Here is a 113,038-nt window from a genome sequence, read left to right as displayed (position 1 = left end):
CGCCGAGGATCCCGAGCATGTCGTGCTGCGGCAGAACCGCGGGATGCGCCGGGCCACCAAGGTCGACACGGTCGGCGCGGGCTTCGCCGGGGTGTGCGACGGTTCGCTGAGCGCGGGGCGGATCCTGGACGCGATCGCGCAACTGGTCGGCGAGGACCCGGTGTCGCTGCGGGACCGGACGCCCGCGCAGATCCGGCTGCTGGTGGAGCAGGGGTTCCTTGATCCCGCGTGACCGGTGAGGTGAACGCGCTCCGGTGAGGCGGGTGTGCCCGATCTGGCGGGATTGATCCTGAAAAGGTCTCCTGTCAGTGGCACGTGCGAAGCTACCTTCGAGAGACAGAGTGCACGCGCCCTCGGGGGAGGCGCGCTGTCTCGGGTCTCGGGGGGAGGCGCCATGGCGGGGGATACGCCGGACCAGGGCGAGCACAGGGTCATCAACGGCCGCTACCGGCTGCTGCGCACACTCGGCGCGGGCGGCATGGGCCGTGTCTGGCTCGCGTACGACGAGGAGTTGGCCTGCGAGGTCGCGATGAAGGAGATCGCGCTCGCGGATGTGCCGATGGACGCGACCGAGCCCGCGCAGCGCGTCGCGCGGGCCCGCAGCGAGGCCCGGTACGCGGCGCGGCTGCGCGGCCATCCGCATGTGGCGACCGTGCACGACGTGGTGGTCCACGAGGGGCTGCCGTGGATCGTCATGGAGTACGTGCCGGACGCGGTCGACCTCCAGGCGGTCGTACGGCGTTCGGGGCCCCTGCCGCCCGCGCAGGCGGCCCGGATCGGGCTCGCCGTGCTCGACGCGCTGACCGCCGGACACCGCATCGGCATCCTCCACCGGGATGTGAAACCGGCCAACATCCTGCTGGCGTCGGACGCTTCGGGCGACCCGTACGCACGCGTGCTCCTCACGGACTACGGCATCGCGCTGCGACCGGAGTCCCGCGAACCCCGGCTCACCGCCACCGCGGGCATCCTCGGCACACCGGGCTATCTCGCCCCGGAACGCGCGCGGGGTGAGCCGCCGACTCCCTCCGCGGACCTGTTCTCGCTGGGCGCGACCCTGTACTCCGCCGTGGAGGGCCGCGGCCCCTTCGACCGGCACGGCGAGTACGCCACGCTGACGGCGCTGCTGGGGGAGGAGCCGACCCCACCGGTGCGGGCCGGTGAACTGACGCCGGTGCTCCAGGGGTTGCTGGTGAAGGACCCGGTGCGCAGGTCCTCGCCGGAGACGGTGGCGCGGGGGCTGGAGCGGGTGGTGCGGGGCGCCTCGCCCGCGTGGCCGACGGCGCCGGGCGCGGGCGCCGCGGGCGCCGGGTCGACGCCGGGTGTGGCGGCCGCGGGGTCGGATGCGACGCCGGGCGGCGGTACGGCGGGGGCCGGTGCGGTCCCGGGCGGCTTCGGGCCGCCGCCCGCGGGGTTCGGGGCGGCGACACCCCGGACACCGGGTGCGCCACCGACGCCGAGCACTCCGCAGACACCGCCCACTCCGGGCGGGGTACCCCAGGGGGTGGGCGGCGCGGCGGGGGCGATGACTCCGGGAGCCGGGGGATTCGGCCCCGGCGCTCCGGCCACGCCTGCCGGGGCGCCCCCTTCGCCGTACGCCCCGTGGCGGCAGGTCTCCGTATCGCAGCAGTCGCCCGCGGCCGGCAATCCCTACGCGCCGTCCCCCTCCGCGGGCGGTGGCGGCCCTGCGCCCCACGGCCCGTACACCGGCGGTACCTACGGCGCCGGCTGGGGCGCGGGCGGGCCGGGTGCCCCTGGCGGCGGGCCACCGCCCCCGACGGGGCCTTCCAAGAAGCGGCTCGCGGTCGTCGCGCTCGTCGTGGCCGCCGTGCTGGTCGTCGCCGGTGGCACCTGGCTGGCCGTCTCGCTGACCGGCGACGACGGTGGAGACGACACCGCCACCCAGAAGAAGCCGCCTACCTCCAGCGTGCCCAAGTCCTCGGCCCCGCCCACCGGACCGGTGCTGCCCTACGGCGATGTCGTCGGGCTCACCGAGCCGCTGGAGACCGGCGACTGCGTGCAGGCGGTCTGGTCGGGGGCGCCGTTCACATCGGTGCCGAACCTCGGCAAGGTCAGCTGCACCGAGGACTGGCCCGACGGACAGGTCGTGGCGGTCGACACGGCCACCGACGCCGCCGACGCGGCCGCGGAGGGGGCCGAGCGCTGTGCGAACCAGACACGCGCGGTCGTCGACGCCCTGCCGGACGCGGCCGGCTACGCCGTCGTACCGACGAAGGAGGGCTTCACCGCGGCCAACAGCGGTACGGCATGTCTCGTACTGGGCCGCCATGCCGCGATAGGCGGTGAGGTGGGCCGCTTCCGCGACGAGGGCTCCGATCTGTGGGTCGGTCAGATGAGCGTCGGCGACTGCTGGGTCTACGAGGAAGAGGAGGACGGCTACAACGCGCCCCTCACCGACTGCGGCAGACCCCACACCGACCAGGTGATCGGGACGATCCAGGTGCCCGGGACGCTGAGCTACGACAAAGGCGTCGACAACGCGACCAAGCTCTGCGGCAACGCATTCGAGTCGATCTGGGCGCCGGGACCGGAACGGACCGTCTTCGGCTGGGTGGCCGACGAGGAGGACTGGCGGCTCGGCTTCCGGAAGGCCGTCTGCACGGTCGGGCGGGCCGACAACGGCAGGACGACCGGAAAGATACCCGCGCCCGGATCCGTCTGAGCCCGGCTCCCTGAAGAGCCGCCCGGCACCGTCCACGTGTCGCTCCGGCGTTCACCTCGGGTTCGCCCGGCCGACGCCCGCGCGTGTCAACCTCCCCAGGCTGGACACGCGCGGACGGTGCACAAGGGGGGCAGAGGGCGCATGGAGAGGGGACCGGCGATCTTCGCGGGGGCGGTGTTCGCCCTGTTCGGAGGCGGACTGCTGACATGGACGGCCACCCGGGTGCGGCAGCGCGAGCCCGTCGCGCTCGGTGTGAGCCCGGTCGCATCGGCGACCGTCGCGGGCCTCGCCGCGGTGGTGGCGCTGGTTGTCGGTGTGTGGTGCCTGACCCGCGCCTGAGGACCAGGGAAAGCCGAGGTTGCGGTAATCGGGAGGTCCCCCTCCGGTACGCCTCGAAATGACCGGTGGGTACTCCGGGCGGCAGGAATGGCGGTAGTCGGGTTACCGTTCGAGTGGCCGTTGCGGGCTTTTCCCGTTTGACACGGGGGCGGGATGTACCGTCACACTCCGCAGCGTCACCATGACCCGACCCCGGGGTGAAGACGCCTGGGGAGGCCCCAGCGTCGATCCGGAGAGAAGAGCGAAGTTGTCCCCGACCAGCGAGACCGCAAAGGGCGGCCGCCGACTCGTCATCGTCGAGTCGCCTGCCAAGGCGAAGACGATCAAGGGCTATCTCGGCCCTGGTTACGTCGTCGAGGCGAGCGTCGGGCACATCCGCGACCTCCCCAACGGCGCCGCCGAGGTGCCGGAGAAGTACACCGGCGAGGTGCGCCGGCTCGGCGTGGACGTCGAGCACGACTTCGCGCCGATCTATGTCGTCAACGCCGACAAGCGGGCCCAGGTCAAGAAGCTCAAGGACCTGCTGAAGGACTCCGACGAGCTCTTCCTCGCCACCGATGAGGACCGCGAGGGCGAGGCCATCGCGTGGCACCTCCAGGAAGTGCTCAAGCCCAAGGTCCCGGTCAAGCGGATGGTCTTCCACGAGATCACCAAGGCCGCGATCCAGGCCGCCGTCGCCAACCCGCGCGAGCTGAACCAGAAGCTGGTCGACGCCCAGGAGACCCGCCGCATCCTCGACCGCCTCTACGGCTACGAGGTCTCGCCGGTCCTGTGGAAGAAGGTCATGCCGCGGCTGTCGGCGGGCCGCGTCCAGTCCGTCGCCACCCGCCTCGTCGTCGAGCGGGAGCGCGAGCGCATCGCGTTCCGCTCCGCCGAGTACTGGGACCTGACCGGCACCTTCGGGACCGGCCGCGCGGGCGACGCCAGCGACCCGTCGACCCTCGTCGCCCGCCTCCAGAGCGTGGACGGCAAGCGGGTCGCGCAGGGCCGTGACTTCGACTCCCTGGGCCAGATCAAGGGCGCCAACACCCTCCACCTCGACGAGGCCAACGCCCGCGCGCTGGCCGCCGCGCTGGAGCAGACGCAGTTCGCCGTCCGGTCCGTCGAGTCCAAGCCCTACCGCCGCTCGCCCTACGCCCCGTTCCGTACGACGACGCTCCAGCAGGAGGCGTCGCGCAAGCTCGGCTTCGGTGCGAAGGCGACCATGCAGGTCGCCCAGAAGCTGTACGAGAACGGCTTCATCACCTATATGCGTACCGACTCCACGACGCTCAGCGACACCGCTGTCGCCGCGGCCCGCGCACAGGTCACGCAGCTGTACGGCGCCGACTACCTGCCGTCGGCCCCGCGGACGTACGCCGGGAAGGTCAAGAACGCGCAGGAGGCGCACGAGGCGATCCGTCCCTCGGGCGATCGTTTCCGCACGCCCGCCGAGACCGGGCTGACCGGTGACCAGTTCAAGCTCTACGAGCTGATCTGGAAGCGGACCGTCGCCTCCCAGATGAAGGACGCGACCGGCAACTCCGTCACGGTCAAGATCGGTGGCACCGCCGCCGACGGCCGGGACGTCGAGTTCAGCGCCTCCGGCAAGACGATCACCTTCCACGGCTTCCTCAAGGCCTACGTCGAGGGCGCCGACGACCCGAACGCCGAGCTGGACGACCGCGAGCGCCGGCTGCCCCAGGTCAGCGAGGGCGACCGGCTGACCGCCGAGGAGATCACGGTCGACGGGCACGCCACCAAGCCCCCGGCCCGCTACACCGAGGCGTCCCTGGTCAAGGAGCTCGAAGAGCGCGAGATCGGTCGTCCGTCGACGTACGCGTCGATCATCGGCACCATCCTCGACCGCGGCTACGTCTTCAAGAAGGGCACGGCCCTCGTGCCGTCCTTCCTGTCCTTCGCCGTGGTCAACCTCCTGGAGAAGCACTTCGGGCGGCTCGTCGACTACGACTTCACCGCCAGGATGGAGGACGACCTCGACCGCATCGCGCGCGGTGAGGCGAAGTCCGTGCCGTGGCTGAAGCGGTTCTACTTCGGCGAGGGCACCCCGGTCGCCGGCGGCGCGGCCGAGGCCGGCAACGGCGACGGGGACCACCTGGGCGGCCTCAAGGAGCTGGTGACCGACCTGGGCGCGATCGACGCGCGCGAGGTGTCCTCGTTCCCGGTCGGCAACGACATCGTGCTGCGGGTGGGCCGCTACGGCCCGTACGTCGAGCGCGGGGAGAAGGACGCCGAGGGCCACCAGCGCGCGGACGTCCCCGAGGACCTCGCCCCGGACGAGCTCTCCGTCGAGCTCGCCGAGGAGCTGCTCGCCAAGCCGAGCGGCGACTTCGAGCTCGGCGCCGACCCGGCGACGGGCCACCAGATCATCGCCCGGGACGGCCGTTACGGCCCGTACGTCACCGAGGTGCTCCCCGAGGGCACCCCGAAGACCGGCAAGAACGCCGTGAAGCCGCGGACGGCCTCGCTGTTCAAGTCGATGTCCCTGGACACGGTGACGCTCGCGGACGCCCTCAAGCTGATGTCGCTGCCGCGTGTGGTGGGCAAGGACGCCGAAGGCGTGGAGATCACCGCGCAGAACGGGCGCTACGGGCCGTACCTGAAGAAGGGCACGGACTCGCGCTCGCTGCAGACCGAGGACCAGCTCTTCACGATCACGCTCGAAGAGGCGCTGGAGATCTACTCCCAGCCCAAGCAGCGCGGCCGGGCCGCCGCCAAGCCGCCGCTGAAGGAGCTGGGCACCGACCCGGTCAGCGAGAAGCCGGTCGTGGTCAAGGACGGTCGCTTCGGGCCGTACGTGACCGACGGGGAGACCAACGCGACCCTGCGCTCCGGCGACAGCGTCGAGACCATCACCCCCGAGCGCGGCTACGAACTCCTCGCCGAGAAGCGGGCCAAGGCGCCCGTGAAGAAGACGGCGAAGAAGGCGCCCGCCAAGAAGGCCGCCGCGAAGAAGGCCCCGGCCAAGAAGGCGGCCGCCAAGAAGACCGTGGCGAAGAAGACGACGACGGCCGCGAAGAAGACGACCACCACCGCGAAGAAGACGGCGGCCGCCAAGGCGGCGTCGGAGGACTGACGGCGCTCTCGAGGCGGTGAGCGAAGGGGCGGCGCGACGCGAGTCGTGCCGCTGACCTTCACCAGTGGTTCGCAAAACGAACGCCCCGGCATCGGTTTGGTGTCGGGGCGTGCGCACGTTCGGACGGGCGCGGCGGGGTGTCGGTGCCGCCCGATAGGCTGAAAGCATGACGCGAGCCGAGCAGCCAACGGCCCACCACCCGGCCCCAGACGACGCCCTTGCCGCGGACTCCCGCGAGCGCGCCGTGCGCGCCCTGCTGCGGCGACCCCAGCTCAGGAGGCTGTGGAGCGCGCAGCTCGTGGGGAGTGTCGGCGACACCCTCGCCCTGTTGGTGCTGGTCGTCCTGGCCCTCCAGGCGGCGATCGCCGAGGGCTCCTTCGGCGGCGGCTACCGGGGCGTGGCGTTCGCAGTGGCGACCGTCTTCGGGGTGCGCGTTCTGGCCACGCTGCTCTTCGGGGCGGTCCTTCTCGGCCCGCTGACCTCGCTCACCTCCCAGGAGGGCCCGCTCGACCGCCGCTGGACCATGGTCGGCGCGGACGCCGTGCGGGCGCTCGCGCTGATCGTCGCCCCCCTGTGGATCGACTGGACGCCGGACAACGCCCTGGCCGTCCTGTTGGTGACCGCCTTCGTGACCGGCGTCGCCGAGCGCTTCTGGACGGTGTGCCGGGAGAGCGCGGCGCCCGCCCTGCTGCCGGCCCCGCCGCCGGAGGGCGCGACCGTACGGCCACTGCCGGACCACCTGGACGCGCTGCGCCGCCTGTCGCTGCGCACGGGCTTCGTGGCGATCCCGCTGGCCGCCGCCGCGCTCGTCACCGCCGCACTCCTCAACAACCTGCTGGGCACCGGCATCGACTGGTTCGACCAGCACCAGGCGGCCCTCGCCTCGTATGTCGCGGCCGGCCTGTTCGCCGCGTCCCTGTCGGTGCTGACCTTCCTGGAGCTGCCCGACACGCGGACGCCACGCGCGCGTTCCCCGCTGGAGGGCATGCGCCGCCCCAAGACCGGCACCGGCGTCGACAAGGGCCGCACCGGCGCGCTCCCGCTGCTGGTGCTCGCCTCCGCCGCCGTCGCGGGCGCGATCTCCGCGTCCGTCGCCGTGACCGTGCTGCACGCCAAGGACCTGGGCGGCGGGCCGGTGACGTACGGCCTGCTGGTCCTGGCCCTGACCGGCGGGGTCGTCGTCGGCATCCGTACGGCGCCCAAGGTGCTCGTCTCGCTCTCGCGGCGCAGGCTGCTCGCGCTGGCGATCGCCTTCACCGGCGTCGCGCTGCTGGCCGCGGGTCTCGTCCCGGACGTGACGACGGTGCTGCTGATCGTCGCGCTGGCCGGCGTCGGCGCGGGCGTCGCCGCCAACACCGGGCACACCCTGCTCGACCAGGAGGCCGAGGACTACCGCCGCGGCCGCACAACCGAGCACCTGCACGCGGTCGTACGGGTCTTCGTGGCGCTCGGCGCGGTCGTCGCGCCGCTGGTGGCCGCGCTCATCGGGCCGCACCGGCTGGAGAACGGCAAGTTCGTGTTCGCGCACGGCGGTGCCGCGTTCACGCTGATGCTGGTCGGCGCGCTGCTGCTGCCGGTGGCCGCGCTGGTGCTGGCCAAGGTCGACGACCGCTCCGGGGTGCCGCTGCGGCACGACCTGCGGGACGCGCTGCTCGGCGGCGACGACCCGGTGACGTCGCCCGCGTCGAACGGTTTCTTCATCGCCCTGGAGGGCGGCGACGGCGCCGGGAAGTCCACCCAGGCCGAGGCGCTCGCCGAGTGGATAAGGGCCAAGGGCCACGAGGTCGTGGTGACGCGCGAGCCGGGGGCGACGCCCGTCGGCAAGCGGCTGCGCTCCATCCTCCTGGACGTCTCCAGCACCGGACTCTCGCACCGCGCGGAGGCGCTGCTGTACGCGGCGGACCGCGCGGAGCACGTGGACACCGTCGTGCGGCCGGCGCTGGAGCGGGGCGCGATCGTGATCTCCGACCGCTACATCGACTCCTCCGTTGCGTACCAGGGCGCGGGCCGTGACCTGTCCCCGACCGAGATCGCCCGCATCAACCGCTGGGCGACCAACGGCCTGGTGCCGCATCTGACGGTTCTGCTGGACGTCTCCCCGGAGATCGCCCGGGAGCGGTTCACCGAGGCGCCGGACCGGCTGGAGTCGGAGCCGGCGGAGTTCCACGCGCGCGTGCGCTCCGGGTTCCTCACCCTGGCCGCCGCCGACCCCGGGCGCTACCTGGTCGTGGACGCGGGCCAGGAGCCCGAGGCCGTCACCACCGTCGTACGCCACCGCCTCGACCAGCTGCTGCCGTTGTCCGAGCAGGAGATCCGGGAGCAGGAGGAGGCCCGCCGCAGGGCCGAGGAGGAAGCGCGCCGCAAGGCCGAGGAAGAGGCCGCGCGCAAGGCCGAGGAGGAGCGCCTGGAGCGTGAGCGCCAGGAGCAGCTGGCCCGGCTGCGCGCCGAGGAGGAGGAGCGCAAGCGCCGCGAGCTGGAGGAGGCGCAGCGCCGCGAGGCCGAACGGCAGGCGGAGGAGGCCCGGCTGCGGGCCGAGGAAGCGCGCAGGCGTGCCGAGGAGGAGCGGGCGCGGCTGCTCGCCGAGGAGAAGGCGCGGGCCGAGGAGGAAGCGCGCCGCAGGGTCGACGAGGAACGGCGCCGCAGGCAGGCCGAGGAGGAGGCCCGGCTGCAGGCCGAGGCCGAGGCGCGGCGCCTGGAGAAGCAGCGCAAGGCCGAGGAGGCACTGCTGCGGGCCGAGGAGGCGCGCCGGCTCGCCGAGCAGGCCGCGGCGGCCGCGGCGGCGGGACCGAAGAAGCCGCCGGTACCGCCGACGGTCGTTCCTCCGGAGGCGCCGACCAGGCCCACGCCGGTGGTGACGCCGACGAACGCGTCGGGTGGTCCGGCGGAGGAGACGGCCGTGCTGCGACCGGTGCGGGACGCCGACGCGGGGCCTGGAGAGGGTGCCGACGCGGGGCCCGCCAAGGGCGCTTCCGACAGCGAGGTGACCGCGGAGCTGCCGATGCCGCCCGCGGGTGCGGCGGACGAGACGGCGGTGCTGCCGCCGGTGGGGGCCGCCGACGAGACGGCTGTGCTGCCGCCGGTGGTGCCGGGTGCGGCCGACGAGACCGCGGTGCTGCCGCCGGTGCCGGGAGAGACCGCCTCGGACCGGGTGCCGCCGGGGTTCTTCCGGGAGGAGCAGGCGGGCCCGGACGGGACCGAGGGCCGTACGCGGGAGATGCCCCAGGTCGACGAGTCGGGGAAGCCTCGCAAGCGGGCCCGGTCGGACTGGGCCGAGGAGACTCCGCTGGACGACCTGCCGTCCCTGGCGGACGAGCTGCTCGGGCCGCGTGACGGTGGGGAGTTCGGCGAGGGGCGGGGACGCGGGGGGCGGGGACGCCGGGGGTGATGCCGGGTGCGGCGGGTCCGCGGGGCCGCGGGGCGGCTGGTCCGCTGGTCCGAGGGGTGCCGCTGAGCGCGGTGCCGGGTCGGCGATCCGGGGGGCGCGGCTGAGCGCGGTGGCGGGCGATGTGGCTGACCGCTGACCGCTGACCGCTGGCGGCTGACCGGGCCCGGCGGTCGGTGGGGTCGTTGTCAGTGCCGACCCGCACAATGGACCCCGCACCCCCCACCCGGCGGGGCCCGCACGCCAACCGGGCTCCGTAAGCACCCCACCGTGACGAAAGGGCGGCACCACCCATGACCGTCTGGGACGACCTCGTCGGCCAGGAGAAGGTGAGCGAGCAGCTGGCCGCCGCCGCTCGGGACGCCGACGCGCTCGTCACCGCCGTCGCCACCGCCGTCCCGCCGCCCGAGGCGTCGAAGATGACGCACGCCTGGCTGTTCACCGGCCCGCCCGGTGCCGGACGGACCCAGGCGGCCCGCGCCTTCGCCGCCGCGTTGCAGTGCGTGAGCCCCGACCGGGCGCTCGGCGGGATCCCCGGGTGCGGGTTCTGCGACGGCTGCCACACGGCGCTGATCGGCACCCACGCCGACGTCACCACCGTCGCCGCCGTCGGCACCCAGATCCTCGCCGACGACATGCGGGACACCGTCCGCAAGTCGTTCACCTCACCGGCGACCGGCCGCTGGCAGGTGATCCTCGTGGAGGACGCCGAGCGGCTGAACGAGAAGTCGGCCAACGCGGTGCTGAAGGCCGTCGAGGAGCCGGCGCCCCGTACCGTCTGGCTCCTGTGCGCCCCCTCCGTCGAGGACGTCCTGCCGACCATCCGCTCCCGCTGCCGGCACCTGAACCTGCGGACCCCCTCCGTCGACGCGGTCGCCGACCTTCTCGTACGCCGGGAAGGCATCGAGCCCGCCGTGGCCGCGGCCGTCGCCAGGGCCACGCAAGGGCACGTCGACCGGGCCCGGCGCCTGGCCACCGACCCCGCCGCACGCGAGCGCAGGGCCGCCGTCCTCAAGCTGCCGCTGCGGGTCGAGGACGTCGGCGGTTGCCTCAGGGCCGCCCAGGAACTCGTCGACGCGGCCGCCGAGGACGCCAAGCTGCTCGCCGAGGAGAGGGACGGCAAGGAGACCGACGAGCTGAAGACGGCCATGGGCGCCTCCCAGGGCGGACGGATGCCGCGCGGCACTGCGGGCGTGATGAAGGACCTGGAGGACAAGCAGAAGCGGCGGCGCACGCGTACCCAGCGCGACAGCCTCGACGTCGCCCTGACCGACCTCACCGGCTTCTACCGCGACGTCCTCGCCCTCCAGCTCGGCTCCCGGGTGGCGATCGCCAACGCGGACGCCGAGGACGCTCTGCAGCGTCTCGCCCGCGGCAGCTCTCCCGAGGCCACGCTCCGCCGGATCGAGGCGATCGCCGCGTGCCGTGACGCCCTGGACCGCAATGTGGCGCCGCTGCTCGCGGTGGAGGCGATGACGCTGGCGCTGAGAGGGGGTTGAGACAGCGGCGGGGACCCGACGGCGTGGTCTCGCCCCCCTTTCCTGAGTGATCGCGCCCCCGCCTTCCCGAGCTGATCAAGCGCCCTCCTGATCTGATCAACACCAGGTTGACCGGGGTCCCTCGTACGAGCCGCCCTGTGCACAGATGGCAACCGTGCGGCTGCACAGAGTTACGCTCGGTTGATGTACCTCAGGCGCAGCCCTCGCCCGGCCCACCCGATCGCCCCGCCCCGTCACCGGCGTTCACGTACCGGCGGTGCCCTTCTCGCCGTCGCCGCGCTGGTGGTGTCCGCCTGCTCGGCCGGGAGCGGTCCCGCGGGTACGACCGCGGAGGCGGCGGTGCTGCCCGCGCTGCCGCAGTCCACGCCGGCCGCCCTCTCGCCGTACTACGGGCAGAAGCTGAACTGGCGCAGCTGCGGGGTGCCCGGATTCGAGTGCGCCACGATGAAGGCGCCGCTCGACTACGACAAGCCGGACGCCGGTGACGTACGCCTCGCCGTCAGCCGCAAGAAGGCGACCGGCTCCGGCAAGGCGCTCGGCTCACTGCTGGTCAACCCGGGCGGGCCGGGCGGTTCGGCGGTCGGCTACCTCCAGGCGTACGCCGGGATCGGCTACCCGGCCAAGATCCGCGCCCGGTACGACATGGTCGCCGTCGACCCCCGCGGCGTCGCCCGCAGCGAGCCCGTGAAGTGCCTGAACGGGCGGGACATGGACGCGTACACGCAGACCGACACGACGCCGGACGACGCGGCGGAGAGCGAGCGGCTCGTCGGCGCGTACCGGAAGTTCGCGGAGGGCTGCGGCGCCCGATCGGCCGCTCTGCTGCGCCACGTCTCGACCGTCGAGGCGGCGCGTGACATGGATATCCTGCGGGCGGCGCTGGGCGACGAGAGGCTGAACTACGTCGGGGCGTCGTACGGCACCTTCCTCGGTGCGACGTACGCCGGTCTCTTCCCGGACCGGGTGGGCCGACTGGTCCTGGACGGTGCGATGGACCCCTCGCTGCCCGCCCGCCGGCTGAACCTCGACCAGACGGCGGGGTTCGAGACGGCGTTCCGGTCGTTCGCGCGGGACTGTGTGCAGCAGCCGGACTGTCCGCTGGGTAAGAAGGCCGACGACGTGGGCGGGAACCTCAAGGCGTTCTTCGAAAAACTCGACGCCCGGCCGATCCCCACGGGCGACGCGGACGGCCGCAGGCTCGGCGAGTCCCTCGCCACCACCGGGGTGATCGCGGCGATGTACGACGAGGGGGCCTGGGCGCAACTGCGCGAGGCGCTGACCTCGGCGATGCAGGAGAACGACGGCGCTGGGCTGCTGGCCCTCTCCGACAGCTACTACGAGCGGGACGCCGAGGCCCGCTACTCCAACCTGATGTTCGCCAACGCGGCCGTGAACTGCCTCGACCTCCCCGCCGCCTTCTCCTCCCCGGACGAGGTGCGCGAGGCGCTGCCCGAGTTCGAGAAGGCGTCCCCCGTCTTCGGTGCGGGCCTCGCCTGGGCCTCCCTGAACTGCGCGTACTGGCCGGTGCGGCCGACGGGTGAGCCGCACCGCATCACCGCCGAGGGCGCCGCCCCGATCGTCGTCGTCGGCACCACCCGGGACCCGGCCACCCCGTACCGCTGGGCCCGCGCCCTCGCCGCCCAGCTCTCCTCGTCCCGCCTCCTGACCTACGAGGGCGACGGCCACACCGCGTACGGCCGCGGCAGCGCCTGCATCGACGCCGCGATCAACGCGTACCTCCTTCGGGGGACCGCACCTGCGGAGGGGAAGCGCTGCGGGTGACGCGGGTGGGGGTGGTCGCGGGCGGGGGCGGTCGAGGGCGGGGGTGATCGTGGGCGGGGGCGGTTCACGGGCGGGGGCGGTTCGGAAGCCTCGCTGCCCGGCCCCGAAGCCTCTCCCTCCGGGCGCCCGAAGCCGCTTCTCCCGGCCTCGGGCGGCTGCCTCCGGGGCGGCTTCTGGTGCCTGCGGGGTGCCTCCGGGCTGCCTCCGGGGCTGGTGCGGAGCACCTCCGGAAACTGTGTAGACTTACCGACGTTGCTGATCGCACCATAGTGCGGACAGCGCGCCGCCTTAGCTCAGATGGCCAGAGCAACGCACTCGTAATGCGTAGGTCTCGGGTTCGAATCCCGAAGGCGGCTCTGCCGAAGCCTCAGGACTCACTCGCCGTGACCTGGGGCTTTTGCTTTTCTCGGCCCCGGCGTCGGCCGACACAGCCTCCTCCGTGCCTCCTCCGTTCGTGCCACCCGATCCGCCGGCACCCCGCCTCACCTGTGTCCACCGCAGCGTGGCTGGCGCCTTCCCGGATCTGCCCGGCAACCGCTACGCGGAGATCGCCCCGCGGGTGCGCGAGGTCTGCGAGCGGTACGACATCCCGTACGTCACCGACCCGCTGTGGCGGCAGTACGGCTCCTGCTCCACCTGGGGACGCATCCTGCGCTTCGCCGTACCGACCCTCCGCTGAACCGCCCGGACGGAACTCGGGGGCGCGGGGGACCGAATCGGCGCTTCAGCCCCTGGCCGCCGGGTGGCGCCCACGCGACGCGGGCACCACCCGGGGCGTCCGGTGGTCACCGCCTGAAGGCGTCCTTCGCCTTCTCGCCGGACTGCTTCAGGTTGCCGACGACCCGGTCGGTCCTGCCTTCGCGCTGCAAGCGTCTGTTTCGGGTGGCCCGGCCGATGTGCTCGGTGGCCCGGCCCTTGAATTCCTGCGCCTTGTGCTTGATCGTTCGTCCGACGCTCATGGCCGGCCTCCTGCTTGTCGGGTGAGTGGGGTGCCGCATGTGATCGCCGCACGGCCGATGGTCCTGCGGGCAGGGTCGAACCCGAAGACCACCAGGATCAGCAGAAGGAGAAGAAGAAGCCAAAGGGTCATCGCGGGGCCTCCGGATCGCGGAGATGCGCTTGGTTCCGCGGGGTCCGGGCGAAGCGGGAAGGGGCAATGCCGCGCGTCCGGATTGTCCGGAGTGGCATGGTCCTACACCGTACTGCCAGTCAACGCCCGGCATCCTCCCTTGTCAACGCGGTCCCGACCGGCACCGAGGCCCGCTGGGCACGGGCAGGTTCCGGCACTCATGCGCGAGGCCGCCCTCGGAGGAGCCCCGGACCCGGCGAACCACCCTGACGTGGGCCTCTGTCCGCAACCCCCGGGGAGGACTACGCTGTCCGTACAGGCCCCAGCCCCCGGCAGCGTTGCTTTGCTCCGCTCCGGGAGGCCCGCGGTGTTCGTCCTGCTTCTCATCCTGGTCGTGGTCCTGTTCGGCCTCGGCTTCATGAACCCCATCTGGTGGGTGGCCGCAGCCGTGTTGGTCTTCGGCACGGCCCGGCACGCCCGCGAGGGTGGCGGAGGCCGGAGCCGTAGCGGGGGTTCGGCTCCCGGGGGCTACCGGGACTACGAGGACTACCGGGAGTACCGGGACCACCGGGATCGTCAGGACCGCTGGGAGCGCCGCTACAGCCGCCAGAACCGGGCGCGCTGGGGGCGCGAGGCCCGCCGGGACCACGAACACCGCGGGTGACCGATGAAGGTGGCGACAGGTGCCGACAGGTGCCGACATCCAGAGACACGTGGCCGCGGTCGTCTCTCCATCTTCCGCCGCGTAAAGCCGCCGCGGTGCACGCCGCAGCGTCCGCTCACCACCGGCGGCTGAGCCGTCCGGAAGGGGAAGCTCATGATTCACACAGCCGACGTCCGGGAATGGCGCAACCGCGATGTCGTCGACAACGAGTCGCGCAAGATCGGCGTCCTGGAGGCGGTCTATGTGGACACCACCACGGACGAACCGGCCATGGCCACGGTACGCACGGGACTGCCCACCCGGCACCGCCTGGTCTTCGTCCCCATCGAGGGTGCGATCGCCGGGCCGGACTATCTCAAGGTCGCCTTTGTCCGAGCGTTGGTGAGGCAGGCCCCTTCGATCGGCACCGACAGCGTGCTGCCGGCCGAGCAGGAGGAAGCGATCTTCCAGCACTACGGTCTGACCTACCAGCCCGGTGCGGCCGGAGAACGGCAACTGGCGCGCCGTTGAGCCGGCTTCTGGCCGTCGCCGAAACCCCTGCCTGACCGGCCCGAGGCGGTGCGGTTTCTCCACTGGACGCCTTTCCCCCGGGCTGTGGGATACGCAGGGAGTGGGTGTCGCTCATGGAGTGGCTGAGAAGACTGCCGGTGATCGGAAGGCTGCTGCGTACGCACGCCGGGCGGGCGTTCATGCGGCTGGACGGGGTCCACTGGGCCCGGCTCGCCGCGGCCATCACCTTCACCAGCTTCGTCGCGCTCTTTCCACTCATCACCGTGGGCGTGGCGATCAGCGCCAAGCTGCTGAGCGACGACCAACTCGGGAACCTCAAGGACGAGATCGCCGACCAGGCGCCCGGCCTCTCCGACCTGCTGGACCTGGACAGTCTCGTCGCGCATGCCGGGTCCGTCGGACTGATCGCGGGCGCCCTGCTGCTCGTGATCGGCGTCAACTGGGTCAGCGCCCTGCGCGGGTCTCTGCGCGCCGTGTGGGAGAAGGAGCAGGACCCGGGCAATCCGTTCCTGCTCAAGCTCAAGGACTCCATGGTGCTGGTCGGCCTCGGCGCGGTCGGGCTGGTCGCGATCGGCAGTTCGGTGTTCGCCAACATCGCCGTCGGCTGGGCCGCCGACAAGGCCGGCATTGAAGGCGGGGTGGGACGGGCCCTGCTGTTCCTCGTCGGCCTGGCCATCGCCCTGGTCGTCGACTTCCTCCTGCTGGTCTACCTGCTCACCCGGCTGCCGCAGGTGCATCCCGGTCGGCGCGCGGTCGTGGTCGCCGCGCTGATCGGTGCGGTGGGCTTCGAACTGCTCAAGTGGTTGCTCACCGGCTATCTGCAGGGCGTCGCGGGGAAGAGCATGTACGGCGCCTTCGCCGTGCCGGTCGCCGTCGTGCTGTGGATCAATCTCATGGCCAGGCTGCTGCTGTACTGCACCGCCTGGACAGCGACGCAGACGGGTACGGAGGCGTGGTCGGGCGAGACCGCCGAGGATGACGGCCCGGAGCGCGAGATCGGCCCCGCGACCGCCGCCGCACCACAGCGGGCGCCGGTCGACAGCGACGCACCAGCGGCACCGCACCTCCAGAAGCACGGCCCCTGATCCGAGCGCGGTTCCTCGTGCGGAGGCGGCAGTCGGCGCCGGGGTGGTCAGGCCACCAGTCCGGGGAGGGGTTCGCGTCGTCGATGAGATGCGGCCACCTCGGACCGGCGCCCCTACGGGGCCGTCCCTGCCTGGGCCGGACCGTCCCTGTCCATCGCCCGAGAGGACCGGCGGAAACGGGACACGTCGGTGCGGTCGGTTCGGTCGGTGCGGAATGGCGGGCTGCTCACGGCCGGGACTTCCGGTGCGGAGGAGGTGGCAGGTGCCCGAGCGGGCAGGCCGAGGAGCAGGGCTCCCGAGCCGGTGAGGTCGAGTATCAAGCCCAGGGTCGGTGGCGGGTGGTGCAGTCGCAAGGCCCCGCCGGCCACGGCGGCCCGCTGTGACGCGTCCAGGAAGGCGTTCAGGCCGCTGCAGTCGCAGAAGGTGACGGGGGTGAGGTCGACGTCGATGGTGCGGATACCGTCGCCCAGGCACCGCGCCAGTGCTGTGCGCACCAGCGGCACCGATTCCAGATCGATCTCACCGGCCAGGGTGATGAGGGCCCGGTGCCTTCGGTCATGGCGGTGGACGGTGAGCTGTGGGAGGGGCATGACGCCTCGGTTCGGGAGACCGTCCGGCAGCGCACGCGGTGACGCGGGGATTCCCGGACCCCGTCACGCGCTCCCGGCAGGGACGTACGTGCGGTGGAGGCGGAACGACGGCCGGTCCGGGGCCTGCGCGACAGGACCGAGGACCCACACAGTTCCCTCCAGGGCTGTGCCGGGTGACGGACCAAGGCCCGTTTCCTCACAGCCATGTGTGTCGAGCGACGACAAGCCGCCGGGATCTGGGGCGTCCGTACAGCAGCATAGTCCTCGACCCGGTCGGACGGGCGGCCGGACGTCGGCCATTCCCCGTACCCGGGCGCTGCTTGCGTCGACCTCGACGCCTTCGGGCGGACGGCGTGCCGGACCCCGGTGACCTTCCCTGTCCCGTCGCCTGGTGGGAGCCGCCCGCGGAGGGCTGACGGTGCCGGCAGGCGAACCGGTGCCGGCAGGCGAACCGGTGTCGGCGCCGGGGCGTACGTGAGAAGTCCTCACAGTGAACGGCTAGCATCGCGGCGGTACTTCGCGATCCGGGATGAGGTGAGGGCATGGGGGAGGCGCCGCGCGTCGCCGTCGCCGTGGTGACCATGGGGAACCGGCCGGAGGAGGTCGACGCCCTGCTGGAGTCCGTGGCCAAACAGGACCTGCCGCCCACCCGGATCGTGATCGTCGGCAACGGCTGCCGGCTCCCGGAGTTCGCCCAGCGGCTGTCGCTGCCGGGCGAGGTCACGGTCGTGGAGCTGGAGGAGAACCTCGGCTGCCCCGGCGGACGCAACGTCGGGATCGCGCGGCTGCGGGAGTTCGGCGACGTCGACGTCGTCGTCGAGCTGGACGACGACGGGCTGCTGGTCGACGCCGATGTACTGCGCCGCGTACAGGAGTTGTTCGCGGCCGACGAGCGGCTCGGCATCGTCGGGTTCCGGATCGCCGACGAGCACGGGGAGACCCAGCGGCGGCACGTGCCCCGCGTCGGCGCCTCCGATCCGCTGCGCGGCGGGTACGTCACCGGCTTCCTCGGCGGCGGGCACGGCTTCCGCATGACGATGCTCGACGAGATCGGGGACTGGCCGGCCCGGTTCTTCTTCGCGCACGAGGAGACGGACCTGGCCTGGCGGGCCGCCGACGCGGGCTGGAAGATCCTCTACGCGCCGGAACTGCTGCTCCAGCACCCGAAGACCTCACCCGCCCGGCACGCCGTCTACTTCCGCGTCAACGCCCGCAACCGCGTCTGGCTGGCCCGGCGCCGACTGCCGCTCCCGCTCGTCCCGGTCCACCTCGGCGTCTGGGTGCTGCTCACGCTCGTACGGAACCGTTCGATGCCGGGGCTGCGCGCCTGGTTCGGCGGGTTCGCGGAAGGGGTGCGGGAGTCGGCGGGCGAGCGACGGCCCATGCGCTGGCGAACGGTGTGGCGGCTCACCCGGCTGGGACGACCCCCGGTCATCTGATCAGCCTGCTCTTGTGAAGACGCCGGTCGTCTGCCAGGCCGGTCTTGTGAAGACGCCGGTCGTCTGCCCAGCCCGGTCTTGTGAAGACGCCGGTCGTCTGCCAGGCCGGTCTTGTGAAGACGCCGGTCGTCTGCCCGGGCCGGTCTTGTGAAGACGCCGGTCGTCTGCCAGGCCGGTCTTGTGGAGACGCCGGTCGTCTGCCCGGGCCGGTCTTGTGAAGACGCCGGTCATCTGCCAGGCCGGTCTTGTGGAGACGTCAGTTGTCTGCCCAGGCCGGTCTCGTGAGCACGCCGGTCGTCTGGCCAGGGAAGCAGGACGAGAGTCCCGGTCGTTCACCTCCGCCGACCGGGACTCTCTCGCGTCCCCGGATCCGGCCGCGGCGGCAACACTCCCCCGAGTATCGCGTCGTACGCGCGCACCGACGGGCCAGATCCGATGGACTGATCACATCAGGTGTCACCAACAGATCGCTAACATGGGGAACATGTGGCCACCGGTCATGCCGGCGTCCTCACCGGCATCGTCACCCGACTGGCGTGAAAGCGCCGGTCGGGGGCATCGGACGGCCGCTGCGACAGCGGGTTCCGGCCGGATCGCCGGTCGGCGCAGACGGCGGGAAACCACCGGGCGCGGAGCGGGATCCAGCCAGAGGCGGCGGGCTTCGGTCCGCCGGAAGGGGTGGGCCTCGGCCCGCCGGAGGCGACGGTGTGCGACTGCGCCTCCGGGTTCGGCGCGTGGGAAGGCAGTGGTTCGGCGTGGAGCGGTACGAGCTGCGGTTCGGACTGCTGGGGCCGCCCGTCCTCTACGACGCCGGCACGCCCCAGGTGGTGGGCAGCCCCAAGGCGCGCACCCTGCTGGCGGCACTGCTGCTGGAGTCCGGCCGTACCGTCTCGGTCGAGTCGCTCAAGGACGCGCTGTGGGGCGGGGAGCCGCCCGCCTCCGCGCAGGCCTCGCTGCACAACCACGTCACCCGGCTGCGGCGGCTCCTCGACGACCCCGAGCGGCTGCGGGCCGTACCGCCCGGTTATGTGCTGCGTGTCGAGCGGGGTGAGCTGGACGTCCATGTCTTCGACGCCCATGTCGCCGAGGCGCGCGCCGCGCACGCGGCCGGGGACTGGGCCGGGACGGTGCGCGCGTGCGACGACGCCCTCGCGCTGTGGCGCGGCTCGCCGCTGAGCGGACTGCCCGCCGAACTCGGTGGATACGCCTTCGCGCAACGGCTGCGGGAGGCGCGGCTGCTGCTTCTGGAACTTCACTACGACGCCGAGCTCGCCGTCGGCGACCGGCTCGACGGTCTCGTCCCGGAGCTGACGTCCCTGACCGCCGAGCATCCGCTGCGCGAGGCCTTCCACCGCCAGCTGATGCTCGCCCTGCACCGCACGGGACGCCAGGCGGAGGCGCTGGCCGTCCACCGCGATCTGCGCACCCGGCTCGTCGAGGAACTCGGGGTGGAGCCGGGGGCCGGGGTGCGGGAGGCCCACGTCGAGGTCCTGCGGGAAGCCGCGGGGGCACCCACCGGACCCGCCGGGGCACCCACCGGACCCACGGGGACGCACACCGGGACGGCAGGTGCACCCACCGCACCCGCAGGTGCACCCACCGGTCCCGCAGTCGCCATGGACACGGCCGCCGGAAACCAGACCGCGCCCGCCGGTGACCTCACGGATGCGCCTGTCGGGACCGAGGCCGAGGCCGAGCCCGCGCACGCCGCCGACCCCGAAGGCGCCGCCACCGAGACCCGAGCCGAACCCACCCCCCTGCCCCGACCCGCGCAACTCCCGCCGCCCCCGCCCCACTTCACCGGCCGCGCGACCGTCCTCGACGACGTACGCCGGACCCTGACGGGCGACACGCCCGCCGTCGCCGTCATCAGCGGCATGGCCGGGGTCGGCAAGAGCGCCCTCGCCCTCCATGTGGCCCATGGGCTGCGGGACCGCTTCCCCGACGGCCAGTTGTACGTCAACCTGCACGGCGCCACCCCGGGCATGACCCCCCTCACCCCGTCCCAGGCGCTCGCCGCGCTCCTGCGCGACCTGGGCGCCGACCCGCGGTCCATCCCCGAACACCCGGACGCGGCGACGGCGTTGCTGCGCTCACTGCTCGCGCCGACGCGCACTCTGATGGTGCTGGACGACGCCGGTACCGCCGCGCAGGTACGGCCGCTGCTGCCGGCCGGGACCGGCTGCGCGGTGATCGTCACCAGCCGCTCCCCGCTGACCACCCTCGACGGGGCCCGCCGTTTCGCGCTCGCCCCGCTCTCGGCGGAGGACAGCGCGGCGCTGCTGCGGGCGGTGTCCGGTCGCGAGGCCGGAGAGGCGGCGGACGCGAACCGGATCGACGCCACCCACCCGCTGGTCGAACTCACCGGCCGTCTGCCGCTCGCCCTGCGTATCGTCGCCGCTCGTCTGGCCGCGCGCCGGGCCCTCACCCCCGATGTGCTGGCCGACCAACTGGCCGCCACGGAGGGCAGGTTGCGGCATCTGGAGTACGACGACCTGTCCGTGCGCCGCTCCCTGGCCGTCGCCCATGACGCGCTCGCCGCCTCCGGCCGCCGCACCGACCGCGACGCCGCCCTCGCGCTGCGCCGGCTGGGTGCCCTCGACCTGCCCACCTACGGTGCCCCCCTCATCGCCCGGCTCCTGGGCGCCGAGACGAGCCGTGCCGAGGCCGCGCTCGACCGCCTCGTCGACGTGGCGCTCCTGGACGAGACGGCGTACGGCCGCTACACCCCGCACGACCTGGTGCGCGACTTCGCCCGCGAACTGGTCACACCGGCCGGGGCGCCCGACATCGCCCGCACCGCCGTGCGCTGGTACGCCGGTGTCGCCGAACGCGCCCTCACCGCGATCGTGGAGCCCGGTCTCGACCAGGACGAGCGCCGCCGCCCGACCGCCGCGCAGCCGCCCGAGCACGCGGCGCACGTGCTGTCCGTACCGGCCTTCGCCTCCGCCGAGGAGGCCTTCGCCTGGGGGACCTCGGAGCTGGAGAACGTCATCGCCCTGGTCGAGCGGTACGCGGACGCCCCCGACGACCGTACGGCCGCCCATGTCTCCACCCTGCTGCGGCTGTTCTTCCCCTACCTCCAACGCGGCGGCCGGGTCTCCGAGATGGAGGTGCTCGGGCGGGCCGCGCTCCGGCTGGCACGACGGTTCGAGGACGAGGCCGCCGAGGCGTACGCCCTGCTCGACCTCGCCGGCCTGCACTTCCTCATAGGCCGCCCCGGTGAGGCCCTCGACCTCATCGACGACTCCCTGGTGCTCTGGCGGCGACTCGGCATGGTCTCCCGGGTCCGGCGCGCCCTCGGCAACCGGGGTCTGCTGCTGGAGAGCCTCGGCCGGTACGAGGAGTCCGCACAGGCGCTGCGGCAGTGCCTGGAGCTGTCGCGGCAACTGGACGACCCCTGGGGCGAGGCCGTCACCTACGGCCACCTGGGCAATCTGTACGAGCACACCGACCCGCGGGCCGCCATCGAACAGCACCGGCGCTCGCTCGCCATCGGCGTCGAGATCGGCAACGTCATCGTGCAGCACTCCGCGCACTGCAACATCGGCTACGCCCATCTCACCCTCGGTGAACCGGAGGCCGCCCTGCCGCACTTCGAGGAGAGCCGGCGCATCCTCGGCGGCCACGGTGACTGGCACGGCGAGTCGCAGTACCGGCTCGGGCTGGTGCGGGCGCTGCGGCTGCTCGGGCGCACGGAACGGGCCGAGAGCGAGTGCACCGAGCTGCTGAGCCGCGCGGACGCCCGCGCCGACGGCTACACGGGGGGCCTCGCCCGTCACCAGTACGGACTGCTGCTCCAGCAGTTGGGGCGGACCGAGGAGGCCCACGTCCAGTGGCGATCCGCCCTGGCGGCGCTGCACGACACGGACCGCAAGGAGATCGTGGCCGAACTGCGGACCCTGCTCGACGACTGAGCATCCCGGTCGCGGCCGCCGAGCACCTCTACGGCACCGGCCGAGCGACCCGGCCCGTCCCGCCCCCGGTCACTTGGCGTCCGCATAGCACTCCACCACCGACGACGTGAACGGGAACCGCACCCGTGTCTCCCCGAACGTCAGCCGCCCGGCCAGCTGTGCCGCCTCCCGGATCGCCGTGACGACCCGTTCCGCCTCCTCCTCGGGGCAGTGCACGATCACCTCGTCGTGCTGGAAGAAGACCAGTTCGGCGGCCATGTCCGCACAGCTCTGGCGCAGCGCGGCGAGCAGCAGCAGGGTCCAGTCGGCGGCGCTGCCCTGGACGACGAAGTTGCGGGCGAAGCGGCCCCGGGCGCGGGCGTCGCGGGAGGCGTAGCCCGGTACCCAGCCGTCGTCGGCGGGTGTTCCGGGCGTGTCCTCCTGCGGGATGCCGGCCTCCTCGGCGTCGCCCGCGCCCACCGCCGGCGGGCAGGTCCGCCCGAGCCAGGTCCGTACGAGCCGCCCCTCCTCGCCCGCGCGGGCGGCCTCGTCGACGTACGCCACCGCCTTGGGGAAGCGGCGTCTGAGCGCGGCGAGGTTCTTGAGGCCGTCCCCGGAGGTCTGGCCGTACACGGCGCCGAGGACGGCGAGTTTGGCCTGGTCGCGGTCGCCGGAGAAGGCGCGGTCGGAGACGGACTGGTACAGGTCGCTCTCCCGGCCGGCCACCTCCATCAGACCGGGGTCGCGGGAGATCGCGGCGAGCACGCGCGGCTCCATCTGGTCGGCGTCGGCGACCACGAGCCGCCAGCCGGGGTCCGCGACGACGGCCCGCCGGATCACCTTCGGGATCTGCAACGCGCCCCCGCCGTTGGTGACCCAGCGTCCGGTGACCGTCCCGTGGCACAGGAACTCCGGCCGGAACCGGCCCTCTCGCACCCAGTCCTGGAGCCAGGACCAGCCGTGGGCGACCCAGATCCGGTACAGCTTCTTGTACTCGATCAGGGGCTGCACGGCCGGGTGGTCCACGTTCTGGAGTTCCCAGCGGCGGGTCGAGCCGACCTTGACGCCGGCCTGCGCGAACGCCTTGACGACATCGGCGGGCAGGTCGGGCCGGACCCGGCGTCCGAACGCGGCGGACACCTCGTCGGCGAGTTCGGCGAGGCGGCGGGGCTCACCGCCGCCGGCGTAGCGCTCGCCGAGCATGTCGTGCAGCACCTGGCGGTGGACGTCGGCGCTCCACGGCAGTCCCGCGCGGTTCATCTCGGCGGCCACCAGCATCCCGGCCGACTCGGCGGTGATCAGCAGCCGCATCCGGTCCGGGTGCGCGGTGGCGTCCTGGCGGCGCTGCTGGTCGGCGTAGACCTCCAGGAGGTCGGTCAGCGGCAGCCGGACGGCCTGCGGCTCGAAGAGGGAGGACTGCGAGCCCGGTCGGGCCGAGCGCTGGGGCGGATCCGGTGGTACGGGGCCGCCGCGCAGCCGGGCCAGGGCGGCGGCGGCCGACCGTGGCTCGCCGTACCGCCCCGCGTGGCCGAGCAGCAGGGTCTCGGCGTCCTCGATGTCGTAGCACCGCTCCACTCGCACCCCCGCGGCCAGCAGGCGCGGATAGACCTCGGCCGTGGACCGCCATACCCATCGCGTCACCTCCGGCCGCTCCCGCACGGCCGCCGCGAGGTCCCTCTCCCGCCGCACCGGTCCCGCGGGCAGCCCGTCCGGGCCGAGGGCGGCGATCTCCACGCCACCGTCCTCGGCCGGAGCGAGAGCCCAGCGGTCGGTCATGTCGCGAGTGTCGCAGGAGGGTCTGACAACGCCCCCGACGCGGCGCCGCGGGGGCCGGTGGGACCCTCCGCCCGCCTACTGCTCGTGGAGGTCCCGCAAGGCCTCGGTGATGTTCGCCTCCGTCGCGTCCTTGGTGATCCCGAGGTCCGACAGCACGCCCGTGCCGTGCTCGAACTCCAGGAGGGCCAGCAGGATGTGCTCGGTGCCGACGTAGTTGTGGCCGAGGCGGAGGGCCTCGCGGAAGGTGAGTTCGAGGATCTTCTTGGCGTCGGAGCCGTAGGGCACGAGCTCGGGGGCCTCCTCGACGGCCGGCGGCAGCGTGGCGGTGGCCGCCTGGCGTACGGCGTCCAGGAGTACGCCCTGTGCGGTGATCGCCTGGGCGGCCAGGCCCTGCGGTTCGGCGAGCAGGCCGAGGAGGAGGTGCTCGGGGCGGCCCTCGGCGTTGCGGGCGGCGACGGCCTCGTTGTGCGCGGCCATCACCGTGTTGCGGGCCCGCGGAGTGAAGCGGCTGAAGTCCTGGGCGGCCCCGGGGTCGGCGCCCTCCTTGGGCACGAACCGCTTCTGCGCGGCCTGCCGGGTGACGCCCATGCTCTTGCCGATGTCGGTCCAGGAGGCCCCCGAGCGCCGGGCCTGGTCCACGAAGTGGCCGATCAGGTGGTCGGCCACGTCACCGAGGTGGTCGGCGGCGATCACGGCGTCCTGGAGCTGGTCGAGCGGCTCGTGGTGGACCTTCTTGATGGCCGCGATGAGGTCGTCGAGACGTACGGATGACGTGATGTTGGGGTTCGTCGACATGTGTCAACCTTAGGTTGACAGTGGCGTGGTGTCAACCGATGGTTGACAGTGAGTGCGGTCCACGCGCGCGTGCTCACCCCGCCCCTGCTTCCGCCCCTACTTCGGCGAGGAGGCCACCAGCCGCACCGCCAGCCCCGTGAACACCGTCCCGCTGAAGACGTTCAGTCCGCGCGCCACCCGCCGGCTGCGGCGCAGCAGGGCGGACAGCTTCCCGGAGAGCAGCCCGATCGAGCCGTCCACCAGGAACCCCATGACCGTGATCGACAGCCCGAGGACCAGGAACTGCTCCCAGACGTGACCCCTGTCCGGCGCCACGAACTGCGGCAGGAAGGCCACGTTGAAGAGGATCACCTTGGGGTTGAGGAGGTTGGTGACGGCGCCCTGCCAGAACGCCCGCCGCATGCCCGGGCCGGCCGCCGTCCCCTCGCCCATCGGCGAGCGGTCCCGGAACGCCTTCACCGCGAGGTAGAGCAGATAGGCCGCCCCCGCCCAGCGCAGCACGTGGTAGAGCGTCGGCAGGGCCAGGAACAGCGCCGACAGGCCGAGCGCCGCGGCGGCCGTGTGCACGAACATCGCGCAGGCCACCCCGAACGCCGCCATCACGCCGGCCGTGGGTCCGCCCCGGCCGCCCATCGCCACGATGAACATCATGTCGGGGCCGGGAGTCACACAGAGCGCGAAAGCGGCCACGAGGAAGGCCGCGTAGAGAGACATGTCCACCATGCGGCCATGCTCGAACGGACCCGGGGGAGCGGCGAGGGATTTTCGGGGAGTGAGACGATCGCCCCGTGACCAGCAGCAGTACCCCCAGCACCGTCGACCGCGCCTTCGAGGCCGCCCTCTACGCGGACTCCGACGCCGCCCTCGACACGGCGGCCTCCCTGCTCGCCGCCGACCGGACGGCGGACGCAGAACTGGACCGGCGGGGCCGGGAGTTCGTCGCGCAGGCCTGGCGCCGCGGCTGGCAGCCCGCCGACGTCGTACGGATCGTGCGGCGGGAACTGGACGACGTACACCTGCGCCTGGCCGAGGCGCTGATCCGCGCGCAGGCGGCCGACGACCGCGCGCGTGGTCCCCGTTGGCGGGCGCAGCTGGCGGAGCTGACCGCCGAGCCTGTGCGGGCGGACCGTTTCTCCCGGGCCGCCGCGGTCCTGGAGCTGTACCGCCTGCTGCTCCGCCTCCCCGCGCTGGAGCCGCTGGACGAGCCGGCCGGCCGGAAGGCGGCCCCTGAGTCGCGCATGCTCACCCGTATCCGCGCGCTGCTCGCCAAGGCGGAGGCGACCGGATACCCCCAGGAGGCGGAGGCGCTCAGCGCCAAGGCGCAGGAGCTGATGGCCCGGCACAGCGTCGACGAGGCGCTGCTGGACGCGCAGGCGCCCACCCACGACACGCCCGGAGCCTGCCGGATCGGCGTCGAGCCGCCGTACGAGCAGGCCAAGGCGGTGCTGCTGGACGCGGTGGCGACCGCGAACCACTGCCGGGCGGTGTGGAACGAGCCGTTCGCCTTCTCCACGGTCGTCGGCTTCGAGGCGGACCTGGAGGTCGTGGAGCTGCTCTACACCTCGCTCCTCGTCCAGGCCACGACCGCGATGACCAAGGCGGAGGCGGCGCAGCGGGCCGGCGGCCGCAAGCGGACCAAGACCTTCCGGCAGTCCTTCCTCGCCGCCTACGCCCACCGCGTCGGCACCCGGCTGCGCGCCGCCGCCGAGACCCAGGTCGGCGCCGACCTGCTCCCGGTCCTCGCCACCCGCGAGGTCGCGGTCACCGACCGCCTCGACCGCATGTTCCTGCGGACCACCACGACCCGTCTGCGCGGCGTCAGCGACGAGGCGGGCTGGGTCGAGGGCGCCGAGGCGGCGGACCGTGCCCAGGTGAAGTCACGCAGGCCACTGGACTAGGGGCGGCCGGGTCGCCCGCGCGTCGCCGGATCCCCGCAGGCCGTCCGTCGGTCGCCGTCCGTCGGTCGCTGTCAGCCGTCGGCGCCGTCCGTCGTCGTCGCCGTCAGTCGCCGGTCCGCTGGAAGCCGGTCACCGAGGCGTCCGGGGTCCGCCCGTCGCCCTTCAGCGCCACCTCGCCGTAGGACCACGTGAAGTCGTACGTCTTGCTCGACCCGGGCAGCGAGAACTTCGCGGTGTCCACGGCGAGGCTCTTGGCGCCGCCGTCCTCGCCGCGGAGGTAGGTGAGCGTGAAGGACGTCTCGGCGCCCTTGGCGAGGGTCATCTTCTCCGAGAGGGCCGCCGAGTCGGCGAGCACGGTGGCGGAGGTGCCGCCCGCGTGGAGATCGACGCCCGGCAGACCGTCCAGCGTGCATGTCGTGCCGCTCTTGTTGGTGAGGGTGACCGGCACGTTGCCGGAGTCCCCGGCGGCCGGGGCGGGGTTGGCGGGTCCGACCCGCACCCCCATCTCGCCGATCGCGCAGGCGGAGCCGGCGTTCTTGCCGCCGGAGCCGGAGCCGGAGCCGGTACCGCCGCCGGTACCGCCGCCGTCTCCGCCGTCCGAGCAGGCGGTCAGCAGGAGGGCGGCAGCGAGGGCGCCGGCGGCGAGGGGGAGTGCGCGCATGTGGTGTCCTTGAGTGCTCGGGGTGCTGCGTGAACGCGTGCATGGATCATCACGCATGAGGTCCGACCGCGGTCGCCCGCCCCACCCCGCCCGCCGCGTGCCGGGCGCCCGTCGAGGCCTACGACCCCAGGCTCGCCGTCGGCAGGCCCGAGGGCAACTTGCCGCCCTCCGCCTTGGTGTACGCCTCCGCGCCGAGACCGCCCTCCCACGTCACCTCGAGGCGGGTCTTGCTGACGGAGTCGACCATGCCGGTGCGGCGTTCCTTGCTGCCGTCCGTGCACGTGAGGTGGATCATCCGCATGCCGTCCTCCTCACCGGCGGTCCCGCTGCACACGGTGCCGCCGGTCGCGAAGAGGCCCGCCTCGGTGCCGTTGACCATCAGCACCACGGCCTTGCCCTCGGCGGTGGCCAGCCAGCTGCCCGCGAGCTCGGCGGAGGCGGCGGACCCGGAGGCGGACCCCGAGCCACCGGTCCCGCCGCCCGTGTCCGCGGTCGCCGTCGACGAGGCGCCGCCGCTGGGCGACGCGGAGTCCTCGGAGTCGCCGCCCCCGCCGCACGCGGTCAGCGTGAGCGCGCCCGCCAGGGACACGGCCGCCGCCGCGAGCCGCATCCGCCGGCGTGACGTGGTGCGCGAGAAGATCGCCGAAGTCACTGGGGGCTCCCTAGCTGTAGCGGTCGACGCAACGACCGCAGCAAGCTACCAGGACGACTTGCGGACCCCCGGCAGGTATCCGGCGTGCGCCTGCTCGCGCAGGCCGATCCGGGACAGGCCGAAGGCGCGGAAGTAGCCGCGCGGCCGCCCGTCCACCTGGTCCCGGTTGCGCAGGCGCGTGGCGCTCGCGTCCCGCGGCTGCCGGCTCAGCTCCCGCTGGGCGGCGGCCCGTTCGGCGTCGGTGGACGACGGCCGCCGGATGATCTCCTTCAGCTCGGCGCGCCGCTCGGCGTGCCGGGCGACGACCTCCTGCCGCTTGTCGTTCTTCGCGATCTTGCTCTTCTTCGCCATACCGGTTCCTCCTCCGTTCCCTCGGGCCCGTCAGACCCGCACCCCGCGCGCCCGGATGCGGGCGACGGCGGCCTCGATGCCGATCGTGTCGACGGTCTTGATCCCCTTCGTGCTCAGCCGCAGCCGGACGTAGCGGCCCTCGCTGGGCAGCCAGTACCGCTTGGACTGGATGTTGGGGTCGAAGCGGCGCGAGGTGCGCCGGTGGGAGTGCGAGATGCGGTTGCCGAAGCCGGGCCGGGCGCCGGTCAGCATGCAGTGGGCGGACACGGGTGATGCACCTCTCTCGAAGCAGTTGTGTAAATGGAATTCATTTTCAGTAAGGTACCAGCATGGCACGCAACGAACTCCGCCCGGTCATCAAGCTGCGGTCCACCGCCGGGACCGGCTTCACCTATGTGACCCGCAAGAACCGCCGCAACGACCCGGACCGTATGACCCTGCGCAAGTACGACCCGGTCGCCGGCCGCCACGTCGACTTCCGAGAGGAGCGCTGACCGCCATGCGCAAGGCGATCCACCCCGCCTACGGCCCCGTGGTCTTCCGCGACCGTGCCGCGAACTACGCCTTCCTCACCCGCTCGACCATGACGAGCGAGAAGACGATCGAGTGGGAGGACGGCAACACCTACCCGGTCGTCGACGTGGAGATCTCCGACGTCAGCCACCCCTTCTACACCGGCACGGCCCGTGTCCTGGACACCGCGGGACGCGTGGAGCGCTTCGAGCGCCGGTACGGAAAGAAGGGCTGATGTCGGGGCCGATGCTCTCCGTCGTGATCGTCGGCGGGCTGCACGCCGACGCCCGCAAGGCGACCGTCGCACAGCTGCTCGCCGAGGTGCCCGCCAGTGTCGCCCTCCACCACGACCTGGCGACGGCCGCGGCGGGCACGGTCGTACGGACCGTGCGGGACGCCTCCGGCCTGCTCTCCGCGGGGGAGGCGCCCCTGGTCAACGACTGCGCGTGCTGTGCGCTGCGCGAGGACCTGGTGCCGGAGCTGCTCCGGCTGGCCGGCGACGGGCACACCCGGCTCGCGGTCGTCGAGCTGTGGGACTCGGTCGAGCCCAAGGCGATGGCCGAGGTCGTCACGGCCGGCGGGCTCACCGTCACCGGCGTGATCACCGCCGTCGACCCGGTGCTGGTCCTGCCCTGTCTCGGCAACGGCGACGACCTCGCCGAGCGCGGCCTCGCCGCGGCCGCCACCGACCAGCGCACGGTCGCCGACACCTTCGCCCGCCAGCTGGAGTACGCCCCGGTCCTCGCCGTCGTCGACTCGGAGGCGGCCGACGACGAGGACCGCGAGCTGCTCGCCCAGCTCCACCCGACGGCCCGGCGGGTCCCGGTCGGCCACGGGGACCCGGCGGACGGACCGGTCGACGCGCGGCCGGCCGCACCGGCGTCCGCGCGGTCGCCGTTGGCCGCGGCCGCCCTCGCCGGGTTCGACGTGGAGGCCGCGGCCGCCGCCCAGCACCCCGCCTGTGCCCTGCTGCCCACCGAGGCGGACGCCCACGGCGTCTCCACGCTGGTCTGGCACCGGTGCCGCCCCTTCCACCCGGAGCGGCTGTACGAGGCGCTGGAGGACATCACCTGCGCCGCCGCCCGCAGCCGGGGCAGGTTCTGGCTGGCCGACCGGCCGGACGTGCTGCTGCACTGGGACGCCGCCGGCGGCGCGCTGTGCGTGGAGAGCGCGGGCCCCTGGCTCGCCTCCCTGCCGGACGCGGCCTGGGAGATGGTCCCGCCGGTGCGCCGCGCCGCCGCCGCGATGGACTGGCACCCCGAGCACGGCGACTGCTGCCAGCACCTGGTGTTCACCTCGCCCGCCCTCGACCGCGACGGCCTCGAACGGCTCCTGGAGTCCTGCCTGTTGACGGACGCCGAGTACGCCGCGGGCCGCGACGCGTGGAAGCAGTTGCCGCCCGCCTTCGACACCCTCCTGGAGGTCTGACCCCGATGCCCCGCAAGCCCGAACGCAAGCCCGCGAAGAACCGGCCCAACCCGCTGGACCAGGCCAAGATCACCTACATCGACTACAAGGACACCGAGCTGCTGCGGAGGTTCATCTCCGACCGCGGCAAGATCCGCAGCCGCCGGGTCACCCGGGTCACCGCCCAGCAGCAGCGGCAGCTGGCCCGCGCGATCAAGAACGCCCGGGAGATGGCGCTGCTGCCGTACAGCAGCCGCTGAATCCCCCTCCTTCAGGCCCCGGCGCGCACCCCCGCGCGCCGGGGCCGAGCTTTGCCTCCGCACAATGGGGTACGGGGAACACAACCGGCGTCATACGCGTCTGTTCCTTTACGCGAGGGAGTCCGGCCCGGATGCCAGAGCGCCGGGGAACGGATCCGACGCCCCGTACGTCACATCTGTAACCACAGGGGCACCGCGCGTGCACGTGCATCTGCTCATGCATCTGCACGTGAACAGAGCTATGATCCGGACCAGTTGACCATTGCATCAATGGCCCCCAAGGCCACCGCAGCACCGGGGAGCGACCTGTGGACCACGACGTGTACAACGGCATCGACGTGTACAACGGGATGGCGGCCGCGGACCTGGACGGGGTGGCCTGGCAGAAGAGCCGGCACAGCAACTCCCAGGGATCCTGCGTGGAGTTCGCGCGGCTGCCCGACGGGGGCGTGGCGATGCGCAACTCCCGCTTCCCGGACGGCCCGGCGCTCGTCTACACGCGCGCCGAGATCGAGGCGATGCTCCTCGGTGTCAAGGACGGCGAGTTCGACCACCTGGTCGTCGGCTGACGTCCGGGATCCCCTCCGAAGGCGCCGGACTCGAGACGTTCGTCCTCTCCCGCCCGATGACGCGCGTAGAACCGGGGCGCCGAAAAACGCCCCGGTGTCTCACTCGCCGGACGGCAGGCGGAACAGTGCCCAGACGACCTTGCCGTTGAGCGTGCCCGCGAGCGGGTGCCAGCCCCAGCCGTCGGCGAAGGAGTCGACGAGGAACAGGCCTCGCCCGGACTCCGCCGAGCAGTCGTCCGAGTCGCGCGCGACGGGACTGTCGTGGCTGGGATCGCGCACCGCGCACACCAGCCGCTCGGTCCAGCGCATCAGATGCAGCCGCACCGGCGGGATCTGGTCGGGGGCGTGTCCGTTGCCCATCGACAGACCGTGCCGCAGCGCGTTGGTGACCAGTTCGGAGACCACCAGGCAGACGTCGTCGAAACGGTCGCCGATGGTCCACTGGTCGAGCGTTCTGCGGGTGAACTGCCGTGCCTCGCGCACCGCTTCGTAGCGGGCGGGCAGAGCGCAGGAGGCGGCGTTGGACACGGCCGCGGGATCCAGCGGCGGAAGGCCCTGCCGTAACGGCTCGAGCATGGTCGATCCATTCGTCCCCATGCGAGGCACTCCCGGAGGTTCGCGGTCGTTGCGATGCAGCGGTTGCGCGGGACCATGGTTTCGGATGAGGAGTGCAGATGCAAGGTGCAGATGCACGTGCACGTGACCGAATTGGACGTTCCCGTACCGCTTGTTGGGCATTTTTTCCGCCAACTTCCTTACCTCTCTTGCCTTCTCCTCTCCTTGTGATGTGTGGAATCTTTGGCTTCTTTCCATCTCTGTAATCGGGCGAGTACAGCTCGAAGTGTTTTAGTGGCAGACTTCGGCTCCTGAAGACGGCTGGGGAGGCTGGCGAACGTGAGCGCGGGAGAGCCCGGATCGGTGGTGCGGCGCATGCTGCTCGGCTCGCAACTCAGGCGACTGCGTGAAGCGCGCGGAATCACCCGCGAGGCCGCGGGCTACTCGATCCGCGCCTCGGAGTCGAAGATCAGCCGGATGGAGTTGGGCCGGGTGAGCTTCAAGACCAGAGACGTCGAGGACCTCCTGACGCTGTACGGCATCACGGACGAGCAGGAGCGCGCCTCGCTGCTCGCCCTCGCCCGCGAGGCCAACGTCGCGGGCTGGTGGCACAGTTACTCCGACGTCCTGCCGAGCTGGTTCCCGACCTACGTCGGCCTGGAGGGCGCGGCCACCCTGATCCGGGTGTACGAGGTGCAGTTCGTGCACGGCCTGCTCCAGACCGAGGCGTACGCCCGCGCGGTCGTCCGGCGCGGCATGAAGGGCGCCAGCGAGGCCGACGTCGAGAAGCGGGTCGCGCTGCGGCTCGAACGGCAGAGGTACCTCGCCGACGACAACGGTCCCGAGTTCCACATCGTCCTCGACGAGGCCGCGCTGCGCCGGCCCTACGGGGACCGCGAGGTGATGCGCGGCCAGTTCCAGCACCTGATCGAGGTCTCCGAGCGCCCCAACGTACGGCTTCAGGTCATGCCGTTCGGCTTCGGCGGGCACTCCGGCGAGTCCGGCGCCTTCACCATCCTGAGCTTCCCGGAGTCCGACCTCTCGGACGTGGTCTACCTGGAGCAGCTCACCAGCGCGCTGTATCTGGACAAGCAGGAGGACGTCGCCCAGTACGAGAAGGCGCTCAAGGAGCTCCAGCAGGACAGCCCGGGGCCGAGTGAGAGCCGGGACCTGCTGAGGGGCCTGCTCCAGCTCTCCTGAGGCCTCGCGACGTCTCCCAGGGTTTTCCCCAGAACCTTGCTCTGCGTCCCCAACTCGCCAGTGGCACAAGTACGATGACGCGTGATCAGACCGTGGCGTTGATCGTGCGTCTGCTAGCGATTTGGGGATCACATGTCGTCGTACTTCACTGACCTGGCCCAGCAGTACATCGACGGTGAGTGGCGCCCGGGTACCGGTTCCTGGGACATCATCGACTTCAACCCGTACGACGGGGAGAAGCTGGCGTCGATCACCATAGCCACGGTCGACGAGGTGGACGAGGCGTACCGGGCGGCCGCGCGGGCGCAGAAGGAGTGGGCCGAGACCAACCCCTACGCCCGCCGCGCGGTGTTCGAGAAGGCCCTGCGCCTGATCGACGAGCGCCAGCAGGAGATCACCGAGGTGATCATCGCCGAGCTCGGCGGCACCCTGGTCAAGGCCGGTTTCGAACTCCACCTCGCCAAGGAGTTCCTGCGCGAGGCGATCCACCTCGCGCTGCGCCCCGAGGGCCGCATCATCCCCTCGCCGGTCGACGGCAAGGAGAACCGCGTCTACCGGGTGCCGGTGGGCGTGGTGGGCGTCATCAGCCCCTTCAACTTCCCCTTCCTGCTGTCGATCAAGTCGGTGGCCCCGGCGCTGGCGCTCGGCAACGGCGTCGTGCTGAAGCCGCACCAGAACACCCCGATCACCGGCGGCACGCTGGTCGCGAAGCTCTTCGAGGACGCGGGCCTGCCCAAGGGCCTCCTCAACGTCGTCGTCACCGACATCGCGGAGATCGGTGACGCCTTCATCGAGCACCCGATCCCGAAGGTCATCTCCTTCACCGGCTCCGACAAGGTCGGCCGCCACGTCGCCACGGTCACCGCCTCGCACTTCAAGCGCTCCGTCCTCGAACTCGGCGGCAACAGCGCGATCGTGGTCCTCGACGACGCCGACATCGACTACGCCGTCGACGCCGCGGTCTTCAGCCGTTACGTCCACCAGGGCCAGGTCTGCATGGCCGCCAACCGGATCGTCGTGGACCGTTCGATCGCGGACGAGTTCACGGAGAAGTTCGTGGCCAAGGTGAGGTCCCTGAAGGTGGGCGACCCCAGCGACCCGCAGACGGTCATCGGCCCGGTCATCAACTCCTCGCAGGCGGACGCCCTTTCGGCGGTCGTCGAGCAGGCGGTCGCCGAGGGCGCCACGGCCCTGGTGCGCGGCGAGGCGAACGAGAACCTCGTCTCGCCCTCCGTGCTCACGGACCTCCCGGCCGACTCCGCCCTTCTGCGCCAGGAGGTCTTCGGCCCGGTCGCCTTCCTGATCCCGGTCGACGGCGAGGAGGAGGCGGTCCGCATCGTCAACGACACCCCGTACGGCCTCAGCGGTGCCGTCCACACCGCGAACATCGAGCGCGGCGTCAACTTCGCCAAGCGCATCGACACCGGCATGTTCCACGTCAACGACGGCACCGTCCACGACGAGCCGATCGTCCCCTTCGGCGGCGAGAAGAGCTCCGGCGTCGGCCGCCTCAACGGCGACACCATGCTGGACTCCTTCACCACCCTGAAGTGGATCTCGGTGCAGCACGGCCGCAGCGGCTTCCCGTTCTGACCCGCCCGCCCACGAGGCCGGCGCCCGCCCCCCAGGGGGCCGCGGCGCCGGCCTCGCCGCTTTTCCGCGAGCCTTCGAGTGCTCGGTCCGTTGAGGACAGGAGCTGACCGCAAGCCCCTCTACCTTCGTAGATGTCAGGCAAAGCCAGCTGATTCCGACGAAAGGCGGCCGGTCATGGTCACTCACGTGCGAGCCGAGGCACACGGCGACGAGCGCGGCGCACTGCTCTCCTTCCTGGAGGAGCAGCGCGGCGGCATCCGGCGGTCCCTGCTGGGGCTGACCGACGAACAGGCCGCCACCAAGCCCAGCGCGAGCGAGCTGTCCCTGTCGGGCCTGCTCAAGCATGTCGCCGAGACCGAGCAGGGCTGGATCGCACGGGCCAGGGGCGAGGCCCCCGCGGTGAAGCGCGACGAGTCGAACTGGCACGAGTGCTTCACGCTGGTCGACGGCGAGACCGTGGCGCAGCAGCTCGCGTACTGGGAGGAGGTCGCCGCCGAGACGGAGGCGTTCATCCGCGCGGTGCCCAGCCTCGACGACACCTTCCCGCTGCCGAACGACCCCTGGTTCCCGCCGGACGAGCAGGTCTCGATGCGCTGGCTGGTCCTCCACCTGATCCGCGAGACGGCCCGGCACTCCGGCCACGCCGACATCGTCCGCGAGTCCCTGGACGGGGCGACCGCCTTCGCGCTGGTCGCGAAAGAGCAGGGCAGCGACTGGGGGTGAGGCCGCGCGGCCTACCCTGGACGGCATGTCAGCGATCCGTCTCCTCGTGCTGGGCGCGGTGCGCCAGCACGGGCGGGCCCACGGCTACCAGGTGCGCAACGACCTGGAGTACTGGGGCGCGCACGAGTGGTCCAACGCCAAGCCCGGTTCGATCTACCACGCCCTGAAACAGATGGCGAAGCAAGGGCTGCTGCTCGCGCACGAGATCGCGCCGTCCACCGCGGGCGGGCCGCCGCGCACGGAGTACGAGATCACCGAGGCCGGCACCGAGGAGTTCCTGCGGCTGCTGCGCGAGGCGCTGACCTCGTACGACCAGAAGACGGACATGAAGTCCGCGGCCATCGGCTTCATCGTCGACCTGCCGCGGGCCGAGGCGGTCGCCCTGCTCAAGGAGCGGATCCGGCGGATTAAGGAGTGGCGCTCGGCGGTCCTGGAGCACTACATCCCCGAGCAGGGCCCGGAGCAGCTCGGCCACATCGGCGAGATCATGAACCTCTGGGTCCACACGGCCGACGCGGAGGCCGAGTGGACCGAGGGGACGATCGCCCGGATCGAGGGCGGCGCCTACACCTTCGCGGGCGAGGGCGAGCCGTTCGTCGGCGTCCTCGCCGACGACCAGGAGAACCCGTACGCGACGGGGGAGCGGCATCCGGAGGACGCCCGCTGAGCGGGGACGCCGGTCACCGATAACAGCACTATTCAAGTTTGACTAATCGAGGGCCCGGGTATTAACCTCCAGGCTGGTAGTCAAGTTTGACTAGTGAAGGAGGGCCAGTGGCCGACGCGGCGATCATCGTCGAAGGGGCACGCAAGAGGTATGGCGGTACGGCCGGGAAGAACGCCCTGGACGGTCTCGACCTCCTGGTGGGGCGCGGGACGGTGCACGCGGTCCTGGGGCCCAACGGCGCGGGCAAGACGACCCTGGTCCGCATCCTGGCCACCCTGCTGCGGCCGGACGCGGGCCGCATCGAGGTGGCGGGATGCGACGTCGTACGGCAGGCCCGCGAGGTGCGCTTCCGTATCGGCCTGCTGGGCCAGCACGCGGCACTCGACGAGGAACTCGGCGGCCGGCAGAACCTGGAGATGTTCGGCCGGCTCCACCACCTGGGCGCGCGCCGGGCACGTGCGCGTGCCGACGAACTCCTCGCGCGCTTCGAGCTCACGGACACCGGCCGCAAGCCGGTCCGCTCCTACAGCGGAGGCATGCGCCGCCGTCTGGACCTCGCGGCCTCCCTGATCACCGAGCCGCAGGTGCTCTTCCTGGACGAACCGACCACGGGACTCGACCCGCGCGGCCGCGCCGAGGTGTGGTCCGCGGTCCGCTCCCTCGTCGGCGGCGGTACGACGGTGCTGCTCACCACGCAGTACCTGGAGGAGGCCGACCAGCTCGCCGACCGCATCTCGATCGTCGACGGCGGCCGGGTGATCGCCGACGGCACGGCGGACGAGCTGAAGGCCCTGACGGGCGGCGACCGCATCGATGTCGTCCTGCGGGACGCGGGCCAACTGGGCGCGGCGGTCGCCCTGTTGCCGCTCGGTGGGGCGGGCGTCTCGGTCGACACCGACCGCCGGCTGCTCAGCGCGCCGGTCACCGACCGGATGGCGGCGCTCTCCGGGGTCGTACGAGCGCTGGAGGGGGCCGGTATCGAGGCGGAGGACGTGGCGCTGCGCCGGCCGACGCTGGACGAGGTGTTCCTGCACCTCACGGACGGGGCCACGGGCGGGCACCGCGACCTGAGGGAGGCCGTGTGAGTACGTACGCGCTGACCGATTCCTGGACCATGACCCGGCGCGAACTCGCCCACTGGGCGCGGCAGCCGGTGCGGATCGTGGTCGGTCTGGTCTTCCCCGTGATGTTGCTGCTGATGTTCGCCTATCTGGTTGGTGGCGGCCGGGGCGTGCGCGGTGACTACGTCGACTACCTCGTCCCCGGCATGCTCGCGCTCACCATGGCCTTCGGCCTGGAGGGCACGATGGTCGCCGTCACCCAGGACCTCGACAAGGGCGTGATCGACCGGTTCCGCTCGATGCCGATGGCCAACGGGGCGGTGCTGGTGGGGCGTTCGGTGGCCGACATGTTCCAGTCGGCGCTGGGCCTCGCGGTGATGATCGGCGCGGCCTCGGCGCTCGGCTGGCGTGCGCACGACGGGGTGGCTGGCTTCCTCGGCGCCGTCGGTCTGCTCCTGCTGTTCCGCTTCGCCATGCTCTGGATCGGCATCCATCTGGCGATGGTCGCCGGGAGGACCGAGATGGTGCAGGCCGTGCAGATCCTGGTCTGGCCGGTGGGCTTCCTCTCCAACGCCTTCGCGACGCCGGACTCCATGCCGGGCTGGCTGGGCGCGGTCGTGGAGTGGAACCCGATGTCCCAGACGGCCACGGCCGTACGGGACCTGTTCGGGAGCCCCGGCGGTGAACCCGGGCATGTGTGGGCCGCGGTGGCGTGGCCGGTGGCGTTGGTGGCGGTCTTCTTCCCGCTGGCCGTGCGGAGGTTCGGGGCGTTGAACAAGTAGGGGGGCGGGGCCGGGGGCTCGCGGCCGCCGAGGGTTCACGGTGCTCGCTCAGTGATGGAAGCCCGTCGCCGCCCCCTTGTCCCGCGTCAGCGGATGCGGCTGGCGGCGCAGTTCCGGCAGGAGACGGCGCAGGTCCTCCACGAACAGCTCGGCGAGGTCGGCCGTGAAGCCGTTGCGGCACACCACCCGCAGCACGGACAGGTCCTCGCGGTTCGGCGGGAAGGTGTAGGCCGGCACCAGCCAGCCGCTCTCCCGCAGTCGCCGGGACACGTCGAAGACGTCGTACGCCGTGACGTCCTGACCGGTCGTGAAGGCGAAGACCGGCAGCTGGTCGCCGCGGGTCAGCAGCCGGAAGTCGCCGAGCGCCTCCACCTGTCCGGCGAGCCGCGTGGCCACGTCCCGGGTGGACTGCTGCACCGCCCGGTAACCCTCCCGGCCCAGCCGCAGGAAGGTGTAGTACTGCGCGACGACCTGGGCCCCGGGCCGGGAGAAGTTGAGGGCGAAGGTGGGCATGTCGCCGCCGAGGTAGTTCACCCGGAAGACGAGTTCCTCGGGCAGCGCCTCCTTGTCGCGCCACAGGGCCCAGCCGACGCCCGGGTAGACGAGCCCGTACTTGTGCCCGGAGGTGTTGATGGAGGCGACCCTCGGCAGCCTGAAGTCCCAGGACACGTCCTCGTCGAGGAAGGGGGCGACCATGCCGCCGGACGCGCCGTCGACATGCACGGGGATGTCGAGGCCGGTGCGCTCGTGGAGTTCGTCGAGGGCGGCGCAGAGGTCGCCGATGGGCTCGTAGGAGCCGTCGAAGGTGGAGCCGAGGATGCCGACGACGCCGATGGTGTTCTCGTCGCACAGCGCGGCGGCGGCCTGCGGGTCGAGATGGAAGCGGTCGCCCTCCATCGGGACCAGCCGGGGTTCCACCTCCCAGAAGGTGCAGAACTTGTCCCAGCAGACCTGGACGTTGACGCCCATCACGAGGTTCGGCCGGGCCCCGGGTTTCGGGTCCCGCTTGCTCCACCGCCGTTTGAGGGCCATCCCGGCGAGCATGCAGGCCTCACTCGATCCGGTCGTCGAACAGCCCACGGCGGCCGACGGGTCGGGCGCGTGCCACAGGTCGGCGAGGATCGCCACACAGCGCCGCTCCAACTCGGCGGTGCGCGGGTACTCGTCCTTGTCGATCATGTTCTTGTCCCGGCACTCGCCCATCAGGACCCCGGCCTGCGGCTCCATCCAGGTGGTGACGAAGGTGGCGAGGTTGAGCCGGGAGTTGCCGTCCAGCATCAGTTCGTCGTGGACGACCTGGTAGGCCGTGGAAGGCGGCAGGGGCCCGTCCGGCAGCCGGTGCTTGGGCGGGGCCTCGGTCATGCCGGCGACCGGGTCGGCCTCCCCGTAGAAGGGATTGACGGACAGCGGACGTTCGTCGGGCCTCTCGGGGCCTTGGTGGAGCGGCATCGATCGACTCCTTGGGGGTGGGATTCAGCGGACCGGGGTGCCGTGGGGAGAGGCTGGGGCGGTGGGCGCCTGCTGTGCGGTGTCCTGGGCCACGGGGTCACGATAAGCGGACAAAACGGGCGGGACATCCGGAGGGGCGGCCACCCCCTGGCCCCGGGGGCGGAAACCGGCTTGCACCTCACGTGGCGTGAGGGAGCAGCGTGGAGGACGTACCGAGAAGGGAGCGGACGAAGTGAGCTATACCGTGGGACAGGTCGCCGGTTTCGCCGGAGTGACGGTGCGCACGCTGCACCACTACGACGACATCGGACTGCTCGTACCCGGCGAGCGCAGCCACGCGGGCCACCGGCGTTACAGCGACGCCGACCTCGACCGGCTGCAGCAGATCCTGTTCTACCGCGAGCTCGGCTTCCCGCTCGAGGAGGTCGCCGCCCTGCTCGACGACCCGGAGACGGACCCGCGCGCGCACCTGCGCCGCCAGCACGAGTTGCTGACCGCCCGGATCGAGAAGCTGCGGAAGATGGCGGCGGCCGTGGAGCAGGCCATGGAGGCACGGAAGATGGGCATCAACCTCACCCCCGAGGAACGGTTCGAGGTCTTCGGTGACAAGGACCCCGAGCAGTACGCCGAGGAGGCGGAGCAGCGCTGGGGCGGCACGGAGGCGTACGCCGAGTCACAGCGCCGCGCGGCGCGCTACACCAAGGACGACTGGAAACGCATGCAGGCCGAGGTGGCCGCCTGGAGCGAGCGCTACGGCGCGCTGATGGAGGCCGGCGAACCGCCGACCTCCGAGGTGGCCATGGACATGGCCGAGGAGCACCGGCAGCACATCTGCGGCTGGTTCTACGAGTGCCCGTACGACATGCACCGGGGCCTCGGTGAGATGTACGTGTCCGACGAGCGCTTCAAGGCGTTCTACGACTCCATGCGCCCTGGTCTGGCCGAGCACCTGCGGGCCGCGATCGACGCGAACGCGGCCCGGCACACCTCCTGAGATCCCGGCCCGGGAGCAGCCCCGGGGGAGGGCCTACTCCCGGGCCAGGATCACGGCCGTCCCGTAGGCGCACACCTCCGTGCCGACGTCCGCCGCCTCGGTCACGTCGAAGCGGAACATCAGCACCGCGTTGGCTCCCCGCGCGCGTGCCTGCTCCACGAGCCGCTCCATGGCCTGGTTGCGGGTCTCGACGAGCGTCTTGGTGAGCCCCTTGAGCTCACCCCCGATCATCGACTTCAGCCCCGCGCCGATCTGGCTCCCCAGATGCCGGGAGCGGACCGTCAGCCCGAACACCTCGCCCAGCACCTCCTGGACCCGATGCCCGGGTACGTCGTTGGTGGTCACGACCAGCACGTCCGGCCGGGGGCCCTGCCCGCCGCCGTAGTCTTCGATGCCCATACCCACAGCTTTGCCCCGGCGAGGGCAGAGTGCATCCTGGGAAACCGCATGGAACCTGGGCCCTGACGGCTGCGTTGATACGTTGGGGCAGCCAGTCCCAGCCCGTCCCCCACACCAGGAGCCACAGACCCGTGACCACGCTCGCGCTCGCCCCCGAGTGGCTCAGCCCGAACTATCTGATCGAGACGTTCAGCCTGCCCGGCATCCTGCTGATCGTCTTCGCGGAATCGGGTCTGTTCGCGTTCCTGCCCGGCGACTCCCTGCTGTTCACGGCGGGTCTCTTCGTGGCCCAGGGCGAGTTCATCAGCCAGCCCCTGTGGCTGGTCTGCTTCCTGATCGTGCTGGCGGCCGTCCTCGGTGACCAGGTCGGCTACATGATCGGCAAGTTCCTCGGCCCCAAGCTCTTCAACCGGCCCAACTCCAAGCTCTTCAAGCAGGAGAACCTGGACAAGGCCCACGAGTTCATGGAGAAGTTCGGCCCCAAGGCGGTCGTCCTGGCCCGCTTCGTGCCGATCGTGCGCACCTTCGCCCCCATCGTGGCGGGCGCCGGCCGTATGAAGTACCGCACGTTCCTCACGTACAACATCATCGGTGGCGTCGCCTGGGGCACCGGCGTCACCCTCGCGGGGTACTGGCTCGGTCAGATCGACGTCATCCACCAGAACGTCGAGGCGATCCTCGTCCTCATCGTCCTCGTCTCGGTCGTCCCGATCATCATCGAGTACCTCCGCGAGCGCTCCAAGAAGAAGAAGGCGCAAGCCGAGAGCCCGGCCGCCCCCCAGGCCTACCAGCCCCCGCCCATGGACGACGCGACGACCCAGCTCCGCCGCATCCCCGCGGACGACCAGCCGCCGTACCAGCAGCAGTACGGCCACCAGAACAACCAGGGCCAGGGGCAGGGTCACGGCCAGGGCCAGAGCCAGGGTCAGGGCCAGGGGCACGGCGAGGACCAGCAGCAGTACGGCTACGACCAGTACTACGCCCCGCAGCCCCAGCAGCAACAGCCGTACGCCCAGCAGCAGTACCCGCAGGGCTACGCCGAGCAGTACCCCCAGGGCTACGGCCGGCAGAACCAGCAGTACCCGCCCGACCAGGGCTACTGACACCCGCTCAGCCGGCGGGCGCCCGGTGTCCTCAGAAGCCCCGCGTCCGCTTCGCCGCCCGGCGCCCCGCGGCGGAGCCGCCCGGGATCCTCAGGAACAACCGGGAGATCTCCGACCCCAGGTTCACCCCGATCGCGATGGCCATGGCCAGGGAAGCCGCCGTGGCCAACGAGACCAGCCCCTTGTCCACGTCGTTCTGCGCGATGGACAGCAGCCCGAAGTACGTGGCCGAACCCGGGAGCAGGGGCCCGATCGCGGCGGTCGTGTACGGCAGCGCGGAGGCGAACCGGTACCGGGACAGCAGCTGCCCGAACAGCCCCACCAGCCCGGCCGCCACCGCGGTGGAGGCGACCGGTGAGATGTCGCCGACGTAGTACATCGCGCCGTACACCGACCATGCGACGCCGCCGTTCAGGGTGACCGCCAGCACCGTCGACCGCTCCTGCTGCAACAGCACCGCGAAGGTCAGCGACAGCAGCATCGACGCGCCGATCTGCCACAGCGGCCGCTCCTCGATGGTCAGCACGACGTCGGGGTTCAGCTCGGCGCCGAGGCTCACGCCGAAGTACAGGACGATCAGCACGCCCGTGACGATGCCGACGAAGAAGTACATGACCTCCAGCAGCCGTGCCGAGGCGGTGATGTAGAAGCCCGTCAGGCCGTCCTGCACACCCGCCACCAGCGCCCGTCCGGGCAGCAGCGCGAACAGCCCGCCGGTGATGACCGCCGACGCCTTCACATCGACCCCGGCCACCGTCAGCGCGACGCCTATCGCGGCCGGCGGCATCGCGGCGACCGTGAACTGGTAGAACTCCGGCAGCCCGCGTCCCGCGCACAGCCAGGCCAGCCGGTCGCCGAGCATCGCGCCCAGCGCGGCCGCGACGAACACGATCAGATCACCGCCGACCAGCACCGAGGCCGCACCGGCGAGCAGCCCGCTCGCCCCGGTCAGCACCCAGCCGGGATACGGATGCCGGTTGCGGCGGATCTCCGCGAGCCGCCGGTAGGCCTCCTCCAGCGAGATCGCCGTCTCCGGGTCGCTGAGGTCGTCCACCAGCTGGAACACGGCCGCGAGCCGCGTGTAGTCGGTGCCGCGCCGCCGTACCGTGCGGGAGGCCGTCACCGGGTCGTCCACCAGCGACGGCTGGTAGGAGATCGACAGCAGCGTGAAGGTGACGTTCGGCTCGCAGCGGTCCAGGCCGTAGGAGCGGCACACGGCGAACATCGCCGCCTCCACGTCCTCGGCGCCCTCACCGCCCGCGAGCAGCAGCTCGCCGATACGCAGCGTCATGTCGAGCACGCGCGGGACGGCGGGCCCCTCACCCTCCGCCTTGTGCAGCGGTTCCGGCGCGGGCCGCTCGGTCACCGACATCCGCAGCATCGTCCGCATCCGGTCCTGCCAGGGCACATCCTTGGTCAGGCTGACCACGGGTATGCCGGTCGCCGGAGTGAACGCGGGCGCCTGCTTGGCGCTGTAGGTGCGCGGCGGACTGAACGCCGACCCCTCGGAATCCACCGAGGCCGCCTGCGGGACGTCCAACCCGTCCGGGACGGCGAACTCGCTGGTCGTCTCCGGTTCCGCGACCGCTCTGGGCACGGCGAGCCCTTGAGGGATCGCGAACTCGGACGTGATCTCGGGGTCGTAGACACTCCTCGCCTCGTCCGATTGCGGTTTGCGGTCCTCCGCTTCCGTCACGCACAGCTCCCGTTGACGCACCTCCGGTTCGCACCAGTATGCGCACAGACGCACCACGGGCCGCACGCGTGTGCGTGCGGCCCGTGGTGCCTCAGCAGTCGGCAGCTACCTCAGTGGCCGCCGGACTCCTTGAAGCGCTTGTAGGAACGCTCGATCTCGATCTCGGCGTCCACGCGCCCGACCCAGTTCGCGCCCTCTACGGACTTGCCGGGCTCCAGGTCCTTGTAGACCTCGAAGAAGTGCTGGATCTCCAGGCGGTCGAACTCCGAGACGTGGTGGATGTCACGCAGGTGCTCCACCCGCGGGTCCGTCGCCGGGACGCACAGCAGCTTGTCGTCGCCGCCCGCCTCGTCCGTCATCCGGAACATGCCGATCGCGCGGCACTTGATGAGACAGCCCGGGAACGTCGGCTCGTCAAGAATGACCAGCGCGTCCAGCGGGTCGCCGTCCTCGCCGAGGGTGTTCTCGACGAAGCCGTAGTCGGTCGGGTAGGCGGTCGAGGTGAAGAGTCGACGGTCCAGGCGGATCCGACCGGTCTCGTGGTCCACCTCGTACTTGTTCCGCGAACCCTTCGGGATCTCGATCGTGACGTCGAACTCCACCGGTGGCTCCTCCATGATCAGCACATAGTTCTGGTGGTTAAGTGTCCCTCACGCCGGTGTGTGATCGCGAAAGGGGCTGGTGGTCGTGCCTGAACTGAGGCCTTGGCGGGCCGCGAGACCGCATGTGGCGCGGTTCGCGAACGCCGTACGCCCCCGTCTCGCACGGGTCGCGACGGCCGCGAAGCCACGGGTCGGGCAACTCGGCCGAGCCATGTCAGCGCAGGTCACGAGGCCGAGGACCTGGCAGTACACGGCCGGAGCCGCCACTGCCGGACTGGCACTGACCGCCGTCGCGGTGACCGTCGCCGGGCCCTGGGACTCCTCGGGTCAGCGTACGGCCGAGCGGGACCGGGCCGCCGCCCTCGGACTCACGGGTGGCGCAGATCACGGTCGCGGTTCCGGGACGGCACAGGCGGGACCCGAGCCCGCGCCGAGCGCCGCCTCCGTCCTCGCCGGCCTCGGCGGGGCCGGCAACACCGTGAAGTCGGCACCGAACGGACCGGCCTTCGCCGACGTCCTCGGCCCGCTCCTGAAGGACGCCGCGCTCGGCGGCAACCGCTCGGGCGCGGTCGTCGACGTCGCCACCGGCAAGAGCCTCTACGGCTCCCACGCCGACCGCGCCCTCACGCCCGCCTCGACGACGAAGATCGCCACCGCGGTCGCCGCCCTGCACGCGATGGGCGCCGACCACCGCCTCACCACCCGCACGGCCCTGGAACCCGGCACCAAGGAGCTCGTCCTGGTCGGCGGCGGCGACCCCACCCTCACCGCCCGCGAGGACGCCGACGGCCTGGCGAGCCTGCGCGACCTCGCCGCCCGGACCGCCACCGCCCTGAAGAAGGACGGCGTACGGCAGGTCACGCTCTCGTACGACACGACCCTGTACGCCGGCTCCGCGCTGCACCCGATCGGCAAGGACGCCAACCTCGCCCCGGTCAGCGCCCTCATGGCCGACGAGGGCCGCAACGACGACTCCACCAGCGGCACCGCGGTCCGCGTGGACGACCCGGCCCTGGACGCGACCCGCAAGTTCGCCGGCTTCCTCAAGGACAAGGGCGTCCGGACCACCTCTCCCGGCCCGTCCAAGGCGACCGACCGGGCCGAGACGCTGGCCGAGGTCTCCTCGCCGCCCCTGTCCGCCCTGGTCGAGCGCATGCTGACCAACAGCGACAACGACCTCGCGGAGGCCCTGGCCCGCCAGACGGCCGTCGCGACGAAGGTGCGCGCCGACTTCGCGGGCGGCGGCCAGGCGATCCGCGCGCAGCTGAAGAAGCTCCGACTCCCGGTCACCGGCGTCTCCTTCAAGGACGGCAGCGGCCTGAACCGCGAGGACCGGCTGACCGCGGACCTCCTGACGGCCCTGCTGGTGAAGGCCGGTGACCCGGCCCACCCCGAACTCCGTCCCGTCCTCACCGGCCTGCCCGTCGCGGGCTTCACCGGCACCCTGGCCACCCGCTACGCCGACGGCGCGGCCGGCGTCGTACGGGCGAAGACGGGCACGCTGACCGGCGTGAACGCCCTGGCGGGCACGGTCGTGGACCAGGAGGGCCGGCTGCTGGCGTTCGCGTTCCTGGCGTCGGACACCACGAGCAAGGACGCGGCCCAGTCGGCGCTGGACCGCACGGCCACCGCTCTGGCGGCATGCGGCTGCGGTTGACCGGCGGGGCGGGTGGCCGGGGCGTCGACCCCGCCGTGGCGCCGCCGCGAGCGCAGGGGGCCCGGGGAACCCCACGGTCGACGGCAGTGGCAACCGACCGCCGCGGCCTGCCCCAAGCGGGGACGCTCACGTACGGTTGACGCATGACGAGCATCGGTGGTGCCGAGATGGTCGACTGGAATCTCGCGGTGGCGACCGCGACCCGGCTCGTGCGGCCGGGCCCGGAGGTGAGCCGCGACGAGGCCCGGGCTGTCGTCGCCGAGCTGCGCCGGCACGCCAAGGCCTCGGAGGAACACGTCCGCGGATTCACCCGAATGGGTACCGAGGAGACCCACGACACCCCGCTCCTCGTCGTGGACCGCGCGGGCTGGATCAAGGCGAACGTCGCCGGCTTCCGGGAACTCCTGAAGCCGCTGCTCGAGAAGATGCAGGAACGGCGCGGCGGCTCGCCGGGCGGCGCGGTCCTCGGCGCCGTCGGCGGCAAGGTGACCGGCGTCGAACTCGGCATGCTGCTGTCCTTCCTGTCCTCCCGCGTCCTCGGCCAGTACGAGACCTTCGCCCCGGCCTCCCGGGAGTTCCCCGCCGGCGCCAACGGCGGCGGCCGACTGCTGCTGGTCGCGCCGAACATCGTGCACGTGGAGCGCGAACTCGACGTCCAGCCCCACGACTTCCGCCTGTGGGTGACCCTGCACGAGGAGACGCACCGCACGCAGTTCACCGCGGTGCCCTGGCTGCGCGACCACCTCGAGGGCGAGATCCAGTCGTTCCTGGGGGAGACCGAGGTCGACCCCATGACCGTCCTGGAACGTGTCCGGGAGGCGGCCCAGTCCCTCGCCGGCGGGCGTCCCGAGGGCGAGGAGGACGACGGCGGCCGCTCGTTCGTGGAGATCGTGCAGACGCCCGCCCAGCGGGAGATCCTCGGCCGGCTCACCGCCGTGATGTCCCTCCTGGAGGGCCACGCCGACTTCGTGATGGACGGAGTGGGCCCGGAGGTCGTGCCGACCGTCCAGGAGATCCGCGAGAAGTTCCAGCAGCGCCGCGCCAAGGGCGCCTCCCGGCTCGACATGGCCCTGCGCAAGCTGCTGGGCCTGGACGCCAAGCTCCGGCAGTACCGCGACGGCGAACGCTTCGTGCGGGCCGTCGTCAACGAGGTCGGCATGGACGGCTTCAACCGCGTGTGGACCTCCCCCAACACCCTCCCGACCAAGTCGGAGATCGCCAAACCGGCGGACTGGATCACACGCGTGCACCGCAAGGCGGAGTAGTGACTCCGGGGGCCGGGGCGTGAACCCCGCGGAAAGGTCGTGAAGGAAATCCGGTCGACGGCAGGCGAACGCCCCTTCAATCACCCGTCCGAGGGACCGTGAGTCGTGGGTAGGCGTGCAATGCTCGGGGAACGGCCCGGTTCTGTCACCATCTACACACTCTGAGTGACCGAACCTCGGGCTCACCCCCGAAAACTTCATGAAGGGAACCGGACATGGGTCCCCATCCTGCGGTCGCGGCGATACGCCTGGCGGTCCGCCGCGTCCTCCACGACATCCTCAACGACCACAGCCGTACCCCCGGCGACACCCCGCACGAGCGCCCGCCGTCCCCGCTCGTGCTCGTGGCGTGCTCCGGCGGCGCCGACTCCATGGCACTCGCCTCCGCCCTCGCCTTCGAGGCCCCCAAACTCGGCATCCGCGCCGGCGGCGTCACCGTCGACCACGGCCTGCAGCCCGGCTCCGACCTGCGCGCCGACGAAGTCGCCCTGCGGCTGCGCGAACTGGGCCTCGACCCCGTCGAGTCCGTCGCCGTCAGCGTCGGTCGCGAGGGCGGGCCCGAAGCCGCCGCCCGCGACGCCCGCTACGCCGCCCTGGACGCCGCCGCCGTCCGCCACGGCGCCGCCGCCGTCCTCCTCGGCCACACCCGCGACGACCAGGCCGAAACCGTCCTGCTCGGCCTCGCCCGCGGCTCCGGCATCCGCTCCCTGTCCGGAATGGCCGCGGTCTCGGGGGCCGACGGCCGTTACCGACGCCCCTTCCTCCAGCTCGACCGGCAGACCGCCCGCAAGGCCTGCATGGTCCAGTCGCTCCCGGTCTGGGACGACCCGCACAACGCCGACCCGGCGTACACGCGCTCCCGGCTGCGCCACGAAGGCCTGCCCGCCCTGGAGAAGGCCCTCGGCAAGGGCGTCGTCGAGGCGCTCGCCCGTACGGCCCAGCTCTCCCGCGACGACGCCGACGCCCTCGACGCCTGGGCCGGGCAGGCCGAGGCCGCCGTACGGGACGCCACCGGCCTGCTGGAGTGCGCCAAGCTCTACGCCCTGCCGCCCGCCGTACGCCGCCGTGTCCTGCGCCGCGCCGCCATCGAGGCAGGCGCCCCCGCGGGTTCGCTCTTCGCCCGGCACATCGAGGAGATCGACCGGCTGATCACCGGCTGGCGCGGCCAGGGGGCCATCAATCTCCCCGGCAAGGTCGTCGCCCAGCGTCAGGGTGGCAGACTGGTGATTCGGCAAGGCTGAATCCTTACGCCCCTCTCGGGGCGGAACGCCTCCTCACGGGGGCGGACAGCCGGTGGGACGACCGAAAGTGATGCGGGTGGACGCGAAAGACATGGGTGCCGACCTCAAAGAGGTACTCATCACCAAGGAAGAGATCGACGCGAAGCTCGTGGAGCTCGCCGCGAAGATCGACGCGGAGTACGCGGGCAAGGACCTGCTCATCGTCGGCGTCCTCAAGGGCGCGGTGATGGTCATGGCCGACCTCGCGCGGGCGCTGTCCACCCCCGTCACCATGGACTGGATGGCCGTGTCGTCGTACGGCGCGGGCACCCAGTCCTCGGGCGTCGTCCGGATCCTCAAGGATCTCGACACCGACATCAAGGGCAAGCACGTCCTGATCGTCGAGGACATCATCGACTCCGGGCTGACCCTGTCGTGGCTGCTGTCGAACCTCGGCTCGCGGGAGCCGGAGACCCTCAAGGTGTGCACCCTGCTGCGCAAGCCGGACGCCGCCAAGGTCGCCATCGACGTCGAGTGGGTCGGCTTCGACATCCCCAACGAGTTCGTCGTGGGCTACGGCCTCGACTTCGCCGAGAAGTACCGCAACCTTCCGTTCGTCGGTACGCTCGCGCCCCACGTCTACGGCGGCTGACCCGAAGGGCCCAGCCTCCTCAGAAGATCGGGAACCCCGGCGGGCCCCGCGCCGTTGGAGCATGCAGACGGGTTCGTCAGCTCTCCCGTGCGGCTTCGGGCGACAAAGCTGGGGTACCGTCAGAAGAACTGTCTTATCAAACTCACTATGGCAGGAGGGACGGGGCGAATTCGCTCCGTGTGGATGGACGTGAAGCGATACTTCCGTGGGCCGGTCATGTGGATCGTGCTGGCCGTCCTTGCCGTGGTCGTGTTGATGCAGGTTGTCGGCTCGTCCGGCGGCTACAAGACGGTGGACACCGGCCAGGTCGTCCAGGCGATCAATGAGAACAAGGTCGAACAGGCCAAGCTGACCACCGGCGACGAGCAGACCATCAAGGTCCAGCTCAAGGACGGCGAAAAGGTCGAGGGCAGCTCCAAGATCCAGGCGAGCTACATCGGCGACCAGGGCGTCGACATCGCCAACACCCTGCAGGGCAAGTACCAGCAGAAGCAGATCCCCGACGGGTACACCGTCTCGCCGACGAAGCAGAACGCCTTCGTCGGGATCCTGCTCTCCCTGCTCCCCTTCGTCCTCATCGTGGTCGTGTTCCTGTTCCTGATGAACCAGATGCAGGGCGGCGGCTCCCGAGTCATGAACTTCGGGAAGTCCAAGGCCAAGCTCATCACCAAGGACACCCCCAAGACGACGTTCGCCGACGTCGCGGGGTCCGACGAGGCCGTCGAGGAGCTCCACGAGATCAAGGAGTTCCTTCAGGAGCCGGCCAAGTTCCAGGCCGTCGGCGCCAAGATTCCCAAGGGCGTACTGCTGTACGGCCCGCCCGGTACCGGCAAGACCCTGCTCGCGCGTGCCGTCGCGGGCGAGGCCGGGGTGCCGTTCTACTCGATCTCCGGTTCCGACTTCGTCGAGATGTTCGTCGGTGTCGGTGCCTCCCGAGTCCGTGACCTGTTCGAGCAGGCCAAGGCGAACGCCCCGGCGATCGTCTTCGTCGACGAGATCGACGCGGTCGGCCGCCATCGCGGCGCCGGCCTCGGCGGTGGTCACGACGAGCGCGAGCAGACCCTGAACCAGCTGCTCGTCGAGATGGACGGCTTCGACGTGAAGGGCGGCGTCATCCTGATCGCCGCCACGAACCGGCCCGACATCCTCGACCCGGCACTGCTGCGTCCCGGCCGCTTCGACCGCCAGATCGCGGTCGACCGCCCGGACATGCAGGGCCGTCTGGAGATCCTCAAGGTTCACCAGAAGGGCAAGCCGGTCGCGCCGGACGTCGACCTCTCGGCGGTCGCCCGCCGGACGCCGGGCTTCACCGGTGCGGACCTGAGCAACGTCCTCAACGAGGCAGCGCTGCTCACGGCCCGTTCGAACAAGAAGCTCATCGACAACCACATGCTCGACGAGGCCATCGACCGTGTCGTGGCGGGCCCGCAGAAGCGGACCCGGATCATGTCGGACAAGGAGAAGAAGATCACCGCGTACCACGAGGGCGGACACGCCCTGGTCGCGGCGGCTTCCCCCAACTCCGACCCCGTCCACAAGATCACCATCCTGTCCCGCGGCCGTGCCCTGGGCTACACGATGGTGCTCCCGGACGAGGACAAGTACTCGACCACGCGCAACGAGATGCTCGACCAGCTCGCCTACATGCTGGGCGGCCGGGCGGCCGAGGAACTGGTCTTCCACGACCCGACCACGGGCGCCGCGAACGACATCGAGAAGGCCACGGCGACGGCCCGCGCGATGGTCACGCAGTACGGCATGACCGAGCGACTCGGCGCCATCAAGTTCGGTGGCGACAACACCGAGCCGTTCCTCGGACGTGAGATGGCTCACCAGCGCGACTACTCGGAAGAGGTCGCCGCGCTGGTGGACGAGGAAGTCAAGAAGCTCATCGAGAACGCGCACAACGAGGCCTGGGAGATCCTGGTCGAGAACCGCGACGTCCTCGACAACCTCGTCCTGCAGCTGCTGGAGAAGGAGACGCTGGGCAAGGAGGAGATCGCCGAGATCTTCGCCACCATCGTCAGGCGCCCCCCGCGTCCGGCCTGGACCGGCTCCTCCCGCCGTACGCCGTCCACCCGTCCGCCGGTGCTCTCCCCCAAGGAACTCGCACTGACGAACGGCGCCAACGGCGCGACGCCGGCGATCACGACGGCGAAGTCCACGGTGACGGATACGGCCCCCGTGGCCGAGCCCGCCCCCGAGGACCGTCCGGAGAGCTGACACTCCGACCCCGGTGACCTCACCGGCCCGGAATGGATGCCGCGCCCCCCAGGATCTAGCCTGGGGGGCGCGGTGCTTTTCGGCCGTATCGGCAGGTACACCCAGGAACGAGGCAGAGATGACCGACCCCGTGACGCTGGCCGGCGAGGGCTCGATCGGAGAGTTCGACGAGAAACGCGCCGAGAACGCCGTGCGTGAGCTGCTGATAGCCGTGGGGGAGGACCCTGACCGGGAGGGGCTGCGGGAGACGCCGGCGCGGGTGGCCCGGGCCTACCGGGAGCTCCTGGCGGGGCTGCGGCAGGAGCCCGAGGACGTCCTGACGACGACGTTCGACCTGGGTCACGACGAGATGGTCCTGGTGAAGGACATCGAGATCGTCAGCCTGTGCGAGCACCATCTTCTGCCGTTCCACGGTGTCGCTCACGTCGGGTACATCCCGGCGGAGACCGGCAAGATCACCGGCCTGTCGAAGCTGGCGCGCCTGGTGGAGGTGTTCGCTCGGCGGCCGCAGGTGCAGGAACGACTCACCACACAGATCGCCGACTCGCTCATGCGGATCCTCGAGGCGCGTGGCGCGATCGTCGTGATCGAGGCCGAGCACATGTGCATGTCGGTGCGCGGTATTCGGAAGCCCGGCGCCAAGACGACCACGTCGGCGGTGCGAGGGCAGCTTCGGGACGCCACGACGCGAGCCGAGGCGATGAGCCTGATACTGGCGCGCTGACCTGAGGGTCAGGGGGCCCTGGTGGGCCTCACGCCGCCGACGCCGCCCCCGTGTTCCGGTCGTCGTCCTCCGGGAGCTTGCAGACGCGCTCCAGGAAGAGGGCGGCCGCTATCACGGCGAGGCCCGCCAGCACGGAAAACCCGGCGTAGATGGCCTGGTCGCGGCGGGCGGGGATGTCGAGGGACTCCAGCAGGAAGACGCCCGTGCCGCCGTACATGCCGGCGACAAGGGCGGCGACCAGGGCGCTGGCCTGGCCGAAGACGACCGCGCGAGCCGCCATCAGGGGGTCGACGCCCTTGGCCTCCGGGCGCCGTTCCCGCTGGGCCTTGAGGCGGGAGCGGATCGAGAGCGCCGTGGCGGCCAGGACCACCGCGATCAGCGCGAGGACGATCGGGGCGGCCAGGGGGACGCTGGGCAGGGTCCCGATCGAGTTCCACAGGCGGGCGCCCGCCCAGGACAGGACTCCGGCGACGACGAATACGCCGGCCAGCAGCCTGATGCGCAGCTCTCTCACGGTGTCCCTTCAGCTCCCCCGGATGCCCGCGGACAGTGGTCGTCCTGACGGCTGTCCCGACGCTTGCCTCGACGGCCGGCTTGACGATTGATGACGGTTGTCTTGACCTTAACGACTATTCGGGCAGCCGGAGTTCCAGGTCCGCGCGGGGTTCCACACCGTTTCGGGTGACGTCGGCCAGCAGGCCGGACACCGGGCCCACGCCGGGGAGCTGCGCCTGCGGCTCCACGTCGTGCCACGGCGCCAGGACGAAGGCGCGTTCGTGGGCGCGCGGGTGGGGGAGGGTGAGCGTCGGGTCGTCGGAGACGACGTCGGCGTAGGCCACGATGTCGACGTCGAGCGTGCGCGGGCCCCAGCGCTCGTCCCGGACCCGGTGGAAGGCCTCCTCGACCGCGTGCGCCCGCTCCAGGAGCGAGGACGGCGGAAGGGTGGTCTTCACCAGGACGACCGCGTTGAAGTACGAGGGCTGACTGCCGGGCTCGACGCCCCACGGCGCCGTCTCGTACACGGGGGAGACGGCCTTCACCCGTACGCCCGGGGTGTCCTCCAGGGCGTCGATGGCGCCCTGGAGGGTCTCCAGGCGGTTGCCCAGGTTGGAGCCGAGGGAGATCACGGCGCGTTGCGGGTTGTGGAGGGTGGTGTCGGCGGCGTCGACCTGCTGTACGACGGAGGCCGGCACCGGCTGGACGGTCGGGTCGCTGTGGCCCTTGGTGAACGAGGCGGTCATGCTCGGCTCCGGGTGATGGTGATCGTCACGTCGTCGAAGGGGACCGTGATCGGTGCGTCCGGCTTGTGGACGCAGACCTCGACCTCCTGGACTCCCTCGTGCTTCAGACAGACCTGGGCGATGCGCTCGGCGAGCGTTTCGATGAGGTTGACGGCCTCGCCCTCGACGACGGCCACGACCTCCTCCGCCACGATCCCGTAGTGCGCGGTCTTCGACAGGTCGTCGTCGGCGGCGGCCGGCCGGGTGTCCAGTCCCAGGACGAGGTCCACGATGAAGGTCTGGCCCTCCTCGCGTTCCTTGGGGAACACACCGTGGTGCCCGCGGGCCTTCAGGCCGCGCAGCGCGACACGATCCACGCGAATCACTCCTGCAATCGTCGGTAATGGCCGGTTCGTACCGGGTGCGGGCGGCACACCGGCCTCGAACGAATCTACCTGCGGGCACCGACAGGGCCGGGCCACGGGGCCGCGGCCCGGGCCGGGGCCAGGAGGTTTCATCGTGTGTTTCCCCTGGGGAAGCCGGTGGCTCACGGTTGGTGGACGGGTTGGTAGCCGCAGTTGGTAGCCGCCCCTACCCCGGGCTCCGTGATTCCAACCACTCCTTGGTTCGTGTGGGCGTTGCGGTGGGGCGCTGGTGGGAGGTCCTTCCGGGCGGCCGGGCGTGGGGCGTCCCTGGGTGCCCTGTGGTGCGCCTACCCGCTCAGGAGGGGGTGTCGTCCGGTGCGTCCTCGTCGTTTTCGGCCAGGACGGGGGAGGCGTGGTGGGACCAGAGCTTCCAGCCGGACGGGGTGCGGCGGAACACGTTGCTGGCGACGACCAACTGTCCGACGAGCGGGCCGAGCTCCTCGCCGCCCTCGGGGGCGGGGCCGCCGCTGAGGATGTTCTCGGTGCAGGTCACGAGCGCGGTGTCGCCGGTGACGGAGACGTGCACGTCGGTGAGGAAGAACTGGATGTAGTCGGTGTTCGCCATGATCAGCGCGTACGACCTCAGGACCTCGCCGCGTCCGGTCAGTATCGGCCAGCCGGGGTGCACGCAGGAGACCACGCCGGCGTCCGCGGGGTCGTGGTACTCCTCGTCGACGCCCAGGTCGGCCGGGGTGAGCCAGAGCGAGGAGAGCTCCTCGAAGTCGCCGCGCTCCATCGCCTCGTAGTAGGTGGTGTTGGCGGCTTCCACCTGCTCGACATCGGTATGGGGGGCGCTCACCGGGGGCCTTCGGGGGAGTCGGGGGCGGAGGTAGGGGCGGGGGCGGGCGTCAGCGGGGAGGCCTGCGCCCCGTGGGACGAGGCGCGCGCCCCCTCCACGGCGCGTGCGACCCGTACCGCGTCCGCCGTCGCGCGCACCTCGTGCACGCGTACCGCCCACGCGCCGGCCTGGGCCGCGAGGGCGGAGACGGCGGCCGTCGCGGCGTCGCGCTCGCGCGCGGGGGGCGGGGCGCCTTCGGGGCCGGCGAGGACGCGGCCGAGGAAGCGTTTGCGGGAGGCGGCGACGAGGAGGGGGTGGCCGAGGGCGAGCAGGCGGTCGAGGTGGGCGAGGAGCAGCAGGTCGTGCTCGGCGTCCTTGGAGAAGCCGAGGCCCGGGTCGACGACCACGCGGTCGGGGGCGATCCCGCCGGCGAGGACGGCCTCCACGCGCGCGTGCAGTTCGTCGACGACCTCCGCGACGACATCGGCGTAGACGCCCTTGACGTTGCCGCCCTCCAGGAAGCCGCGCCAGTGCATGACGACGAAGGGGGCACCGGAGTCGGCGACGACCGGGATCATCGCGGGATCGGCGAGGCCGCCGCTGACGTCGTTGACGAGGGCGGCGCCGGAGGCGAGGGCCTGCTCGGCGACCGAGGCGCGCATGGTGTCGACGGAGATGGCGACGCCCTCGGAGGCGAGGCCCCGGACGACGGGGATGACGCGCCTGAGCTCCTCGGCCTCGTCGACGCGGCTGGCGCCGGGGCGGGTGGACTCGCCGCCCACGTCGACCAGGTCGGCGCCCTCCTCGACCAGGGCGAGGCCGTGCTTGACGGCGGCCGTCGTGTCGAACCATCGGCCGCCGTCGGAGAAGGAGTCGGGGGTGACGTTGACGACTCCCATGACCGCGCAGCGGTCCCATTCGGGAAGGCCGGCGACGCGCCCGCGTCCGCTCTGCTTGCTCATACGTTCAGCCTAGGCCCAGAAAGGGGCGCCACGGCCGTCAGCCCGGAGTGCGGGGCCCGAGCGGAAACCCCTCGGGCTGGAGGAGGGGGCGGGGCCTCCGCTCGGGCCGGTCTCATGGCGCGCCGGCCGATCCGCGGCCGGGGTCGTGCGGTGTCATGCCGCGCGGACGTCTCTTTCGCCGACGACGTGGGCACACGCGCGTGCGCTGGTCCGGCGACGGCGCAGGAAGCGGGGCAGGGGGAGGGCGAGGTTGACGAAGCCCTCGGCCTGCATGGCGGCGAACCCGATGCGGGGCAGGTCGCCGGAGGCCCGGTAGACGACGAAGCGGGGCTCCCAGCGGGGCTGGAACTTGGCGTTGAACTTGTACAGGGACTCGATCTGGAACCAGCGGGAGAGGAAGACCAGCAGCCCGCGCCAGGCGCGCAGGACCGGGCCGGCGCCGATCTTCTCGCCGCGCGCGAGGGCGGCGCGGAACATGGCGAAGTTCAGCGACACGCGCGTGATGTCGAACTTCGGAGCCGCCTGGAGGGCCGCCACGATGAGCAGCTCGTTCATGCCGGGGTCGGCGGAGCGGTCGCGGCGCATCAGGTCGAGGGAGACGCCGTCGGTGCCCCAGGGCACGAAGTGCAGGATCGCCTTCAGGTCGCCGTACTCACCCGGCTCGGCGTCGGCCTTGTGGGCGGTGGCGATCAGGCAGTCGCCGTCGGTGGGGTCGCCGATGCGGCCCAGGGCCATGGAGAAGCCGCGCTCGGTGTCGGTGCCGCGCCAGTCGTCGGCGGCGCGGCGGATGCGCTCCAGCTCGGCGTCGCCGAGGTCACGGACGCGTCGTACGCGGGTCTCGTAACCGGCGCGCTCGATGCGCTTGACCATCTGGCGCACGTTGCGCATCGCGCGCCCGGCGAGGGAGAAATCCGCGACGTCCACCACCGCCTCGTCGCCCAGTTCGAGGGCGTCCAGGCCGGTCTCGCGGGTCCAGACCTCGCCGCCGGTCTCCGAGCAGCCCATGACGGCGGGGGTCCAGGAGTGGGCCTTGGCCTCGTCCATGAACCGCTCGATGGCGCCCGGCCAGGCCTCGACGTCGCCGATGGGGTCGCCGCTGGCCAGCATCACGCCGGAGACGACGCGGTAGGTCACCGCGGCCTTCCCGCTGGGCGAGAAGACGACCGCCTTGTCGCGGCGCAGCGCGAAGTGACCGAGGGAGTCGCGGCTTCCGTGCTTGTCCAGCAGGGCCCTCAGGCGGGCCTCGTCGTCCTCGGTGAGGCGCGCGGCGGGATGTTCGGGGCGGAAGGCCAGGTAGATCGTGGTGATGGCCGTGAGCAGGCCCAGGGCGCCGAGGGAGAAGGCGACCGTCCAGGAGGTGTTGCCCTGGTAGTCGACGGGGCCCTCGAAGCCGAACAGGCCGTACAGGACGTGGGTGATGCGGTCGGCCAGGCTCGGGTCGCCGACCAGTGTGCTCGGGTGGGCGCTGACGATGATCAGGCCGAGGAAGAGCGAACCGGCGCCCATGAGGACGAAGTTGGCGAGCGCGCGCCACCGGCTGCGCGGGTCCGGCAGGGCCGCGAACTGGTCGCGGTGGATCAGCAGCGGCGCGAGCAGGGCGAGCGAGATGAGCACGCCGACCGGGGAGTGGCGGTAGGTCAGCTGCGCCGCGGCGCCGACCGGCAGCAGGACCACGGCGGCCCGCCAGGCCCGCCGCTTGTGGCGCCGCAGGCCGTGGGCGAGCAGGAGCAGCAGGATGCCCGCGCTCATCGAGAGCGCCGCGGCGAACGGGCCGAGCGCACCGGGCAGCACCTCGGCCAGGGTGTGCATCCGGCTGTGCCGGAAGCGCGGGAAGACGCCCGCGGCGATGTCCAGCAGGCCCACGACCGCGCAGGCTCTGGCGACCAGGACGGGGACGGCCTCGGGCCGCGGGCCACGCAGCGTGTGTCGTGCCCACCGCGGTCGGTTCGGAACCCCGACCGACATTTCGTCATCTGTCCTGACAGACATCGCATCCCATTGTTCCGCGAGAGACCTTGGATCCGGGCCCGCATCGGGCATCCGGCGACATTGCGCCCTCTAGGACGGTGTCTCCGGGGGAGAGGTTCACTCACTTCCCCAAAGCCGGTTCAAAGGCCGGGAAAAGGGCCGGACAAGCCCTCGCGAAGATCCGAGGGAGATGTCCCGGCACGGGCAGAAAGCGCAGGCGGGAAACCAACCATGGGTCTCACGAGCAACAACGTCCTGGTGCTGGCGGTCGGCTCGGCGGTGCTGCTGTTCGTCGGCACGGTCTGGCTGTGGCCACGGCTGTCACGGCGCGGCTGGCGTGCCGTCGGCGGGCGCGTCGGCCTGCTCCTGGCCACCCAGCTGGCGCTCTTCGCGGCGGTCGGGCTCGCCGCCAACCAGGCCTTCGGGTTCTACGCCAGCTGGGCCGACCTGTTCGGGCAGGAGGATGAGCAGGGGGTGGTCGTCGACCACACGGCGAACGGCGGCTCGGGCGGCCCGCTCCAGGTGACGGACATCCAGAAGGTCAGGGAGGCCGGGAGCGCGCGGCCGGAGAACGGCGGCCAGATCCAGAAGGTGGCCATAGTCGGCCGTACGACGCACCTCGCCACGTCCGCCTTCGTCTACCTGCCGCCGGAGTACTTCCAGCCGCAGTACCGCGCGCGGACCTTTCCCGCGGCCGTCGTCCTCACCGGATATCCGGGCACCGCCCAGTCGCTGGTCGACAAACTCCACTACCCGAGCACGGCGCTGGGCCTCGCCAAGGAGGGCCGAATGCAGCCGATGATCCTGGTGATGCTGCGCCCCACCGTGGCACCGCCGCGGGACACGGAGTGCGTCGACATTCCGAACGGACCCCAGGCGGAGTCGTTCTTCGCCAAGGACCTGCCCGACGCCGTTCTCGCCCACTACCGGGTGGGAAAGAAGCCGGGCAGCTGGGGAATCATCGGTGACTCCACGGGCGGCTACTGCGCGCTGAAGCTCGCCATGCACCACCCCGGCGTGTACGCCGCGGGCGCGGGTCTCTCGCCGTACTACAACGCGCCGTTGGACCCCACCACCGGCGATCTCTTCCACGGTGACAAGGAACTGCGCCACCGCGCGAACCTGTTCTGGTTTCTCAAGCACCGGCCCGCGCCCGACACTTCACTGCTCGTCAGCAGCAGCAGGATCGGCGAGTCGAACTACCAGGACACGCTGCGGTTCATCGACCGGGTGAAGGCGACGCACCTGACCCGTATCTCGTCGATCATCCTCGAAAGCGGCGGGCACAACTTCAACACCTGGCGGCGTGAGATTCCGGCGACGCTTCAGTGGATGAGCGGGCGGTTGAGCGACCGTTGAGATCGTCGAGAGGGCTGAGAGAGGGCCGAGAGGGCTGAGAAGGTTGAGAGGGTCAAGATCGTCGAGAAGGCACGCGACGGGAAATGATCTTGTGAGACGCGGTCCTCTTCTCGAATCGGGTGGCGGGTCTGATTCCTGATGTCGTGTGAAGGCTGCGGGATGGCTGTGTTTTTACGGGCCGGGGCACCATGATTCGCTTACGCGCGGTAAGTTTCTGGCCATGCCACGTGGACGTCATCGCCATTCCCCGCCCTTGCACAGGCTGCTTCCCCCGTCGGCGATCGCAGGCGTCTCCGTCGTCTGCGCCTTCGGCCCCTGGGTGTTCTCGCAGCCGGCCGTGTTGCGTGTCGTCGCCGCGGTGGCCGCGGCGACGGCGGTCGTCGGTGCGGCCGTCATGCGCCGCTGGGACACCCTGGCGGGCAAGCAGGTCGCCGACCTCATACGCGCGCGTGCGAGCGACGAGTGGCGGTTCGAGGAGCGGGTCGCCGAACTGGAGTCCGACATCGAGGAGTCCCGCGAGCTGCGCGCCAAGCTGGAGCAGCGGCTGCGGGCCAAGCGCACCGAACTGGCGGGCCTGCGCAACGAGCACGCCGCCCTGCTGCGCCGGTACGCCACCGCGGAGACGGAGCGGGCGAGCGCGCTGGAGGGCCGCCGACTGCTTGAGATAGGGGCCACGGCACCGGCGCGCGCGTTGCCGCCTGTGCCGGTCGCCGTCGCGCGGGGGGCCGGGGCTGTGGCTGCCCCGGTCGAGGGCGACGTCGATGCCGACGCGGCGCGGGAGGCGGAGGCCGCCGAGACGGTCGAGATGGTTGAGACTGCGGGAACCGGTGAGGCCGGTGGGACCGGCGAGGCCCGTGACTCGGGTGCCTCCGGCGACTCCGGCGACTCAGGCGACGACGAGTCGGAGGCTCCCGCGATCTTCTCGCCCGAGGGTTCGAAGCTGTTCCTGCGGGCGAAGGTGGCGCTGTCGCGGTTCGCTGACGGGGAAGGCGCTGCGGCACAGAAGGGCGCCGGCGAGGCTTCGGCCGGGGACGGCTCGGGCCAGGACGACGCGCCTGAGGGTGCCGTCGAGGACGGCTCGGTGCGGGACGGCGTGGCCAAGGACAGTTCGTCCCACGACGGTTCGGCCAAGGGTGGCTCCCCCAAGGGCGACGGCACCCCGGACGGCGACGGCGGCCCCAAGGGCGACGGTCCCGCGAAGGACGTTCCGGCGCAGGCCGGTCCCCTCGCCGCCGAGGTGGGCGCATCCCGGGCCTCCCGCGACTCCGGTGACTCCCGGGTGGAGGCCGCGCAGGAGGACGAGGCGCAGGGGAAGCCCGCGGCGGTCGACGGGCATGAGCGCGCGGCCGCCGTCACCCCGCAGACCAAGCCGGGCCCGTCGGAGGCCGCGCCGCCCTCCGGGCACTTCGTCGCGCCGACCGCGGTGGCCGTCGCGCCGACCGCGCCCGCACGGCGCGCCGCAGGCGAGGGCGGCTTCGACTTCTTCGGCACGCAGAAGGCGTCCGCCGCGCTGGAGTCCGTGCAGAACGAGGACCTCGCCGACGTGGTCGGCCAGGAGGCGCTCGCTCTCCACAAGGCCGAGTCCGAGGCACAGTTCAGGCTGGCCGGCGAGGAGTCCCGGGGCATCGGCCAGGTCATCGACCTGACGGCGCACGACGAGACCGAGCAGATCGACGTACAGGGGCTGCGGAGCGCGGTGTCCTGAACGAGGCGTGGCCGAGAACCGCGCGGTGCCCTGAGGGGGCCGCGCGGTTCGCGTTTGTCGGCCCCTCAGGCCATCCACCTGTCCGACCGGGTGCCCCCCGGCAAGCCACTCACCGGTCCGATCAGCCCAGCCCCCTCAGGCCGACCGCCGGTCCGACCGGGCGCTCCCCTCAGGCCATCCACCGGTCCGGCCGGGCGTCACGGCGGCCCGTTCGGGATCTTTCCGCCTGTGCGCGCAGCAGTTCCGCGGCCTCCTCGGCGTCCCGGAGGCGAGCCGTGACGGTCTTGTTGGCACCCGTGTCCACGTGGACGTCGGCGAGCCGCCAGAGGCGCTTCCAGGGTCCTTGCGAGAGCCGCACGCTCTGGACCTTGGCGTGCGGGACCAGGGCGAGGCTGCGGCGCAGCAGGCCCACCCGCGCCGCGAACACGGCGTCGGTGACGGCGAGTCCGTGGCCCCGCCACCACAACGGCACGCAGCGCCCGGCGCGCCGCGGGGGCCGGGACAGCGCGGACAGGGGCGGCACGGTCACGCCGGGCAGCACGCGCGCGACGATCGCCTCGGCGACCGCGCGGGCGGCGACCGGCACCAGCACGGAGTTGGACGACCCGGCCACGTCCAGCTCGACCCGCACCCAGCCGCGCCGCCGCCACAGCAACGGCTCCACGATCCGCACGGTCTGCACCCGCCCCGGCGGCACCGTCTCGTGGGTGCGGTCCAGGAGCCCGTGGTCGATCCGCAGCCCGTCGGGCGACTCGCCCACGGTCCAGTCGTACTCGCCGACGAACCGCCCCACGCTGCTCGCGCCCGCCGCGCCGAGCAGCGGGACGCCGGTCGCGAGGACCGTCCACAGGCTGTGGGTGGCGAACCACAGCAGGGACGGTACGACGAGGGCGGCCGCCAGCGTGCCCCAGGTGGCACCGGTCAGGACGAGGGCGATGGCGAGATCGCGAGGGGGCGTGCGCAGCAGCTCGCGCGCCGGCGCCTCGCCGACTTCGTGTGCCGTCTCGGGTGCGAACCCGGCGGCGCGCGCGAGGAGTTCCGCGCGGAGCGCACGCGCCTCACGCTCCCCCAGGAAGGCCAGTTCGTCCTTCTTGTCCGCGCCTATGACGTCGAGCTTCAGCTTCGCGACACCCGCCACGCGCGCGAGGAGCGGCTGCGTGACGTCGATCGCCTGGATGCGTTCCAGCCGGATGTGCGCGGCGCGCCGGAACACCAGGCCGGTACGGATGCGCAGTTCGGACTCGGTCACCGCGAAGTGGGTGGACCACCAGGTGAGGAAGCCGTAGAGGGCGGCGGCCGGGACGAGCACGGCGAGGCCGATCAGGAGCGTCGTGGGCGTCAGCCGCGTCAGCTGCCGTTGCGTCTGGTCGGGGTCGTGCACCGCCCATCCGATGAGCACGGCGACCGGCGCCCACGCCCGCCGGAGCGGCGTCACGGGATGCAGCCGCCGCTCGGTCACCGGCAGCTTCCGCGTGACGTCGTCGTCGACTCCCGGCGCCGTCACAGGCCCGCCGATCGTGCCTCGCCGAGCTCGGTGAGCCGGTCGCGCAGGCGTTCCGCCTCGGCCGGCTCCAGTCCCGGGATGGTGGCGTCGGTCGCCGCGGCGGCGGTGTGCAACTGCACGCTGGCCAGCCCGAAGTGCCGCTCGACGGGCCCCGAGGTGACCTCGACCAGCTGCATCCGCCCGTACGGCACGACCGTCTCCTCGCGCCACAGCACGCCCCGGCTGATCAGCAGGTCGTCGGCGCGCTCGGCGTACCGCCAGGAGGCCCAGTTGCGGCCCAGCATCACCCAGCCCCACGCCATGAGGGCGAGCGGCAGCAGCGCGAGCGCGGCCCACGCGGGGCCGGCGAACAGGTTCAGCAGCGCACCCGCCGCGATGCTCAGCAACCCCAGCCACACCACCAGCAGCAGTCGTCGCATCCGCAGCAGTCCCGGCGGCAGGCCGATCCACACCGGCTCGCCGTCGGCCACCTCCGCGCCCGGCCCGTTCCCCGTCTCCATGGGGCCAGCGTACGTAGGGGAGACTGTGTCCATGACTCCTACGACGGAGACCACGGTCGGTATCGGCGGCGCCGCGGAGAGCACCGACATGGTGCTCAACATCGGGCCCCAGCACCCGTCCACGCACGGTGTGCTGCGCCTCAGGCTCGTCCTGGACGGCGAGCGGATCCAGCACGCGGAGCCGGTGATCGGCTATATGCACCGGGGCGCGGAGAAGCTCTTCGAGGCGCGTGACTACCGCCAGATCATCATGCTCGCCAACCGCCACGACTGGCTGTCGGCCTTCTCCAACGAGCTGGGCGTGGTCCTCGCCGTGGAGCGCATGCTCGGCATGGAGGTCCCCCCGCGCGCGGTGTGGACGCGCACCCTGCTCGCGGAGCTCAACCGGGTGCTCAACCACCTGATGTTCCTGGGCTCGTACCCCCTGGAGCTCGGTGGCATCACGCCGGTCTTCTACGCGTTCCGGGAGCGCGAGGTGCTCCAGAACGTCATGGAGGAGGTCTCCGGCGGCCGTATGCACTACATGTTCAACCGCGTGGGCGGCCTCAAGGAGGACCTGCCGGCCGGCTGGGCGACACGCGCGCGTGCCGCCGTCGCCGCCGTGCGCTCGCGGATGGACGTGTACGACGACCTGGTGCTCGGCAACGAGATCTTCCGGGGGCGCACCCGGGGCGTGGGCGCCCTCGCGCCGGAGACCGTGCACGCGTACGGCGTGAGCGGGCCGATCGCGCGCGCCTCCGGCGTCGACTTCGACCTGCGCCGTGACGAGCCCTATCTCGCCTACGAGGAGCTGAAGGGCACCCTGAAGGTCGTCACCCGCCAGGAGGGTGACTGCCTCGCCCGCTTCGAGGTCCTCCTGGAGCAGACCCACAACGCCCTCGACCTCGCCGACGCCTGCCTCGACCGGCTCGCCGAGCTGCCGCCCGGCCCGATCAACCAGCGGCTCCCCAAGGTCCTGAAGGCGCCCGAGGGGCACACGTACGCGTGGACCGAGAACCCGCTGGGCATCAACGGCTACTACCTCGTCAGCAAGGGCGAGAAGACCCCGTACCGCCTCAAGCTCCGCTCGGCCTCGTACAACAACATCCAGGCGCTCGTGGAGCTGCTCCCGGGCACGCTGGTGGCGGACATGGTGGCGATCCTGGGGTCACTGTTCTTCGTGGTCGGGGACATCGACAAGTAGGTCCCCGAGGGGTGTTCCCGGTGTGTCCGGGATGCCGACCGGCTGGAGCAGCCAGCCGAAGTCTCCGAGGCCGCCGGGTGCGGTGAGTTCGGCGGCCTCGCCGGCGCTCGCGAGGGCGCGTAGGTAGGCCGCCGGGTCGGTGGAGGCCAGCGTGAGCGGGGGGCGTGCGCCCGTGAGGCCGAGGGCGTGCAGGGCGGCGCGCTGTGTCAGGACGCGCCCCTCGCGCAGGGCGCGCGCGGGCTTGGGGTGGGTGCGTTCGGCGCCTGCTCGCGGGGCGTGTGCATGGAAGGCGTGCGCGGCGCACGCGTCCAACGCGACATGCGCCGTGATGTCGCACGAGCCGTCCGGGACGGGCGCCGTCTCGCGCCCCGCGCGAAAACCGGTGAGTGTCCCGAACAGGGGGCGCGTGTCCACGGTGTGCGCGTAGTCGACCGCCACCGCGAGCCCCCGCCCGACCGCCCCGACCGCGTCGGCCCACGCCTCGTCCCGGGGCAGCCCCACCTCCGCCCGCAGCCCCTCCTCGGCCGCCGGCGGCCACCAGCGGGCGAGCCACTCCGCCTCGGCGCCGGAGAACGGCTCCCCGAGCCGCTCGGTACCGTTCCGCCGTACGAGAACTCTGCGGGCCACCCCCGCGGAGTCCACCTCGGCGACCTCGACGGGCACGTTGTCCAGCCACTCGTTGGCGAAGAGCAGGCCGGTGATCCCGCGCGGGGGCTTCGACAGCCACTCGATCCGGTGGTCGAGCGCGGGCGGCCGCTCGGCGAGGTCGACGGCGTACGCGCGCGTGCGGGCGGCCAGGTCGGCGGGGAGGGCGGCGAGCACGCCGGTCGCCAGTTCGCCTCGCCCCGCGGCCATGTCGACGAAGTCGAGCGTCGCGGGCCGGCCGAGGGCCTCGTCGACCCGGCCGAGCAGCCGGGCGACGGCCTCGGCGAACAACGGCGACGCGTGCACCGACGTACGGAAGTGCCCGGCCGGGCCCTCGGGCCTGCGGTAGAAGCCGTCAGGGCCGTAGAGAGCGGCCTCCGCGGCCGCCCGCCAGCCCCGCCACTCGCCCGCTGTCTCGTCCGTCACGGCGCCAGACTAGGCGCACAGAGGAACGGGGCCTCCACCTTGGGGAGTACACGGGTCGCGCATGGATCGGTCCTCCGGTTGACCCATACACGCTTCACGCTTCCCTACGCTGGGTTACGTGCAACGCCTCTATGACTTCCTCCGCAGGCACCCGACATGGGTCGACGGCTTCTGGGCCGTGTTCCTGTTCGGGCTCTCGGTGGTTTTCGTCGGGTCCGCCCCGGGCGACGCCCCAGGAACCAGCTCCGAGACGCTCATCGTCCCGGTCGCGCTCCTGCTGTGCCTGGTGGTGGCGTTGCGACGGCGTATGCCGGAGAAGATGCTGCTGCTGGGTGTCGCCCTCGGTGTCGGGCAACTGGTGCTCGACGTGGCCACGCTGCCCGCCGACTTCGCGCTGCTGGTGATCACCTACACCGTGGCGGCGACCGGCGCCCGCTGGGCGTCGAGACTGGCGCTGATCATCGGCCTCGGCGCGGCGCCACTGGCACAGCTGCGCTGGCCGGAGGAGGAGGCGGGCGTCGTCGGCACGGTGGCGCTCATGATCTTCATGACCGTGCCGTTCATCCTGGCCTGGGTGCTCGGCGACTCGATGCGCACCCGCCGCGCCTACTTCGCGCAACTGGAGGAGCGCGCGAGCCGGCTCGAGAAGGAGCGCGAGGCGCAGGCGAAGGTCGCGGTGGCCGCCGAGCGCGCCCGCATCGCGCGTGAGCTCCACGACGTCGTCGCGCACAATGTCTCGGTGATGGTGGTGCAGGCCGACGGCGCCGCCTACGTCCTCGACGCCGCGCCCGACCAGGCGAAGAAGGCCCTGGAGACGATCTCCTCCACCGGCCGCCAGGCCCTCGCCGAGATGCGCCGCCTGCTGGGCGTGCTGCGCACCGGCGAGCACCAGGAGGTCGGCGAGTACGTCCCGCAGCCCGACGTCGACCAGATCGACGACCTCGTCGAGCAGTGCCGTACCTCCGGTCTGCCCGTCGACTTCAAGGTGGAGGGCACGCCACGCCCGCTGCCCAGCGGCGTCGAGCTCACGGCGTACCGCATCGTGCAGGAGGCCCTCACCAACACCCGCAAGCACGGCGGGCCGAACGCGGGCGCCAGCGTGCGCCTGGTGTACTTCGACGACGGCCTCGGCCTGCTCGTCGAGGACGACGGCAAGGGCGCCCCGCACGAGCTGTACGAGGAGGGCGGCACCGACGGACAGGGCCACGGCCTGATCGGCATGCGCGAGCGGGTCGGTATGGTCGGCGGCACTCTGGACGCGGGCCCCCGTCCCGGCGGAGGGTTCCGTATCAGTGCGCTGCTCCCGCTCAAACCAGCGCATTGACGCCGACGCACGCCCCCTGTTGACACCTGTCACACCCCCGGGTCGGCATCTGTCGGGCGACCAGAAGCAGTCAGACGTAAGCAACAGAGACAGAGCCGGAAGAAACGGAAGAGGCCACTCGATGACGATCCGCGTGATGCTCGTCGACGACCAGGTGCTGCTGCGCACCGGGTTCCGGATGGTGCTCGCCGCCCAGCCGGACATGGAGGTCGTCGCCGAGGCGGGTGACGGCGTCGAGGCCCTCCAGGTGCTGCGGGCTACCGCCGTCGACGTGGTGCTGATGGACGTGCGCATGCCGAAGCTGGACGGCGTGGAGACCACCCGCCGCATCTGCCAGGAGGACGACCCGCCGAAGGTGCTGATCCTGACCACCTTCGACCTGGACGAGTACGCCTTCTCCGGGCTCAAGGCGGGCGCCTCCGGATTCATGCTCAAGGACGTGCCGCCCGGCGAGCTGCTGACCGCCATCCGCTCGGTGCACAGCGGCGACGCGGTGGTGGCCCCCTCGACCACACGTCGCCTCCTGGACCGGTTCGCGCCCATGCTGCCGAGCGTGGGCAAGGAGCCCCGGCACAAGGAGGTGGAGCGGCTCACCGACCGCGAGCGCGAGGTCATGATGCTGGTCGCCCAGGGCCTGTCCAACGGCGAGATCGCCGCCCGGCTGGTGCTGTCCGAGGCGACCGTGAAGACCCACGTGGGCCGCATCCTGACCAAGCTCGGGCTCCGCGACCGGGTGCAGGTGGTGGTGCTGGCGTACGAGACGGGGCTGGTGCGGGCCGGCGGGCTCGGCTGAGGCCCGGGGAAGTCTCACCGGCGTGAGCCGCGAACGGGACCCTTCCGTGAGCGGCGCCCACTAGGGTCTGCGCATGCTTCTCTGGATCAACGGCCCCTTCGGGGGTGGCAAGACGCAGACGGCGTACGAGATCCAGCGGCGTCTGCCCGGCAGCGTCGTCTGCGACCCCGAGCACGCCGGATTCGGCCTGCGCCGCATGCTGCCGCCCGAACTGCGCGGCGACTTCCAGGACTTGACGTCCTGGCGGCAGGGCGTCGTCGAGGTGCTCGACCTCGCCCTGACCAGGCGCGACGGCGTGGTCGTCGTCCCCATGACGGTCACCGACTCCGGCTATTTCGCCGAGACCGTCGGCCGCCTGCGCGAACTCGGCCACGACGTACGGCACTTCACCCTCCTCGCCGAGCGGGAGACCGTCGTCGGACGGCTGCGGGAGCGCGGCTTCGGCCACCTCCTGTCGTACGTCGGCGGGAAGAACGCCGGCCTGGGCCGCGAGACCTGGGCGCTGCGGCAGCTCGACCACTGTCTGGAGCGGCTGTGCGAGCCCGAGTTCGCCGAGCATCTGTGGACGGACCACTCGACCGTGCCGAGGACGGCCGACCGCATCGCCGCCCTGGCCGGCCTGAGGCTCAGGCCGAACCGGGAGGGCCCGCTGCGGACACGGCTGCGGCAGGTGGGCGTCGGGGTGCGGCACATCCGGTTCGACTGAGCCGGGCGCTCAGCGCAGGATGCCCTCCAGGAAGTCGCTGCCCAGCCGGGCCACGACCGCGATGTCCAGCTGGTGCTGGACGTACCGGCCGCGCCGCCGCGTGCTGACCAGGCCCGCCTTCTTCAGCACACCCAGGTGCCGGGATATCTCGGGGGCCGTCATGCCGTGCGCCTGCGCCAGCTCGCTCGTGGTCCAGGCGCTGCGGGCCAGGTGGCGGCAGATCCGCATCCGTACCGGATGGGACAGGGCGGTCATCCGCAGGGCGAGCTGCTCGACGGTCGGCGGGGCCGCGAGCTCGGGGGAGCCGACCGGGTAGTGGACCACCGGCTGCCAGCCGGGCCGGTACAGCACGGCCAGATGCGGTCGGCCGAGGCTGGTCGGTACGAGGAGGAGGGTGCCGTCACCCGTGGTCGTACGGCCCACGCTCAGCTTGTCGACCGTGATCCGGGTGCCCGTCCCGTCGAGCGTGACCGCCGGGGACACCGCGGCCAGCATCTCGCCCAGGCCCTTGCGGCGCAGGAGGTCGGTCTTGTGCCGGGCGTCCGCCGCGAGCTGGTGGCGCAGCCGGGACCAGGCCTCCGCGAAGAACGCCTCGTCGCAGTCCTGGAGGAACTGGCGCAGCCACGCCCGGATCTTGGGCGGGTCGGTCAGCAGCAGCTCGGTGAACCGCACCTGGCGCGGCCCGCGCGCGGCGGCCAGCTCCAGGGCGCGCCGTCCCTGCGCGTCGTCGACGAGCCAGCCCGCCCCGACGTCGTAGCAGGTCGCACAGCTGAACTCCAGGGCGGCGTTGACGAACTGCTCGTCCGTCAGCTTGTCCAGCAGGTCCAGTTCCTCGGCGAGCGTGGCCCCCGGCAGGGTGGTGCCACCCGGGATGCCCGCGTACGGCAGGAAGAGGTCCGCGAACGTCGTCGTCCACAGGAAGTCCGCGTCGCACATCCGGTCGGCCAGATGCGGGTCGAGGCCGGCCGTCACGCCCGTCACCCAGCCCTGGAGCCCGGGATGGTGCGCCGGCTCGGCCAGCGCGTGCAGCGCCATGCCGAGCTCGGCCAGGGGGGACGGCACGACGGCGACCCTCTCCGGCCGCAGCCCCGCGATGTCGATGCGCACGCTCATGACCTCATGGTGCACCCCGCCACTGACAAGGCCGCCCTCGATTGACGGCGGCCGTCAATCGACGCGACCGGTCCCGCCGAACCCCGCCGAGGCCCACCACACCCGGCCCAGGCCCTGGCCCTACCCCAGCCGGCCGGCGAAGTCCGCCACCGCCGCCTTCACGTCGTCGGCCGTCCACTCCAGCCCCGCCGAGCCGACGGTGACCTCGAGGACGCCCAGGCCGGGCCCGCCGCGGTCCCAGTAACCGGCGAACAGGTACGTCCCCGTCTCCTCCGCCTGCCGCACCGCGGCCTCCGTCAGCACCTCGGGGTCGTACGGCAGCCAGACCTGGAACTGGTGGGTGTGCGGCTCCTCCGGGTGCACGCGCGCCCACGCCACCCCGGCGTCGGCGAACCCCTCCCGCAGCGCGGCCGCGACCACGCGCGCGTGGCGGACGTACTGCGGCAGCCGGGGCAGTTCGCGCTCCAGGCCGACGAGCGCCGACAGGGCCGTGGGGAACTGCTGGAAGGCCGTCCCGCCGTACCGGTGGCGCCAGGTCCTAGCCTCGTCCACCAGCGCCCTCGGACCGGCGAGCGCCGCGCCGGCGAAACCGTCGAGGGACTTGTAGAACGAGACGTACACGCTGTCCGCGAGGTCCGCGATCTCGTCCAGGGGGCGGTCGAAGTGGACGGTGGTCTCCCACAGGCGGGCGCCGTCGAAGTGCACCACCGCGTCCCGCTCGCGCGCCGCCTGGACGGTCTCGGTGAGCTCCTCCCAGGTCGGCAGGACGAATCCGGCGTCCCTGAGGGGCAGTTCCAGCATCAGCGTGCCGTAGGGCTCCTCGAAGTCCCGCACCTCCTCGGCGGTCGGCAACCGGGGCTCGCCGGTCAGGCGTACCGGGCGCAACCCGCTCACCTGGGTAAAGGCCTGCCGTTCATGGACCTCGGGGTGGGCCAGGGCGTGCAGGGCGACCGTCGGGTTGCCGGTACGGGCCGCCCAGCAGCGCAGGGCGACCTGCTGGGCCATCGTGCCGGTGGGGAAGAACGCGGCGGCCTCCTTGCCCAACAGGCTCGCGACGCGCTCCTCCAGGGCCGTGACGACCCCGTTCCCGTAGATGTCCGCGGCCTCGTCCACGTCGTACACCTCGGGCGCCGCCTCGACCAGCGCGGCGAGCCGCTCCCGGATGCTCCCGGCGAGCCCGCCGCGCCACAGGACGCGCCGCGCACCGCGCGCGGCGTTCCGTCGCCGCTCCCGCAGACGCTCCTCGGCCGACCGCTCCTGAACCGACTTTTCCCCAGCCGACTCTTTCCCAGCCGACTTTTCCCCAGCCGACGGTTCCTCCGCCGACTGCCCCTCCACCTGCTCCGCCGCATCGCTCATGCCCTGGATCATCCCGTGCGCCCCGGCCACGGGCACCCGGATTTAGCTCCCGCGCGGCTCGCGGCGGACCCACAGCCTGTGGACAACCGAACACCCCTCGAACCAATCGCGTTAACATGACGAGAAATCGTCCGGTACCCGGAGCGGACTGGAACGGGAAGGCCGCCGTCGAGTGAGTACAAGCCAACTGCCAGACCCCAAGGACCGCCCCGCGCGGCTCACCGTCGGCGTCGTCGGCGCCGGGCGGGTGGGCCCCGCGCTGGCCGCTTCCCTCCAGCTCGCCGGGCACCGCCCGGTAGCCGTGTCCGGGGTCTCCGAGGCCTCCCGCAGGCGGGCCGCGCTGATGCTCCCGGACGTGCCGCTCGTGCCGCCCGCCGAGGTTCTCCAGCGCGCCGACCTGGTGCTGCTGACCGTCCCGGACGACACCCTGCCCGGCCTCGTGGAGGGCCTCGCCGAGACGGGGGCGGTACGGCCGGGGCAGCTGCTGGCGCACACCTCCGGGCGGTACGGCGCTAAGGTCCTCGACCCGGCCCTGCGCGCGGGCGCGCTGCCGCTGGCCCTGCATCCCGCGATGACCTTCACCGGCACCCAGGTGGACGTCCAGCGGCTCGCCGGCTGTTCCTTCGGCGTCACCGCGCCCGCGGAGCTGCGGCTGGCCGCCGAGGCCCTCGTCATCGAGATGGGCGGCGAGCCCGAGTGGATCGCCGAGGAGCGCCGCCCGCTCTACCACGCGGCGCTCGCGCTCGGCGCGAACCACCTGGTCACCCTGGTCAACCAGGCCATGGACCTGCTGCGCGCGGCAGGCGTCGAGGCCCCCGACCGGATGCTCGGCCCGCTGCTCGGCGCCGCCCTCGACAACGCCCTGCGCTCCGGGGACGCGGCCCTGACCGGCCCCGTCGCGCGCGGGGACGCGGGCACCGTCGCCGCGCACGTATCCGAGTTGCGCAAGCACGCCCCGCAGACCGTCGCCGGGTACCTGGCGATGGCGCGCGCGACCGCCGACCGGGCGCTCGCCCACGGGCTGCTCAAGCCCGAACTCGCCGAGGACCTCCTCGGGGTGCTCGCGGGCGGCACCGACGCCCACGGGACCGATGCCGACGGCACCGACGGCACCAAGGGAGACGCCGGATGACCACCACCCTGCTGCGCACCGCCGACGAGCTCCACGCGCGCGTGCGCCACGGCCGCCGTGCCGTCGTGATGACCATGGGCGCCCTGCACGAGGGCCACGCCACCCTGATCCGCACCGCGCGGGAGATCGCCGGCCCCGAGGGGGAGGTCGTCGTCACCGTCTTCGTCAACCCCCTCCAGTTCGGCGAGGGCGAGGACCTCGACCGCTACCCGCGCACCCTCGACGCAGACATCAAGATCGCCGAACTGGCGGGCGCCGACGCCGTGTTCGCACCGTCCGTCGACGAGGTCTACCCCGGCGGCGAACCCCAGGTCCGCATCAGCGCCGGCCCGATGGGGGAGCGCCTGGAGGGCTCCTCGCGCCCCGGGCACTTCGACGGCATGCTCACCGTCGTCGCCAAGCTGCTGCACCTCACCAGCCCCGACATCGCCCTGTACGGCCAGAAGGACGCCCAGCAGCTGGCCCTCATCCGGCGCATGGTGCGGGACCTGAACTTCCGGGTCGAGATCGTCGGCGTGCCGACCGTCCGCGAGGACGACGGCCTGGCCCTGTCCAGCCGCAACCGGTACCTGTCGCCCAAGGAGCGGCGCACGGCACTCGCCCTGTCCCAGGCGCTGTTCGCGGGCCGCGACCGGCACGCGGCGCAGGAGGCGCTGCGGGCGCGGGCGCGCGAGGTGCCCGCCACGCACGCGCGTGCCGAGGCGCTCAGCGCCCTGGGGGAGTCCCGCGCGGCCGCCGACGCCCACGCCGTCGCCAAGGCACGCCCGGGCGCCCCCTCGGCCGTCCGGGCCGCCGCCCGCCTGGTCCTCGACGACGCCGCCCGCCTCGACCCGCCGATCGCCCTGGACTATCTCGCGCTCGTCGACCCGTCCGACTTCTCGGAGATCGACGACGACTTCACCGGCGAGGCCGTCCTCGCCGTCGCCGCCCGGGTCGGGACGACCAGGCTGATCGACAACCTCCCCCTGACCTTCGGAGCCGCCTCGTGACCAGCACAGGCATACGACTGCACGCACCCGCGCCCGGGTGGTCCATCGACGCGGACGTCGTGGTCGTCGGCTCCGGCGTCGCCGGTCTCACCGCGGCCCTGCGCTGCGAGGCCGAGGGACTGCGGACCGTCGTCGTCACCAAGGCCCGCCTCGACGACGGCTCCACCCGCTGGGCGCAGGGCGGCATCGCCGCGGCCCTCGGCGAGGGCGACACCCCCGAACAGCACCTGAACGACACCCTGGTCGCGGGCGTGGGCCTGTGCGACGAGGAGGCCGTGCGGATCCTCGTCACCGAGGGACCCGACGCCGTACGCCGCCTGATCGCGACCGGCGCCCACTTCGACGAGTCCGAGGCGGGCGACCTGCAACTCACCCGCGAGGGCGGCCACCACCGGCGCCGCATCGCCCACGCGGGCGGTGACGCGACCGGCGCGGAGATCTCCCGGGCACTCGTCGAGGCCGTACGCGCGCGGGGACTGCGCACGATCGAGAACGCGCTCGTGCTCGACCTGCTCACCGACGCCGACGGCCGGACGGCGGGCGTCACCCTGCACGTCATGGGCGAGGGCCAGCACGACGGCGTGGGCGCCGTGCACGCCCCCGCGGTGGTCCTCGCGACCGGCGGCATGGGCCAGGTCTTCTCCGCGACCACCAACCCGTCCGTGTCGACCGGCGACGGCGTGGCGCTCGCCCTGCGCGCCGGGGCCGAGGTCAGCGACCTGGAGTTCGTCCAGTTCCACCCGACCGTGCTGTTCCTCGGACCGGACGCCGAGGGCCAGCAGCCCCTGGTCTCCGAGGCGGTCCGCGGCGAGGGCGCCCACCTCGTCGACGGCGACGGCGTGCGCTTCATGGTCGGGCAGCACGAACTGGCCGAGCTCGCGCCCCGGGACATCGTCGCCAAGGGCATCACGCGCCGCATGCAGGAGCAGGACGCCGAGCACATGTTCCTCGACGCCCGGCACTTCGGCGCCGAGATGTGGGAGCACCGCTTCCCGACGATCCTCGCCGCCTGCCGCGCCCACGGCATCGACCCGGTCACCGAGCCCATCCCGATCGCCCCGGCCGCCCACTACGCCTCCGGCGGCGTGCGCACCGACCCCCAGGGCCGTACGACCGTCCCCGGCCTGTACGCGTGCGGCGAGGTCGCCTGCACCGGCGTGCACGGCGCGAACCGGCTCGCCTCCAACTCCCTCCTGGAGGGACTGGTCTACGCCGAGCGCATCGTGGCCGACATCGCGGCGGTCCAGAAGGCGAACGGCCTCACCGCGCGCGTGCCCGCACCCGTCGCGCACCCCGAGCGGCCCGCGCACCCCCTGCTCGCCCCCGAGGCCCGGTTCGCGATCCAGCGGATCATGACCGAGGGCGCGGGCGTCCTGCGCTCGGCCGAGTCCCTGGCCAAGGCCGCCGACCAGCTCCAGCGGCTGCACAGCGACGCGCGCGACGCCCTCGACGAGAACGGCAAGACGGCCGAGCCCGGCGTCGACACCTGGGAGGCCACCAACCTGATGTGCGTGGCCCGCGTCCTGGTCGCCGCCGCCCGGCAGCGCGAGGAGACGCGTGGCTGCCACTGGCGCGAGGACCGGCCCGAGCGTGACGACACGACCTGGCGCCGCCACATCGTCGTACGGCTGAATCCGGACCGGACACTCGCCGTACACACCACCGATACCGCAGACTTCCCCCCGACCCGGCAGCACCCTCAGGAGCAGTGACAGACGTGAGCACCCCCGACCTTCCCCTTGCCGAGACCGGTGGCTGCGGCGACGGCTGTGCCTGTGGCACCGCCACCGAAGGCCTCGACGAGGAGTACCTGGAGTGCGGGCTCGACCCCGCGCTCGCCCAGCTCCTGGCCGACGCCGGGCTCGACCCCGTGGAGGTCGAGGACATCGCCAACGTGGCCATCCAGGAGGACCTCGACCACGGCGTGGACGTGACGACGGTCGCGACCATCTCCGAGGACGCCGTCGCCACCGCCGACTTCGTCGCGCGCGAGGCGGGCGTCGTGGCCGGCCTCAGGGTCGCCGAGGCGGTCGTCTCGGTGGTGTGCGAGGACGAGTTCGAGGTCGAGCGGCACGTCGAGGACGGCGACCGGGTGGAGGCCGGACAGAAGCTCCTGTCGGTCACCACCCGGACCCGCGACCTGCTCACCGCCGAGCGCAGCGCGCTCAACCTGCTGTGCCGGCTGTCCGGCATCGCCACCGCCACGCGCGCGTGGGCGGACGCCCTGGAGGGCACCAAGGCACGCGTGCGTGACACGCGGAAGACCACGCCCGGCCTGCGGTCGCTGGAGAAGTTCGCGGTGCGCTGCGGCGGCGGCGTCAACCACCGCATGTCGCTCTCGGACGCGGCGCTGGTGAAGGACAACCACGTGGTCGCCGCCGGTGGCGTCGCCCAGGCCTTCGAGGCCGTACGGGAGGCCTTCCCGGACGTGCCGATCGAGGTCGAGGTCGACACCCTGCACCAGCTGCGCGAGGTCGTGGACGCGGGCGCCGACCTGATCCTGCTGGACAACTTCACGCCCGGCGAGTGCGAGGAGGCGGTCGCGCTCGTGCGGGGGCGCGCCGCGCTGGAGGCCTCGGGCCGGCTGACGCTGGACAACGCGCGCGTGTACGCCGACACCGGCGTCGACTACCTCGCGGTCGGGGCGCTCACCCACTCCTCGCCGATCCTGGACATCGGCCTCGACCTGCGTGCGGCGGAGTAGTCGCGATGCTCCTCACCATCGACGTGGGCAACACGCACACCGTCCTCGGCCTGTTCGACGGCGAGGAGATCGTCGAGCACTGGCGCATCTCCACGGACGCCCGCCGCACGGCCGACGAGCTGGCGGTCCTCCTCCAGGGCCTCATGGGCATGCACCCGCTGCTCGGTGACGAGCTGGGCGACGGCATCGACGGCATCGCGATCTGCGCGACGGTCCCCTCGGTGCTGCACGAACTGCGCGAGGTGACGCGGCGGTACTACGGCGACGTGCCCGCGGTGCTGGTGGAGCCGGGTGTGAAGACGGGGGTGCCGATCCTGACCGACAACCCCAAGGAGGTCGGCGCGGACCGCATCATCAACGCGGTCGCGGCGGTCGAGCTGTACGGCGGCCCGGCGATCGTCGTCGACTTCGGCACGGCGACGACCTTCGACGCGGTGTCCGCGCGCGGGGAGTACGTCGGCGGGGTGATCGCGCCGGGCATCGAGATCTCCGTGGAGGCTCTCGGGGTGCGTGGCGCGCAGCTGCGCAAGATCGAGGTGGCCCGGCCGCGGAGCGTGATCGGCAAGAACACGGTCGAGGCGATGCAGTCGGGCATCATCTACGGCTTCGCCGGCCAGGTCGACGGGGTCGTCAACCGGATGGCCCGGGAGCTCGCGGAGGACCCGGACGACGTGACGGTCATCGCCACGGGCGGGCTGGCGCCGATGGTGCTGGGCGAGTCCTCGGTGATCGACGAGCACGAGCCGTGGCTGACGCTGGTGGGTCTGCGCCTGGTCTACGAGCGGAACGTGTCGCGGATGTGAGGTCCGGTACGGCGCGGCACGCGGTGCGGCGGAAGGCGCGCCTCCGCCCGGGTGGCGCCGCCCGCGCCACACCCGTCCGCTATGACGGATTTGTCTGATTAGCGCGTACTGTCGCCGCATGCCCACGCCATACGGATCCCGCGGCGGCATGGCGTTCGGTGTGGAGGAGCTGCGTGTGCTCCGCCGCGCTCTCGCTCTTGCCCTTCACCCCCGAACCGCCTCGGCCGAGGATGTACAGGACTGTCTACGCCTAGCCGACTCCCTCGACGAGGCGATGCGCGAGGGCGTCCGGCTGCGTGCCTTCCTGGTGGCCGACCTCGCCCGGTACCGCGCCGCCCTGCCCGGCACCGCAGCCGGTTACCTCACCCTCCTGGAGGAGGCGCTGAGGGCCGGATACCGGCCCGAGGCCGACGACCTCGCCGGTCTGAGGGCGCTGCGCGGCAACCCCGTCGCGGCCACCCTGCTGGACCGCTGCCTCACCCTCGCCGAGCAGGACGTACGGGCCCGGCTGGCCCGCGGGACGGCCCGGAGGTCCACCCCGGCCGTCCCGGCGTCCCGTGCCCGCCTCCTGGCCCTTCCCGGGGGCCTTTCCGAGAGCGCCCCGGGAGCCGCCGGGGAACCCGCCGCGGAGGACGCCGAGGAAAAGCCCCGAACCCCGGCGAAGAAGCCCGCGGAGAAACCGGCCGCCCCCCAGCCGGCCCCCGAGTCCCCGCGGCCCGCGCGCCCCATCCCGACCCCCGGCGAGGTCTTCCCCCGCCGCAAACCGACCCCGCCGCCCCCGAACCCACCGCAACAACTCGCCGCGGGCTGACCAACCCCGCCTGGCGCCCCAGCAGGGCAGCCACCCCGTCGTCCCGGCCGGGCGCCACCCCCGCCCCGGCCGGGCGCCACCCCGCCCCCGGCCGGACCGCACGCCCGACCCCCGTCCGCCCACAAGCCCCGCCCCCGTCCCCGCCCGCGTCCACCCCGTGGCTACCCTTGTCGCATGGACTACGTCTCCGCGCTCGTGCCCCCGGTCGTCATGGCCGTGTTCTTCATCGGCGTGATCAGGGTGATCGTGAAGACCCAGGGCGGGGCCAACAAGGCCAAGGAGGACGCCGTCGTCGACGCGGCCCTCGCGCGCGCGGAGAGCGCCAAGCAGGCCTCCGCGCACGGCGACGCCTGATCCTGGCCTCGGGGCCTGGCCGGCCCGCCCACCCTTGGCGTACGACTCCTTGCTTTCCGAGTCGTACGCCCTTTTTGTTCTTGTTTGCGGGTCAAGCGCACGTCCGGCACGCGAATGCCGTGTTCTCCCACTATTGTGCTGAGCTGTGCCTCGCCCATTGGGAGAACTCGAAGACGCGGTCATGACGCGGGTGTGGAAGTGGAACCGCCCGGTGACCGTTCGAGAAGTCCTGGAAGACCTTCAGCAGGAACGGTCCATCGCCTACACCACGGTGATGACCGTTTTGGACAATCTCCATCAGAAGGGCTGGGTGCGGCGCGAGGCCGAAGGGCGGGCCTATCGATATGAGGCCGTCTCCAACCGTGCCGCCTACGCCGCGGCCCTGATGAACGACGCCTGGTCGCAGAGCGACAACCCCGCCGCCGCCCTCGTCGCGTTCTTCGGCATGATGAGCGAGGAACAGCGCCACGCGCTGCGGGACGCCATGCGCGTCGTCCAAGGACCGGAAACCGCCGAAGCCGCCCGGGATACCGCTCGTGAAACCGGCGAGAACCCCGGCTCGGCCGCGGAGGGCGACGGGCGATAGCGTCCGTACATGTCAGCAGAGAGCTCGCCCGCTCAGCGTCCCGAAGTCAGCGCAAAAGCCATCACGGTCCGACGGGCCCGCACCAGCGATGTCCCGGCCGTGCGCAGTCTCCTCGACGAGTACGTCCGCGCCCGCATCCTGCTCGACAAAGCCACCGTGACGCTTTACGAGGACATCCAGGAGTTCTGGGTCGCCGAACGCGACGACAACGGCGAGGTGGTCGGCTGCGGCGCACTCCACGTGATGTGGGAAGACCTCGCCGAAGTGCGCACTCTCGCCGTGAAGCAGGGACTGAAGGGCGCCGGCGTCGGTCATCAAGTGCTGGAGAAGTTGCTGCACACGGCCCGTTGGCTCGGTGTTCGCAGGGTTTTCTGCCTGACCTTCGAAGTGGACTTCTTCGGCAAGCACGGCTTCGTCGAGATCGGTGAGACTCCGGTTGACACCGATGTCTACGCGGAGCTGCTGCGTTCCTATGACGAGGGTGTCGCTGAGTTCCTCGGTCTCGAACGAGTGAAACCGAACACCTTGGGCAACAGCCGGATGCTTCTGCATCTGTGATCGTCACGCCTTATTCCAGGGGGCGACCCTTGCCCAGGTTCCCTATGTCCGAAACGCGCATGTTTCCGGACCGGAGTGGACCGGTCTGTCTCTCCCAGGGGTTTGTGTTTTCCCAGCAAAAGCGGTTTGCTTTCCGACGTAAGGCAGTACTGCATATAACAGGGGGCGGCGAAACGGCGGACGCCGCAGACCCCAGTCCCTCAAGTTATCGATGAAAGGAAATCCGGTGGCACAGAAGGTTCAGGTCCTTCTTGTCGACGACCTCGACGGTGGCGAGGCGGACGAGACCGTGACGTTCGCGTTGGACGGCAAGACCTACGAGATCGATCTCACGACCGCCAATGCGGACAAGCTCCGCGACCTTCTCGATCCTTACGTGAAGGGGGGCCGTCGCACCGGAGGCCGCGCTGCGGGCGGTCGCGGAAAGACGCGCGCCGCTGCCGGCGGCAGCCAGGACACCGCGCAGATCCGCGCGTGGGCGAAGGAGAACGGTTACGAGGTCAACGACCGCGGCCGCGTTCCCGCGTCCATTCGCGAGGCCTACGAGAAGGCCAACGGCTGAGCCCCGCTCCTAGGGACAGGCAGGCGGCTGAGCGCACGCACGCAGCCGCAGGCGGTGGCACCACACCGCCACCGTGTCCAGCAGCCTTACGAGATCGGGGGCGTCCCCACCGCCCCCCAAGGCCGACAGCGTCGGCAGCGAGGCCTCGGCCTCACGCCCCGGCACGGGGGGCCGCAGCCATACGGCGGCCCCCCGGAGCGCAGGCAGTGGTCGCGGTCCGCTAGGACCCGGCTCGGCGAAACGTCCCGCGCCGGTCGCATCGGGCAGGAGAGCAGGGCGTACGACGTCGGTGGGCGCCCCCGGGCCGGGGGGCGGCGGCGCGTCCATGAGCCCGCCCTCGCCGATCGCGGTCAGATCGAGTGCCAGCGCGCCCCACTCCAGCCAGTCCAGCACCCCGGGCACCTCTTCCGCGCTGCCCGCGGCCAGCAGCAGCCGCATCCGGTCGCCCTGCACGGCCACCGGGGAGCCCGGCGCCAGATGCCGCAGCCCGGCCCGGCCCGCCCCGAGCGGCACGTCCAGGACGTCGAAGGCCGGCCCCACGCGCAGTCGTGGCGGAGATTCCGGTGTGCCGGGCACGGTCGGCCACCCCAGTTCGTTCTCGTACCACCGGCGGACCTGATCGCTCGTTCCGAGCGGCCGGCGGGGGGAGGGGACCGTGGTGACCGGAGGGACTGTGCCAACCATGCCAAGTGCAACCGCCGGAAGAGCGCCGGAGTTACGCTGGGTGCCTCTGCTGTGGCGCAGGGTGTCGAAACAGGGGGCGTCCGGGGGTGCGGGGAGGCGCAAGGTTGTTCGCCCGTAGCGGAGGGAACCGGTGCGCGCGGCATGGACTGTCGGTGCCGGCGGGTAAGACATCCCTAGTGGGAGGGGGCGACACGCAGGACAGGACGTCTCACGTTCGCCATCGGCGTACTGGCGAGTGGGGTATCTGTCTGGCCTGCGGGAACATCGTCTCGCACCATCGGGTTGGAGCAGATGTCGGCGTTCGGGGTCAGGAGGCCATCGACGGTGTCGGCAGTTGGAATGAGCGGTCCCCGCTTGCGGGACTAAGCTGCGGAAGGACAGGGAGGGGAAGTTCCCCCCACTGCCTGACCGCTCTGAGGAGCGATTAACGATGTTCGAGAGGTTCACCGACCGCGCGCGGCGGGTTGTCGTCCTGGCTCAGGAAGAAGCCCGGATGCTCAACCACAACTACATCGGCACCGAGCACATCCTCCTGGGCCTGATCCACGAGGGTGAGGGTGTCGCCGCCAAGGCCCTTGAGAGCCTCGGGATTTCGCTCGAGGCGGTCCGCCAGCAGGTGGAGGAGATCATCGGCCAGGGCCAGCAGGCCCCGTCCGGGCACATCCCCTTCACCCCCCGTGCCAAGAAGGTCCTGGAGCTGTCGCTCCGCGAGGCCCTTCAGCTGGGCCACAACTACATCGGCACGGAGCACATCCTGCTCGGCCTGATCCGTGAGGGCGAGGGCGTCGCCGCCCAGGTCCTCGTCAAGCTGGGCGCAGATCTCAACCGGGTGCGGCAGCAGGTCATCCAGCTGCTCTCCGGTTACCAGGGCAAGGAGACCGCCACCGCCGGCGGGCCTGCCGAGGGCACCCCCTCGACGTCCCTGGTCCTCGACCAGTTCGGCCGGAACCTCACCCAGGCCGCTCGTGAGTCCAAGCTCGACCCGGTCATCGGGCGCGAGAAGGAGATCGAGCGGGTCATGCAGGTGCTGTCCCGCCGTACCAAGAACAACCCGGTCCTGATCGGTGAGCCCGGCGTCGGCAAGACCGCCGTCGTCGAGGGCCTCGCCCAGGCCATCGTCAAGGGCGAGGTGCCCGAGACCCTCAAGGACAAGCACCTCTACACCCTCGACCTGGGTGCGCTGGTCGCCGGTTCCCGCTACCGCGGTGACTTCGAGGAGCGCCTGAAGAAGGTGCTCAAGGAGATCCGCACCCGCGGCGACATCATCCTGTTCATCGACGAGCTCCACACGCTGGTCGGTGCGGGTGCCGCCGAGGGCGCCATCGACGCGGCCTCCATCCTGAAGCCGATGCTGGCCCGCGGTGAGCTCCAGACCATCGGTGCCACCACGCTGGACGAGTACCGCAAGCACCTGGAGAAGGACGCCGCCCTCGAGCGCCGCTTCCAGCCCATCCAGGTCGCCGAGCCGTCCCTGCCGCACACGATCGAGATCCTCAAGGGTCTGCGTGACCGGTACGAGGCCCACCACCGCGTCTCCATCACGGACGAGGCGCTGGTCCAGGCCGCGACCCTGGCCGACCGGTACATCTCGGACCGCTTCCTGCCCGACAAGGCGATCGACCTGATCGACGAGGCGGGCTCCCGGATGCGCATCCGCCGGATGACCGCTCCGCCGGACCTCCGCGAGTTCGACGAGAAGATCGCCGACGTCCGCCGGGACAAGGAGTCCGCGATCGACTCGCAGGACTTCGAGAAGGCCGCGTCCCTGCGCGACAAGGAGAAGCAGCTCCTCGCCGCGAAGGCCAAGCGCGAGAAGGAGTGGAAGGCCGGCGACATGGACGTCGTCGCCGAGGTCGACGGCGAGCTGATCGCCGAGGTCCTCGCGACCGCCACCGGCATCCCGGTCTTCAAGCTGACCGAGGAGGAGTCCTCGCGCCTGCTGCGCATGGAGGACGAGCTCCACAAGCGGGTCATCGGCCAGGTCGACGCCGTCAAGGCGCTGTCGAAGGCGATCCGTCGTACGCGCGCGGGTCTGAAGGACCCGAAGCGTCCCGGTGGTTCGTTCATCTTCGCCGGCCCGTCCGGTGTCGGTAAGACGGAGCTGTCGAAGGCTCTGGCGGAGTTCCTCTTCGGTGACGAGGACGCGCTGATCTCCCTCGACATGTCGGAGTTCAGCGAGAAGCACACGGTCTCGCGGCTCTTCGGTTCGCCCCCCGGCTACGTGGGCTACGAAGAGGGCGGCCAGCTGACGGAGAAGGTGCGGCGCAAGCCGTTCTCGGTGGTCCTCTTCGACGAGGTCGAGAAGGCCCACCCGGACATCTTCAACTCGCTGCTGCAGATCCTGGAGGACGGTCGTCTGACCGACTCCCAGGGCCGGGTCGTGGACTTCAAGAACACGGTCATCATCATGACGACCAACCTCGGCACCCGGGACATCTCCAAGGGCTTCAACCTGGGCTTCGCGGCCTCGGGTGACAAGAAGACCAACTACGAGCGCATGAAGAACAAGGTCTCGGACGAGCTCAAGCAGCACTTCCGCCCCGAGTTCCTCAACCGCGTCGACGACGTGGTCGTCTTCCCGCAGCTGACCCAGGACGACATCCTCGCGATCGTCGACCTGATGATCGGCAAGGTCGACGAGCGCCTCAAGGACCGGGACATGGGCCTCGAGCTCTCCCAGTCCGCCAAGGAGCTGCTCTCCAAGAAGGGTTACGACCCCGTCCTGGGCGCGCGGCCGCTGCGTCGCACGATCCAGCGCGAGATCGAGGACACCCTCTCGGAGAAGATCCTCTTCGGCGAGCTGCGCCCCGGTCACATCGTCGTCGTGGACACGGAGGGCGAGGGCGAGACCCAGACCTTCACCTTCCGCGGCGAGGAGAAGTCGGCGCTGCCGGACGTTCCGCCGATCGAGCAGGCGGCCGGTGGAGCCGGTCCGAATCTGAGCAAGGAAGCGTAGCCCTCAGGGGAGCGCGTGAAGAAGGGGCCGCCCCGGAACTTCGGTTCCGGGGCGGCCCCTTCTCGGTTTTCGGGGCACGTCGATTCTCAGGAGAGCTGGCCGTCGTAGTCCGGCAGTTTGTACGTCTTCTCGGCGTGGCCGCCCGACAGGTCGGTGGGGCTGTTGCCGATGTTCGCGATGATCGTGTAGCCCTTGTTCTCGATATCGACGCGCTTGGCCGTCTTGTAGGCGGCGACGTCCTTGAAGAGGTCGACGAAGCTGCGGACGTAGAGGCCGGAGACGTCGTAGCCGACGTGCTCGAGGTTGTGGTCGGTGAACGAGTAGATGATGCCCGGGCGGGCCGTGACGAAGAACAGGGCGACGCCGTGGTCCTGGGCGTACTCGGCCACGTCCAGGACGGGCTCGTTGGCCGGCTGGGGGTAGCTGAAGCCGAAGTCGGTCTCCAGGCTGGTGTTGTCGATGTCGAGGACGATGGCCTGCTTCTCGCCGGGCTTCGCCGCGGCGATCCGCTGCTTCAGGTACGGCAGCGCCTGGTTCATGACCGCCTGGCAGTCCCGCTGCCAGGTGGTGTAGTCGACGTCTTCGGTGGTCGCGGCCTCGGCCGGGGCGGCGAGGGACACGAGGGCCGCCGTGGAGACGGCGGTGACGGCCATGCGGCGCACCAAGGGGCGTCGGTTCGTCATCGGTGGAGGGTCCTCTCACGTCGTTAACGCTGCCGTTGTCGGGTGCATGCTCGTCGGCGTGGGTGGCGCGAGGGGAACCGTAGGGTTACCGAGGGGTAAGTGCCAAGAGGTGTGCGTCACATGAACGGGAAATCGATGACGCGGGGAGCCCGGTGGCCGGTGACATGACGCACAGGCGATTTGTCCGTTACTAGGCGGAATAGTGGAAAGCGTGAGGCACGGAAAAGGGGCTTTTATTCCGGAATGCCGTGGGCGTTAGGCCGTTCTGGATGGATTCGTCCCAGATGAGACCTCTGTCAAGAACCGGGAAGTTTTGGGATGGAGTACTAGCTTCCGTCGTAGATCGGCGGTTTGAGGCTTGTGGGCGTTCGGGGTTACCAAGGGATGCCCCATCCGGCAGCCGTCCGTGCGCCGGGTGGTTTTCATGTCCCCGTCCCCATGAGGTTTCGATGTCCCCGCGCTTCTCTGTCCGTTCTTCCCGTACGTCCCTGCTCCGCACCCGGGTGGCCGTGGTGGCCGCCGGCCTGGGGGCCTCGGCCGTGCTGGGGACCGGAGTCGCGGCCGCCGCCGGCACGAGCGGCGCCGCCTCCTGGGTCGACCCGGTGAAGAAGTACAAGCTCAGCGCGAGCTACGCGCAGGCCGGCGGCATGTGGCAGTCCACCCACAGCGGCCAGGACTTCGCCGTCTCCAGTGGCACCAAGGTCTTCGCCGCGCACGGCGGCACGGTCGTCAAGGCCGGCGGCAACGGCGCCGGCGACGGTCCTGCGTACGGCAACGCCATCGTCATCAAGCACGGCGGCAAGACCTACTCGCAGTACGCCCACCTCTCGCGCATCGAGGTGAAGGTCGGCCAGGTCGTCAAGACCGGTCAGCGCATCGCCCTGTCCGGCAACACCGGCAACTCCAGCGGTCCGCACCTGCACTTCGAGGTCCGTACGACCGCGAACTACGGGTCGGCCATCGACCCGGTCGCCTTCCTCCGCTCGAAGGGCGTGACCGTCTAGGACACGCCGTCCGCTCCGCGGTGGGCCTGGGTCACCAGGTCCAGCGCCACGTCCAGGGCCGCCCTGCGCTTGTCCTCGTAGCTGCCGGGGAGGTCCTGGAGGAGGAACATCCCGACGTGCAGGGTGAAGATCGCGCTGGTGTAGCGGACCTGGTCGACCAGTCGGGCCGCCGGGTCGATCATGATGTCGCGCAGGCCCTGCATGCGCTCCTTGAAGGTCTCGCCGACGCGCAGTTCCCGTACGGTCGCCTGGTTCTCCTGCATGAAGCGGAACAGGGGGGAGGCGTCGGCGAGGACGTCGCCGTAACGCCGGATGATCTCCTGCTTCGTCTCCAGGGTGTGCGGCTGCTCCCGGCCCCACTCGATCAGGTCGAGGATCGGCTGGGTCAGATCGTCGAAGATGCTGACCAGGATCTCTTCCTTGGTCTTGAAGTGGTAGTAGAGCGCCGCCTTCGTGACGTCCAGGGCCTCGGCGATCTCGCGCAGGGAGGTCTTCTCGTAGCCCTGCTCGGCGAAGAGGTCGAGGGCCACGTCCTGGATGCGCTGGCGGGTGTCCCCGCGGCGCCGCTGCTTGGTGCCGTCCATGGTGCCGCCCATTCTCCGTGAAGCCCTTGGCTTTGAGCAAAACTTACTTGACGACCGGCTAGTTGCGGGTCTACCTTCCCAGTGTAGTCAGCTTGCCGGGCGGCAAGTAAGTAGCTGGGGGAGTGGGAGTCATGGCGGACACACACACGGCGGCCGCACCGGAGGCGGCAGAGAAACCCAGGAGCGTGCGGGTCGTTCTGCTCGCTCTGATGATCACGATGATGCTGGCGATGCTCGACAACATGATCATCGGCACCGCGATGCCGACGATCGTCGGCGAACTCGGCGGCCTCGAGCACCTGGCCTGGGTCGTGACGGCGTACACGCTGGCGACCGCGGCCTCCACCCCGCTGTGGGGCAAGCTCGGCGACATGTACGGGCGCAAGGGCGTCTTCATGTCGTCGATCGTGCTCTTCCTGGTCGGCTCCGCGCTCAGCGGCATGGCCCAGGACATGGGGCAGCTCATCGGGTTCCGGGCCGTCCAGGGTCTCGGCGCCGGTGGTCTGATGGTCGGGGTCATGGCGATCATCGGTGACCTCATCCCGCCGCGCGAGCGCGGCAAGTACCAGGGCATGATGGCCGGCGTCATGGCGCTGGCGATGATCGGCGGACCGCTGGTCGGCGGCACCATCACCGACCACTGGGGCTGGCGCTGGGCCTTCTACATCAACCTGCCGCTCGGTGTCGTCGCGCTCGCCGCGATCAGCGCCGTGCTGCACCTGCCGAAGAAGCGGGCCAAGGCGCGCATCGACTACCTCGGCGCCGCACTGCTGACCGTCGGCATCACCGCGATCGTCCTGGTCACCACGTGGGGCGGCACCGAGTACGCCTGGACCTCCGCGCGGATCATGGAGCTCATCGGCATCGGCGTGGCCGCGCTGATCGGGTTCGTGTTCTGGCAGACCAAGGCCGCGGAGCCGGTGCTGCCACTGCACATCTTCCGCAGCCGCAACTTCACGCTGATGTCCCTCATCGGGTTCATCACCGGGTTCGTGATGTTCGGCGCGACGCTGTTCCTGCCGCTGTACCAGCAGGCCGTCCAGGGTGCCTCCGCGACCAACTCCGGGCTGCTGCTCCTGCCGATGCTCGGCGCGATGCTCGTGACGTCGATGGTGGCCGGACGGGTGACCACGAACACCGGGCGGTACTACGTCTTCCCCGTCCTCGGCAGCGCCCTCATGATCGTCGGGCTCTACCTGCTGTCGACGATGGACACCGGCACGTCGCGGTTCACCTCCGGTGTCTTCATGGCCGTCGTCGGGCTCGGCATGGGCTGCCTGATGCAGATCACCATGCTGGTGGCGCAGAACAGCGTCGAGATGAAGGACATGGGCGTCGCGTCCTCGTCCTCGACCCTCTTCCGCACCCTCGGTTCCTCCTTCGGCGTCGCGATCATGGGCGCGCTGTTCAACAACCGGGTCCAGGACGTCATGGCCGAGCGGGGCGGTACGGCCGGGGCCAGGATGACCGAGCAGTCCGCGCAGGTGAACGCCGAGGGCCTGGCGAAGCTGCCGGCGGCCCTGCGCGAGGCCTACCAGCACGCGGTGTCGGCCGGCACGCACTCGGCGTTCCTGCTGGGATCCGCGGTGGCGATCCTGGCGCTGATCGCCGCGGTGTTCGTGAAGGAGGTTCCGCTCAAGGGGGCGGGACCGAAGACGGACGAGGAGAAGGCGGCGGAGGAGGCCTCGGCCCCGATGCAGGTCGCCGAGCCGGTCTGACCCCCACTCGTCCCGCAGCAACCGAAGGCCCTCCGGCGGTGTCCGCCCCGGGGGGTCTTCGTCGTGCCCGGGGGTGCTCGCCGCCCCGAGCGGTGCCGTGCCCGAGGGTTCCCTCGTCACCCCTGCCACGGTCTCCCGCGGGTCCCGCCCCGGACCGGTGGCGGTCGGTGGCGGTCTCTCCGGTCGGCGCCCCGGGGCCGCGAGGCGCTGTCCCGCGCCCTTGTCAGTCCCCCGTGTCACCATCGGCCCATGGACAGGACTCGGCGGCTGCGGCTGGCCAAGGACGCCATGGATCGGGACTGGGCCGACCCGGAGCTCGATCTGGAGGCGGTGGCCGGTGAGGCCGGGTACTCGCGCTATCACTTCATCCGGGCCTTCAAGGAGACCTACGGCGAGACGCCCGGGCAGTATCTGACCCATCGGCGTATCGAGCGGGCCGAGGAGTATCTGCGCGGTGCCGATCTGTCCGTCACCGAGATCTGCCATCTCGTCGGCTTCAGCAGCCTCGGCACCTTCTCCGCCCGCTTCAAGACGCGCACCGGGCTCACACCGAGCGAGTACCGGACCCAGCACGTGGGGCGCGGGGCCTCGCTGATCCCCGGCTGCTACGCGCTCTTCTGGGCCGGCGGCTTTCCCCGCAAGGACCGCAACTCCGGAGAAGCGCCCTGACGGCCGCCCTGCCTACCGTGGCCTCGCGAGCCGTTGCGGACCGTCGCGGCCCCGGACGACAGGAGAGCAGAGCCATGATCAAGCGCCTGGGCATCACCACCGTGTGGACCTTCGACCAGCAGCGCACCAAGGCGTTCTTCACCGAAAAGCTCGACTTCGAGGTGCGCAACGACCTCTCCATGGGCGACATGCGCTGGGTCACCGTCGGTGCCAAGGACCAGCCGGACGTGGAGCTGGCGCTGATGAGCCTGGACGGGCCCGGTCTGGACCCGGAGTCGTCCGATGCGCTGAAGAAGCTCGTGGGCAAGGGCGTCATCGGGGCGGGCGCCTTCCACACCGACGACTGCCGGGGTGACTACGAGACCTTCCGTGCGCGCGGGGTGGAGTTCGTCCAGGAGCCGCAGGAGCGGCCGTACGGGATCGAGGCGATCTTCCGTGACGACAACGGCAACTGGTACTCGCTGACCGAGCGCAGCGAGGAGCTCGACTTCTCGAAGCCGTTCTGACCCGCGCCCCGATCACCTCCGCCGGGGCCGCAAGGCACCTCACGGCATCATCGGATAGCTCCCCGTGTTCGTCGGCGCGTGCTCCGGCAGCCACAGCACGGCCACCGCGCCCTCCGCCGGTATGCCCTCGCGCGCGCCCGGCGGTCGGATGTTGCGGAAGGTGAGTCGCGCGCCCAGTACCCGGGCCTGACCGGCCGCGATCGTCAGGCCGAGCCCGTGTCCGTGCCCCGCCCGGTCGCTGCTGCCGGTGCGGAAGCGGCTCGGCCCGTCGGCGAGCAGGTCCTCGGGGAACCCGGGGCCGTGATCGCGGACCCGGATGACCCGGCCCTCGACGGTGACCTCGATGGGCGGCTTGCCGTGCCGGCCGGCGTTGGCGAGCAGGTTGAACAGCACCCGCTCCAGGCGCCGGGGGTCGGTCGTGACCATCGACTCGTGGACCACCCGGACCGTGATCTCGGGGTCCTTGGCGGCCACCCGCCGGGAGATGAACTCGCCGAGCAGGATGTCCTGGAGCTCCGCCCGCTCGGACGCGCTGTCGAGGCGGGCCACCTCCAGGACGTCCTCGACGAGCGTGCGCATGGCCTTGGCCCGGTCCAGGACCAGCTCGGTCGGCCGGCCCGGCGGCAGGAGTTCCGCGGCGGTCAGCAGGCCCGTGACCGGGGTCCGCAGTTCGTGCGCGATGTCCGCGGTGACCCGCCGCTCCGCCTCCAGCCGCTGCTCCAGCGCGTCCCGCATGGCGTCCACGGCGCTCGCGAGGTCGTCGGTCTCGTCGCGGACGACGCCGCCGATCGCGTCCCGCACCCGCACGTCGGTCTCGCCGCCCGCGACCTCGTTGGCGGCGGCCGCGGCCTTGCGCAGCCGGCTCGACAGCCGGCCCCCGATGAGCACACCGAGCGCGCTGCCGCCCAGGACGACCGCGATGGAGCCGATGACGAGCGCCTGGTCGAGGTCGTTGAGGATGTCGGTGCTGCGGTCGGTGAACCCGGTGTGCAGGGAGAGCACGGTGCCGTCGGACACCGGCACGGCGGCCCAGATGTCCGGTACGCCGCCGGGCCCCTCCGTCACGTACGTGGCCCGGCGCCCCTTCTCGACCATGTCCCGCAGGGGAGGTGGCAGGGCGGAGTCGCTCTGGCTGACGCCGGGGAAGTTGGCCCGCCCGGTCTTCTCGAAGTTGTTCTGGGCGATCTGGATGCGCTCGTCCGCGAGATCGCGGGCGTTGTCCAGCATCGAGACCCGGGCCGCGTTGTGCACGACCAGGCTCAGGGCGATCGCGACCAGCGCGCCGACCAGCGCGATGGCCGCGCTGAGCTTCCACCTGAGTCCCGTACGGATGCCCGTACGCTCCAGCCGCGCCGGGACCAGGCGCCGAAGTGTCCCCCGCATGTCCGCCCCGCTCAGGCCTTCAACTTGTAGCCGAAACCACGGACCGTCTCGATCCGGTCCTGGCCGATCTTCGTGCGCAGTCGCTGCACATGGACGTCGACGACGCGGGTGTCACCGCCCCAGCCGTAGTCCCACACCCGCTCCAGGAGCTTGTCGCGGGACAGGACCGTGCCCGGCGCGGAGGAGAACTCCAACAGCAGCCGCATCTCGGTCGGGGTGAGCGCCACCGGCTCCCCGGCGCGGCGCACCTCCATGCCCTCGGTGTCGATCTCCAGCTCACCGAAGGTCAGGGTGCCCCCTTCGGGCGCCGCGGCGGACTCGTCGGCCCGGTCGCCGCCGCCCGCGTGCCCGAAGCGGCGCAGCACCGCGCGGATGCGGGCGACCAGTACGGCACCGTCGAACGGCTTGGTGACGTAGTCGTCGGCGCCCGCCTCCAGGCCCAGGACCACGTCGATGGAGTCCGCGCGCGCCGACAGCATGATCACCGGTACGGTCGACTCGTCCCGGATGCGCCGGCACAGGCTGACGCCGTCCAGGCCCGGGACCATGACGTCCAGCAGGGCGATGTCCGGGCGGTCCGCGCGGAACGCCTCCAGGCCCGACAGTCCGTCGGGCATGGCGGTGACCGCGAAGCCGTCCCGCTCCAGGGCGAGCTGGGTGGCCTCGCGGATGACGTCGTCGTCCTCGACGAACAGAACGTGGGTCTGATCTGCCATCCCGCTGCTCTCTGTCCTCGTGTCGCTGTCGGTCGGTTAGCTGTCGGTCGTGTCGCGGTCGGTCGTGTCGCGGTCGGTCGTGTCGCGGTCGGTCGTGCCGCTGTCGGTCAGGTGTCTGTCTAGGCCGGGGGCCGATGGGGGTGCCGGGTCGCTCGCCGGGTGTGCCGGAGGGCGCCGTCGATGAGTGATCGGATCGCGGGACCCGATCGGTTCACCGCGACGAGGGCACCGGCGAGGCCACCGGCGAGGTCACCGGCGAGGGCGCGGGGCCGAGGTCGCCGAGCTCGTTGTGCGTGTACCGCCGTTTGACGAAGCGGCCCGCGGACCACCGGTAGGTGATCACGTCCTCGCCGGACGGGCTCGACACCGAGTCCCCCTTTTCGTACACCTGTTTGCTCACCACCAGGTTGCCGCCGCTGTCTATCTCCGCGTAGACCGGGGACTCCTCGGCGCTGAACACATTCTCGTACGCGCCGCCCGTGTCGCGATACACATAGGCGCCCACCCCGACGCCGTCGCCGCAGGTCAGCACGTTGACCACGATGTCGTCCGACATGCCTCGGGTGAGGTCGCCGTGGGCCACGTCGACCGGGTACTCGTCCGCGACACAGGGCCTGAGGTCGTCCTTGACCTCCGCCGAGACCTTCGGGTCGTCCTTGACCAGCTCGGCCGCCTCCGCGTGGCTCAGCGAGGCGGAGGCGGCTCGGGTGGGCAGGTCGGAGGGGGCGACGGCGGTGGCTTCGGAGGGTGCGGTGCCGGAGGCCGTGTCGCTGCCCGCCGAGGAGTTGGTGAAGGCCGGCCCCTCGTCACGGGTGCCGGTGCCGCCGGTGGCGCAGGCGGAGACGAAAAGGGCGAGGGCGGCGAGTACGGCCACTGCCGTCATCGCCGCCTGCAAGGTGCCCCGGCCCGGTGAGGGGTCCGCGTCGGTCAGGCCGCCGTGCAACGCTCCCGCTCCTCACGCTCCAGCGCGCGTGCGTCCAGATCGCGGCTCTCCAGCTCCTCCCGGAGCCGGGCGAGGGCCCGGTGCAGCGTGCTCTTGACCGTTCCGGCCGACATGCCGAGGGCGGCGGCCGTCTCCTCCGTGGACATCTGCTCCCAGTGTCGCAGCACGACCACACTGCGCTGCTTCGGGGCGAGCACCTTCAGGACGTCCATCAGCAGGGCGCGGTCCGCGTGCTGGTCGGTGGCGTCGTCGACCGAGGCGTCGGGCAGCTGCTCGGTCGGCACCTCCTCCAGCTTGCGGGCGCGCCACCACTCGGTCCGGGTGTTGATCATGACCCGGCGCAGGTAGGCGTCCGCGAGCCGCTTGTCGGCGATGCCGTCCCAGCGGTGGTACGTCCGCGCGAGCGCCGTCTGGAGGAGATCCTGGGCGTCCACCGGGTCCGGGACCAGGCGACGGGCGCTGCGCAGCAACGCGTCCTGCCGGGTGCGGACGTACTCCTCGAACTCGAGCACCTCGCCCTGCGCCATGATCGACCGCCTCCATCCCCGTCCGGCCCGCTCGCTGCCGGTTCTCCCATGCCTGTGTGCCGCTGTACCGCGGTACGCCAATGAAGCTACGGAGCTGTTGTCACGGAGCTGTGCGGAGCAGCGCGCGGACAGCGCTCGGCTGTCCGTCGGTTGTGTAACGGAAGCAGGAAAGGGGTAAACCGGCGCACCGATTGGCGCCGGTTTGTGGGGATTTGGCGGTGAGGTGCGGTGCTGTTACGTCAACGGCAGCCGATACAAACCACCGGGAAGAGGCTCGACGAGCCCGTCCGCGACCAGTCCGTCGAGCGCGCGGGCCCGCTGCACCGGCTCGTGCCACACCCGGTCGAGCACGGCCCGCGGCACGGGCGCGTGGGCTTCGCGCAGCACGGCGAGCAGCTTGCCGCGCACCTGCCGGTCCGTCCCGGCGTACGTCTGGCCGCGCCGCGGCGGGCCGTCGTGCTCCGGCTTGCCCGCGAGCCGCCAGGCGCACTGGGCGGCGATCGGGCAGCGGTGACAGGCCTCGTTCTTGGCGGTGCACACCAGCGCGCCGAGCTCCATGGAGGCGGCGGCCCAGCGGGCGGCCGTGTGCTCATCCTCGGGCAACAGCGCCCGGGCCAGCCTGCGTTCGGCGGCGGTGGTGGCGTTCGGCGGGTACCGCACACCGGCGACGGCCCGCGCGAAGACGCGACGGACGTTGGTGTCAAGGACGGCATGCCGCTGCCCGTACGCGAAGGAGGCGACCGCCGCCGCCGTGTACTCCCCGATGCCGGGCAGCGCCAGCAGCTGGGCGTGGTCGGTCGGTACGTCGCCGCCGTGCCGTTCGGTTATCGCCACCGCCGCCCCGTGCAGCCGCAGCGCGCGGCGCGGGTAGCCGAGCCGGCCCCACGCGCGCACGGACTCTCCGGGGGCCTCCGCGGCGAGGTCGGCGGGGCGTGGCCAGCGGGCCAGCCACTGCTCGTACACCGGCAGGACCCGGCTGACCGGCGTCTGCTGGAGCATGAACTCACTGACCATCACCCCCCAGGGGCCGGCCTCCGGGCGTCGCCACGGCAGATCGCGGGCGTGCTCGTCGAACCAGTCGATGACGGGGGCGTGCAGGTGCTCTCCGCCGTGGGACCCGTCGGGGGATCCGGAGGGGGCGGTGGCAGGGCTGCTGTGCGGGGGCTTCGTGGGCGCAGTCATGGCCTTCCGATCCTGCCATGCGCGAGGGGGGCCGCGGGGGTGGCGCCACCCCTCAGGGGTACGGCGGGCAGGGCGCGTAGGGGTGCGGGGACCGCCCGCGTCCATGTCGTGATCATGCGGCGTACCCACGTAGGGGTGTCGTGGGTGACCGTGTCGCCCTCAAGCGTGCGGTGACTGAGGGTAGTTGAGTCGGGTGAATAGTCACGGTCCGCGACCGCCCGATGCTCGCTCCGACGGACGGCGGGGCCGCGCGGGTCGGCTCCGGAATGATGATCCGGAAAAGTTGTCGTCCCCGGCGGCGGGTGGGGGCAGCGAAGACGCCGATCTCTCGTACAGTTTGCGCCGTGGGATCTCTGCGCAATCCGGTCGGGCCGCTTCCCTCCTCCATCTACTGGCGACGGAGGGCCGTACTGCTGTCCGTGCTGGCCCTGTTGGCGTTGCTGATCGCCTGGATCGTCTCCACGGGCGGCGGTGGCGGCAGGAACGGTGCCGACGGGACGAACGACAAGAATCCCTCGCCGTCGACCATCACGCCGGGGCCGACCGGTTCCGGTCCCGCGATCAGTCAAGCGCCGGGCGGGCGCGACGAGTCGACGGCGGGCGGGGACTCCAGCGGCTCCGGGTCCGGGTCCGGCTCCGACGACGGTTCCGGGTCCTCGTCCGGCTCCGGTTCCGGCGACGGCTCGGGTTCCGGTGCGGGCGGCTCGGACGGTGCGGCCGGTGGCGGTACCGGCAGCGGGGTCGGGCAGGGCGACACGGTCCCCGCCGGGTCCACGCTGCCCAACTGCACCGCCGGTGCGGTGAAGTTGACGGTGCGCAGCCTCCACAACGGGTACGGGCCCGGCGAGACGCCGACGCTTCTGGTGACCGCCGACAACTCCTCCAAGAGCGACTGCAAGGTCGACCTCGGCCCCAAGAGCGCGGTGTTGACGATCACTCAGGCCGCGGAGGACGACGAGTACTGGTCCTCCGCCGACTGCCCCAAGTCCGCGGGGAGCCTGGTGTTCCGGGCGCCGGCGGGGAGCGGCATCACGTACGCCGTGAAGTGGGACCGCAAGCCGAGCGCGCCCAAGTGCGCGACGCCGCCCGCGGGGTCGGCCGGGGCCGGGACGTATCTGGTGGAGCTGAAGGCGCCGGGATACGCGAAGGTGCAGACGTCGTTCGTGCTGGAGAGCGACTGAGGGGGAGCCGCTTTCGGGGTCACCCTCGGGTGCCGGGCCGTTATGGGGTGATCCCGCTCGGGTGAGGGCCCGCTGTGCCTCGCTCCCGCTCGGGTGCCGGTTCGTAGGGCTCGACTCGGCTCGGGTGCCGGACCGTTGTGGGGTGGTCCCGCTCGGGTGAGGGACCGCTGTGGCTCGCTCCCGCTCGGGTGAGCTCGTTGTGGGTTGACCCACCTCCGGTGGGGCCTGTTGTGGCTCGATCCCGCTCGGGCGGGGGCTCGTTGTGGCTCGACTCCGCTCCGGTGGGGCCCGCTGTGGCTCGATCCCGCTCGTGTGGAGGCCTGTTGTGGCTCGACCCCGCCCCTGTGAGGCCCGTTGCCGCTTGATCTCCCTCGGCTGTGGGCCGGTTGCGCCTGACGTCGCTCGGGTTTGGGCCTGTCGGGGCCTGACGTCCTCGGGTGTGGACCCCGTTGGGGCCTCACCTCGCTCAGGTGTGGGCCCGTTGCGGCCTGGCCCCCCTCGGGCGCGGGCCCGTTACGGACCTCCCGCAGCCCCCGCGCCTCCGCGAGGTCCTACACGTACCGTTCCAGGATCGAGCTCTCCGCCAGCCTCGACAGGCCCTCGCGTACGCTCCGTGCGCGCGCCTCGCCGACGCCGTCCACCGTCTGGAGGTCGTCCACGCTCGCGGCCAGCAGCTTCTGCAGGCCGCCGAAGTGGTCCACCAGGCGGTCGATGATCGCTCCCGGCAGCCTGGGCACCTTCGCCAGCAGGCGGAAGCCCCGGGGCGACACCGCCGAGTCCAGGGCCTCCGGAGAGCCCGTGTAGCCCAACGCCTTCGCCACCGTGGAGAGTTCCAGCAGCTCCGCGTGGGTCAGCGCGTCCAGCTCGTACAGCGCCTCGTCCACCGTGCGGGAGCGTTTGGCGGTCGGCTCGGGGACGTAGTCCCGTACCACCAGCTCGCGTTCGGGCTCGACGCCGGCGATCAGCTCGTCCAGCTGGAGTGACAGAAGGCGGCCGTCCGTGCCGAGTTCGACCACGTACTCCGCGATCTCCGTCGCGATACGGCGGACCATCTCCAGGCGCTGTGCCACGGCCGAGACGTCCCGGACCGTCACCAGGTCCTCGATCTCCAGCGCGGACAGCGTGCCCGCGACCTCGTCGAGGCGGAGCTTGTAGCGCTCCAGGGTCGCGAGGGCCTGGTTCGCGCGGGACAGGATCGCCGCCGAGTCCTCAAGGACCCGGCGCTGGCCGTCGACGTACAGGGCGATCAGGCGCATCGACTGGGAGACCGAGACGACCGGGAAGCCGACCTGTTTCGAGACGCGGTCCGCGGTGCGGTGGCGGGTGCCCGTCTCCTCGGTCGGGATCATCGGGTCCGGCACCAGCTGCACGCCGGCCCGCAGGATCTTCGACAGGTCCGAGGACAGGACGATGCCGCCGTCGAGCTTGCACAGCTCACGCAGGCGGGTGGCCGTGAACTCGACGTCCAGGACGAAACCGCCCGTGCACATCGGCTCCACGGTCTTGTCGAATCCGAGCACGATGAGTCCGCCCGTGTTGCCGCGGAGAATCCGCTCGAGGCCGTCGCGCAGGGCCGTGCCGGGTGCCACGGCGCTCAGTGAGGCGCGCATCAGGCCATCGGCACCGGAGCTCCCACCGGACTTTCCGGGAGCTGCTGCCCGGTCGTTGGCTGCCACTGCACTCCTCCGGTCGCAGGTTCTTGGGGGCTCCCCTTTCGCACCTTCGGTTCGTACGGACGGGCGAGACCAGGGCAAAGTCTACCGGCGCTCCTCCTCGTCCCGTGGGGCCTCTCTCCGACGAGAGCGCGGAAGGACCCTCAGAGCGTCCCCTATGTCTGCCACTTCCAGGACCTTCATGCCGGCGGGGATCTTGCCCGGGTCGGCCGGTACGAGCGCGTGCGTGAAGCCCAGACGGTGTGCCTCGGACAGTCGGCGCTGAACCCCCGTGACCCGTCTGACCTCGCCCGCAAGGCCCACTTCGCCGATCGCGACGAGGTTCTTGGGCAGCGGGGTGTCGCTCGCGGCGGAGGCCAGCGCGAGGGCGATGGCGAGGTCCGCCGCGGGCTCCGAGAGCTTCACCCCGCCGACCGTCGCAGAGTAGATGTCCCGTTTGCCGAGGGCGCTGATTCTGCCCCTCTGCTCCAGGACGGCGAGCATCATCGACACGCGGGAGGTCTCCAGACCGGACGTGGTGCGCCGGGGGGAGGGGATCTGAGAGTCGACGGTGAGCGCCTGGACCTCGGCCACGAGAGGGCGGCGACCCTCCAGGGTGACCGTCAGACAGGTGCCCGGGACCGGTTCGTCACGACGAGTCAGGAAAAGTCCGCTCGGGTCGGTTAGGCCCGTAATGCCCTCGTCGTGCAGTTCGAAGCAGCCGACCTCGTCCGTCGCGCCGTAGCGGTTCTTGACGCCCCGGACGAGGCGCAGGCGCGCGTGTCGGTCGCCCTCGAAGGAGAGGACGACGTCGACCAGGTGCTCCAGCAGGCGCGGGCCCGCGATGGCGCCGTCCTTGGTGACATGGCCCACCAGGAGCGTGGACATGCCGCGCTCCTTGGAGACCCGGATCAGCGCGCCCGTCACCTCGCGGACCTGGGCCATGCCGCCGGGGGCGCCGTCGATCTCCGGGGAGGCCACCGTCTGCACCGAGTCCAGGATGAGCAGGGACGGCTTCACCGCGTCCAAGTGGCCGAGGACGGCGGCCAGGTCGGTCTCGGCGGCGAGGTAGAGATGGTCGTCGATGGCCTTGATGCGGTCGGCCCGCATCCGGACCTGGCTGGCGGACTCCTCGCCCGTGACGTACAGCGTGCGGTGCTCCTCGCTCGCCGACTTGGCCGCGACGTCCAGCAGAAGCGTGGACTTGCCGACGCCGGGCTCGCCCGCGAGCAGTACGACCGCGCCCGGGACGAGGCCGCCGCCGAGGACCCGGTCCAGCTCGGGCACGCCGGTGGGGCGGGCGGTGGCCTGGCGGCTGTCGACCTGGCCGATGGGCAGGGCGGAGGTGGTGACGCGGCCCGGGGCCGTCGTGCGCACCGCGGGCGCGCCGTACTCCTCGACCGTGCCCCAGGCCTGGCATTCGGGGCAGCGGCCGAGCCACTTCGCCGTCTGCCAGCCGCACTCGGTGCAGCGGTAGGCGGGGCGGTCCTTGGCGGTCTTCGTACGGGCAGCCATGCACGAACCGTAACGGGCGACACTGACAATGCCCGGCGCCGACCGGGAGCGCCCCGTGTTTACCGGCCACCGACGTCAAGAACCGGCCACGGAATGCGGGGTTCCTGTCCCCTTATGAGGGATCGTTTCACCCGTACGGAGTAAAAGTGCTCAAGGGGCAGGAAGGGGCGATCGCAGGCGTCCTACGGTCCACGGATGATGAGCAGCAGTCCGGAGACCTCGACCCGCACCACCGGCGCGCACCGGGCGCAACGGGAGGCGCGTGACCGCGGTGCGGCGCGCACGCTGGCGCAGCGCACGCCGGCGCGCTACGAGCCGTACCTGGACGGCCTGTTCACCTACTGCCTGTCCGTGCTGTGCGACCACGACGCGGCCACCGCCGCCCTTGGCGACGTCCTCGCGCTCGCCGAGCGGCGCCGCGACCCCGAGGCGGCCGGGGACCGCCGGGCCTGGCTGTACGCGCTGGCCCGCTGGGCCTGTCTGCGCAAGCTGACCGAGGCCAAGCAGAAACGTCAGGCCACCCACGCCGCAGGGCGCCACAGCCCCGCGAAGCAACCGTCCGCGCCGGTCTCCGAGGAGGTCCAGGAGGAGCGCCGGCGCGAACTGGCCCTGCTCGCCTGGCCGGAGGCGGCCGGCACCACCCCGGAGCAGCGCGAGGCGCTCGAACTCGCCGTGCGCCACCACCTCGCCGCCCACGAGGTCGCCGCCGTCCTCGGCATGGAACTGGCCGCCGCGCGGGAGCTGCTCGCCTCCGCCGCCTGCGAGGTGGAGCGCACGCGCGCGGCGCTCGCCGTCGTGGAGACCGGCACCTGCCCGGGCGTCGCCCGGCTCACCGGCGAGAACCAGCTGGTGCTCAGCACCGCCGTGCGCCGCGAGCTCGTGCGGCACGTCGACGACTGCCCGCAGTGCCGCCGCACCGCCGAACGCGCGATCGCCGGCCGCTGGCCCGGCACCGTCGTCACCCCCTCCGAGCTGCCCGTCCTCCAGGCCCCGCGCGCGACGCTGCACGTCGCCATGGCGCACTTCCCCCGCGCGGCCGCGCCCCGCTTCGACCGCCGCGGCTTCCCGATGGACCCCAAGGACCACGCGGCCCGCCGCGACCGTCTGCGCGCGCGTGCCGTCACCACGACCGTCGTCGCCACCGTCGTCGCGGCCCCGGTGCTCGCCCTCTGGGCCGCCTACCGGGGCACCCCCACCGCCGAGGGCACCGACGGCCGCTCCGCCACCGCGAGCGAGGCGCACGGCCCGGGCAGCCTGGACGGCGAGGCCGCGGGCGGCTACGAGAACGCCGGCAACGCCAGCGACCAGCCCGCCGACCGCTTCACCAAGGGCGGCGGCCCCGACGTCTCGGTGAAGGTCATCAGCGTCGCCGGCGCCGGCAAGAAGGGCGCTGGACACCTCCAGGTCGAGGCCGGCAACAGCGGCGACACCACGCTGATCATCCTCACCGCCACCGGCGACGCCCCCGTCCGCTGGTCCGCGAGCACCGGCGCCTCCTGGCTCTACCTCAGCGAGTCCTCGGGAACCCTGGAACCGGGCGAATCGTTGACGATCAAGGTGTACGTCGACCATCTGCGCGAGCCGTCCGGCTACTGGAGCGCGCGGGTGGCCGTCGCACCCGCAGGCGCCGTCGTCTCCATCGAGGGCTACGGCACCGCGCCCTCCCCGACCGACCCCGGCACCCCCGTCGACCCGCCCCCGTCCACCCAGGACCCGGACCCGACCCCCACGACCTCGGCCCCCACGGACCCGAGCCCCAGCGACCCGCCGCCCTCGACGTCCGGACCCGACCCGACGCCCACGCAACCCATGCCGTCCGACCCGGCGAGCTCGGCGCCACCGCCCAGCGACAGCGGCGACCCGAGCCCGTCGACGTCGTAGCGCGTGCCGCCCTAGCCGACCGGGTCCGCGGGGTGCGGGGCCACCAGGGGCAGCTGCGCGGCCAGCCGCTGCTCGCACAGCTCGACCAGCCGGTCGTAGCCCGCCTTGCCCATCAGCTCGGTCAGCTCCGGCCGGTAGGAGACGTACACCGGGTCGCCCGCGCCGTGCGCCGAGGTCGCCGAGGTGCACCACCAGTGCAGGTCGTGGCCGCCCGGACCCCAGCCGCGGCGGTCGTACTCACCGATCGACACCTGGAGCACCCGGGTGTCGTCGGGCCGGTCGATCCACTCGTACGTCCGTCGCACCGGAAGCTGCCAGCAGACGTCCGGCTTGGTCTCCAGCGGCTCCCGGCCCTCCCGCAGCGCCAGGATGTGCAGGGAGCAGCCCGCGCCGCCGGCGAAGCCGGGACGGTTCTGGAAGATGCACGAGCCGTTGTAGGGGCGGGTCTGGCGGTCGCCGTCCTCGTCCTCCGAGATCCAGCCGTGCTCGGTGCCCTCGTCGTGGAACTGCCAGATCTCCGGAGTGAGTCTGGCCACATGTCCGGCGACCCGCTTCTCGTCGTCCTCGTCGGAGAAGTGGGCGCCGAGCGTGCAGCACCCGTCGGCCGCGCGGCCCGCCTGGATGCCCTGGCAGCCGCTGCCGAAGATGCAGTTCCAGCGCGAGGTCAGCCATGTCAGATCACAGCGGAAGACCTGCTCGTCGTCCGCCGGATCAGGGAACTCCACCCACGCGCGCGCGAAGTCGAGCCCCTTCTCGTCGCCCGCCAGGGCCCGCTTCGCCTTCTTCGATGACATCGGTGACGCCGGTGATCCCGGCTCCGACCTCACCGGCGACTTCGCCTGCGAAGGCCCGCCGGAGGATTTGTCGGTCTTCGCCTTTTTCGTCTTTGGCACATGTCCAGGGTAAGTGGCTTGGCAAGACTCCGAGGACTGCCGACCGCGCAGGTGGCAGTAGCGTTCCGTCCATGAGACTCGGTGTCCTCGACGTGGGATCGAACACGGTGCATCTGCTGGTGGTGGACGCGCACCCGGGCGCCTGCCCGCTGCCCGCGCACTCGCACAAGGCGGAGCTGCGCCTTGCCCAACTTCTCGACGAGGACGGGGCGATAGGCCCCGAGGGGATCGACAAACTGATCCGCGTCGTCCAGGAGGCCCTCCAGGCCGCCGAGGACAAGGGCGCCGAGGACGTGCTGCCGTTCGCCACCTCCGCGGTGCGCGAGGCCAGCAACGCCGACGACGTCCTCGCGCGCGTGCAGGCCGAGACCGGCGTCGAGCTCCAGGTCCTCACCGGCGCCGAGGAGGCCCGGCTCACCTTCCTCGCCGCCCGCCGCTGGTTCGGCTGGTCGGCGGGGAAGCTGCTGGTCCTCGACATCGGCGGTGGCTCCCTGGAGATCGCCTACGGCCTCGACGAGGAGCCCGACGCGGCGGTCTCGCTGCCGCTGGGCGCCGGGCGGCTCACGGCGGGCTGGCTGCCCGGCGACCTCCCGGACCCGGAGGACGTACGGGCGCTACGGCGCCATGTCCGCGCCCAGATAGCCCGGACCGTCGGCGAGTTCACCCGCTTCGGCGCCCCGGACCACGTGGTCGGCACCTCCAAGACCTTCAAGCAGCTGGCCCGTCTCGCCGGCGCCGCCCGCTCCGCCGAGGGCCTCTACGTCCAGCGCGAGCTGAAGCGGGAGTCCCTGGAGGCATGGGTGCCGCAGCTGGCGGGCATGACGACCGTGGAGCGCGCGGAGCTGCCCGGGGTGTCCGAGGGCCGCGCGGGTCAGCTGCTCGCGGGGGCCCTGGTGGCCGAGGGCGCGATGGACCTGTTCGGCGTGGAGACCCTGGAGATCTGTCCGTGGGCGCTGCGTGAGGGCGTCATCCTGCGGCGACTCGATCACATGGGCTCCGCGTGACGCACGCGGAGGAGCACGGCACCGCCCGAGAGACCCCGCACGCACCCGCACGCGCGCGTGGCGTGCACCATGACGGCGAACAGGCGTCCGGCACGCGGGCGTGGTGAGCACCACAACAGCGACCAGGCGCCCCGCACACGTACAGGCGCCCCGCGCGCGTGGCGGGCACCACGACGGCGAACAGGCGTCCCGCACGCGGGCGTGGTGAGCACCACAACAGCGACCAGGCGCCCCGCACACGTACAGGCGCCCCGCGCGCGTGGCGGGCACCACGACGGCGAACAGGCGTCCCGCACGCGGGCGTGGTGAGCACCACAACAGCGACCAGGCGCCCCGCACACGTACAGGCGCCCCGCGCGCGGCGAGCACCACGACAGCGAACAAGCGCCCCGCACGCGCGCGTGGCGAGCACCACAACGACGAACAGGGACCCCGCACCCACCCGACCCGACCCTTTAGGCTGGCCCCCGTGGCAGAACCAGTCGTACGGATCCCGGATGCGAAGGTGGCGCTCTCCACGGCCTCCGTCTACCCGGAGTCCACGGCGACGGCCTTCGAGATTGCCGCACGCCTCGGCTACGACGGTGTCGAGGTCATGGTGTGGACCGACCCGGTGAGCCAGGACATCGAAGCCCTGCGCCGCCTCTCCGACTACCACCGGATCCCCGTCCTCGCCGTCCACGCCCCGTGTTTGCTCATCACGCAGCGCGTGTGGTCCACCGACCCCTGGGTCAAGCTCCAGCGCGCCCGGGCGGCCGCCGAGAAGCTCGGGGCGTCCACCGTCGTCGTCCACCCGCCGTTCCGCTGGCAGCGCCAGTACGCCCGCGACTTCGTCAGCGGCATCTGGCGGATGGCGAACGAGACCGACGTCCGCTTCGCCGTCGAGAACATGTACCCCTGGCGCTACCGCGACCGCGAGATGCTCGCGTACGCCCCCGACTGGGACGTGACGAAAGAGGACTACCGCCACTTCACGATCGACCTCAGCCATTCGGCGACGGCCCGTTCCGACGCGCTGGAGATGGTCGACCGGATGGGGGACCGCCTCGGCCACGTCCACCTCGCCGACGGGCGGGGCTCGGCCAAGGACGAGCACCTGGTCCCCGGGCGCGGCACCCAGCCCTGCGCCGAGCTGCTGGAACGTCTCGCCCTGACCGGCTTCGACGGCCATGTCGTCGTCGAGGTCAACACCCGCCGGGCGATGTCCAGTGCCGAACGTGAGGCCGACCTGGCGGAGGCGCTGGCGTTCACCCGCCTCCACCTGGCGTCGCCGGTGAAGGTGCCGAGGCCGTGACCGGCCCGGTCGCCGCGCGCGGACGGGGCCGCCCCCCTCGTACGGAATCGGCCGACACCCGCGACCGCATCCTGACCGCGGCCCGCGAGGAGTTCTCCGAGCGGGGCTACGAGAAGACGTCGGTGCGCGCCATCGCCAAGACGGCGGGCGTCGACGCGGCGCTGGTGCACCACTACTTCGGCACCAAGGAGCAGGTCTTCGAGGCGGCGATCGAGCTGGCCGCGGCTCCCGCGTTCGGCGCGGGGGAGGCGGTCGCCGACGGCCCGCTGGAGGGCGTCGGCGAGCGTCTGACCCGCTTTGTGTTCGGTGTCTGGGAGAACCCGGCCACCCGTACGCCCCTGCTGGCGATCGTCCGCTCCGCGGTCAACAACGAGACCGCGGCCGCCGTCTTCCGCCGTATCGTCGCCTCCCAGCTGATGCGCCGTATCGCCGCCCAGGTCGATCTGCCGGACGCCGAACTGCGTGCCGAGCTGGCGGCCGCGCAGTTGGTGGGGACGGCCATGCTCCGGTACGTGATCAAGGTGGAACCGCTGGCGTCGGCGGACGTGGAGCAGATCATCGCTCGGCTGGCGCCGGTGGTGCAGGGGCATCTGACGGACCCCTGAGCGCCGTGTGAGGTGAGACGGTCGTCCCGTATGACGGACATGGTGTCCGTACCCTGGATGACCGGCGTACGCTCGATAGCAGCCCTATCTGTCTGAAGGAGCGAACGACGATGCCCGATCTGAGGTCCCGCACAGTCACCCACGGCCGCAACATGGCGGGCGCCCGCGCCCTTATGCGTGCCTCCGGTGTACCCGGCGCGGACATCGGACGGAAGCCGATCATCGCCGTGGCCAACTCCTTCACCGAGTTCGTGCCCGGGCACACCCACCTCCAGCCGGTCGGCCGGATCGTCAGCCAGGCGATCGTGGAGGCCGGCGGCATCCCGCGCGAGTTCAACACCATCGCGGTGGACGACGGCATCGCCATGGGCCACGGCGGCATGCTGTACTCCCTGCCCTCCCGCGACCTGATCGCGGACTCGGTCGAGTACATGGTCGAGGCCCACTGCGCCGACGCCCTGATCTGCATCTCCAACTGCGACAAGATCACCCCGGGCATGCTCAACGCCGCCCTGCGGCTGAACATCCCCACGGTCTTCGTCTCCGGCGGCCCGATGGAGTCCGGCCGCGCCACGCTGGTCGACGGCTCGGTCCGCACGCTCGACCTGGTCGACGCGATGTCCGACGCGGTGAACGACAAGATCTCCGATGAGGACATGCTCCGCATCGAGGAGAACGCCTGTCCGACCTGCGGCTCCTGTTCCGGCATGTTCACGGCCAACTCGATGAACTGCCTGACCGAGGCCATCGGCCTCTCCCTCCCGGGCAACGGCTCCACCCTGGCCACGCACACGGCCCGCCGCCGCCTCTACGAGGACGCGGCGCGCACGGTGATGGACATCACCCGCCGCTATTACGAGCAGGACGACGAGACGGTCCTGCCGCGCGCGATCGCCTCCTTCGCGGCCTTCGAGAACGCCATGGCCCTCGACATCGCCATGGGCGGCTCGACCAACACGATCCTGCACCTGCTGGCGGCGGCCCAGGAGGCCGGCGTCCCCTTCGGTCTGGAGGAGATCGACGCCGTCTCCCGCCGGGTCCCGTGCCTGGCGAAGGTGGCCCCGAACGTCGCCAAGAACCGCACGTACTACATGGAGGACGTGCACCGCGCCGGCGGCATCCCCGCCCTGCTCGGCGAACTGCACCGCGCGGGCCTGCTGCGGGAGGACGTCCACTCGGTCCACAGCCCGTCCCTGGCGGACTGGCTGAAGACCTGGGACGTGCGCGGCGGCTCCCCGTCGCCCGAGGCGCTCGACCTGTGGCACGCGGCCCCGGGCTGCGTCCGCTCGGCGGAGGCCTTCTCCCAGTCGGAGCGCTGGGACACGCTCGACGAGGACGCCGAGGGCGGCTGCATCCGCAGCGCCGAGCACGCGTACTCCAAGGACGGCGGCCTGGCCGTCCTCAAGGGCAACCTCGCGGTCGACGGCTGCGTCGTGAAGACGGCCGGCGTCGACGAGTCCATCTGGACCTTCGAGGGCCCCGCGGTCGTCTGCGAGTCCCAGGAAGAAGCCGTCCAGAAGATCCTCACCCAGCAGGTCAAGGAGGGCGACGTCGTCGTCATCCGCTACGAGGGCCCCAAGGGCGGCCCCGGCATGCAGGAGATGCTCTACCCGACCTCGTACCTCAAGGGCCGCGGCCTCGGCAAGGCCTGCGCCCTGATCACCGACGGCCGCTTCTCCGGCGGCACGTCGGGTCTGTCCATCGGCCACGCGTCCCCCGAGGCCGCGGCCGGCGGCACGATCGCCCTCGTCGAGGACGGCGACCGCATCCGCATCGACATCCCGGGCCGCACCATCGAGCTCCTCGTCGACGACGCCGAGCTCGCCCGCCGCGAGGCCGCGCTGGGCGGGGTGTACGCCCCGAAGAACCGCGAGCGCAAGGTCTCGGCCGCGCTGAAGGCGTACGCCGCGATGGCGACGAGCGCGGACAAGGGCGCGGTGCGGGACGTCTCGAAGCTGGGCTGAACCGGGTCGCGTTCAGCGGGGCCGTCCCTTCGGGGGCGGCCCTTCCCGTGTCACCAGGCGCTGGGGGAGCGGGGGTCGACCGCGAAGACGGTGCCGTCGGGGGCGGTGGCGTAGAGATGGCCGGCGGTGAGGACGGGGACCGGCAAGGACGAGGTGACCTGGTCGGTCTCCCGGCCGAGCCGCAGCGGCGTCTGCCCGATCAGCTCTCCGCCGTCGACGGACACGGCGAGCAGTCGCCCGTCGGGGGCGGTGACGTAGACGTGGCGGCCGTCGGTCACGGGCGCCGAACTCTGGCTCACCGACGTCTCGAGCGCCCACAACCGCTTCTGCGCGTCCATGTCGACGGCCACCATCGATCCGCCGGCCCCCACGAGATAGACGATGTCGCCGTGCACGGCGGCCTGCGCCTGGTCGGCGGGCGCGGCCAACGCCACCCGCCGGGAGGCTTTGGAGGCGGTGTCGTAGCGGACCACGGCGTTCGCCGCGTCGTAGTAGCCACCGCCGGCGAGGAAGAAGACGCTGTCGGCCGAGGCGCCGACAGGGCTGAGCCTTCCGTCGAGCCGCTCGTCCCAGCGCACCTCGCCGGTGGCCGGATCCACCGCCGTGACACGGGTGCGTGTTCCGCCGGCCGTACTCGTCGTGGCGTACGCCCAGGGGCTGCCGGGGAACACGTCGAGGTACTGGGCGCTCAACCCGGGTATCCGTCGGCTCCACCGGGTCTCGCCCGACGCGCTGTCGACGCCGGTGACCTTGCCGTCCTTGCCCGTCAGCAGCAGCATGCCGCGTGCGTGCACGAAGCTGCGATACGCGGAGACGTCCAGCTCCCAGCGCGTGCCGCCCGACGCCGGATCGAGCGCGAGGATCCGCTTGCCCGCGTGCGTCAGCACATGGACCAGGCCCCCGGACAGGACCGGCGCCTCCCCGGTGGCCTCTCCCTCGCCGAGCGCGTGCCGCCACAGCACCCGGCCGTCGGCCGGATCGAGCGCGGTGACCAACCCGGTCTGCGCGCACAGCAGTTGTCGTGGCCCGTTCGCACACCGGGGGAGGCCGCCGTCCTCGCCCGCCGGCTTCTCGGCCCACGGCCTGAAACCGGCGGCCGTGGTGGAGTTCGGGCCGCTCTTCGCTGAGGCGCCCTCCTCGTTCAGGAACGGGAGCGAGACCAGTGTCACGAGGACGGCGAGGACCAGTGCCCCGGCCCCGAACCCCATCGCCTTCCACGAACGCCGCCTGGGGGAGGGCGCGTTGTCCTCGGCGCGCCGCTCCGGCCCGGGCCTGTCACCGGTCCGCTGCGCGGGTATGAACGTCTGCGTGTCGTACGAGGCCGCGACCGACCGCAGCTCCCGCATCAACTCGTCGGGCGTGGGCCGGTCCTCGGGCTCCTTGGCCAGACACCGCTCGACGAGCGGCGCGAGGTTCTCCGGTACGCCGGTCAGGTCCGGCTCGTCGTGCACCACCTGGTAGGCGACGACATACGGGCTGTCGGAGTCGAACGGCCCACGCCCCGTGGCCGCGTGCACGATCACCGAACCCAGCGCGAAGATGTCGGCGGCCGGCCCCACCTCCCGGGGGCGCCGGAACTGCTCGGGTGCCATGAACGGCGGCGTGCCGATCAACTTCCCGGTCTCGGTGCGCAGTTCACTGTCCTTCGGCCGGGAGATACCGAAGTCGATGACCTTCGGACCGTCCTCGGCGAGCAGGACGTTGCTCGGCTTGAGATCACGGTGGACGACGCCGACCCGGTGGATGTCGCGCAGCGCCTCGGCGAGCCCGGCCATCAGCCGCCGCAACTGCGCAGCGCTCATGGGGCCGTTCCGCTTCACCTCGTCGGCGAGCGTCGGCCCGGGAATGAACAGGGTGGCCATCCACGGCCGGTCGGCCTCGGGGTCGGCATCGACGACCGGCGCGGTGAACGCACCGCTGACCTTCCGCGCGGCAGCCACCTCTTGCCGGAAACGGCCCCTGAACTCCGGGTCCTTGGCGAATTCGGCATGCACGATCTTCACCGCGAGCGTCATCCCCGAGGCACTGCGGGCGCGATGCACGACGCCCATGCCACCGGACCCCAGACGGGACTCCAGACGGTAGTGACCGGCGTAATCGGGAAGTTCCGCTTCCGCGCCCGCTCCGGCGTTCTGATGTGGCGCCATGGGACCACCCCCGTGCTGTTCGTCCGCGCGCGCGACGCACGGAGCCTAGTCGATGACTCGTACGAGACAGAGGCGGCTTGCTAGCGTTCGTGTTCGAGTTGCGCACGTCTGTTTAGTGACGTGGCGCAGGGGAATCAACGGGCCCCACGGCACGCGTGGGGCTCAACGGGGGAGGACTTTCATGTCTGTTGACAGCGTCGAAGAGGCTGAGGGCAACGAGCGGGAGACCGCCGCGGCCACGGCGACGACCGTGCGCTACTACTCGATCGCCCCGGGCGTGCGGCTCAACGTGCGCAGCGGTCCCGGCACCGGCTATCCGATCGTGGACAACCTCCCCGAGGGCTCCAAGGTCGCGATCATCTGCCAGACCCCTGGCACGAACGTCAGCGGGCCCTACGGCACGACCAACATCTGGGACTCGATCGCCAACGGCAAGTACGTCTCGGACGCCTACGTGAACACCGGCAGCGACGGCTACATCCGGCCCCGCTGCTCCATCTGACCCACCCGGCCAGTACGTGAGGGATCGGATCGCCGACGTCCTGCCCGAGGGGGCCGAGTCGGCGACCCGCCTCCCGGACGCCGCTGCCGGACGCCGGACGCCGAGCACCACGATCGCGTCCCTCTGTTTCCGCCCCACCACACCCACCGAGGTCCCCATGCCATCCCTGAAGCGCCGCTCCGCCATGCTCGCCGGTCTCACCGGCGCCCTGCTCATGGTCGGCGCCGCGCACGCCGAGGCCGCGACGCGGTACTACGACACCGCCCCCGGCTACCGCCTGAACGTCCGCAACGGCCCGAGCACGAGCTACGCCATCACCCGCGTCCTCCCCGAGGGCGCGAAGGTGCCGGTCTACTGCCAGACCCAGGGTCAGACGATCACCGGCCCGTACGGCACCAGCAGCATCTGGGACAACGTCGGCAACGGCGAGTTCGTCTCGGACACCTACGTCCAGACCGGGAGCGACACTTACGTCGCCCCCCGGTGCGCCTGACGCACTCCCCGTACGGAGGCCTCGGCGGCGGTGCCGAGGCCGGCGGCGGCTACGTGACCGCACGCGGCTGAGCCCCCGCGGAGCCCGCGCCCACCCGCAGCCATAATCGACGCGTGAGCGACGAACACGGCACCCAGGCAAGCGCGGGCTCCCCGACCGGCCCCCGCCCGGAACCCATCCGTTTCTTCGGCACCACAGGGGTCGACCACACCGACGGCTACACCCTCCGCCGGATCGGCGCGGCCGTCGGCTCCCTCGCCGTCGCGGTCCTCTCCTGCCTGGTCCTGCGCTTCGCCTTCCAGGGGCTCCAGATCGCGGACATCGGCAGCTTCGTCACCCTGCTCATGGTCGTGATGTTCGCGATCTGCAGCGCCCTCGCCTTCCGCCACACCTGGAGCGGCTTCACCCGGCGCGCCGACCCCGACCGCCAGGCGTCCCTGCGCGGCCTGCTCGCCATCGGCTTCGTCGGCTCCCTCCTCGCCTACTTCTTCCGCTCCCTCACCGAGGCCCCGGGCGAGAAGCTCCACCGCGAGGAGTACGAGGACGCCGTCCAGCAGTACGAGAAGCGCACCTCCCGCCGTACCGGCAACCCCTCGAAGAAGCGTCGCCGCTCCTGACCGGCCCCGCGCCGCCCACCGGAAAACCACCACCGCGGACCCCGGACCCGGTCACCATGGCCGTATGACGGCTCCCTCGCACACCGACCGCGCCCACTCCTTCAACGCGGTCGCAGCCCAGTACGCGACGAACCGCCCCTCCTACCCGCCCGCCCTCTTCGACGCGATCGAGGACCTCGCCGGCCGCCCGCTCACCGGCTCCCGCGTCGTGGACATCGGCGCCGGCACCGGCATAGCGACCGCCCTGCTGCACGCCCGCGGCGCCGACGTGCTCGCCGTCGAACCCGGCGACGGCATGGCCGCCGAGTTCCGACGCGGCCACCCCGACATCCCGGTCGTCCGCGGCGACGGCAACACCCTGCCCCTCGCCGACGACTCCGCCGACCTCCTCACCTACGCCCAGGCCTGGCACTGGACCGACCCGAGCCGTGCGATCCCGGAAGCCGTCCGCGTCCTGCGCCCGGGCGGCGCGCTCGCCCTGTGGTGGAACACCGAGGCCCTCGACGTGCCCTGGATCGCCGAGGCCGCCCGCCGCGTCGAACGCCACCTCGGCCTGAACATCGCCGAGGAGAAACTGAACGTCAACGCCCACGTCGCCGACCCCGCCGACCGCCTCGCCTTCACCCGCCGCGAGGTCCGCTGGAGCCGCCGCGTCACCGTCGACACCCACCTCGCCAACCTCGGCAGCCACTCCACCTTCCTGGTCCAGAGCGAGCAGGCCACCGCCGCCTTCCTCGCCGAGGAGCGCGCCCACCTCCTACGCACCTTCCCGGACGGTGTCCTGGAGGAGGTCTACGACGTCATCCTGCTGCTCGCCAAACCCTGAGCCCGAAGCACGGGGCGGGAGGCACGCGGACCCCGCGGACCCCGGGCGCGCCGGGACCCTGGGTTCCACGAGCGGGGCGGGCAGGGCCGCTGGACCCTGGGGTCACACGGGAGGGTGACAGGGCCGCTGGACCCTGGGTCAATGACAGGGCCGCTGGACCCTGGGGTGATACGAGCGGGGCGGCAGGACCGCTGGACCCTGGGGTCACGCGCAGGGTGACAGGGGCGCCGGACCCCTGGGTCCCAGGAGCGGGGCGCCCGAGTGCCTTGGCCTACTCGCCGTGGCCGGGCCCGCGTAGGGCGGTGGGGTCGCCCGGACCCTTGGGTCACCGGGGTCTGGGGCCCATGAGCAGGGCGGTAGGTCTGCCGGGCCGTCTGCTCGCCGGGACCGGGTCCCGCGTAGGGCGGTGGGGCTGCCCGGGTCCCTGGGCCACCGGGGTCTGGGGCCCACGAGCAGGGCGGTAGGTCTGCCGGGCCGTCCGCTCGCCGGGACCGGGCCCCGCGTAGGGCGGTGGCTGCCCGGGTCCCTGGGGCACCTGGCCCCCGGGCCCCACGAGGACTGCCGGACCGCCTGCTCGCCGGGACCTGAGCCCGCGCAGAGCGCCAGGTTGCCGTCCCACCTCTCTCCGATCACCCCTCCGCCCGCCTGTGCCCCGAACGCACCGCGCTTGACGGTGTCCGGCCACAGGAGCATTATTCATCACATGATGAATTACTCCTCCGGGCCACCCGACACCGGCACGGCGAGCCTCCAGACCCCCGCAGTCCGAGCCGAGGGCCTCACCGTCGTCCGCGGCCCCCGTACCGTCCTGCGCGGCCTCGACTTCACCGTCCCGCGCGGCCAGATCACCGGACTGCTCGGCCCCTCCGGATGCGGCAAGTCCACCCTCATGCGCTCCATCGTCGGCACCCAGGCCAAGATCACCGGCACCCTCGACGTCCTCGGCCACCCCGCCGGCCACGCCACCCTGCGCACCCGCATCGGCTACGTCACCCAAGCCCCCTCCGTCTACGACGACCTGACCGTCCGCCAGAACCTCGACTACTTCGCCGCGATCCTCGCCCCCGGCCACGCGGCCGCCGACCGACGGCATGCCGACGTCACCCGCGTCATCGAGGACGTCGACCTCACCAGCCACGCCGACGCCCTCGCCGGCAACCTCTCCGGTGGCCAGCGCAGCCGCGTCTCCCTGGCCGTCGCCCTCCTCGGCACCCCCGAACTGCTGGTCCTGGACGAACCCACCGTCGGCCTCGACCCCGTACTCCGCCGCGACCTGTGGACCCTCTTCCACGACATCGCCACCCGGCGCGGAGCGACCCTCCTCATCTCCTCCCACGTCATGGACGAGGCCGAGCGCTGCCACCGCCTCCTCCTCATGCGCGAGGGCCGGATCCTCGCCGACGACACCCCCGACGCCCTGCGCACCCGCACCGGCACCGAGACCGTCGAAGCGGCCTTCCTGCACCTCGTCGACGAGGCCGTCGCGGCCGGACGCAAGAAAGAAGAGACCACCCGATGAGCACCACGCCCGCCGCCACGACCACCACCGCGCCCGTCACCCCCGCCCCGACCAGCGCCCTCAACCTCTCCCGCACCACCGCCACCGCGGCCCGGGTCCTGCGCCAGCTACGCCACGACCCCCGCACCATCGCGCTGATGATCCTCATCCCCTGCGTGATGCTGTTCCTGCTCCGCTACGTCTTCGACGGCAGCCCACGCACCTTCGACAGCATCGGCGCCTCCCTCCTCGGGATCTTCCCGCTGATCACGATGTTCCTGGTCACCTCCATCGCCACCCTGCGCGAACGCACCTCCGGCACCCTCGAACGCCTCCTCGCCCTGCCGCTCGGCAAAGGCGACCTCATCGCCGGCTACGCCCTCGCCTTCGGCACCCTCGCGATCATCCAGTCCGCCCTGGCCACCGGCCTCGCCGTCTGGTTCCTCGGCCTGGACGTCACCGGTAGCCCCTGGCTGCTCCTCCTGGTCGCCCTGCTCGACGCCCTCCTCGGCACCGCCCTCGGCCTCTTCGTCTCGGCCTTCGCCGCCTCCGAGTTCCAGGCCGTCCAGTTCATGCCGGCCGTGATCTTCCCCCAGCTCCTCCTCTGCGGACTCTTCACCCCGCGCGACAACATGCACCCCGTCCTGGAGGCCATCTCCGACGTCCTGCCCATGTCCTACGCCGTCGACGGCATGAACGAAGTCCTCAGGCACACCGACATGACCGCCGCCTTCGTCCGCGACGCGCTGATCGTGGCCGGCTGCGCCCTGCTGGTCCTGGCCCTGGGAGCGGCGACGCTGCGCCGACGCACGGCATAGCGGACCCCGCCGCCCACATCCCGCCAGCCGGACAGCCGAGCCGCACACCCACCCCCGGTGCGAGGATGAACCCCGGACGACGAGAACCCCGGAGGGCACCCGCAGCCATGACCCAGAAAGTCGCAGTCCTCGGCACCGGCAAGATCGGCGAAGCCCTGCTCAGCGGAATGATCCGAGGCGGCTGGGCCCCCGCCGACCTCCTGGTCACCGCCCGCCGCCAGGAACGGGCCGAAGAGCTCCGCGCGCGCTACGGAGTCAGCCCGGTCACCAACGCCGAGGCCGCCAAGACCGCCGACACCCTGATCCTCACGGTCAAGCCGCAGGACATGGGCACCCTCCTCGACGAACTCGCCCCGCACGTCCCCACCGACCGCCTGATCATCAGCGGCGCGGCGGGCATCCCCACCTCCTTCTTCGAGGAGCGCCTCGCAGCGGGCACCCCGGTCGTCCGCGTCATGACGAACACCCCCGCCCTCGTCGACGAGGCCATGTCCGTCATCTCCGCCGGCAGCCATGCCACCGCCGAGCACCTCGCCCACGCCGAGGAGATCTTCGGCGCCGTCGGCAAGACGCTCCGCGTCCCCGAGTCCCAGCAGGACGCCTGCACCGCCCTCTCCGGCTCCGGCCCGGCGTACTTCTTCTACCTGGTCGAAGCCATGACGGACGCCGGCATCCTGCTCGGCCTGCCCCGCGACAAGGCCCACGACCTCATCGTCCAGTCCGCGATCGGCGCCGCCACGATGCTCCGCGACAGCGGCGAGCACCCGGTCAAGCTCCGCGAGAACGTCACGTCCCCCGCGGGCACCACGATCAGCGCCATCCGCGAACTCGAGAACCACGGCGTACGAGCAGCCCTCATCGCCGCCCTCGAAGCCGCCCGCGACCGCAGCCGCGAACTGGCCTCCGGCAACAGCTGACGCCGCCCGGCCGCCCTCACCCCGCAGAGCGGCCCGCGCACGCCCTACACGGTCACCGCGATATCCGCGGCCGCCGGCAGCAACCCGATCGCCCGGTACGCCGCATCGACAGTCGGCCGCGCCATCGCCCGAGCCTTCCGCGCACCATCCCGCAGCACCCCCTCCACATAGCCAGGATCCGCGCACAACGCCTTGTGCCTCTCCTGCACGGGCCTGAGGACCTCGACCACGGCCTCCGCGGTGTCCTTCTTCAAGGCGCCGTACGTCTCATATACACCGCTCAGCTCCTCCGGGTTCCCACCCGTGCACGCAGCGAGGATCTCCAGCAGGTTCGCGAGTCCCGGCCGCGTCTCCCGGTCGTACACGACCTCACGCCCGCTGTCGGTCACGGCCCGCATGACCTTCTTGCGCACCACGTCCGGCTCGTCGAGCAGATAGACGATCCCGGGCCCGGTGTCATCGCTCTTCCCCATCTTCGAGACGGGGTCCTGAAGGTTCATGACCCGCGCTCCCACCGCGGGCGGCGTCGCCCGGGGCACCACGAAGGTGTGCCCGTAGCGCTGGTTGAACCGCACCGCGATGTCCCGCGTCAGCTCCACGTGCTGCGTCTGGTCGTCCCCGACCGGCACCTCGTCGGTCCCGTACGCCAGGATGTCCGCAGCCATCAGCACGGGATACGTCAGCAGCGACAGCCGCACACTCCCGCCCCGCTCCCGCTCCCGCGCGGCCTTCTCCTTGTACTGGATCATCCGCCGCATCTCGCCGTCCGTGGCCACGCACTCCAGTACGTACGACAGCCGCGCGTGCTCGTCGACATGACTCTGTACGAATACGGTGCAGAGCTCCGGATCCAGCCCCGAGGCCAGCAGCAACGTCGCCGCCTGCCTGCTGAGCCGCTGCACCCGCGCCGGATCGTGGTCCACGGTCAGCGCGTGCAGGTCGACCACACAGAACAGGGCGTCGGCCTGATGCTGATCGACGGCCGCCCACCGCCGCATGGCCCCGAGGTAGTTCCCCAGCGTCAGATGCCCGGTCGGCTTGACCCCACTGAAGACCCGCGTCATCTCTACTCCACCTCCTGGTCGAGACCGCCGCGCCCGGCGGCCGGCCCTCAGGAGCTCTGGAGGGAGATACGAGAACGGCCGCCGAGGCGGCGGCCGTTGGATGCATACGTACGTCCGGCCGCCGTCAGGCGGCCCACCACTGCTGGGTGTACGTACGCGTCGTCATGTGGGCCAGGGTACGCCTCCAGGGACCGGCACGGCGGTGAGTTGACACGCCTGGCCCGCCTACGTACTGTTCTCCGAGTTGTCCGACGTGAGCGCCGACCCCGGTCGGTCCCCGGACAGCCATTCCGCAAGTACCAACCACCAGTCGACTGCCGTCGATCCGGCTGCCGTCATTGAATTGGCATGCGTATTTGCGAAATGAGGAATCCGCGTTCGAAAGAACGCAGCCCCGATTAGCGCGGGGCAACGGAATCCGCTAAAGTCTCACTCGTCGGAACGGCCCAACAGCCGCGAGGACAAGCCCCTCTGACTGGGAGTCAGGCCCGAAAGGATCTGATAGAGTCGGATCCGCCGGAAAGGGAAACGCGAGAGCGGGAACCTTGAAAGCACCGAGGAAATCGGAACCGGAAACGGTCTGATAGAGTCGGAAACGCAAGACCGAAGGGAAAAGCCCGGAGGAAAGCCCGAGAGGGTGAGTACAAAGGAAGCGTCCGTTCCTTGAGAACTCAACAGCGTG

General features: G+C 71.7%; 105 protein-coding genes and 1 tRNA gene (1 of these 106 cut by a window edge). 68 read left to right on the top strand and 38 right to left on the bottom strand.

All coding sequences use genetic code 11. The features are described from left to right. The 9 genes from ACZ56U_RS06645 to ACZ56U_RS06605 form a co-directional block, all read left to right on the top strand. Positions 1-232 carry the 3' end of a DUF7059 domain-containing protein gene (locus ACZ56U_RS06645; RefSeq protein WP_469082948.1) on the top strand. It extends 1,295 nt beyond the left edge of the window, so 232 of the gene's 1,527 nt are visible here — the last part of the coding sequence; its start codon lies beyond the left edge, outside the window; its stop codon occupies positions 230-232. 162 nt (positions 233-394) lie between these two features. Beyond that, positions 395-2,683 carry a serine/threonine-protein kinase gene (locus ACZ56U_RS06640; RefSeq protein WP_469082947.1) on the top strand — a complete coding sequence of 763 codons (2,289 nt, stop codon included), beginning with the start codon at positions 395-397 and terminating at the stop codon, positions 2,681-2,683. Positions 2,684-2,824: 141 nt separating this feature from the next. Beyond that, on the top strand, positions 2,825-3,022 hold the full coding sequence (locus tag ACZ56U_RS06635; RefSeq protein ID WP_469082946.1) for a hypothetical protein: 198 nt from the start codon (positions 2,825-2,827) through the stop codon (positions 3,020-3,022). 247 nt (positions 3,023-3,269) lie between these two features. Then, complete coding sequence (gene topA / locus ACZ56U_RS06630) at positions 3,270-6,098, top strand: type I DNA topoisomerase (protein WP_469082945.1); 2,829 nt, start codon at positions 3,270-3,272, stop codon at positions 6,096-6,098. A 166-nt stretch (positions 6,099-6,264) separates the two neighbouring features. Continuing rightward, on the top strand, positions 6,265-9,483 hold the full coding sequence (tmk, locus tag ACZ56U_RS06625; RefSeq protein ID WP_469082944.1) for a dTMP kinase: 3,219 nt from the start codon (positions 6,265-6,267) through the stop codon (positions 9,481-9,483). A gap of 290 nt (positions 9,484-9,773) precedes the next feature. Then, entirely contained in the window at positions 9,774-10,979 is a 1,206-nt protein-coding gene (locus tag ACZ56U_RS06620) for a DNA polymerase III subunit delta' (protein ID WP_469082943.1), read from the top strand. Between the two features lie 183 nt (positions 10,980-11,162). Beyond that, positions 11,163-12,761 carry an alpha/beta hydrolase gene (locus tag ACZ56U_RS06615; protein WP_469082942.1) on the top strand — a complete coding sequence of 533 codons (1,599 nt, stop codon included), beginning with the start codon at positions 11,163-11,165 and terminating at the stop codon, positions 12,759-12,761. Between the two features lie 282 nt (positions 12,762-13,043). Continuing rightward, positions 13,044-13,117: transfer RNA gene (locus ACZ56U_RS06610), tRNA-Thr, on the top strand. 146 nt (positions 13,118-13,263) lie between these two features. Continuing rightward, a complete protein-coding gene (locus tag ACZ56U_RS06605) occupies positions 13,264-13,440 on the top strand; it encodes a hypothetical protein (RefSeq protein WP_469082941.1) in 177 nt (58 codons plus the stop codon). A 106-nt stretch (positions 13,441-13,546) separates the two neighbouring features. On the opposite strand, the gene ACZ56U_RS06600 is transcribed toward ACZ56U_RS06605, so the two are convergent. Beyond that, positions 13,547-13,720, bottom strand: coding sequence for a CsbD family protein (locus ACZ56U_RS06600; RefSeq protein WP_469082940.1), 174 nt, complete (start codon positions 13,718-13,720; stop codon positions 13,547-13,549). Between the two features lie 477 nt (positions 13,721-14,197). Here ACZ56U_RS06600 and ACZ56U_RS06595 point away from each other — a divergent pair, with 477 nt between their 5' ends. The 3 genes from ACZ56U_RS06595 to ACZ56U_RS06585 all read left to right on the top strand — a co-directional run bounded on the left by ACZ56U_RS06595 (position 14,198) and on the right by ACZ56U_RS06585 (position 16,089). Beyond that, positions 14,198-14,494, top strand: a complete 297-nt coding sequence (locus ACZ56U_RS06595) for a hypothetical protein (protein ID WP_469082939.1) — start codon at positions 14,198-14,200, stop codon at positions 14,492-14,494. Between the two features lie 153 nt (positions 14,495-14,647). Beyond that, on the top strand, positions 14,648-15,004 hold the full coding sequence (locus ACZ56U_RS06590; RefSeq protein ID WP_469082938.1) for a PRC-barrel domain-containing protein: 357 nt from the start codon (positions 14,648-14,650) through the stop codon (positions 15,002-15,004). 113 nt (positions 15,005-15,117) lie between these two features. Further along, positions 15,118-16,089 (top strand): YihY/virulence factor BrkB family protein, encoded by a 972-nt coding sequence (locus ACZ56U_RS06585; RefSeq protein ID WP_469082937.1) that lies wholly within the window; start codon positions 15,118-15,120, stop codon positions 16,087-16,089. 113 nt (positions 16,090-16,202) lie between these two features. Here ACZ56U_RS06585 and ACZ56U_RS06580 read toward each other — a convergent pair whose 3' ends face one another. Beyond that, positions 16,203-16,679 carry an STAS domain-containing protein gene (locus tag ACZ56U_RS06580; protein WP_469082936.1) on the bottom strand — a complete coding sequence of 159 codons (477 nt, stop codon included), beginning with the start codon at positions 16,677-16,679 and terminating at the stop codon, positions 16,203-16,205. A gap of 542 nt (positions 16,680-17,221) precedes the next feature. On the opposite strand from ACZ56U_RS06580, the gene ACZ56U_RS06575 reads away from it, so the two are divergent. Beyond that, the gene (locus ACZ56U_RS06575) at positions 17,222-18,118 is read left to right on the top strand and encodes a glycosyltransferase family 2 protein (protein WP_469082935.1); all 897 of its coding nucleotides are present in this window, start codon (positions 17,222-17,224) and stop codon (positions 18,116-18,118) included. Between the two features lie 755 nt (positions 18,119-18,873). Beyond that, positions 18,874-22,035, top strand: a complete 3,162-nt coding sequence (locus ACZ56U_RS06570; RefSeq protein WP_469083397.1) for an AfsR/SARP family transcriptional regulator — start codon at positions 18,874-18,876, stop codon at positions 22,033-22,035. Between the two features lie 69 nt (positions 22,036-22,104). Here ACZ56U_RS06570 and ACZ56U_RS06565 read toward each other — a convergent pair whose 3' ends face one another. The 3 genes from ACZ56U_RS06565 to ACZ56U_RS06555 all read right to left on the bottom strand — a co-directional run bounded on the left by ACZ56U_RS06565 (position 22,105) and on the right by ACZ56U_RS06555 (position 25,308). Next, the gene (locus ACZ56U_RS06565; RefSeq protein ID WP_469082934.1) at positions 22,105-23,790 is read right to left on the bottom strand and encodes a bifunctional 3'-5' exonuclease/DNA polymerase; all 1,686 of its coding nucleotides are present in this window, start codon (positions 23,788-23,790) and stop codon (positions 22,105-22,107) included. Between the two features lie 75 nt (positions 23,791-23,865). Next, positions 23,866-24,585, bottom strand: a complete 720-nt coding sequence (locus ACZ56U_RS06560; RefSeq protein WP_469082933.1) for a Clp protease N-terminal domain-containing protein — start codon at positions 24,583-24,585, stop codon at positions 23,866-23,868. A gap of 96 nt (positions 24,586-24,681) precedes the next feature. Next, on the bottom strand, positions 24,682-25,308 hold the full coding sequence (locus tag ACZ56U_RS06555) for a LysE family translocator (RefSeq protein ID WP_469082932.1): 627 nt from the start codon (positions 25,306-25,308) through the stop codon (positions 24,682-24,684). A gap of 65 nt (positions 25,309-25,373) precedes the next feature. On the opposite strand from ACZ56U_RS06555, the gene ACZ56U_RS06550 reads away from it, so the two are divergent. After that, positions 25,374-26,483 (top strand): DUF2786 domain-containing protein, encoded by a 1,110-nt coding sequence (locus ACZ56U_RS06550; RefSeq protein WP_469082931.1) that lies wholly within the window; start codon positions 25,374-25,376, stop codon positions 26,481-26,483. A 103-nt stretch (positions 26,484-26,586) separates the two neighbouring features. Here the strand turns inward: ACZ56U_RS06550 and ACZ56U_RS06545 are convergent, their stop codons facing one another. From ACZ56U_RS06545 to rpmB, 4 genes are all read right to left on the bottom strand, one after another. Beyond that, positions 26,587-27,144, bottom strand: a complete 558-nt coding sequence (locus ACZ56U_RS06545) for a DUF4232 domain-containing protein (protein ID WP_469082930.1) — start codon at positions 27,142-27,144, stop codon at positions 26,587-26,589. Positions 27,145-27,262: 118 nt separating this feature from the next. Further along, complete coding sequence (locus ACZ56U_RS06540; protein WP_469082929.1) at positions 27,263-27,796, bottom strand: hypothetical protein; 534 nt, start codon at positions 27,794-27,796, stop codon at positions 27,263-27,265. Positions 27,797-27,841: 45 nt separating this feature from the next. Next, positions 27,842-28,147, bottom strand: coding sequence for a 30S ribosomal protein S14 (gene rpsN, locus ACZ56U_RS06535; protein WP_469082928.1), 306 nt, complete (start codon positions 28,145-28,147; stop codon positions 27,842-27,844). Between the two features lie 30 nt (positions 28,148-28,177). Beyond that, positions 28,178-28,414, bottom strand: coding sequence for a 50S ribosomal protein L28 (gene rpmB, locus ACZ56U_RS06530; RefSeq protein WP_469082927.1), 237 nt, complete (start codon positions 28,412-28,414; stop codon positions 28,178-28,180). 62 nt (positions 28,415-28,476) lie between these two features. On the opposite strand from rpmB, the gene rpmG reads away from it, so the two are divergent. The 5 genes from rpmG (at position 28,477) to ACZ56U_RS06505 (ending at position 30,896) form a co-directional block, all read left to right on the top strand. Further along, a complete protein-coding gene (gene rpmG / locus ACZ56U_RS06525) occupies positions 28,477-28,641 on the top strand; it encodes a 50S ribosomal protein L33 (RefSeq protein WP_015658813.1) in 165 nt (54 codons plus the stop codon). 5 nt (positions 28,642-28,646) lie between these two features. Further along, on the top strand, positions 28,647-28,895 hold the full coding sequence (locus ACZ56U_RS06520) for a type B 50S ribosomal protein L31 (RefSeq protein ID WP_391241709.1): 249 nt from the start codon (positions 28,647-28,649) through the stop codon (positions 28,893-28,895). Positions 28,896-28,906: 11 nt separating this feature from the next. Next, positions 28,907-30,088, top strand: coding sequence for a CobW family GTP-binding protein (locus ACZ56U_RS06515; RefSeq protein ID WP_469083396.1), 1,182 nt, complete (start codon positions 28,907-28,909; stop codon positions 30,086-30,088). A 5-nt stretch (positions 30,089-30,093) separates the two neighbouring features. Beyond that, the gene (rpsR, locus tag ACZ56U_RS06510) at positions 30,094-30,327 is read left to right on the top strand and encodes a 30S ribosomal protein S18 (RefSeq protein ID WP_469082926.1); all 234 of its coding nucleotides are present in this window, start codon (positions 30,094-30,096) and stop codon (positions 30,325-30,327) included. Positions 30,328-30,635: 308 nt separating this feature from the next. Continuing rightward, positions 30,636-30,896: a DUF397 domain-containing protein gene (locus tag ACZ56U_RS06505; protein ID WP_391241703.1), complete on the top strand. Its 261-nt coding sequence runs from the start codon at positions 30,636-30,638 to the stop codon at positions 30,894-30,896. A gap of 99 nt (positions 30,897-30,995) precedes the next feature. Here ACZ56U_RS06505 and ACZ56U_RS06500 read toward each other — a convergent pair whose 3' ends face one another. Next, positions 30,996-31,493: an ATP-binding protein gene (locus ACZ56U_RS06500; protein ID WP_469082925.1), complete on the bottom strand. Its 498-nt coding sequence runs from the start codon at positions 31,491-31,493 to the stop codon at positions 30,996-30,998. Between the two features lie 333 nt (positions 31,494-31,826). Between ACZ56U_RS06500 and ACZ56U_RS06495 the strand changes: the two genes are divergently transcribed. The 6 genes from ACZ56U_RS06495 (at position 31,827) to ACZ56U_RS06470 (ending at position 37,477) form a co-directional block, all read left to right on the top strand. Further along, entirely contained in the window at positions 31,827-32,651 is an 825-nt protein-coding gene (locus ACZ56U_RS06495) for a helix-turn-helix domain-containing protein (protein WP_469083395.1), read from the top strand. Positions 32,652-32,783: 132 nt separating this feature from the next. Next, positions 32,784-34,244, top strand: a complete 1,461-nt coding sequence (locus tag ACZ56U_RS06490) for an aldehyde dehydrogenase family protein (RefSeq protein WP_469082924.1) — start codon at positions 32,784-32,786, stop codon at positions 34,242-34,244. Between the two features lie 174 nt (positions 34,245-34,418). Then, positions 34,419-34,967 (top strand): DinB family protein, encoded by a 549-nt coding sequence (locus ACZ56U_RS06485; RefSeq protein WP_469082923.1) that lies wholly within the window; start codon positions 34,419-34,421, stop codon positions 34,965-34,967. Positions 34,968-34,992: 25 nt separating this feature from the next. Next, positions 34,993-35,634 (top strand): PadR family transcriptional regulator, encoded by a 642-nt coding sequence (locus ACZ56U_RS06480; protein ID WP_469082922.1) that lies wholly within the window; start codon positions 34,993-34,995, stop codon positions 35,632-35,634. Between the two features lie 107 nt (positions 35,635-35,741). Then, positions 35,742-36,719, top strand: coding sequence for an ATP-binding cassette domain-containing protein (locus tag ACZ56U_RS06475; protein WP_469082921.1), 978 nt, complete (start codon positions 35,742-35,744; stop codon positions 36,717-36,719). Next, complete coding sequence (locus ACZ56U_RS06470; protein WP_469082920.1) at positions 36,716-37,477, top strand: ABC transporter permease; 762 nt, start codon at positions 36,716-36,718, stop codon at positions 37,475-37,477. The genes ACZ56U_RS06475 and ACZ56U_RS06470 overlap by 4 nt, the downstream gene beginning before the upstream one ends. A 48-nt stretch (positions 37,478-37,525) precedes the next feature. On the opposite strand, the gene ACZ56U_RS06465 is transcribed toward ACZ56U_RS06470, so the two are convergent. Continuing rightward, on the bottom strand, positions 37,526-38,926 hold the full coding sequence (locus ACZ56U_RS06465) for a glutamate decarboxylase (RefSeq protein WP_469082919.1): 1,401 nt from the start codon (positions 38,924-38,926) through the stop codon (positions 37,526-37,528). Between the two features lie 232 nt (positions 38,927-39,158). Here ACZ56U_RS06465 and ACZ56U_RS06460 point away from each other — a divergent pair, with 232 nt between their 5' ends. After that, a complete protein-coding gene (locus tag ACZ56U_RS06460) occupies positions 39,159-39,920 on the top strand; it encodes a MerR family transcriptional regulator (protein WP_469082918.1) in 762 nt (253 codons plus the stop codon). Positions 39,921-39,953: 33 nt separating this feature from the next. On the opposite strand, the gene ACZ56U_RS06455 is transcribed toward ACZ56U_RS06460, so the two are convergent. Further along, positions 39,954-40,319, bottom strand: coding sequence for a YbjQ family protein (locus ACZ56U_RS06455; protein ID WP_469082917.1), 366 nt, complete (start codon positions 40,317-40,319; stop codon positions 39,954-39,956). 131 nt (positions 40,320-40,450) lie between these two features. On the opposite strand from ACZ56U_RS06455, the gene ACZ56U_RS06450 reads away from it, so the two are divergent. Then, positions 40,451-41,422, top strand: coding sequence for a DedA family protein (locus ACZ56U_RS06450; RefSeq protein ID WP_469082916.1), 972 nt, complete (start codon positions 40,451-40,453; stop codon positions 41,420-41,422). A gap of 31 nt (positions 41,423-41,453) precedes the next feature. Here the strand turns inward: ACZ56U_RS06450 and ACZ56U_RS06445 are convergent, their stop codons facing one another. Both ACZ56U_RS06445 and ACZ56U_RS06440 read right to left on the bottom strand, forming a co-directional pair. After that, positions 41,454-43,118, bottom strand: coding sequence for a threonine/serine exporter family protein (locus ACZ56U_RS06445; RefSeq protein WP_469082915.1), 1,665 nt, complete (start codon positions 43,116-43,118; stop codon positions 41,454-41,456). A gap of 110 nt (positions 43,119-43,228) precedes the next feature. Next, positions 43,229-43,720, bottom strand: coding sequence for an inorganic diphosphatase (locus ACZ56U_RS06440; protein WP_030942583.1), 492 nt, complete (start codon positions 43,718-43,720; stop codon positions 43,229-43,231). 211 nt (positions 43,721-43,931) lie between these two features. Here ACZ56U_RS06440 and dacB point away from each other — a divergent pair, with 211 nt between their 5' ends. From dacB to folE, 6 genes are all read left to right on the top strand, one after another. Then, complete coding sequence (dacB, locus tag ACZ56U_RS06435; RefSeq protein WP_469082914.1) at positions 43,932-45,377, top strand: D-alanyl-D-alanine carboxypeptidase/D-alanyl-D-alanine endopeptidase; 1,446 nt, start codon at positions 43,932-43,934, stop codon at positions 45,375-45,377. Between the two features lie 143 nt (positions 45,378-45,520). Further along, positions 45,521-46,642, top strand: a complete 1,122-nt coding sequence (locus ACZ56U_RS06430; RefSeq protein ID WP_469082913.1) for a zinc-dependent metalloprotease — start codon at positions 45,521-45,523, stop codon at positions 46,640-46,642. A 215-nt stretch (positions 46,643-46,857) separates the two neighbouring features. Further along, on the top strand, positions 46,858-47,883 hold the full coding sequence (tilS, locus tag ACZ56U_RS06425) for a tRNA lysidine(34) synthetase TilS (protein WP_469082912.1): 1,026 nt from the start codon (positions 46,858-46,860) through the stop codon (positions 47,881-47,883). A 70-nt stretch (positions 47,884-47,953) separates the two neighbouring features. After that, a complete protein-coding gene (hpt, locus tag ACZ56U_RS06420) occupies positions 47,954-48,514 on the top strand; it encodes a hypoxanthine phosphoribosyltransferase (RefSeq protein WP_391241869.1) in 561 nt (186 codons plus the stop codon). Positions 48,515-48,697: 183 nt separating this feature from the next. Next, positions 48,698-50,737 carry an ATP-dependent zinc metalloprotease FtsH gene (gene ftsH / locus ACZ56U_RS06415; RefSeq protein WP_469082911.1) on the top strand — a complete coding sequence of 680 codons (2,040 nt, stop codon included), beginning with the start codon at positions 48,698-48,700 and terminating at the stop codon, positions 50,735-50,737. Between the two features lie 118 nt (positions 50,738-50,855). Continuing rightward, a complete protein-coding gene (gene folE / locus ACZ56U_RS06410; protein ID WP_469082910.1) occupies positions 50,856-51,461 on the top strand; it encodes a GTP cyclohydrolase I FolE in 606 nt (201 codons plus the stop codon). 28 nt (positions 51,462-51,489) lie between these two features. Here the strand turns inward: folE and ACZ56U_RS06405 are convergent, their stop codons facing one another. The 6 genes from ACZ56U_RS06405 to ACZ56U_RS06380 all read right to left on the bottom strand — a co-directional run bounded on the left by ACZ56U_RS06405 (position 51,490) and on the right by ACZ56U_RS06380 (position 56,811). Then, positions 51,490-51,975 (bottom strand): DUF3180 domain-containing protein, encoded by a 486-nt coding sequence (locus ACZ56U_RS06405; protein WP_469082909.1) that lies wholly within the window; start codon positions 51,973-51,975, stop codon positions 51,490-51,492. A gap of 115 nt (positions 51,976-52,090) precedes the next feature. Beyond that, complete coding sequence (gene folK, locus ACZ56U_RS06400) at positions 52,091-52,702, bottom strand: 2-amino-4-hydroxy-6-hydroxymethyldihydropteridine diphosphokinase (protein ID WP_391241655.1); 612 nt, start codon at positions 52,700-52,702, stop codon at positions 52,091-52,093. Further along, entirely contained in the window at positions 52,699-53,058 is a 360-nt protein-coding gene (folB, locus tag ACZ56U_RS06395; protein WP_469082908.1) for a dihydroneopterin aldolase, read from the bottom strand. The genes folK and folB overlap by 4 nt, the downstream gene beginning before the upstream one ends. 343 nt (positions 53,059-53,401) lie before the next feature. After that, positions 53,402-53,905: a nuclear transport factor 2 family protein gene (locus ACZ56U_RS06390; protein ID WP_469082907.1), complete on the bottom strand. Its 504-nt coding sequence runs from the start codon at positions 53,903-53,905 to the stop codon at positions 53,402-53,404. Then, complete coding sequence (gene folP, locus ACZ56U_RS06385) at positions 53,902-54,846, bottom strand: dihydropteroate synthase (protein WP_469082906.1); 945 nt, start codon at positions 54,844-54,846, stop codon at positions 53,902-53,904. The genes ACZ56U_RS06390 and folP overlap by 4 nt, the downstream gene beginning before the upstream one ends. Positions 54,847-54,999: 153 nt before the next feature. Continuing rightward, positions 55,000-56,811 carry a phosphatidylglycerol lysyltransferase domain-containing protein gene (locus tag ACZ56U_RS06380; protein WP_469082905.1) on the bottom strand — a complete coding sequence of 604 codons (1,812 nt, stop codon included), beginning with the start codon at positions 56,809-56,811 and terminating at the stop codon, positions 55,000-55,002. 234 nt (positions 56,812-57,045) lie between these two features. Between ACZ56U_RS06380 and ACZ56U_RS06375 the strand changes: the two genes are divergently transcribed. Both ACZ56U_RS06375 and ACZ56U_RS06370 read left to right on the top strand, forming a co-directional pair. Next, a complete protein-coding gene (locus ACZ56U_RS06375; RefSeq protein ID WP_469082904.1) occupies positions 57,046-58,173 on the top strand; it encodes an alpha/beta hydrolase in 1,128 nt (375 codons plus the stop codon). Between the two features lie 220 nt (positions 58,174-58,393). Next, positions 58,394-59,878, top strand: a complete 1,485-nt coding sequence (locus ACZ56U_RS06370; RefSeq protein WP_469082903.1) for a hypothetical protein — start codon at positions 58,394-58,396, stop codon at positions 59,876-59,878. A gap of 169 nt (positions 59,879-60,047) precedes the next feature. On the opposite strand, the gene ACZ56U_RS06365 is transcribed toward ACZ56U_RS06370, so the two are convergent. Then, entirely contained in the window at positions 60,048-61,382 is a 1,335-nt protein-coding gene (locus ACZ56U_RS06365; RefSeq protein ID WP_469082902.1) for a PH domain-containing protein, read from the bottom strand. Beyond that, on the bottom strand, positions 61,379-61,915 hold the full coding sequence (locus tag ACZ56U_RS06360; RefSeq protein WP_469082901.1) for a PH domain-containing protein: 537 nt from the start codon (positions 61,913-61,915) through the stop codon (positions 61,379-61,381). Before ACZ56U_RS06360 ends, ACZ56U_RS06365 begins: the two co-directional genes overlap by 4 nt. Between ACZ56U_RS06360 and ACZ56U_RS06355 the strand changes: the two genes are divergently transcribed. Beyond that, positions 61,914-63,065, top strand: coding sequence for an NADH-quinone oxidoreductase subunit D (locus ACZ56U_RS06355; RefSeq protein ID WP_469082900.1), 1,152 nt, complete (start codon positions 61,914-61,916; stop codon positions 63,063-63,065). The genes ACZ56U_RS06360 and ACZ56U_RS06355 overlap by 2 nt on opposite strands. On the opposite strand, the gene ACZ56U_RS06350 is transcribed toward ACZ56U_RS06355, so the two are convergent. Beyond that, positions 63,030-64,136: an SAM-dependent methyltransferase gene (locus tag ACZ56U_RS06350; protein WP_469082899.1), complete on the bottom strand. Its 1,107-nt coding sequence runs from the start codon at positions 64,134-64,136 to the stop codon at positions 63,030-63,032. The two genes, ACZ56U_RS06355 and ACZ56U_RS06350, sit on opposite strands and share 36 nt — an antisense overlap. Before the next feature lie 118 nt (positions 64,137-64,254). On the opposite strand from ACZ56U_RS06350, the gene ACZ56U_RS06345 reads away from it, so the two are divergent. From ACZ56U_RS06345 to ACZ56U_RS06335, 3 genes are all read left to right on the top strand, one after another. Next, on the top strand, positions 64,255-65,460 hold the full coding sequence (locus ACZ56U_RS06345) for a sensor histidine kinase (RefSeq protein ID WP_469082898.1): 1,206 nt from the start codon (positions 64,255-64,257) through the stop codon (positions 65,458-65,460). Between the two features lie 121 nt (positions 65,461-65,581). Beyond that, positions 65,582-66,253, top strand: a complete 672-nt coding sequence (locus tag ACZ56U_RS06340; protein WP_469082897.1) for a response regulator transcription factor — start codon at positions 65,582-65,584, stop codon at positions 66,251-66,253. A gap of 73 nt (positions 66,254-66,326) precedes the next feature. Further along, positions 66,327-66,959, top strand: a complete 633-nt coding sequence (locus ACZ56U_RS06335; protein ID WP_469082896.1) for an AAA family ATPase — start codon at positions 66,327-66,329, stop codon at positions 66,957-66,959. A 9-nt stretch (positions 66,960-66,968) separates the two neighbouring features. Here the strand turns inward: ACZ56U_RS06335 and ACZ56U_RS06330 are convergent, their stop codons facing one another. Both ACZ56U_RS06330 and ACZ56U_RS06325 read right to left on the bottom strand, forming a co-directional pair. Next, complete coding sequence (locus ACZ56U_RS06330; protein ID WP_469082895.1) at positions 66,969-68,072, bottom strand: DUF5937 family protein; 1,104 nt, start codon at positions 68,070-68,072, stop codon at positions 66,969-66,971. Between the two features lie 120 nt (positions 68,073-68,192). Further along, positions 68,193-69,431: a threonine aldolase family protein gene (locus ACZ56U_RS06325; RefSeq protein WP_469082894.1), complete on the bottom strand. Its 1,239-nt coding sequence runs from the start codon at positions 69,429-69,431 to the stop codon at positions 68,193-68,195. Between the two features lie 172 nt (positions 69,432-69,603). On the opposite strand from ACZ56U_RS06325, the gene ACZ56U_RS06320 reads away from it, so the two are divergent. The 10 genes from ACZ56U_RS06320 to ACZ56U_RS06275 all read left to right on the top strand — a co-directional run bounded on the left by ACZ56U_RS06320 (position 69,604) and on the right by ACZ56U_RS06275 (position 77,930). Further along, entirely contained in the window at positions 69,604-70,563 is a 960-nt protein-coding gene (locus ACZ56U_RS06320) for a Rossmann-like and DUF2520 domain-containing protein (protein WP_469082893.1), read from the top strand. After that, on the top strand, positions 70,560-71,552 hold the full coding sequence (gene panC, locus ACZ56U_RS06315) for a pantoate--beta-alanine ligase (RefSeq protein WP_469082892.1): 993 nt from the start codon (positions 70,560-70,562) through the stop codon (positions 71,550-71,552). Before ACZ56U_RS06320 ends, panC begins: the two co-directional genes overlap by 4 nt. Next, on the top strand, positions 71,549-73,264 hold the full coding sequence (locus ACZ56U_RS06310) for an L-aspartate oxidase (RefSeq protein WP_469082891.1): 1,716 nt from the start codon (positions 71,549-71,551) through the stop codon (positions 73,262-73,264). Before panC ends, ACZ56U_RS06310 begins: the two co-directional genes overlap by 4 nt. A 5-nt stretch (positions 73,265-73,269) precedes the next feature. Continuing rightward, the gene (gene nadC, locus ACZ56U_RS06305) at positions 73,270-74,256 is read left to right on the top strand and encodes a carboxylating nicotinate-nucleotide diphosphorylase (protein WP_469082890.1); all 987 of its coding nucleotides are present in this window, start codon (positions 73,270-73,272) and stop codon (positions 74,254-74,256) included. A 5-nt stretch (positions 74,257-74,261) separates the two neighbouring features. Next, positions 74,262-75,059 carry a type III pantothenate kinase gene (locus ACZ56U_RS06300; RefSeq protein ID WP_109497635.1) on the top strand — a complete coding sequence of 266 codons (798 nt, stop codon included), beginning with the start codon at positions 74,262-74,264 and terminating at the stop codon, positions 75,057-75,059. A 148-nt stretch (positions 75,060-75,207) separates the two neighbouring features. Beyond that, positions 75,208-75,870 (top strand): hypothetical protein, encoded by a 663-nt coding sequence (locus ACZ56U_RS06295; RefSeq protein ID WP_469083394.1) that lies wholly within the window; start codon positions 75,208-75,210, stop codon positions 75,868-75,870. A 174-nt stretch (positions 75,871-76,044) separates the two neighbouring features. Then, positions 76,045-76,224 (top strand): hypothetical protein, encoded by a 180-nt coding sequence (locus tag ACZ56U_RS06290; protein ID WP_469082889.1) that lies wholly within the window; start codon positions 76,045-76,047, stop codon positions 76,222-76,224. Positions 76,225-76,381: 157 nt separating this feature from the next. After that, entirely contained in the window at positions 76,382-76,810 is a 429-nt protein-coding gene (locus tag ACZ56U_RS06285) for a BlaI/MecI/CopY family transcriptional regulator (protein WP_469082888.1), read from the top strand. A 9-nt stretch (positions 76,811-76,819) separates the two neighbouring features. Further along, positions 76,820-77,368 carry an amino-acid N-acetyltransferase gene (locus ACZ56U_RS06280; RefSeq protein WP_469082887.1) on the top strand — a complete coding sequence of 183 codons (549 nt, stop codon included), beginning with the start codon at positions 76,820-76,822 and terminating at the stop codon, positions 77,366-77,368. A gap of 226 nt (positions 77,369-77,594) precedes the next feature. Next, a complete protein-coding gene (locus ACZ56U_RS06275) occupies positions 77,595-77,930 on the top strand; it encodes a histone-like nucleoid-structuring protein Lsr2 (RefSeq protein WP_391241589.1) in 336 nt (111 codons plus the stop codon). A 9-nt stretch (positions 77,931-77,939) separates the two neighbouring features. Here the strand turns inward: ACZ56U_RS06275 and ACZ56U_RS06270 are convergent, their stop codons facing one another. Further along, complete coding sequence (locus ACZ56U_RS06270) at positions 77,940-78,614, bottom strand: SCO3374 family protein (RefSeq protein WP_469082886.1); 675 nt, start codon at positions 78,612-78,614, stop codon at positions 77,940-77,942. A 430-nt stretch (positions 78,615-79,044) separates the two neighbouring features. Between ACZ56U_RS06270 and ACZ56U_RS06265 the strand changes: the two genes are divergently transcribed. Then, complete coding sequence (locus ACZ56U_RS06265; RefSeq protein ID WP_469082885.1) at positions 79,045-81,570, top strand: ATP-dependent Clp protease ATP-binding subunit; 2,526 nt, start codon at positions 79,045-79,047, stop codon at positions 81,568-81,570. Positions 81,571-81,656: 86 nt separating this feature from the next. On the opposite strand, the gene ACZ56U_RS06260 is transcribed toward ACZ56U_RS06265, so the two are convergent. After that, positions 81,657-82,253 (bottom strand): HAD family acid phosphatase, encoded by a 597-nt coding sequence (locus tag ACZ56U_RS06260; RefSeq protein ID WP_469082884.1) that lies wholly within the window; start codon positions 82,251-82,253, stop codon positions 81,657-81,659. Between the two features lie 449 nt (positions 82,254-82,702). On the opposite strand from ACZ56U_RS06260, the gene ACZ56U_RS06255 reads away from it, so the two are divergent. Further along, positions 82,703-83,257: a M23 family metallopeptidase gene (locus ACZ56U_RS06255; RefSeq protein ID WP_469082883.1), complete on the top strand. Its 555-nt coding sequence runs from the start codon at positions 82,703-82,705 to the stop codon at positions 83,255-83,257. On the opposite strand, the gene ACZ56U_RS06250 is transcribed toward ACZ56U_RS06255, so the two are convergent. Next, positions 83,254-83,853, bottom strand: coding sequence for a TetR/AcrR family transcriptional regulator (locus tag ACZ56U_RS06250; RefSeq protein WP_469082882.1), 600 nt, complete (start codon positions 83,851-83,853; stop codon positions 83,254-83,256). The two genes, ACZ56U_RS06255 and ACZ56U_RS06250, sit on opposite strands and share 4 nt — an antisense overlap. A gap of 119 nt (positions 83,854-83,972) precedes the next feature. On the opposite strand from ACZ56U_RS06250, the gene ACZ56U_RS06245 reads away from it, so the two are divergent. From ACZ56U_RS06245 to ACZ56U_RS06235, 3 genes are all read left to right on the top strand, one after another. Further along, complete coding sequence (locus ACZ56U_RS06245; RefSeq protein ID WP_469082881.1) at positions 83,973-85,559, top strand: MDR family MFS transporter; 1,587 nt, start codon at positions 83,973-83,975, stop codon at positions 85,557-85,559. 249 nt (positions 85,560-85,808) lie between these two features. Then, positions 85,809-86,228: a helix-turn-helix transcriptional regulator gene (locus tag ACZ56U_RS06240; RefSeq protein ID WP_469082880.1), complete on the top strand. Its 420-nt coding sequence runs from the start codon at positions 85,809-85,811 to the stop codon at positions 86,226-86,228. A 74-nt stretch (positions 86,229-86,302) separates the two neighbouring features. Continuing rightward, complete coding sequence (locus tag ACZ56U_RS06235) at positions 86,303-86,734, top strand: VOC family protein (protein WP_469082879.1); 432 nt, start codon at positions 86,303-86,305, stop codon at positions 86,732-86,734. Positions 86,735-86,773: 39 nt separating this feature from the next. On the opposite strand, the gene cseC is transcribed toward ACZ56U_RS06235, so the two are convergent. The 5 genes from cseC to ACZ56U_RS06210 form a co-directional block, all read right to left on the bottom strand. After that, positions 86,774-88,117, bottom strand: coding sequence for a two-component system sensor histidine kinase CseC (gene cseC, locus ACZ56U_RS06230; RefSeq protein WP_469082878.1), 1,344 nt, complete (start codon positions 88,115-88,117; stop codon positions 86,774-86,776). Positions 88,118-88,128: 11 nt separating this feature from the next. Beyond that, positions 88,129-88,833 carry a two-component system response regulator CseB gene (cseB, locus tag ACZ56U_RS06225; RefSeq protein ID WP_391241558.1) on the bottom strand — a complete coding sequence of 235 codons (705 nt, stop codon included), beginning with the start codon at positions 88,831-88,833 and terminating at the stop codon, positions 88,129-88,131. A gap of 211 nt (positions 88,834-89,044) precedes the next feature. Continuing rightward, complete coding sequence (locus ACZ56U_RS06220; protein ID WP_469082877.1) at positions 89,045-89,776, bottom strand: hypothetical protein; 732 nt, start codon at positions 89,774-89,776, stop codon at positions 89,045-89,047. Further along, the gene (locus ACZ56U_RS06215; RefSeq protein WP_391241552.1) at positions 89,761-90,303 is read right to left on the bottom strand and encodes a SigE family RNA polymerase sigma factor; all 543 of its coding nucleotides are present in this window, start codon (positions 90,301-90,303) and stop codon (positions 89,761-89,763) included. The genes ACZ56U_RS06220 and ACZ56U_RS06215 overlap by 16 nt, the downstream gene beginning before the upstream one ends. 234 nt (positions 90,304-90,537) lie before the next feature. Further along, entirely contained in the window at positions 90,538-91,485 is a 948-nt protein-coding gene (locus ACZ56U_RS06210) for an HhH-GPD family protein (RefSeq protein WP_469082876.1), read from the bottom strand. A 344-nt stretch (positions 91,486-91,829) separates the two neighbouring features. Here ACZ56U_RS06210 and ACZ56U_RS06205 point away from each other — a divergent pair, with 344 nt between their 5' ends. After that, entirely contained in the window at positions 91,830-92,666 is an 837-nt protein-coding gene (locus tag ACZ56U_RS06205) for a hypothetical protein (protein WP_469082875.1), read from the top strand. A 551-nt stretch (positions 92,667-93,217) separates the two neighbouring features. Here the strand turns inward: ACZ56U_RS06205 and disA are convergent. Together disA and radA are read right to left on the bottom strand one after the other, a co-directional pair. After that, entirely contained in the window at positions 93,218-94,342 is a 1,125-nt protein-coding gene (gene disA / locus ACZ56U_RS06200; RefSeq protein ID WP_391241544.1) for a DNA integrity scanning diadenylate cyclase DisA, read from the bottom strand. Positions 94,343-94,423: 81 nt separating this feature from the next. Next, positions 94,424-95,833, bottom strand: coding sequence for a DNA repair protein RadA (gene radA / locus ACZ56U_RS06195; protein WP_469082874.1), 1,410 nt, complete (start codon positions 95,831-95,833; stop codon positions 94,424-94,426). A gap of 195 nt (positions 95,834-96,028) precedes the next feature. On the opposite strand from radA, the gene ACZ56U_RS06190 reads away from it, so the two are divergent. Continuing rightward, a complete protein-coding gene (locus tag ACZ56U_RS06190; protein WP_469082873.1) occupies positions 96,029-97,714 on the top strand; it encodes a BACON domain-containing protein in 1,686 nt (561 codons plus the stop codon). A gap of 11 nt (positions 97,715-97,725) precedes the next feature. Here ACZ56U_RS06190 and ACZ56U_RS06185 read toward each other — a convergent pair whose 3' ends face one another. Further along, positions 97,726-98,607, bottom strand: coding sequence for a DUF3109 family protein (locus tag ACZ56U_RS06185; protein WP_469082872.1), 882 nt, complete (start codon positions 98,605-98,607; stop codon positions 97,726-97,728). Between the two features lie 71 nt (positions 98,608-98,678). Here ACZ56U_RS06185 and ACZ56U_RS06180 point away from each other — a divergent pair, with 71 nt between their 5' ends. The 4 genes from ACZ56U_RS06180 to ilvD all read left to right on the top strand — a co-directional run bounded on the left by ACZ56U_RS06180 (position 98,679) and on the right by ilvD (position 103,474). Next, entirely contained in the window at positions 98,679-99,611 is a 933-nt protein-coding gene (locus ACZ56U_RS06180; protein WP_469082871.1) for a Ppx/GppA family phosphatase, read from the top strand. 469 nt (positions 99,612-100,080) lie between these two features. Next, positions 100,081-100,905, top strand: a complete 825-nt coding sequence (locus tag ACZ56U_RS06175) for a sugar phosphate isomerase/epimerase family protein (RefSeq protein WP_469082870.1) — start codon at positions 100,081-100,083, stop codon at positions 100,903-100,905. After that, on the top strand, positions 100,902-101,510 hold the full coding sequence (locus ACZ56U_RS06170) for a TetR/AcrR family transcriptional regulator (protein ID WP_469082869.1): 609 nt from the start codon (positions 100,902-100,904) through the stop codon (positions 101,508-101,510). The genes ACZ56U_RS06175 and ACZ56U_RS06170 overlap by 4 nt, the downstream gene beginning before the upstream one ends. Before the next feature lie 110 nt (positions 101,511-101,620). After that, entirely contained in the window at positions 101,621-103,474 is a 1,854-nt protein-coding gene (gene ilvD / locus ACZ56U_RS06165) for a dihydroxy-acid dehydratase (protein WP_469082868.1), read from the top strand. A gap of 50 nt (positions 103,475-103,524) precedes the next feature. Here the strand turns inward: ilvD and ACZ56U_RS06160 are convergent, their stop codons facing one another. Beyond that, on the bottom strand, positions 103,525-105,621 hold the full coding sequence (locus ACZ56U_RS06160) for a serine/threonine-protein kinase (RefSeq protein WP_469082867.1): 2,097 nt from the start codon (positions 105,619-105,621) through the stop codon (positions 103,525-103,527). Positions 105,622-105,802: 181 nt separating this feature from the next. On the opposite strand from ACZ56U_RS06160, the gene ACZ56U_RS06155 reads away from it, so the two are divergent. The 7 genes from ACZ56U_RS06155 to proC all read left to right on the top strand — a co-directional run bounded on the left by ACZ56U_RS06155 (position 105,803) and on the right by proC (position 111,292). After that, on the top strand, positions 105,803-106,123 hold the full coding sequence (locus tag ACZ56U_RS06155; RefSeq protein ID WP_469082866.1) for an SH3 domain-containing protein: 321 nt from the start codon (positions 105,803-105,805) through the stop codon (positions 106,121-106,123). Positions 106,124-106,307: 184 nt separating this feature from the next. Next, positions 106,308-106,616, top strand: coding sequence for a hypothetical protein (locus ACZ56U_RS06150; protein WP_469083393.1), 309 nt, complete (start codon positions 106,308-106,310; stop codon positions 106,614-106,616). A 113-nt stretch (positions 106,617-106,729) separates the two neighbouring features. Continuing rightward, on the top strand, positions 106,730-107,233 hold the full coding sequence (locus tag ACZ56U_RS06145; protein WP_469082865.1) for an EamA/RhaT family transporter: 504 nt from the start codon (positions 106,730-106,732) through the stop codon (positions 107,231-107,233). Between the two features lie 64 nt (positions 107,234-107,297). Beyond that, the gene (locus ACZ56U_RS06140) at positions 107,298-108,059 is read left to right on the top strand and encodes a class I SAM-dependent methyltransferase (RefSeq protein WP_469082864.1); all 762 of its coding nucleotides are present in this window, start codon (positions 107,298-107,300) and stop codon (positions 108,057-108,059) included. 703 nt (positions 108,060-108,762) lie between these two features. Next, a complete protein-coding gene (locus ACZ56U_RS06135) occupies positions 108,763-109,578 on the top strand; it encodes an ABC transporter ATP-binding protein (protein ID WP_469082863.1) in 816 nt (271 codons plus the stop codon). Continuing rightward, positions 109,575-110,375, top strand: coding sequence for an ABC transporter permease (locus tag ACZ56U_RS06130; RefSeq protein WP_469082862.1), 801 nt, complete (start codon positions 109,575-109,577; stop codon positions 110,373-110,375). Before ACZ56U_RS06135 ends, ACZ56U_RS06130 begins: the two co-directional genes overlap by 4 nt. Positions 110,376-110,482: 107 nt before the next feature. Further along, on the top strand, positions 110,483-111,292 hold the full coding sequence (proC, locus tag ACZ56U_RS06125) for a pyrroline-5-carboxylate reductase (protein WP_469082861.1): 810 nt from the start codon (positions 110,483-110,485) through the stop codon (positions 111,290-111,292). A gap of 44 nt (positions 111,293-111,336) precedes the next feature. Here the strand turns inward: proC and trpS are convergent, their stop codons facing one another. Then, positions 111,337-112,356, bottom strand: coding sequence for a tryptophan--tRNA ligase (gene trpS / locus ACZ56U_RS06120; protein WP_469082860.1), 1,020 nt, complete (start codon positions 112,354-112,356; stop codon positions 111,337-111,339). Between the last annotated feature and the right edge of the window lie 682 nt (positions 112,357-113,038).

Source organism: Streptomyces sp. NPDC034103, from assembly GCF_055575395.1.
The sequence above is the reverse complement of the archived record's forward strand: the minus strand, read 5'-3'. Positions and strand labels throughout refer to the sequence as shown.

What these genes read in the sequence shown, in the direction of transcription:
- ACZ56U_RS06640 (WP_469082947.1), top strand. Translation starts at nt 395, where the DNA reads ATGGCGGGGGATACGCCGGACCAGGGCGAGCACAGGGTCATCAACGGC.
- ACZ56U_RS06635 (WP_469082946.1), top strand. Translation starts at nt 2,825, where the DNA reads ATGGAGAGGGGACCGGCGATCTTCGCGGGGGCGGTGTTCGCCCTGTTC.
- tmk (WP_469082944.1), top strand. Translation starts at nt 6,265, where the DNA reads ATGACGCGAGCCGAGCAGCCAACGGCCCACCACCCGGCCCCAGACGAC.
- ACZ56U_RS06620 (WP_469082943.1), top strand. Translation starts at nt 9,774, where the DNA reads ATGACCGTCTGGGACGACCTCGTCGGCCAGGAGAAGGTGAGCGAGCAG.
- ACZ56U_RS06615 (WP_469082942.1), top strand. Translation starts at nt 11,163, where the DNA reads ATGTACCTCAGGCGCAGCCCTCGCCCGGCCCACCCGATCGCCCCGCCC.
- ACZ56U_RS06600 (WP_469082940.1), bottom strand. Translation starts at nt 13,720, where the DNA reads ATGAGCGTCGGACGAACGATCAAGCACAAGGCGCAGGAATTCAAGGGC.
- ACZ56U_RS06590 (WP_469082938.1), top strand. Translation starts at nt 14,648, where the DNA reads ATGATTCACACAGCCGACGTCCGGGAATGGCGCAACCGCGATGTCGTC.
- ACZ56U_RS06585 (WP_469082937.1), top strand. Translation starts at nt 15,118, where the DNA reads ATGGAGTGGCTGAGAAGACTGCCGGTGATCGGAAGGCTGCTGCGTACG.
- ACZ56U_RS06580 (WP_469082936.1), bottom strand. Translation starts at nt 16,679, where the DNA reads ATGCCCCTCCCACAGCTCACCGTCCACCGCCATGACCGAAGGCACCGG.
- ACZ56U_RS06575 (WP_469082935.1), top strand. Translation starts at nt 17,222, where the DNA reads ATGGGGGAGGCGCCGCGCGTCGCCGTCGCCGTGGTGACCATGGGGAAC.
- ACZ56U_RS06565 (WP_469082934.1), bottom strand. Translation starts at nt 23,790, where the DNA reads ATGACCGACCGCTGGGCTCTCGCTCCGGCCGAGGACGGTGGCGTGGAG.
- ACZ56U_RS06560 (WP_469082933.1), bottom strand. Translation starts at nt 24,585, where the DNA reads ATGTCGACGAACCCCAACATCACGTCATCCGTACGTCTCGACGACCTC.
- ACZ56U_RS06555 (WP_469082932.1), bottom strand. Translation starts at nt 25,308, where the DNA reads ATGGTGGACATGTCTCTCTACGCGGCCTTCCTCGTGGCCGCTTTCGCG.
- ACZ56U_RS06545 (WP_469082930.1), bottom strand. Translation starts at nt 27,144, where the DNA reads ATGCGCGCACTCCCCCTCGCCGCCGGCGCCCTCGCTGCCGCCCTCCTG.
- rpsN (WP_469082928.1), bottom strand. Translation starts at nt 28,147, where the DNA reads ATGGCGAAGAAGAGCAAGATCGCGAAGAACGACAAGCGGCAGGAGGTC.
- rpmG (WP_015658813.1), top strand. Translation starts at nt 28,477, where the DNA reads ATGGCACGCAACGAACTCCGCCCGGTCATCAAGCTGCGGTCCACCGCC.
- ACZ56U_RS06520 (WP_391241709.1), top strand. Translation starts at nt 28,647, where the DNA reads ATGCGCAAGGCGATCCACCCCGCCTACGGCCCCGTGGTCTTCCGCGAC.
- ACZ56U_RS06515 (WP_469083396.1), top strand. Translation starts at nt 28,907, where the DNA reads ATGCTCTCCGTCGTGATCGTCGGCGGGCTGCACGCCGACGCCCGCAAG.
- rpsR (WP_469082926.1), top strand. Translation starts at nt 30,094, where the DNA reads ATGCCCCGCAAGCCCGAACGCAAGCCCGCGAAGAACCGGCCCAACCCG.
- ACZ56U_RS06500 (WP_469082925.1), bottom strand. Translation starts at nt 31,493, where the DNA reads ATGGGGACGAATGGATCGACCATGCTCGAGCCGTTACGGCAGGGCCTT.
- ACZ56U_RS06495 (WP_469083395.1), top strand. Translation starts at nt 31,827, where the DNA reads ATGCTGCTCGGCTCGCAACTCAGGCGACTGCGTGAAGCGCGCGGAATC.
- ACZ56U_RS06490 (WP_469082924.1), top strand. Translation starts at nt 32,784, where the DNA reads ATGTCGTCGTACTTCACTGACCTGGCCCAGCAGTACATCGACGGTGAG.
- ACZ56U_RS06485 (WP_469082923.1), top strand. Translation starts at nt 34,419, where the DNA reads ATGGTCACTCACGTGCGAGCCGAGGCACACGGCGACGAGCGCGGCGCA.
- ACZ56U_RS06480 (WP_469082922.1), top strand. Translation starts at nt 34,993, where the DNA reads ATGTCAGCGATCCGTCTCCTCGTGCTGGGCGCGGTGCGCCAGCACGGG.
- ACZ56U_RS06465 (WP_469082919.1), bottom strand. Translation starts at nt 38,926, where the DNA reads ATGCCGCTCCACCAAGGCCCCGAGAGGCCCGACGAACGTCCGCTGTCC.
- ACZ56U_RS06455 (WP_469082917.1), bottom strand. Translation starts at nt 40,319, where the DNA reads ATGGGCATCGAAGACTACGGCGGCGGGCAGGGCCCCCGGCCGGACGTG.
- dacB (WP_469082914.1), top strand. Translation starts at nt 43,932, where the DNA reads ATGTCAGCGCAGGTCACGAGGCCGAGGACCTGGCAGTACACGGCCGGA.
- ACZ56U_RS06430 (WP_469082913.1), top strand. Translation starts at nt 45,521, where the DNA reads ATGACGAGCATCGGTGGTGCCGAGATGGTCGACTGGAATCTCGCGGTG.
- tilS (WP_469082912.1), top strand. Translation starts at nt 46,858, where the DNA reads ATGGGTCCCCATCCTGCGGTCGCGGCGATACGCCTGGCGGTCCGCCGC.
- hpt (WP_391241869.1), top strand. Translation starts at nt 47,954, where the DNA reads ATGCGGGTGGACGCGAAAGACATGGGTGCCGACCTCAAAGAGGTACTC.
- ftsH (WP_469082911.1), top strand. Translation starts at nt 48,698, where the DNA reads ATGGACGTGAAGCGATACTTCCGTGGGCCGGTCATGTGGATCGTGCTG.
- folE (WP_469082910.1), top strand. Translation starts at nt 50,856, where the DNA reads ATGACCGACCCCGTGACGCTGGCCGGCGAGGGCTCGATCGGAGAGTTC.
- folK (WP_391241655.1), bottom strand. Translation starts at nt 52,702, where the DNA reads ATGACCGCCTCGTTCACCAAGGGCCACAGCGACCCGACCGTCCAGCCG.
- folP (WP_469082906.1), bottom strand. Translation starts at nt 54,846, where the DNA reads ATGAGCAAGCAGAGCGGACGCGGGCGCGTCGCCGGCCTTCCCGAATGG.
- ACZ56U_RS06380 (WP_469082905.1), bottom strand. Translation starts at nt 56,811, where the DNA reads ATGTCGGTCGGGGTTCCGAACCGACCGCGGTGGGCACGACACACGCTG.
- ACZ56U_RS06375 (WP_469082904.1), top strand. Translation starts at nt 57,046, where the DNA reads ATGGGTCTCACGAGCAACAACGTCCTGGTGCTGGCGGTCGGCTCGGCG.
- ACZ56U_RS06370 (WP_469082903.1), top strand. Translation starts at nt 58,394, where the DNA reads ATGCCACGTGGACGTCATCGCCATTCCCCGCCCTTGCACAGGCTGCTT.
- ACZ56U_RS06355 (WP_469082900.1), top strand. Translation starts at nt 61,914, where the DNA reads ATGACTCCTACGACGGAGACCACGGTCGGTATCGGCGGCGCCGCGGAG.
- ACZ56U_RS06360 (WP_469082901.1), bottom strand. Translation starts at nt 61,915, where the DNA reads ATGGACACAGTCTCCCCTACGTACGCTGGCCCCATGGAGACGGGGAAC.
- ACZ56U_RS06340 (WP_469082897.1), top strand. Translation starts at nt 65,582, where the DNA reads ATGACGATCCGCGTGATGCTCGTCGACGACCAGGTGCTGCTGCGCACC.
- ACZ56U_RS06335 (WP_469082896.1), top strand. Translation starts at nt 66,327, where the DNA reads ATGCTTCTCTGGATCAACGGCCCCTTCGGGGGTGGCAAGACGCAGACG.
- ACZ56U_RS06330 (WP_469082895.1), bottom strand. Translation starts at nt 68,072, where the DNA reads ATGAGCGTGCGCATCGACATCGCGGGGCTGCGGCCGGAGAGGGTCGCC.
- ACZ56U_RS06325 (WP_469082894.1), bottom strand. Translation starts at nt 69,431, where the DNA reads ATGAGCGATGCGGCGGAGCAGGTGGAGGGGCAGTCGGCGGAGGAACCG.
- panC (WP_469082892.1), top strand. Translation starts at nt 70,560, where the DNA reads ATGACCACCACCCTGCTGCGCACCGCCGACGAGCTCCACGCGCGCGTG.
- ACZ56U_RS06300 (WP_109497635.1), top strand. Translation starts at nt 74,262, where the DNA reads ATGCTCCTCACCATCGACGTGGGCAACACGCACACCGTCCTCGGCCTG.
- ACZ56U_RS06295 (WP_469083394.1), top strand. Translation starts at nt 75,208, where the DNA reads ATGGCGTTCGGTGTGGAGGAGCTGCGTGTGCTCCGCCGCGCTCTCGCT.
- ACZ56U_RS06290 (WP_469082889.1), top strand. Translation starts at nt 76,045, where the DNA reads ATGGACTACGTCTCCGCGCTCGTGCCCCCGGTCGTCATGGCCGTGTTC.
- ACZ56U_RS06280 (WP_469082887.1), top strand. Translation starts at nt 76,820, where the DNA reads ATGTCAGCAGAGAGCTCGCCCGCTCAGCGTCCCGAAGTCAGCGCAAAA.
- ACZ56U_RS06270 (WP_469082886.1), bottom strand. Translation starts at nt 78,614, where the DNA reads ATGGTTGGCACAGTCCCTCCGGTCACCACGGTCCCCTCCCCCCGCCGG.
- ACZ56U_RS06265 (WP_469082885.1), top strand. Translation starts at nt 79,045, where the DNA reads ATGTTCGAGAGGTTCACCGACCGCGCGCGGCGGGTTGTCGTCCTGGCT.
- ACZ56U_RS06260 (WP_469082884.1), bottom strand. Translation starts at nt 82,253, where the DNA reads ATGACGAACCGACGCCCCTTGGTGCGCCGCATGGCCGTCACCGCCGTC.
- ACZ56U_RS06255 (WP_469082883.1), top strand. Translation starts at nt 82,703, where the DNA reads ATGTCCCCGCGCTTCTCTGTCCGTTCTTCCCGTACGTCCCTGCTCCGC.
- ACZ56U_RS06250 (WP_469082882.1), bottom strand. Translation starts at nt 83,853, where the DNA reads ATGGGCGGCACCATGGACGGCACCAAGCAGCGGCGCCGCGGGGACACC.
- ACZ56U_RS06245 (WP_469082881.1), top strand. Translation starts at nt 83,973, where the DNA reads ATGGCGGACACACACACGGCGGCCGCACCGGAGGCGGCAGAGAAACCC.
- ACZ56U_RS06240 (WP_469082880.1), top strand. Translation starts at nt 85,809, where the DNA reads ATGGACAGGACTCGGCGGCTGCGGCTGGCCAAGGACGCCATGGATCGG.
- ACZ56U_RS06235 (WP_469082879.1), top strand. Translation starts at nt 86,303, where the DNA reads ATGATCAAGCGCCTGGGCATCACCACCGTGTGGACCTTCGACCAGCAG.
- cseC (WP_469082878.1), bottom strand. Translation starts at nt 88,117, where the DNA reads ATGCGGGGGACACTTCGGCGCCTGGTCCCGGCGCGGCTGGAGCGTACG.
- cseB (WP_391241558.1), bottom strand. Translation starts at nt 88,833, where the DNA reads ATGGCAGATCAGACCCACGTTCTGTTCGTCGAGGACGACGACGTCATC.
- ACZ56U_RS06215 (WP_391241552.1), bottom strand. Translation starts at nt 90,303, where the DNA reads ATGGCGCAGGGCGAGGTGCTCGAGTTCGAGGAGTACGTCCGCACCCGG.
- ACZ56U_RS06210 (WP_469082876.1), bottom strand. Translation starts at nt 91,485, where the DNA reads ATGACTGCGCCCACGAAGCCCCCGCACAGCAGCCCTGCCACCGCCCCC.
- radA (WP_469082874.1), bottom strand. Translation starts at nt 95,833, where the DNA reads ATGGCTGCCCGTACGAAGACCGCCAAGGACCGCCCCGCCTACCGCTGC.
- ACZ56U_RS06190 (WP_469082873.1), top strand. Translation starts at nt 96,029, where the DNA reads ATGATGAGCAGCAGTCCGGAGACCTCGACCCGCACCACCGGCGCGCAC.
- ACZ56U_RS06180 (WP_469082871.1), top strand. Translation starts at nt 98,679, where the DNA reads ATGAGACTCGGTGTCCTCGACGTGGGATCGAACACGGTGCATCTGCTG.
- ilvD (WP_469082868.1), top strand. Translation starts at nt 101,621, where the DNA reads ATGCCCGATCTGAGGTCCCGCACAGTCACCCACGGCCGCAACATGGCG.
- ACZ56U_RS06160 (WP_469082867.1), bottom strand. Translation starts at nt 105,621, where the DNA reads ATGGCGCCACATCAGAACGCCGGAGCGGGCGCGGAAGCGGAACTTCCC.
- ACZ56U_RS06155 (WP_469082866.1), top strand. Translation starts at nt 105,803, where the DNA reads ATGTCTGTTGACAGCGTCGAAGAGGCTGAGGGCAACGAGCGGGAGACC.
- ACZ56U_RS06150 (WP_469083393.1), top strand. Translation starts at nt 106,308, where the DNA reads ATGCTCGCCGGTCTCACCGGCGCCCTGCTCATGGTCGGCGCCGCGCAC.
- ACZ56U_RS06140 (WP_469082864.1), top strand. Translation starts at nt 107,298, where the DNA reads ATGACGGCTCCCTCGCACACCGACCGCGCCCACTCCTTCAACGCGGTC.
- ACZ56U_RS06135 (WP_469082863.1), top strand. Translation starts at nt 108,763, where the DNA reads ATGATGAATTACTCCTCCGGGCCACCCGACACCGGCACGGCGAGCCTC.
- ACZ56U_RS06130 (WP_469082862.1), top strand. Translation starts at nt 109,575, where the DNA reads ATGAGCACCACGCCCGCCGCCACGACCACCACCGCGCCCGTCACCCCC.
- proC (WP_469082861.1), top strand. Translation starts at nt 110,483, where the DNA reads ATGACCCAGAAAGTCGCAGTCCTCGGCACCGGCAAGATCGGCGAAGCC.
- trpS (WP_469082860.1), bottom strand. Translation starts at nt 112,356, where the DNA reads ATGACGCGGGTCTTCAGTGGGGTCAAGCCGACCGGGCATCTGACGCTG.